This is a genomic window from Trinickia sp. Y13 (assembly GCF_029522115.1).
Taxonomy (GTDB): Bacteria; Pseudomonadota; Gammaproteobacteria; order Burkholderiales; family Burkholderiaceae; genus Trinickia.
In genome coordinates this window covers 56,499-168,047 of the sequence record NZ_JAKWFK010000011.1, presented here as the reverse complement: position 1 = coordinate 168,047, position 111,549 = coordinate 56,499, and the positions used below count along the sequence as shown (strand labels likewise).

At 63.4% G+C, this 111,549-nt stretch carries 117 protein-coding genes, 1 tRNA gene and 1 riboswitch (2 of these 119 running past the window's edge); of the genes, 96 read left to right on the top strand and 22 right to left on the bottom strand.

The window, feature by feature from the left end; all coding sequences use genetic code 11:
* From rpsC to dsbD, 24 genes are all read left to right on the top strand, one after another.
* Positions 1-771: the 3' portion of a 30S ribosomal protein S3 gene (gene rpsC / locus MMB74_RS19865; RefSeq protein ID WP_277430372.1), read on the top strand. The gene continues 42 nt to the left of window position 1, outside the view; the window shows 771 of its 813 coding nt (coding positions 43-813); the start codon falls outside the window, past its left edge; it ends in the stop codon at positions 769-771.
* 2 nt (positions 772-773) lie between these two features.
* Positions 774-1,190 (top strand): 50S ribosomal protein L16, encoded by a 417-nt coding sequence (rplP, locus tag MMB74_RS19860; RefSeq protein ID WP_102611091.1) that lies wholly within the window; start codon positions 774-776, stop codon positions 1,188-1,190.
* A gap of 10 nt (positions 1,191-1,200) precedes the next feature.
* Entirely contained in the window at positions 1,201-1,395 is a 195-nt protein-coding gene (gene rpmC / locus MMB74_RS19855; protein WP_075159014.1) for a 50S ribosomal protein L29, read from the top strand.
* Positions 1,392-1,664, top strand: coding sequence for a 30S ribosomal protein S17 (gene rpsQ / locus MMB74_RS19850; protein ID WP_102611090.1), 273 nt, complete (start codon positions 1,392-1,394; stop codon positions 1,662-1,664). Before rpmC ends, rpsQ begins: the two co-directional genes overlap by 4 nt.
* Positions 1,665-1,952: 288 nt before the next feature.
* The gene (gene rplN, locus MMB74_RS19845; protein WP_102645112.1) at positions 1,953-2,321 is read left to right on the top strand and encodes a 50S ribosomal protein L14; all 369 of its coding nucleotides are present in this window, start codon (positions 1,953-1,955) and stop codon (positions 2,319-2,321) included.
* 9 nt (positions 2,322-2,330) lie between these two features.
* Positions 2,331-2,639, top strand: coding sequence for a 50S ribosomal protein L24 (rplX, locus tag MMB74_RS19840; protein ID WP_277430371.1), 309 nt, complete (start codon positions 2,331-2,333; stop codon positions 2,637-2,639).
* A gap of 17 nt (positions 2,640-2,656) precedes the next feature.
* Complete coding sequence (gene rplE / locus MMB74_RS19835; RefSeq protein WP_277430370.1) at positions 2,657-3,196, top strand: 50S ribosomal protein L5; 540 nt, start codon at positions 2,657-2,659, stop codon at positions 3,194-3,196.
* Between the two features lie 7 nt (positions 3,197-3,203).
* Positions 3,204-3,509, top strand: a complete 306-nt coding sequence (rpsN, locus tag MMB74_RS19830; RefSeq protein ID WP_085228311.1) for a 30S ribosomal protein S14 — start codon at positions 3,204-3,206, stop codon at positions 3,507-3,509.
* A 14-nt stretch (positions 3,510-3,523) separates the two neighbouring features.
* Positions 3,524-3,919 carry a 30S ribosomal protein S8 gene (gene rpsH, locus MMB74_RS19825; RefSeq protein ID WP_133661206.1) on the top strand — a complete coding sequence of 132 codons (396 nt, stop codon included), beginning with the start codon at positions 3,524-3,526 and terminating at the stop codon, positions 3,917-3,919.
* Positions 3,920-3,940: 21 nt separating this feature from the next.
* Positions 3,941-4,471, top strand: a complete 531-nt coding sequence (gene rplF / locus MMB74_RS19820) for a 50S ribosomal protein L6 (protein WP_277430369.1) — start codon at positions 3,941-3,943, stop codon at positions 4,469-4,471.
* Between the two features lie 12 nt (positions 4,472-4,483).
* Positions 4,484-4,849: a 50S ribosomal protein L18 gene (rplR, locus tag MMB74_RS19815; protein WP_102645117.1), complete on the top strand. Its 366-nt coding sequence runs from the start codon at positions 4,484-4,486 to the stop codon at positions 4,847-4,849.
* 15 nt (positions 4,850-4,864) lie between these two features.
* On the top strand, positions 4,865-5,383 hold the full coding sequence (gene rpsE / locus MMB74_RS19810) for a 30S ribosomal protein S5 (protein WP_277430368.1): 519 nt from the start codon (positions 4,865-4,867) through the stop codon (positions 5,381-5,383).
* Positions 5,384-5,399: 16 nt separating this feature from the next.
* Positions 5,400-5,582 (top strand): 50S ribosomal protein L30, encoded by a 183-nt coding sequence (rpmD, locus tag MMB74_RS19805; protein WP_102645119.1) that lies wholly within the window; start codon positions 5,400-5,402, stop codon positions 5,580-5,582.
* Positions 5,583-5,610: 28 nt separating this feature from the next.
* Entirely contained in the window at positions 5,611-6,045 is a 435-nt protein-coding gene (rplO, locus tag MMB74_RS19800; RefSeq protein WP_277430367.1) for a 50S ribosomal protein L15, read from the top strand.
* Positions 6,046-6,106: 61 nt separating this feature from the next.
* A complete protein-coding gene (gene secY, locus MMB74_RS19795) occupies positions 6,107-7,456 on the top strand; it encodes a preprotein translocase subunit SecY (RefSeq protein ID WP_277430366.1) in 1,350 nt (449 codons plus the stop codon).
* An 8-nt stretch (positions 7,457-7,464) separates the two neighbouring features.
* A complete protein-coding gene (infA, locus tag MMB74_RS19790; RefSeq protein ID WP_004521905.1) occupies positions 7,465-7,683 on the top strand; it encodes a translation initiation factor IF-1 in 219 nt (72 codons plus the stop codon).
* Positions 7,684-7,703: 20 nt separating this feature from the next.
* Complete coding sequence (gene rpmJ / locus MMB74_RS19785; RefSeq protein ID WP_004199844.1) at positions 7,704-7,820, top strand: 50S ribosomal protein L36; 117 nt, start codon at positions 7,704-7,706, stop codon at positions 7,818-7,820.
* Positions 7,821-7,861: 41 nt separating this feature from the next.
* Positions 7,862-8,227, top strand: coding sequence for a 30S ribosomal protein S13 (rpsM, locus tag MMB74_RS19780; protein WP_277430365.1), 366 nt, complete (start codon positions 7,862-7,864; stop codon positions 8,225-8,227).
* A 28-nt stretch (positions 8,228-8,255) separates the two neighbouring features.
* Entirely contained in the window at positions 8,256-8,660 is a 405-nt protein-coding gene (gene rpsK, locus MMB74_RS19775; RefSeq protein WP_017777173.1) for a 30S ribosomal protein S11, read from the top strand.
* Between the two features lie 153 nt (positions 8,661-8,813).
* Positions 8,814-9,437, top strand: coding sequence for a 30S ribosomal protein S4 (gene rpsD, locus MMB74_RS19770; RefSeq protein ID WP_277430364.1), 624 nt, complete (start codon positions 8,814-8,816; stop codon positions 9,435-9,437).
* Between the two features lie 124 nt (positions 9,438-9,561).
* Entirely contained in the window at positions 9,562-10,539 is a 978-nt protein-coding gene (rpoA, locus tag MMB74_RS19765; RefSeq protein ID WP_277430363.1) for a DNA-directed RNA polymerase subunit alpha, read from the top strand.
* A 164-nt stretch (positions 10,540-10,703) separates the two neighbouring features.
* Positions 10,704-11,099: a 50S ribosomal protein L17 gene (gene rplQ / locus MMB74_RS19760; RefSeq protein ID WP_173256852.1), complete on the top strand. Its 396-nt coding sequence runs from the start codon at positions 10,704-10,706 to the stop codon at positions 11,097-11,099.
* Between the two features lie 230 nt (positions 11,100-11,329).
* Positions 11,330-11,656, top strand: coding sequence for a divalent-cation tolerance protein CutA (gene cutA / locus MMB74_RS19755; protein WP_277430383.1), 327 nt, complete (start codon positions 11,330-11,332; stop codon positions 11,654-11,656).
* Positions 11,649-13,505: a protein-disulfide reductase DsbD gene (gene dsbD / locus MMB74_RS19750; RefSeq protein ID WP_277430362.1), complete on the top strand. Its 1,857-nt coding sequence runs from the start codon at positions 11,649-11,651 to the stop codon at positions 13,503-13,505. The genes cutA and dsbD overlap by 8 nt, the downstream gene beginning before the upstream one ends.
* A gap of 328 nt (positions 13,506-13,833) precedes the next feature.
* Here dsbD and hemB read toward each other — a convergent pair whose 3' ends face one another.
* Positions 13,834-14,832, bottom strand: a complete 999-nt coding sequence (hemB, locus tag MMB74_RS19745; protein WP_277430361.1) for a porphobilinogen synthase — start codon at positions 14,830-14,832, stop codon at positions 13,834-13,836.
* Between the two features lie 296 nt (positions 14,833-15,128).
* On the bottom strand, positions 15,129-15,776 hold the full coding sequence (gene yihA / locus MMB74_RS19740; protein WP_277430360.1) for a ribosome biogenesis GTP-binding protein YihA/YsxC: 648 nt from the start codon (positions 15,774-15,776) through the stop codon (positions 15,129-15,131).
* A gap of 325 nt (positions 15,777-16,101) precedes the next feature.
* Here yihA and MMB74_RS19735 point away from each other — a divergent pair, with 325 nt between their 5' ends.
* The 5 genes from MMB74_RS19735 to msrQ all read left to right on the top strand — a co-directional run bounded on the left by MMB74_RS19735 (position 16,102) and on the right by msrQ (position 22,368).
* Positions 16,102-16,761, top strand: a complete 660-nt coding sequence (locus tag MMB74_RS19735; RefSeq protein ID WP_277430359.1) for a c-type cytochrome — start codon at positions 16,102-16,104, stop codon at positions 16,759-16,761.
* Positions 16,762-16,970: 209 nt separating this feature from the next.
* Positions 16,971-19,205 carry a cytochrome c biogenesis protein ResB gene (locus MMB74_RS19730; protein ID WP_277430358.1) on the top strand — a complete coding sequence of 745 codons (2,235 nt, stop codon included), beginning with the start codon at positions 16,971-16,973 and terminating at the stop codon, positions 19,203-19,205.
* A gap of 15 nt (positions 19,206-19,220) precedes the next feature.
* Positions 19,221-20,402 (top strand): c-type cytochrome biogenesis protein CcsB, encoded by a 1,182-nt coding sequence (gene ccsB / locus MMB74_RS19725; RefSeq protein ID WP_277430357.1) that lies wholly within the window; start codon positions 19,221-19,223, stop codon positions 20,400-20,402.
* 198 nt (positions 20,403-20,600) lie between these two features.
* Positions 20,601-21,605 (top strand): protein-methionine-sulfoxide reductase catalytic subunit MsrP, encoded by a 1,005-nt coding sequence (msrP, locus tag MMB74_RS19720; protein WP_277430356.1) that lies wholly within the window; start codon positions 20,601-20,603, stop codon positions 21,603-21,605.
* A gap of 25 nt (positions 21,606-21,630) precedes the next feature.
* Entirely contained in the window at positions 21,631-22,368 is a 738-nt protein-coding gene (msrQ, locus tag MMB74_RS19715) for a protein-methionine-sulfoxide reductase heme-binding subunit MsrQ (RefSeq protein WP_277430355.1), read from the top strand.
* Positions 22,369-22,438: 70 nt separating this feature from the next.
* Here the strand turns inward: msrQ and lysA are convergent, their stop codons facing one another.
* Together lysA and MMB74_RS19705 are read right to left on the bottom strand one after the other, a co-directional pair.
* Positions 22,439-23,701: a diaminopimelate decarboxylase gene (gene lysA, locus MMB74_RS19710; protein ID WP_277430354.1), complete on the bottom strand. Its 1,263-nt coding sequence runs from the start codon at positions 23,699-23,701 to the stop codon at positions 22,439-22,441.
* Between the two features lie 15 nt (positions 23,702-23,716).
* Positions 23,717-24,022 (bottom strand): lipoprotein, encoded by a 306-nt coding sequence (locus MMB74_RS19705; RefSeq protein WP_277430353.1) that lies wholly within the window; start codon positions 24,020-24,022, stop codon positions 23,717-23,719.
* A 53-nt stretch (positions 24,023-24,075) separates the two neighbouring features.
* Here MMB74_RS19705 and cyaY point away from each other — a divergent pair, with 53 nt between their 5' ends.
* On the top strand, positions 24,076-24,393 hold the full coding sequence (gene cyaY, locus MMB74_RS19700; protein WP_277430352.1) for an iron donor protein CyaY: 318 nt from the start codon (positions 24,076-24,078) through the stop codon (positions 24,391-24,393).
* A gap of 149 nt (positions 24,394-24,542) precedes the next feature.
* Here cyaY and MMB74_RS19695 read toward each other — a convergent pair whose 3' ends face one another.
* Positions 24,543-27,005 (bottom strand): penicillin-binding protein 1A, encoded by a 2,463-nt coding sequence (locus MMB74_RS19695; protein ID WP_277430351.1) that lies wholly within the window; start codon positions 27,003-27,005, stop codon positions 24,543-24,545.
* A gap of 227 nt (positions 27,006-27,232) precedes the next feature.
* Here MMB74_RS19695 and pilM point away from each other — a divergent pair, with 227 nt between their 5' ends.
* The 12 genes from pilM (at position 27,233) to ugpQ (ending at position 39,735) form a co-directional block, all read left to right on the top strand.
* Positions 27,233-28,237 (top strand): pilus assembly protein PilM, encoded by a 1,005-nt coding sequence (gene pilM / locus MMB74_RS19690; RefSeq protein WP_277430350.1) that lies wholly within the window; start codon positions 27,233-27,235, stop codon positions 28,235-28,237.
* Positions 28,234-28,899: a hypothetical protein gene (locus MMB74_RS19685; RefSeq protein WP_277430349.1), complete on the top strand. Its 666-nt coding sequence runs from the start codon at positions 28,234-28,236 to the stop codon at positions 28,897-28,899. Before pilM ends, MMB74_RS19685 begins: the two co-directional genes overlap by 4 nt.
* Positions 28,896-29,831: a hypothetical protein gene (locus MMB74_RS19680; RefSeq protein ID WP_277430348.1), complete on the top strand. Its 936-nt coding sequence runs from the start codon at positions 28,896-28,898 to the stop codon at positions 29,829-29,831. The genes MMB74_RS19685 and MMB74_RS19680 overlap by 4 nt, the downstream gene beginning before the upstream one ends.
* Entirely contained in the window at positions 29,828-31,471 is a 1,644-nt protein-coding gene (pilQ, locus tag MMB74_RS19675) for a type IV pilus secretin PilQ (RefSeq protein WP_277430347.1), read from the top strand. Before MMB74_RS19680 ends, pilQ begins: the two co-directional genes overlap by 4 nt.
* Before the next feature lie 107 nt (positions 31,472-31,578).
* Positions 31,579-32,130 carry a shikimate kinase gene (locus MMB74_RS19670; RefSeq protein WP_277430346.1) on the top strand — a complete coding sequence of 184 codons (552 nt, stop codon included), beginning with the start codon at positions 31,579-31,581 and terminating at the stop codon, positions 32,128-32,130.
* Positions 32,127-33,203 (top strand): 3-dehydroquinate synthase, encoded by a 1,077-nt coding sequence (gene aroB / locus MMB74_RS19665; protein ID WP_277430345.1) that lies wholly within the window; start codon positions 32,127-32,129, stop codon positions 33,201-33,203. The genes MMB74_RS19670 and aroB overlap by 4 nt, the downstream gene beginning before the upstream one ends.
* A gap of 51 nt (positions 33,204-33,254) precedes the next feature.
* A complete protein-coding gene (locus MMB74_RS19660) occupies positions 33,255-34,469 on the top strand; it encodes a deoxyguanosinetriphosphate triphosphohydrolase (protein WP_277430344.1) in 1,215 nt (404 codons plus the stop codon).
* 92 nt (positions 34,470-34,561) lie between these two features.
* Entirely contained in the window at positions 34,562-35,890 is a 1,329-nt protein-coding gene (ugpB, locus tag MMB74_RS19655) for a sn-glycerol-3-phosphate ABC transporter substrate-binding protein UgpB (protein ID WP_277430343.1), read from the top strand.
* A gap of 175 nt (positions 35,891-36,065) precedes the next feature.
* On the top strand, positions 36,066-36,950 hold the full coding sequence (ugpA, locus tag MMB74_RS19650; RefSeq protein WP_277430342.1) for a sn-glycerol-3-phosphate ABC transporter permease UgpA: 885 nt from the start codon (positions 36,066-36,068) through the stop codon (positions 36,948-36,950).
* Positions 36,947-37,792: a sn-glycerol-3-phosphate ABC transporter permease UgpE gene (gene ugpE / locus MMB74_RS19645; protein WP_277430341.1), complete on the top strand. Its 846-nt coding sequence runs from the start codon at positions 36,947-36,949 to the stop codon at positions 37,790-37,792. Before ugpA ends, ugpE begins: the two co-directional genes overlap by 4 nt.
* 20 nt (positions 37,793-37,812) lie before the next feature.
* Positions 37,813-38,898, top strand: coding sequence for a sn-glycerol-3-phosphate import ATP-binding protein UgpC (locus MMB74_RS19640; protein WP_277430340.1), 1,086 nt, complete (start codon positions 37,813-37,815; stop codon positions 38,896-38,898).
* Positions 38,899-38,958: 60 nt separating this feature from the next.
* The gene (ugpQ, locus tag MMB74_RS19635; protein WP_277430339.1) at positions 38,959-39,735 is read left to right on the top strand and encodes a glycerophosphodiester phosphodiesterase; all 777 of its coding nucleotides are present in this window, start codon (positions 38,959-38,961) and stop codon (positions 39,733-39,735) included.
* A gap of 58 nt (positions 39,736-39,793) precedes the next feature.
* Here ugpQ and MMB74_RS19630 read toward each other — a convergent pair whose 3' ends face one another.
* Positions 39,794-40,171, bottom strand: coding sequence for a DUF883 family protein (locus MMB74_RS19630; RefSeq protein ID WP_277430338.1), 378 nt, complete (start codon positions 40,169-40,171; stop codon positions 39,794-39,796).
* A gap of 341 nt (positions 40,172-40,512) precedes the next feature.
* The gene (locus MMB74_RS19625) at positions 40,513-41,235 is read right to left on the bottom strand and encodes an OmpW family outer membrane protein (RefSeq protein ID WP_277430337.1); all 723 of its coding nucleotides are present in this window, start codon (positions 41,233-41,235) and stop codon (positions 40,513-40,515) included.
* A 187-nt stretch (positions 41,236-41,422) separates the two neighbouring features.
* Between MMB74_RS19625 and MMB74_RS19620 the strand changes: the two genes are divergently transcribed.
* From MMB74_RS19620 to thpR, 4 genes are all read left to right on the top strand, one after another.
* Positions 41,423-42,157, top strand: a complete 735-nt coding sequence (locus MMB74_RS19620; protein WP_277430336.1) for a transposase — start codon at positions 41,423-41,425, stop codon at positions 42,155-42,157.
* Between the two features lie 387 nt (positions 42,158-42,544).
* Positions 42,545-47,245 (top strand): glutamate synthase-related protein, encoded by a 4,701-nt coding sequence (locus MMB74_RS19615; RefSeq protein ID WP_277430335.1) that lies wholly within the window; start codon positions 42,545-42,547, stop codon positions 47,243-47,245.
* Positions 47,246-47,417: 172 nt separating this feature from the next.
* Entirely contained in the window at positions 47,418-48,884 is a 1,467-nt protein-coding gene (locus MMB74_RS19610; RefSeq protein WP_277430334.1) for a glutamate synthase subunit beta, read from the top strand.
* 4 nt (positions 48,885-48,888) lie between these two features.
* Positions 48,889-49,527, top strand: a complete 639-nt coding sequence (thpR, locus tag MMB74_RS19605) for an RNA 2',3'-cyclic phosphodiesterase (RefSeq protein ID WP_277430333.1) — start codon at positions 48,889-48,891, stop codon at positions 49,525-49,527.
* A 4-nt stretch (positions 49,528-49,531) separates the two neighbouring features.
* Here the strand turns inward: thpR and MMB74_RS19600 are convergent, their stop codons facing one another.
* Positions 49,532-51,295, bottom strand: coding sequence for an ABC transporter ATP-binding protein/permease (locus tag MMB74_RS19600; RefSeq protein WP_277430332.1), 1,764 nt, complete (start codon positions 51,293-51,295; stop codon positions 49,532-49,534).
* A 324-nt stretch (positions 51,296-51,619) separates the two neighbouring features.
* Positions 51,620-51,751: riboswitch (TPP riboswitch) on the top strand.
* A 149-nt stretch (positions 51,752-51,900) separates the two neighbouring features.
* On the opposite strand from MMB74_RS19600, the gene MMB74_RS19595 reads away from it, so the two are divergent.
* From MMB74_RS19595 to tatC, 29 genes are all read left to right on the top strand, one after another.
* Positions 51,901-53,082, top strand: a complete 1,182-nt coding sequence (locus MMB74_RS19595; RefSeq protein WP_277430331.1) for an FAD-dependent oxidoreductase — start codon at positions 51,901-51,903, stop codon at positions 53,080-53,082.
* 26 nt (positions 53,083-53,108) lie between these two features.
* The gene (gene thiS / locus MMB74_RS19590) at positions 53,109-53,306 is read left to right on the top strand and encodes a sulfur carrier protein ThiS (RefSeq protein ID WP_277430330.1); all 198 of its coding nucleotides are present in this window, start codon (positions 53,109-53,111) and stop codon (positions 53,304-53,306) included.
* Between the two features lie 128 nt (positions 53,307-53,434).
* Entirely contained in the window at positions 53,435-54,259 is an 825-nt protein-coding gene (locus MMB74_RS19585; protein WP_277430329.1) for a thiazole synthase, read from the top strand.
* Between the two features lie 88 nt (positions 54,260-54,347).
* Positions 54,348-55,457: a thiamine phosphate synthase gene (thiE, locus tag MMB74_RS19580; RefSeq protein ID WP_277430328.1), complete on the top strand. Its 1,110-nt coding sequence runs from the start codon at positions 54,348-54,350 to the stop codon at positions 55,455-55,457.
* Positions 55,458-55,561: 104 nt separating this feature from the next.
* On the top strand, positions 55,562-56,386 hold the full coding sequence (locus tag MMB74_RS19575; RefSeq protein WP_277430327.1) for an ABC transporter ATP-binding protein: 825 nt from the start codon (positions 55,562-55,564) through the stop codon (positions 56,384-56,386).
* Positions 56,383-57,150, top strand: a complete 768-nt coding sequence (gene mlaE, locus MMB74_RS19570; RefSeq protein WP_277430326.1) for a lipid asymmetry maintenance ABC transporter permease subunit MlaE — start codon at positions 56,383-56,385, stop codon at positions 57,148-57,150. The genes MMB74_RS19575 and mlaE overlap by 4 nt, the downstream gene beginning before the upstream one ends.
* Before the next feature lie 91 nt (positions 57,151-57,241).
* A complete protein-coding gene (mlaD, locus tag MMB74_RS19565) occupies positions 57,242-57,814 on the top strand; it encodes an outer membrane lipid asymmetry maintenance protein MlaD (RefSeq protein WP_277430325.1) in 573 nt (190 codons plus the stop codon).
* Between the two features lie 37 nt (positions 57,815-57,851).
* Complete coding sequence (locus tag MMB74_RS19560) at positions 57,852-58,820, top strand: VacJ family lipoprotein (protein WP_277430324.1); 969 nt, start codon at positions 57,852-57,854, stop codon at positions 58,818-58,820.
* Between the two features lie 128 nt (positions 58,821-58,948).
* Complete coding sequence (locus MMB74_RS19555) at positions 58,949-59,581, top strand: ABC transporter substrate-binding protein (RefSeq protein WP_277430323.1); 633 nt, start codon at positions 58,949-58,951, stop codon at positions 59,579-59,581.
* Positions 59,578-59,892 (top strand): STAS domain-containing protein, encoded by a 315-nt coding sequence (locus tag MMB74_RS19550; protein ID WP_277430322.1) that lies wholly within the window; start codon positions 59,578-59,580, stop codon positions 59,890-59,892. Before MMB74_RS19555 ends, MMB74_RS19550 begins: the two co-directional genes overlap by 4 nt.
* Positions 59,893-60,074: 182 nt before the next feature.
* Complete coding sequence (locus MMB74_RS19545) at positions 60,075-61,001, top strand: ABC transporter ATP-binding protein (RefSeq protein WP_277430321.1); 927 nt, start codon at positions 60,075-60,077, stop codon at positions 60,999-61,001.
* Positions 60,998-61,753 carry an ABC transporter permease gene (locus MMB74_RS19540; RefSeq protein ID WP_277430320.1) on the top strand — a complete coding sequence of 252 codons (756 nt, stop codon included), beginning with the start codon at positions 60,998-61,000 and terminating at the stop codon, positions 61,751-61,753. Before MMB74_RS19545 ends, MMB74_RS19540 begins: the two co-directional genes overlap by 4 nt.
* A gap of 22 nt (positions 61,754-61,775) precedes the next feature.
* On the top strand, positions 61,776-62,015 hold the full coding sequence (locus MMB74_RS19535) for a BolA family protein (RefSeq protein ID WP_277430319.1): 240 nt from the start codon (positions 61,776-61,778) through the stop codon (positions 62,013-62,015).
* Between the two features lie 87 nt (positions 62,016-62,102).
* Entirely contained in the window at positions 62,103-63,374 is a 1,272-nt protein-coding gene (murA, locus tag MMB74_RS19530; protein WP_277430382.1) for a UDP-N-acetylglucosamine 1-carboxyvinyltransferase, read from the top strand.
* On the top strand, positions 63,371-64,054 hold the full coding sequence (hisG, locus tag MMB74_RS19525) for an ATP phosphoribosyltransferase (protein ID WP_277430318.1): 684 nt from the start codon (positions 63,371-63,373) through the stop codon (positions 64,052-64,054). Before murA ends, hisG begins: the two co-directional genes overlap by 4 nt.
* A 37-nt stretch (positions 64,055-64,091) precedes the next feature.
* Positions 64,092-65,414, top strand: a complete 1,323-nt coding sequence (gene hisD / locus MMB74_RS19520; RefSeq protein ID WP_277430317.1) for a histidinol dehydrogenase — start codon at positions 64,092-64,094, stop codon at positions 65,412-65,414.
* 2 nt (positions 65,415-65,416) lie between these two features.
* On the top strand, positions 65,417-66,487 hold the full coding sequence (gene hisC / locus MMB74_RS19515; RefSeq protein ID WP_277430316.1) for a histidinol-phosphate transaminase: 1,071 nt from the start codon (positions 65,417-65,419) through the stop codon (positions 66,485-66,487).
* 19 nt (positions 66,488-66,506) lie between these two features.
* Entirely contained in the window at positions 66,507-67,094 is a 588-nt protein-coding gene (hisB, locus tag MMB74_RS19510) for an imidazoleglycerol-phosphate dehydratase HisB (protein ID WP_277430315.1), read from the top strand.
* Between the two features lie 58 nt (positions 67,095-67,152).
* Entirely contained in the window at positions 67,153-67,773 is a 621-nt protein-coding gene (locus MMB74_RS19505) for a YchE family NAAT transporter (protein WP_277430314.1), read from the top strand.
* A gap of 21 nt (positions 67,774-67,794) precedes the next feature.
* Entirely contained in the window at positions 67,795-68,433 is a 639-nt protein-coding gene (hisH, locus tag MMB74_RS19500) for an imidazole glycerol phosphate synthase subunit HisH (RefSeq protein ID WP_277430313.1), read from the top strand.
* A gap of 167 nt (positions 68,434-68,600) precedes the next feature.
* Complete coding sequence (gene hisA, locus MMB74_RS19495; protein WP_277430312.1) at positions 68,601-69,353, top strand: 1-(5-phosphoribosyl)-5-[(5-phosphoribosylamino)methylideneamino]imidazole-4-carboxamide isomerase; 753 nt, start codon at positions 68,601-68,603, stop codon at positions 69,351-69,353.
* 153 nt (positions 69,354-69,506) lie between these two features.
* On the top strand, positions 69,507-70,280 hold the full coding sequence (gene hisF, locus MMB74_RS19490; protein ID WP_277430311.1) for an imidazole glycerol phosphate synthase subunit HisF: 774 nt from the start codon (positions 69,507-69,509) through the stop codon (positions 70,278-70,280).
* Positions 70,281-70,365: 85 nt separating this feature from the next.
* A complete protein-coding gene (gene hisI / locus MMB74_RS19485) occupies positions 70,366-70,776 on the top strand; it encodes a phosphoribosyl-AMP cyclohydrolase (protein ID WP_277430310.1) in 411 nt (136 codons plus the stop codon).
* Positions 70,773-71,183: a phosphoribosyl-ATP diphosphatase gene (locus MMB74_RS19480; protein WP_277430309.1), complete on the top strand. Its 411-nt coding sequence runs from the start codon at positions 70,773-70,775 to the stop codon at positions 71,181-71,183. Before hisI ends, MMB74_RS19480 begins: the two co-directional genes overlap by 4 nt.
* Before the next feature lie 122 nt (positions 71,184-71,305).
* Positions 71,306-71,689 (top strand): hypothetical protein, encoded by a 384-nt coding sequence (locus MMB74_RS19475; protein ID WP_277430308.1) that lies wholly within the window; start codon positions 71,306-71,308, stop codon positions 71,687-71,689.
* Positions 71,690-71,731: 42 nt separating this feature from the next.
* The gene (locus MMB74_RS19470; RefSeq protein WP_277430307.1) at positions 71,732-72,094 is read left to right on the top strand and encodes a histidine triad nucleotide-binding protein; all 363 of its coding nucleotides are present in this window, start codon (positions 71,732-71,734) and stop codon (positions 72,092-72,094) included.
* A gap of 119 nt (positions 72,095-72,213) precedes the next feature.
* A complete protein-coding gene (gene tatA / locus MMB74_RS19465) occupies positions 72,214-72,468 on the top strand; it encodes a Sec-independent protein translocase subunit TatA (protein WP_277430306.1) in 255 nt (84 codons plus the stop codon).
* A gap of 95 nt (positions 72,469-72,563) precedes the next feature.
* The gene (gene tatB / locus MMB74_RS19460; RefSeq protein ID WP_277430305.1) at positions 72,564-73,115 is read left to right on the top strand and encodes a Sec-independent protein translocase protein TatB; all 552 of its coding nucleotides are present in this window, start codon (positions 72,564-72,566) and stop codon (positions 73,113-73,115) included.
* 84 nt (positions 73,116-73,199) lie between these two features.
* Positions 73,200-73,982, top strand: a complete 783-nt coding sequence (gene tatC / locus MMB74_RS19455) for a twin-arginine translocase subunit TatC (RefSeq protein WP_277430304.1) — start codon at positions 73,200-73,202, stop codon at positions 73,980-73,982.
* Between the two features lie 112 nt (positions 73,983-74,094).
* On the opposite strand, the gene MMB74_RS19450 is transcribed toward tatC, so the two are convergent.
* On the bottom strand, positions 74,095-75,324 hold the full coding sequence (locus MMB74_RS19450; protein ID WP_277430303.1) for a Do family serine endopeptidase: 1,230 nt from the start codon (positions 75,322-75,324) through the stop codon (positions 74,095-74,097).
* 19 nt (positions 75,325-75,343) lie between these two features.
* Between MMB74_RS19450 and MMB74_RS19445 the strand changes: the two genes are divergently transcribed.
* The 14 genes from MMB74_RS19445 to MMB74_RS19380 all read left to right on the top strand — a co-directional run bounded on the left by MMB74_RS19445 (position 75,344) and on the right by MMB74_RS19380 (position 87,718).
* Positions 75,344-76,090 carry a Nif3-like dinuclear metal center hexameric protein gene (locus tag MMB74_RS19445; protein ID WP_277430302.1) on the top strand — a complete coding sequence of 249 codons (747 nt, stop codon included), beginning with the start codon at positions 75,344-75,346 and terminating at the stop codon, positions 76,088-76,090.
* Between the two features lie 281 nt (positions 76,091-76,371).
* Complete coding sequence (petA, locus tag MMB74_RS19440) at positions 76,372-76,995, top strand: ubiquinol-cytochrome c reductase iron-sulfur subunit (RefSeq protein ID WP_277430301.1); 624 nt, start codon at positions 76,372-76,374, stop codon at positions 76,993-76,995.
* Positions 76,996-78,378 (top strand): cytochrome bc complex cytochrome b subunit, encoded by a 1,383-nt coding sequence (locus MMB74_RS19435; protein ID WP_277430300.1) that lies wholly within the window; start codon positions 76,996-76,998, stop codon positions 78,376-78,378.
* A gap of 22 nt (positions 78,379-78,400) precedes the next feature.
* Positions 78,401-79,165, top strand: coding sequence for a cytochrome c1 (locus MMB74_RS19430; RefSeq protein ID WP_277430299.1), 765 nt, complete (start codon positions 78,401-78,403; stop codon positions 79,163-79,165).
* 102 nt (positions 79,166-79,267) lie between these two features.
* A complete protein-coding gene (locus tag MMB74_RS19425; RefSeq protein WP_006052302.1) occupies positions 79,268-79,879 on the top strand; it encodes a glutathione S-transferase N-terminal domain-containing protein in 612 nt (203 codons plus the stop codon).
* A gap of 72 nt (positions 79,880-79,951) precedes the next feature.
* Positions 79,952-80,461, top strand: coding sequence for a ClpXP protease specificity-enhancing factor (locus MMB74_RS19420; protein WP_277430298.1), 510 nt, complete (start codon positions 79,952-79,954; stop codon positions 80,459-80,461).
* A 19-nt stretch (positions 80,462-80,480) separates the two neighbouring features.
* Positions 80,481-80,556 (top strand) — tRNA-Thr (locus tag MMB74_RS19415).
* A gap of 687 nt (positions 80,557-81,243) precedes the next feature.
* The gene (locus MMB74_RS19410; RefSeq protein ID WP_277430297.1) at positions 81,244-82,044 is read left to right on the top strand and encodes a transporter substrate-binding domain-containing protein; all 801 of its coding nucleotides are present in this window, start codon (positions 81,244-81,246) and stop codon (positions 82,042-82,044) included.
* Between the two features lie 71 nt (positions 82,045-82,115).
* Positions 82,116-82,772 (top strand): amino acid ABC transporter permease, encoded by a 657-nt coding sequence (locus MMB74_RS19405; protein WP_277430296.1) that lies wholly within the window; start codon positions 82,116-82,118, stop codon positions 82,770-82,772.
* A gap of 63 nt (positions 82,773-82,835) precedes the next feature.
* Positions 82,836-83,561 (top strand): amino acid ABC transporter ATP-binding protein, encoded by a 726-nt coding sequence (locus MMB74_RS19400; protein WP_277430295.1) that lies wholly within the window; start codon positions 82,836-82,838, stop codon positions 83,559-83,561.
* Between the two features lie 91 nt (positions 83,562-83,652).
* Positions 83,653-84,828, top strand: coding sequence for a cystathionine beta-lyase (metC, locus tag MMB74_RS19395; RefSeq protein ID WP_277430294.1), 1,176 nt, complete (start codon positions 83,653-83,655; stop codon positions 84,826-84,828).
* Between the two features lie 15 nt (positions 84,829-84,843).
* Entirely contained in the window at positions 84,844-86,388 is a 1,545-nt protein-coding gene (locus MMB74_RS19390; RefSeq protein ID WP_277430293.1) for an aminotransferase class V-fold PLP-dependent enzyme, read from the top strand.
* Between the two features lie 25 nt (positions 86,389-86,413).
* Positions 86,414-87,298, top strand: a complete 885-nt coding sequence (locus tag MMB74_RS19385) for an MBL fold metallo-hydrolase (RefSeq protein WP_277430292.1) — start codon at positions 86,414-86,416, stop codon at positions 87,296-87,298.
* Between the two features lie 75 nt (positions 87,299-87,373).
* On the top strand, positions 87,374-87,718 hold the full coding sequence (locus MMB74_RS19380; RefSeq protein ID WP_277430291.1) for a DUF3088 domain-containing protein: 345 nt from the start codon (positions 87,374-87,376) through the stop codon (positions 87,716-87,718).
* A gap of 178 nt (positions 87,719-87,896) precedes the next feature.
* On the opposite strand, the gene MMB74_RS19375 is transcribed toward MMB74_RS19380, so the two are convergent.
* Complete coding sequence (locus tag MMB74_RS19375; protein ID WP_277430290.1) at positions 87,897-88,109, bottom strand: hypothetical protein; 213 nt, start codon at positions 88,107-88,109, stop codon at positions 87,897-87,899.
* A 305-nt stretch (positions 88,110-88,414) separates the two neighbouring features.
* Between MMB74_RS19375 and otsA the strand changes: the two genes are divergently transcribed.
* The gene (gene otsA / locus MMB74_RS19370; RefSeq protein WP_277430289.1) at positions 88,415-89,824 is read left to right on the top strand and encodes an alpha,alpha-trehalose-phosphate synthase (UDP-forming); all 1,410 of its coding nucleotides are present in this window, start codon (positions 88,415-88,417) and stop codon (positions 89,822-89,824) included.
* A gap of 51 nt (positions 89,825-89,875) precedes the next feature.
* Here the strand turns inward: otsA and MMB74_RS19365 are convergent, their stop codons facing one another.
* The 8 genes from MMB74_RS19365 to MMB74_RS19330 all read right to left on the bottom strand — a co-directional run bounded on the left by MMB74_RS19365 (position 89,876) and on the right by MMB74_RS19330 (position 100,530).
* A complete protein-coding gene (locus MMB74_RS19365) occupies positions 89,876-90,589 on the bottom strand; it encodes a DUF4396 domain-containing protein (RefSeq protein ID WP_277430288.1) in 714 nt (237 codons plus the stop codon).
* A 193-nt stretch (positions 90,590-90,782) separates the two neighbouring features.
* Positions 90,783-92,528, bottom strand: coding sequence for a penicillin-binding protein 2 (locus tag MMB74_RS19360; RefSeq protein ID WP_277430287.1), 1,746 nt, complete (start codon positions 92,526-92,528; stop codon positions 90,783-90,785).
* Positions 92,525-92,917: a hypothetical protein gene (locus MMB74_RS19355; RefSeq protein WP_277430286.1), complete on the bottom strand. Its 393-nt coding sequence runs from the start codon at positions 92,915-92,917 to the stop codon at positions 92,525-92,527. The genes MMB74_RS19360 and MMB74_RS19355 overlap by 4 nt, the downstream gene beginning before the upstream one ends.
* Before the next feature lie 127 nt (positions 92,918-93,044).
* Positions 93,045-93,893, bottom strand: a complete 849-nt coding sequence (locus MMB74_RS19350; RefSeq protein ID WP_277430285.1) for a serine hydrolase — start codon at positions 93,891-93,893, stop codon at positions 93,045-93,047.
* Between the two features lie 11 nt (positions 93,894-93,904).
* The gene (locus MMB74_RS19345; protein WP_277430284.1) at positions 93,905-94,990 is read right to left on the bottom strand and encodes a peptidoglycan DD-metalloendopeptidase family protein; all 1,086 of its coding nucleotides are present in this window, start codon (positions 94,988-94,990) and stop codon (positions 93,905-93,907) included.
* Between the two features lie 455 nt (positions 94,991-95,445).
* Positions 95,446-96,639, bottom strand: coding sequence for a mechanosensitive ion channel family protein (locus MMB74_RS19340; protein WP_277430283.1), 1,194 nt, complete (start codon positions 96,637-96,639; stop codon positions 95,446-95,448).
* Positions 96,640-97,027: 388 nt separating this feature from the next.
* Positions 97,028-99,358 (bottom strand): filamentous hemagglutinin N-terminal domain-containing protein, encoded by a 2,331-nt coding sequence (locus MMB74_RS19335; protein ID WP_277430282.1) that lies wholly within the window; start codon positions 99,356-99,358, stop codon positions 97,028-97,030.
* Positions 99,359-99,639: 281 nt separating this feature from the next.
* Entirely contained in the window at positions 99,640-100,530 is an 891-nt protein-coding gene (locus tag MMB74_RS19330) for a LysR substrate-binding domain-containing protein (protein WP_277430281.1), read from the bottom strand.
* Between the two features lie 171 nt (positions 100,531-100,701).
* On the opposite strand from MMB74_RS19330, the gene MMB74_RS19325 reads away from it, so the two are divergent.
* Entirely contained in the window at positions 100,702-102,285 is a 1,584-nt protein-coding gene (locus tag MMB74_RS19325) for an MFS transporter (RefSeq protein ID WP_277430280.1), read from the top strand.
* On the opposite strand, the gene MMB74_RS19320 is transcribed toward MMB74_RS19325, so the two are convergent.
* From MMB74_RS19320 to glcC, 4 genes are all read right to left on the bottom strand, one after another.
* The gene (locus MMB74_RS19320) at positions 102,275-103,093 is read right to left on the bottom strand and encodes an alpha/beta hydrolase (RefSeq protein WP_277430279.1); all 819 of its coding nucleotides are present in this window, start codon (positions 103,091-103,093) and stop codon (positions 102,275-102,277) included. The two genes, MMB74_RS19325 and MMB74_RS19320, sit on opposite strands and share 11 nt — an antisense overlap.
* A gap of 258 nt (positions 103,094-103,351) precedes the next feature.
* Positions 103,352-103,876 (bottom strand): flagellar transcriptional regulator FlhC, encoded by a 525-nt coding sequence (flhC, locus tag MMB74_RS19315; RefSeq protein WP_277430278.1) that lies wholly within the window; start codon positions 103,874-103,876, stop codon positions 103,352-103,354.
* 13 nt (positions 103,877-103,889) lie between these two features.
* Complete coding sequence (gene flhD / locus MMB74_RS19310) at positions 103,890-104,240, bottom strand: flagellar transcriptional regulator FlhD (RefSeq protein WP_277430277.1); 351 nt, start codon at positions 104,238-104,240, stop codon at positions 103,890-103,892.
* Between the two features lie 248 nt (positions 104,241-104,488).
* Complete coding sequence (gene glcC, locus MMB74_RS19305) at positions 104,489-105,256, bottom strand: transcriptional regulator GlcC (protein ID WP_277430276.1); 768 nt, start codon at positions 105,254-105,256, stop codon at positions 104,489-104,491.
* Positions 105,257-105,474: 218 nt separating this feature from the next.
* Between glcC and glcD the strand changes: the two genes are divergently transcribed.
* The 5 genes from glcD to MMB74_RS19280 all read left to right on the top strand — a co-directional run.
* Positions 105,475-106,974, top strand: a complete 1,500-nt coding sequence (gene glcD / locus MMB74_RS19300) for a glycolate oxidase subunit GlcD (protein WP_277430275.1) — start codon at positions 105,475-105,477, stop codon at positions 106,972-106,974.
* Positions 106,974-108,041 carry a glycolate oxidase subunit GlcE gene (gene glcE / locus MMB74_RS19295; protein ID WP_277430274.1) on the top strand — a complete coding sequence of 356 codons (1,068 nt, stop codon included), beginning with the start codon at positions 106,974-106,976 and terminating at the stop codon, positions 108,039-108,041. Before glcD ends, glcE begins: the two co-directional genes overlap by 1 nt.
* 70 nt (positions 108,042-108,111) lie before the next feature.
* Positions 108,112-109,335 carry a glycolate oxidase subunit GlcF gene (glcF, locus tag MMB74_RS19290; protein WP_277430273.1) on the top strand — a complete coding sequence of 408 codons (1,224 nt, stop codon included), beginning with the start codon at positions 108,112-108,114 and terminating at the stop codon, positions 109,333-109,335.
* Positions 109,336-109,369: 34 nt separating this feature from the next.
* Positions 109,370-109,774 carry a heme-binding protein gene (locus tag MMB74_RS19285; protein WP_277430272.1) on the top strand — a complete coding sequence of 135 codons (405 nt, stop codon included), beginning with the start codon at positions 109,370-109,372 and terminating at the stop codon, positions 109,772-109,774.
* Positions 109,775-109,814: 40 nt separating this feature from the next.
* On the top strand, positions 109,815-111,549 hold the 5' portion of the coding sequence (locus tag MMB74_RS19280) for a malate synthase G (RefSeq protein WP_277430381.1). Its footprint extends 440 nt past the window's final position; the window shows 1,735 of its 2,175 coding nt (coding positions 1-1,735); the start codon lies at positions 109,815-109,817; its stop codon lies off the right edge, out of view.

The following is a 111,549-nucleotide window of genomic DNA, read 5'->3' as shown; positions in this document are numbered from 1 at the left end:
AAGCGGAATTGGGCGTCGCGTTGGTACGCGAGCAACAACAATTTCGCCGCGATGCTCCAGGAAGACATCGGTGTTCGTGAGTATCTGAAGAAGAAGCTGAAGAACGCTTCGGTCGGCCGCATCGTCATCGAGCGTCCGGCGAAGAACGCGCGCATCACGATTTACAGCTCGCGTCCGGGCGTCGTTATCGGCAAGAAGGGCGAGGACATCGAGCTGCTCAAGTCCGAGTTGCAAAAGCGCATGGGCGTGCCCGTGCACGTGAACATCGAGGAAATCCGCAAGCCGGAAACCGATGCGCAACTGATCGCCGATTCGATCACGCAACAGCTCGAGCGCCGGATCATGTTCCGCCGCGCGATGAAGCGTGCGATGCAAAACGCGATGCGTCTTGGCGCCCAAGGCATCAAGATCATGAGCGCCGGGCGTCTGAACGGCATCGAAATCGCGCGTACGGAGTGGTACCGCGAAGGTCGCGTGCCCCTGCATACGCTGCGGGCCGATATCGACTACGCAACGTCGGAAGCGAAGACGACGTACGGCATCATCGGTGTGAAGGTGTGGGTCTACAAGGGCGACACGCTGGGCCGCAATGAAGCGCCGGTCGTCGAAGAAGCGCCGGAAGACAAGCGTCCGCGCCGTAACGCACGGCCGGGCGATCGCCGTCCGCGCCGTGACGGTGAAGGTGGCGCGCCCGCGGGTGCTCGCCGTGGTGCGCCGCGTCGTGGCGCCGCCGGTGGCAATGCTGGCGGCGACGGCAAGACTGGAGAATAACGATGCTGCAACCGAAACGCAGGAAGTATCGCAAAGAGCAAAAGGGGCGTAACACCGGTATCGCGACACGCGGCAACGCCGTGTCGTTCGGTGAATTCGGCCTCAAGGCTATCGGTCGCGGCCGCCTGACCGCGCGTCAAATCGAAGCGGCGCGTCGTGCCATGACGCGTCACATCAAGCGCGGCGGCCGCATCTGGATCCGCATTTTCCCGGACAAGCCGATCTCGCAAAAGCCGGCTGAAGTACGGATGGGTAACGGTAAAGGTAACCCCGAGTACTACGTCGCAGAGATCCAGCCGGGCAAGATGCTGTACGAAATGGATGGCGTATCCGAAGAGTTGGCGCGTGAGGCGTTCCGTCTGGCTGCAGCGAAGCTGCCGCTGAAGACGACGTTCATCGTTCGTCAGCTTGGCGCCTAAGGAGTAAACGATGAAGGCTTCCGAACTTCACCAGAAAGACAAGGCCGCGCTCAACAAGGAGCTGTCGGACCTGTTGAAAGCGCAATTCGGCCTGCGCATGCAACTCGCGACGCAGCAGCTCACCAACACGAGCCAGCTGAAGAAGGTTCGTCGTGACATCGCGCGTGTGCGGACCGTCCTGACCGAGAAGGCGAACCAGAAATGAACGATAGCGTAAAAACCTCGCTCAAGCGGACGCTGGTCGGCAAGGTCGTCAGCAACAAGATGGACAAGACGGTTACCGTGCTCGTCGAGCATCGCGTGAAGCACCCGATCTACGGCAAGTACGTCGTGCGCTCGAAGAAGTATCACGCTCACGATGATGCGAACACGTACAACGAGGGCGACCTCGTCGAAATCCAGGAAACGCGTCCGATCTCCAAGACGAAAGCCTGGACGGTGTCCCGCCTTGTCGAAGCCGCACGTGTCATTTGAGGCTAGCGCGGCTGAGCAGTAGAAGTCGTTGAAATCGCAGTAGATTTAGCTTGCAAGACCGAGATTGTTTGATATAATCTCGGTCTTCCCTCTTTATGGGATCCGTTGCGGGCGAAGTGGAAGGGAAGCGGAAGGGCGTCAGCTCGCTCCGAATGAATCACTCGATTGCGATGGCGGTTTCGTTGCCGTCGCTGCTGTTCTAACCCAAGCAGCCGATTGGCTGACGGGACCAAGACTGACCGGCTGAACCATGGTGGTGCAGGCGGATTAAGTTGGGAAAGATAAACCATGATCCAGACCGAATCTCGGCTTGAAGTGGCCGACAACACGGGTGCGCGTGAAGTCATGTGCATCAAGGTGCTCGGCGGCTCGAAGCGTCGTTATGCCAACATCGGCGACATCATCAAGGTGAGCGTCAAAGAGGCAACGCCGCGCGGGCGCGTGAAGAAAGGCGAAATCTACAACGCAGTGGTGGTTCGCACCGCCAAGGGCGTGCGTCGCCAAGACGGCTCGCTGATCAAGTTCGACGGCAATGCCGCCGTCCTGTTGAATACCAAGCTCGAGCCTATCGGTACCCGCATTTTCGGGCCGGTCACGCGTGAGTTGCGTAGCGAACGGTTCATGAAGATCGTTTCGCTGGCGCCCGAAGTGCTGTAAGGAGTCGCGATGAACAAGATTCGCAAAGGTGACGAAGTTCTCGTCATCACCGGCAAGGACAAGGGCAAGCGCGGCGTCGTGCTGGCCGTCGCGGATGATCGCGTGACGGTGGAAGGCATCAATCTCGTCAAGAAACATGTCAAGCCGAACCCGATGAAGGGTACGACCGGTGGCGTGGAAGCGAAGACGATGCCGCTGCACATTTCGAACGTTGCGCTCGTTGACGCGAACGGCAAAGGCTCGCGTGTTGGCATCAAGGTCGAGGACGGCAAGAAAGTGCGCTTCCTGAAGACGACCGGTGCCGTGCTGAGCGCCTGACGCTGCGGAGTATAAAAATGGCTCGTTTGCAAGAGTTTTACAAAGAGAAGGTCGTTCCCGGCCTTACCGAAAAGTTCGGCTACAAGTCGGTCATGGAAGTGCCGCGCATCACCAAGATCACCCTGAACATGGGTCTTGGCGAAGCCGTCGCTGACAAGAAGATCATCGAAAACGCCGTGGGCGATCTGACGAAGATCGCGGGTCAAAAGCCGGTGGTGACGAAGGCTCGCAAGGCAATCGCGGGCTTCAAGATCCGTCAGGGCTACCCGATCGGCGCGATGGTCACGCTGCGTGGTCAAGCGATGTACGAATTCCTCGATCGTTTCGTCACGGTGGCGCTGCCGCGCGTGCGCGACTTCCGTGGTGTGTCGGGTCGTGCGTTCGACGGTCGCGGCAACTACAACATCGGTGTGAAAGAGCAGATCATTTTCCCCGAGATCGACTACGACAAGATCGACGCGCTGCGTGGGCTGAACATCAGCATCACCACCACCGCGAAGACCGACGAAGAAGCCAAGGCACTGCTCGCCAGCTTCAAGTTCCCGTTCAGAAACTGAGGTTACCGTGGCTAAACTGGCACTGATCGAACGTGAAAAGAAGCGCGCCCGCCTGGCTGCGAAGTTCGCACCGAAGCGCGAAGCGCTGAAGGCGATCATCGACGACCAATCGAAGTCGGAAGAAGAGCGCTATGCAGCCCGTCTCGAGCTGCAACAACTGCCCCGTAACGCGAACCCGACGCGCAAGCGCAATCGCTGCGCGATCACGGGCCGTCCGCGTGGCACGTTCCGCAAGTTCGGACTTGCGCGTAACAAGATTCGCGAAATCGCATTCCGCGGCGAGATCCCCGGCCTGACCAAGGCGAGCTGGTAATAGGAGAAACATAAATGAGCATGAGTGATCCTATCGCCGATATGCTGACTCGCATCCGCAACGCGCAGATGGTCGAGAAGGTCTCGGTGACGATGCCCTCGTCGAAGGTCAAAGTGGCGATTGCCCAGGTCCTGAAGGACGAAGGCTATATCGACGATTTCGCCGTGAAGTCGGAAGGCGCGAAGTCGGAGTTGAACATTGCGTTGAAGTACTACGCTGGCCGTCCGGTCATCGAGCGCCTCGAGCGCGTCTCGAAGCCTGGCCTGCGCGTGTACCGCGGTCGTAACGACATCCCGCAGGTCATGAACGGCCTCGGCGTGGCGATCGTCTCGACGCCCAAGGGTGTGATGACCGACCGCAAGGCCCGCGCCACTGGCGTCGGCGGCGAAGTCATCTGCTACGTCGCTTAACGCCGAAAGAGGAGAAGAAACATGTCTCGAGTAGGTAAGAGCCCGGTCGCGCTCGCTGGCGCCGAAGTGAAGGTCGCAGACGGCCTGATCACGGTGAAGGGCGCACTCGGTACGATTTCGCTGCCGCTGAACAAGCTCGTGAACATCGTCGTCGACGGTGCATTCCTGAAGTTTGAGCCGGTGGACGAGAGCCGCGAGGCGAACGCAATGTCTGGCACGATGCGCGCGATCGTCGCGAACATGGTGCACGGCGTGACGAAGGGTTTCGAGCGCAAGCTTACGCTCGTCGGCGTTGGTTATCGTGCGCAAGCGCAAGGCGACAAGCTGAATCTGTCGCTGGGTTTCTCGCACCCTGTGGTGCACCAAATGCCGGAAGGCGTGAAGGCAGAAACCCCGTCGCAAACGGAAATCGTGATCAAGGGGATCGACAAGCAGAAGGTCGGCCAAGTCGCTGCCGAAGTGCGCGGCTACCGTCCGCCTGAGCCCTATAAGGGCAAGGGCGTGCGCTATGCCGACGAGGTGGTGATCCTCAAAGAAACGAAGAAGAAGTAAGGGTGCGCAATCATGGATAAGACTCAATCTCGCCTGCGCCGCGCTCGTCAGACGCGTATCAAGATCGCCGAACTGCAGGTCGCGCGCCTTGCCGTGCATCGCACGAACACGCACATCTACGCGCAAGTGTTCTCGCCTTGCGGCACCAAGGTGCTCGCCAGCGCGTCGACGCTCGAAGCTGAAGTGCGTGCGCAACTGGCCGACCAGTCGGGCAAAGGCGGTAACATCGCTGCCGCCACGTTGATCGGCAAGCGTATCGCTGAAAAAGCCAAGGCTGCCGGCGTCGAATCCGTCGCCTTCGATCGCTCGGGCTTTCGCTACCACGGCCGTGTGAAAGCGCTGGCCGATGCGGCGCGCGAAGCCGGGCTCAAGTTCTAAGGGAAGGAATTCGTCATGGCAAAGATGCAAGCGAAAGTTCAGGCTGACGAACGCGACGACGGCCTTCGTGAAAAGATGATCTCGGTCAATCGCGTGACCAAGGTCGTGAAGGGTGGCCGGATTCTCGGTTTCGCCGCACTGACCGTGGTTGGCGATGGCGATGGCCGCGTCGGCATGGGCAAGGGTAAGGCGAAGGAAGTGCCCGTTGCCGTGCAAAAGGCAATGGAGCAAGCCCGCCGCAACATGTTCAAGGTGCCCCTGAAGAACGGCACGCTGCAACATGAGGTGCACGGCAAGCATGGCGCGTCCGCTGTCATGCTCGCTCCGGCGAAGGACGGTACGGGCGTGATCGCCGGCGGCCCGATGCGTGCGGTGTTCGACGTGATGGGCGTGCAAAACGTCGTCGCGAAGAGCCACGGTTCGACGAACCCGTACAACCTCGTGCGTGCGACGCTCGACGGGCTGCGCAAGCAGTCGACGGCGGCTGACATCGCTGCGAAGCGCGGCAAGTCGGTCGAAGAAATTTTGGGCTAATGCCTAGGTGGTCACCATGTCTGATAAAACTGTCAAGGTTCAGCTCGTCAAGAGCCTGATTGGGACCCGCGAATCGCACCGTGCCACGGTGCGTGGCCTGGGCCTGCGCCGACTCAACTCGGTCAGCGAACTGCAAGACACGCCCGCTGTGCGCGGCATGATCAACAAGGTTTCGTACCTTGTTAAGGTCATCGCTTAACACGGTTCAGGGACTCGAGGAGTTGAATATGGAATTGAACAACCTGAAGCCGGCTGATGGCGCCAAGCACGCGAAGCGTCGCGTCGGCCGTGGCATCGGCTCCGGCCTGGGCAAGACGGCCGGCCGCGGTCACAAAGGTCAGAAATCGCGCTCGGGCGGCTTTCACAAGGTCGGCTTCGAAGGCGGTCAAATGCCGCTGCAACGTCGTTTGCCCAAGCGCGGCTTCACGTCGTTGACGAAGGAATTCGTCGGCGAAGTGCGTCTGCGCGATTTGCAAGCGTTGCCGGTCGACGAAATCGACCTGCTCGCGCTGAAGCAAGCGGGCCTCGTGAGCGAACTGACGAAGAGCGCCAAGATCATCGCCACGGGCGAGATCTCGCGCAAGATCGTCGTGAAGGGCCTCGGTGCGACGAAGGGTGCGCGCGCCGCGATCGAAGCGGCCGGCGGCTCGTTCGCCGAGTAAGCGGCTTTCGAACGCGTGAAAGACCGATTGCCGTCAATGGCATTTGTATCGGAGAAGGTACTTGGCTAACAGCCCGAGTCTCGCAAAAACCGGTCGAAGCACGGCGAAGTTCGGCGATCTGCGTCGGCGGGCAGTGTTCCTGCTGCTGGCGCTGATCGTCTACCGTGTCGGCGCGCATATTCCGGTGCCGGGCATCGACCCGGATCAGTTGGCGAAGCTTTTCCAGAGCCAATCGGGCGGCATCCTGGGCATGTTCAACATGTTCTCGGGTGGCGCACTGTCGCGATTCACGATTTTCGCGTTGGGGATCATGCCGTATATCTCCTCCTCGATCATCATGCAGTTGCTCGCGATCGTGTCGCCGCAGCTCGAAGCGTTGAAGAAGGAAGGCCAGGCCGGACAGCGCAAGATTACGCAGTACACGCGGGTGTTCACCGTGGTGCTCGCTACGTTCCAAGCGTTCGGCATTGCCGTGGCGCTCGAGAACCAGCCGGGCCTGGTGATCGATCCGGGTATGGTGTTTCGCCTGACGACGGTGGTGACGCTCGTGACGGGCACGATGTTCCTGATGTGGCTCGGCGAGCAGATCACGGAGCGCGGGCTCGGCAACGGCATCTCGATCATCATCTTCGGCGGGATCGCGGCGGGTTTCCCGAATGCCGTGGGCGGGCTGGTTTCGCTCGTGCAATCGGGTTCGATGCACCCGTTCACGGCAATCGTGGTGGTGGCGCTGATCGCGGCGGTGACGTATCTCGTCGTCTTCATCGAGCGCGGCCAACGCAAGATTCTCGTGAACTACGCGAAGCGCCAAGTCGGTAACAAGATTTATGGCGGGCAGTCGTCGCACCTGCCGCTCAAGCTGAACATGTCGGGCGTGATTCCGCCGATCTTCGCATCGTCGATCATCCTGTTCCCGGCAACGATCCTGAATTGGTTCAGCTCGGGTACGCGCGGCAGCTGGCTCACCGATACGCTGCACAACGTGGCCGAAGCGATAAAGCCTGGCCAGCCCGTGTACGTATTGTTGTACGCGTTGGCGATCGTCTTTTTCTGCTTCTTCTACACCGCGTTGGTGTTCAACAGCAGAGAGACGGCCGACAACCTGAAAAAGAGCGGTGCGTTCGTTCCGGGTATCCGCCCCGGCGATCAGACCGCGCGGTATATCGACCGCATCCTGACGCGTCTGACGCTGGCCGGTGCGATCTATATCGTGTTCGTCTGTTTGCTGCCGGAGTTTTTGGTGCTGCGCTGGAACGTGCCGTTTTATTTTGGCGGAACGTCGCTGCTGATCATTGTCGTCGTCACAATGGACTTCATGGCGCAGGTGCAGTCGTACGTTATGTCGCAACAGTATGAGTCGTTGCTCAAGAAGGCGAACTTCAAGGGCGGCAGCAACATCCCGATGCGGTGAAAGGACTTATGGCCAAAGACGATGTAATCCAGATGCAGGGCGAGGTGATCGAGAACCTGCCCAATGCTACCTTCCGCGTGAAGCTGGAAAACGGCCATGTCGTGTTGGGACATATTTCGGGAAAGATGCGTATGCACTACATCCGCATCCTTCCTGGCGACAAGGTGACGGTTGAATTGACGCCTTACGATCTGTCGCGTGCGCGGATCGTGTTCCGGGCGAAGTGATTTGAAAAAAGGGTAATATCATGAAAGTGATGGCATCGGTTAAGCGCATTTGCCGCAATTGCAAGATCATCAAGCGCAAAGGCGTCGTGCGCGTGATTTGCAGCTCTGATCCGCGCCACAAACAGCGCCAAGGCTGAACGCCGCGCTTTTGCTTGCGCTTTTTGTTTGAGGAAAAACAATGGCTCGTATTGCAGGGGTGAACATCCCGAACCATAAGCACACGAAGATCGGCCTGACGGCGATCTACGGGATCGGTATCACGCGTTCGCAAAAGATTTGCGAAGCGGCGGGCGTCGACACGACCAAGAAGGTCAAAGACCTGTCGGACGCGGATCTCGAGAAGCTGCGTGACGAAGTCGGCAAGTTTGTCGTCGAAGGCGATTTGCGCCGTGAAGTGACGATGAACATCAAGCGCCTGATGGACCTCGGCTGCTATCGCGGTGTGCGTCATCGCAAGGGCCTGCCCCTGCGTGGCCAACGTACGCGCACGAACGCACGTACGCGCAAGGGTCCGCGCCGCGCTGCCCAATCGCTGAAGAAATAAGCGCGACTGACAGTTACAGGAAAACGTAATGGCTAAGGCTTCGAACAACACCGCGGCGCAACGCGTTCGCAAGAAGGTCAAGAAGAACGTCGCCGAGGGCGTGGTTCACGTTCACGCGTCGTTCAACAACACCATCATCACGATCACCGATCGTCAAGGCAACGCGCTTGCTTGGGCGACCTCGGGCGGCCAGGGCTTCAAGGGCTCGCGCAAGTCGACGCCGTTCGCGGCTCAGGTTGCGGCGGAGTCGGCCGGTCGCGTGGCGATGGAATACGGCGTGAAGAACCTCGAAGTGCGGATCAAGGGCCCTGGCCCCGGTCGCGAATCGGCGGTGCGTGCATTGCATGGTCTGGGTATCAAGATCACGGCAATCTCCGACGTGACGCCCGTTCCGCACAACGGCTGCCGTCCGCCGAAGCGCCGTCGCATCTAAGACGCGCGCCAGTATGACGCCTGCTGGCGCACTCGTGCGCCAGCAGGCTATTTGCGTATGTTGATTGTTTGACTAAGTCCACCGTTCGACCCACCCCGGGTACGAACTAGCGCAGACGCAAGTTTGCGTGACTAAACATAGAAGGAATGCAAAGTGGCACGCTATACCGGCCCTAAAGCCAAGTTGTCCCGCCGTGAAGGCACCGATCTGTTCCTCAAGAGCGCGCGTCGCTCGCTCGCCGACAAGTGCAAGCTCGACAGCAAGCCGGGCCAGCACGGCCGCACATCGGGCGCACGTACGTCCGACTACGGCACACAGCTTCGCGAGAAGCAAAAAGTGAAGCGCATCTACGGCGTGCTCGAGCGTCAGTTCCGCCGCTACTTCGCCGAGGCCGATCGCCGCAAGGGCAACACGGGTGAGAACCTGCTGCAATTGCTCGAGTCGCGTCTGGACAACGTCGTCTATCGCATGGGCTTCGGTTCGACGCGCGCAGAAGCGCGTCAGCTCGTGAGCCACAAGGCGATCACGGTGAACGGCCAAGTTGCCAACATCCCCTCGCTGCAAGTGAAGGCGGGCGACGTCATTTCGGTGCGCGAACAAGCCAAGAAGCAAGCGCGCATTCTCGAAGCCCTGTCGCTTGCCGAGCAAGGCGGCCTGCCCAGCTGGGTGGCGGTCGATGCGAAGAAGTTCGAAGGCACGTTCAAGCAAATGCCGGAACGTAGCGATATCGCCGGCGACATCAACGAAAGCCTGATCGTCGAATTGTATTCGCGCTAATTGTATATACGGCCGGGGTACCTCGATTGCGTTGCGCAAGGGTGTACCTCGGCTGTTTATTTTTAGGGTGTTACCGGTCAGCCTTATCGGTGTAACGAGCCGAGGGTATTGAAAAGGAAAACCTATGCAAACCAGTTTGTTGAAGCCCAAAATCATTGCTGTCGAATCGCTGGGCGAAAGCCACGCGAAGGTGGTCATGGAACCGTTCGAACGCGGTTACGGCCACACTTTGGGCAACGCGCTGCGGCGCGTCCTGTTGTCGTCGATGGTCGGCTATGCCCCGACCGAAGTGACGATCGCGGGCGTTGTGCATGAGTACTCCACGCTCGACGGCGTGCAGGAAGACGTCGTCAACCTGCTGCTGAACCTGAAGGGCGTCGTGTTCAAGCTGCATAACCGCGATGAAGTCACGGTTACGCTGCGTAAGGAAGGCGAAGGCCTCGTAACGGCTCGCGACATCGAACTGCCGCACGATTGCGAAGTGATCAACCCCGATCACGTCGTCGCGCATCTGTCCAAGGGCGGCAAGCTCGATGTACAGATCAAGGTCGAGAAGGGCCGTGGCTACGTGCCGGGCAACGTGCGCCGCTACGGTGAGGAAACGGCCAAGATCATCGGCCGCATCGTGCTCGACGCGTCGTTCTCGCCGGTTCGCCGCGTGAGCTACGCGGTGGAAAGCGCGCGCGTCGAGCAACGGACCGACCTCGATAAGCTCGTGATGAACATCGAAACCAACGGCGTCATCTCGCCCGAGGAAGCGATTCGTCAATCGGCGCGGATTCTCGTCGATCAGCTGGCGGTGTTCGCCGCGCTGGAAGGCACGGAAGCCGCTGCGGAAGCGCCGTCGCGTGCACCGCAGATCGATCCGATCCTGCTGCGTCCGGTCGACGATCTCGAGTTGACGGTGCGCTCGGCCAATTGCCTGAAGGCGGAGAACATCTACTACATCGGCGATCTGATCCAGCGCACGGAAAACGAACTGCTCAAGACGCCGAATCTGGGCCGCAAGTCGCTGAACGAGATCAAGGAAGTGCTCGCTTCGCGCGGTTTGACGCTCGGCATGAAGCTCGAAAACTGGCCGCCGGCCGGTCTCGACAAGTAACGGTGTTGGGGCGCGAGCGCCTCAACGTCTGGCGAAGGCGCGGATTTTCCTTTAAAATCCGCGTCTTGTCTTTTTTTCATACCGGCCCGTGTCTTCATCGCTAGCGGCGTTTCGCGGTGGGACGATAGAAGAGCTGGATCAAAACTTCGAATCAAGGAACTGAAATGCGTCACCGTCATGGTCTGCGGAAACTGAACCGCACGAGCAGCCACCGTTTGGCAATGCTCCGTAACATGTCCAACTCGCTGATCGAGCACGAAGTCATCAAGACGACGCTGCCGAAGGCGAAAGAACTCCGCAAAGTCGTCGAGCCCCTCATCACGCTCGGCAAGAAGCCCTCGCTCGCCAACCGTCGCCTCGCGTTCAACCGCCTGCGCGACCGCGATTCGGTCACGAAGCTGTTCGACGTTCTGGGCCCGCGTTTCGCGAACCGTCCGGGTGGCTACCTCCGTATCCTGAAATTCGGTTTCCGTGTTGGCGATAACGCACCGATGGCGCTCGTCGAATTGCTCGATCGTCCGGAGCCGGTGGAAGCGGAAGAAGTGCAAGACGCGGAATAAGCGGTGCTACGCGCTTAGGCGCGTGCCCTCGTTATTCAGCAGAAGGGCCAAGCGCAAGCTTGGCCCTTTTTGCATATCTAGGGCGCATTCCACTTGGTCGGGGCTGCGTGAGCCGAGGGGGCACAGGTCGAAAAGACCTTGGCGGCGTCGATCGCGGCGCGGGCGGTGTGCGCAGCGTCGGTGATAGCATAGCGGCATATTCACCGCTTCCAAGGTGCTCCGTCGTGTCGTTGCCCGTCGTGCTGATGCTCACCACTGTACCCGACAAGGAATCGGCGCAACGGCTTGCGCAGATGGCGCTCGACCAGCGTCTGAGCGCTTGTGTGACCGAGCTTGGCGCCGTGCGCTCTCGTTATCGCTGGAAGGGGCAGGTCGAAACGGCCGAGGAGATCCAGTTGTTGTTCAAGACAAGCGCTATGCGGGCGCATGAACTCGAGCAACTTATTCTTGCTAACCATCCGTACGAAACACCCGAAGTCCTCTCGTGGCAGACCGCCGCATCGAGCGGCTACGCGCAATGGGTGGAGACCGAAACGCATAGAACGACACATGTTTAGCCCGCTTCTCGATCCGACGCGATTTTTCTCGCGCCTGGTATTGCTCGTCATCGCATGCGTTTGCCTTGGGGCGGGGCATGCCAGCCTCGCCCACGCCGACGATTTCCTCGACCCGTCCGTGGCGTTTCGCTTCAATGCGGACGAAACGCCGCACGAGGTCGATGTTCATTTCAAGATCGCCGACGGCTATTACCTGTATCGAGAACGGTTCCAGTTCGCCGTCAAAGGCGGTTCCGCTACGCTGGGCGCCGCGCAGTTGCCGGCGGGCCACGTCAAATTCGATCCGACCTTTCAAAAGAACGTCGAAACCTACCGCGGCGATTTGACCGTTCGCGTGCCCGTGCAAGCCGCCTCGGGACCGTTCGACCTAGTGGTGACCTCGCAGGGCTGTGCCGACGCGGGCATTTGCTATCCTCCCGCGGAGCACGTCTATCGCGTGAGCGGCGCGGCGCTGAGCGCTAGCGCGGATACCGGCGGGAGCGCTCGAGCGAGCGTATCCGGCACGCAGCGCGGCTCGTGGTACGAGCGCGTGACGAGTGCCGATTACGCACAATCGCTGCTGCAAGGCGGTAGCTTCGCCGCTACGGTGGGGCTCTATTTCGTGGCGGGCCTCGTGCTTAGCCTGCTACCTTGCTCCTATCCGATGATTCCGATCGTGTCGGCGATCATCATCGGGCAGGGCGGCAAAGTGTCGCACCGTCGCGGCTTCGCGCTGTCGCTGGCGTACGTCATCGGCATGGCGCTCGTATACACCGCGCTTGGCATCGCGGCGGCGCTCGTCGGCCAATCGCTCGGCGCGTGGCTGCAGAATCCCTGGGTGCTGGGCGCCTTCGGGGTGTTGTTGACGGCGTTTGCGCTGACGTTGATCGCGGGCGTCGATCTCGTGCTGCCGCAGCGCTGGCAAGATAGCGTATCGCAGGCCTCGAGCCGTCGCTCAGGCGGCACGTTCGCGGCCGTGGCGGCGATGGGGGCGCTCTCGGCGCTTGTCGTCGGCGCATGCATGACGGCGCCGCTCTTCGCAGTCTTGGCGTTCATCGCGCATACGGGCAACGCGGTCCTTGGCGGGTTTGCTTTGTTTTCCATGGGGTTGGGTCTTGGTGTACCCCTGCTGATCATCGGCCTCGGCGCGGGTACGCTGCTGCCGCGTGCCGGCGCATGGATGGATGGCGTGAAGGTGTTTTTTGGCGTCGTGCTGTTGGCGGCGGCCCTCTGGATCGTTTGGCCGGTATTGTCCGCGGCGCCGCAAATGCTGCTCGCGGCCGTGTGGCTGTTGGTCGCGGCGGCCGCATTGGGCTTGTTCACGCCGAATACGGGCGGGGCATCTATTTGGCGCCGGTTGGGCCGCGGCCTTGGCGCCGGGATGGCCATTTGGGCTGCGGTGCTGCTCGTTGGCCTTGCTGCCGGCTCCAACGACCCCGTGCGGCCGCTAGCCGTGTTGGCTGCGCGCGTTGGCGGCGAATCCGCCACGGCGGCTGGGTCCGTGCCGACCCCGGCGGCTTTTGCGCCCGTCCAATCTTCGGCGAAGTTGGATGCGCTGCTCAAGACTGCAGCTCGACCAGCCATGCTCGACTTCTATGCGGACTGGTGCGTGAGTTGCAAGGAAATGGAGCGCTTCACATTCTCGGATAAACGTGTGCAAGCGCGTTTGGCGCAACTGCAATTGCTGCGTGCGGACGTCACGGCGAATAATGTCGACGATCGGGCGTTGCTAAAGCGCTTCGATCTGTTCGGCCCGCCGGGCATCATTTTCTTTGATCGGAACGGGAAAGAAGTGCTGCGTGTCGTCGGCTATGAGTCGGCCGATACCTTCTTGCGTAGCCTTGATCGAGTCGCGTCCGCGTTCAGTTAGCGAGACTGGGCGCGCGTCCGCCGTCGTTCTGGGTTCCCGCGAAACAACCGTATTGGCCGACCAATCCGTCGGCCGCTTTTTTGCGGCCGCGTCGAAAATCACGCCGGGAGATGAGAGTGATGCGCCTTTTTTACGGGATTGACTGCGTCAAGCGCTAACGCGGCGCGGGTCCCGCCCTCGGGCATCGTCCGGTGCGCCGCTTCGATGCGGCGACCGCGCTCCATCGCCTACCTCGCGACCCGTTGACGTAGTAACCGTTCGCGGCCCTTGCCTGCAATTCGTGCGAGAGGCAATGACCGCATCGGGCAGTACCGGGTGCTCGGTTCTCCTACTTTAGCGCCCGCAGCAGTCGCGCGGCATCGAGCGCGAAGTACGTCAACACCCCATCGGCGCCCGCACGCTTGAATGCAAGCAGCGACTCCAGCATCACTTTGTCGTGATCGAGCCAACCGTTTTGCGCGGCCGCCTTGAGCATCGCGTACTCGCCGCTCACCTGGTAGACATAGGTCGGGAACCTGAATTCGTCCTTCACGCGCCGCACGATGTCCAGATACGGCATGCCGGGCTTGACCATCACCATGTCCGCGCCTTCCTCGATGTCGAGCCGCACTTCGCGCAGCGCTTCGTCCGAGTTGGCCGGATCCATCTGGTACGTCATCTTGTTGCTTTTGCCGAGGTTCGTCGCCGATCCCACCGCATCGCGGAACGGCCCATAGAACGCCGACGCGTATTTGGCCGCATAGGCCATGATGCGCGTGTAAATGTGTCCCTCGCTTTCCAGCATTTCGCGCAGCGCTCCGATGCGCCCATCCATCATGTCGGATGGAGCGACAATGTCCACGCCCGCCTCGGCCTGCGCGCGCGCCTGCTCGACCAGAATCTCCACCGTCTCGTCGTTGAGGACGTAACCGGCCTCGTCCAGGACACCGTCTTGACCGTGGCTCGTGTAGGGATCGAGCGCTACGTCCGTCAGCACGCCGAGTTCGGGAAAGCGCCGCTTGAGTTCGCGCACCGCCCGCGGAATCAACCCCTCGGGGTTGGTGGCTTCGCGACCGTCGGGCGTTTTCAGCGAAGGCTCGATGGCCGGAAACAGCGACAGAACCGGCACCCCAAGCTCAACGCACGCTTCAGCCACAGGCATGAGCAAGTCGACCGATACGCGCTCCACGCCCGGCATCGAGGGGACCGCGTGACGTACATTGTTGCCGTCGACGATGAAGACCGGGTAGATGAGGTCGTTCGTCGTCAGCGTGTTTTCGCGCATGAGACGGCGCGAGAAATCGTCGCGGCGCATGCGGCGCGGGCGGTGGTGCGGATAGAAGCTCATAGGGTGGAATCGCTATCGGATTGGCGGAAAACGCCGATCAAGCCGGCGCAAATGCTCTGGCAAACAATGGTATATGATAGCGATCGAGCGAAGCGCGTGCCGCCGAAAGGCACACGCGGCGGACCTCCCCGCTTCTCCTCCCTGAGCGGGTGCCTGTCGTTTTTCGATTAGGCTGTTTGACCCGCCGATGTTCGGCGGGTTTTTTTATCGCGCTTTCCCGTCGTTTTCAGCCGCGGTTGCCGTGGCGATATGCCGCATGGGCGCGCTCTGCGCGCATCGGCCTCCGTGCGACGGCGTCAATCGGTCGCGCCGCTCATCGCGCCCGTCGCCAACCAGCCTTCGATCCGGGCGTGCGCTTCGTCGAGCCCCACGCGTTTGAGCGCCGAAAACAATTGGGCGCTGAGTTCGCCCGCATAGCCTGCCGCCCGATATTCGGCAAACCCTTTCTCCGTTGCGCGCAGTGCGTTGGTGCATTCTTGTCGCGTCAGTTTGTCGCATTTGGTCAGCAAGCTGTGGATCGGTTTGCCGGTCGGCGCAAACCATTCGATCATGCGTTTGTCCAGCTCCGTCAACGGCCTGCGGGCATCCATCATCAAGATCATGCCGCGAAGCTGGGCGCGGCTTTGCAGGTAACTCGAAAGCAGCGCTTCCCAGTGCGCCTTGGCCGCGCCGGGCACTTCGGCGTAGCCGTAGCCTGGCAGATCGACGAGGTACCCGACCGGCTCGATTTCCGGCCCCACGCTGAAGTAGTTGATATGCTGCGTGCGCCCTGGCGTTTTACTCGCGAACGCGAGCCGCTTTTGGTTGCACAAAATGTTGATGGCCGTCGATTTGCCGGCGTTCGAGCGGCCCGCGAAGGCGATCTCGGGCTGGACCGTGGCGGGCAGGTCGCGCAGGTGATTGACGGTCGTGTAGAAGCGGGCTTGATGCAACAGGAAGGCCATGGCGAGACAGGAAGGAGAGCGTGTGCAACGCCCGAGTGGCGGCGCTCATGAGCGCCGGGGGATGCCCGACTGGCGTCTTGGCGGTTAGCGAGTTATTGTACAATACGACGGTTTACTGACGACCGGCCGCTGTGTTTGCCCGCATCACGCAAGCGCTTCGAGCTTTTAGCCGCGTGGCTTTTAGCGGCAACGGGTCGCCGTTTTTGCATTGACCTCTCTGGGACATCGCCGGGCCGCTTGGCGATCCTGCCGCCTATTCGGGCGGGCCCGGAAACCGGGCGTTTGAGGGCACTCTATTCTCACAAGACAGAAACCGGGTGTGCGAATGAATCGACTGTGCAAGTCTTTGCAGGTGCTTCAGGTCGTGGCAGCAGCAAGTTTATTGGGGTGGGCAGCGCAAACGCGAGCGGCGGATTCACCGAAGCCGGACATCAATCGGGGGCAGGCGATTGCGACGCAAGTGTGCGCCTCTTGTCACGGCGCGGACGGCAACAGCGCGAGCGGGTCGTTTCCGAAGTTGGCGGGGCAGCATGAAGCCTATCTCGTCAAGCAGTTGAAAGACTTCAAAGTGCAAGCGGGCGCGCAGGCGGCCGCTCGCAGCAATCCGATCATGGCCGGGATGGCGGCAGCGCTCTCCGATAGCGACATGGTCAACGTAGCCGCGTATTTCGCGGGGCAAACGCCCAAGCCCGGCGTTGCGCACGACGCAGCCACGGTGCCCGTCGGGCAAAAGATTTATCGTGCGGGTATCGCCGACAAAGGCGTGCCGGCCTGCGCGAGCTGCCATGGGCCGACGGGATCGGGCATCCCGGTGCAGTACCCGCGCATTTCGGGGCAGTGGGCCGACTATACGGTTGCTCAGCTCCATGCGTTTGCGCAAGGCCCCGGCGCTCGGAACAACAACGATGCGATGCACGGCATCGCGTCGCGGTTGTCGGACAATGAGATCAAAGCGGTCGCCGATTACGTCGCCGGCTTGCATTGAGCGCCACCGTGAACGAATAACCGCCGGGTTTCCCGGCGAGAAGAAGAAAAGGGTGGGAGCGCCACCGCCGTCGGCGGTCGGCCCTCACCCTTTTTTGTTGTGTTGCTGTGCATGCACCCGAGTAGGCGCGAAACGTTCGCTCGGGTCGACCGCGAAGCATGGGACCCGAGTAAGCGCCAAAGCGTCAACTCGGGTCGACAGGAGTCTGAATGAGCGTTACCACCTCGGGTTACGAAGTGAAGTCCAACCGGCGCGTGCTCAAAAGCGCGGTCGAGTTGCTAAGCTCGATGCGTTTTGCCATCGCGTTGCTCGTCGTGCTCGCGATCGCCAGCATCGTCGGCACCGTGCTCACGCAAGACGACCCCTATCCCAACTACGTCAACCAATTCGGCCCGTTTTGGGCGGACATCTTCCGCGCACTCAGCCTGTACACGGTCTACAGCGCGTGGTGGTTCATGCTGATTCTCGGCTTCTTGATCGTCTCGATTTCGCTTTGCGTCGTACGCAACGGGCCGAAGATGATCGCGGACATCAAGAGCTGGAAGCTCAAAGTGCGCGAAGGCAGCTTGCGCGCGTTCCATCACAAAGCTGAGTACGAGGCCCGTGCTTCGCGCGCCGACACCGCGGCGCAGCTCTCCACGCTGGCGGGCAAGCTCGGGTATCGCTATCTCGTGCGCGAAGTGGACGGCGCGACGCTGATCGCGGCTAAACGCGGCGCCATGGCCAAGATCGGATACATTTTCGCGCACCTGGCCATCGTCGTGATCTGCATCGGCGGTTTGATGGACAGCAATCTGCCGATCAGGCTCCAAATGTGGCTGTTCGGCAAGTCGCCGATCTCGACGAACGCCGTCATCAACGACATCTCGCCGTCGCATCGCCTCTCGCAGTCCAATCCGACGTTCCGCGGCTACGCGTGGGTGCCCGAGGGGCAGCACGTTTCGACGGCCATCCTGAATCAGCCCAACGGCTCGCTGATTCAGGACCTGCCGTTCTCGATCGAACTCAAGAAGTTCATCGTCGACTATTACTCGACGGGCATGCCTAAGCTCTTTGCGAGCGACATCGTCGTGGTCGATCACGAAACCGGCAAGCGCGTCCCCGCCCGCGTCGAAGTGAATAAACCGTTCCAGTACGATGGCGTGTCGATCTATCAATCGAGCTTCCAGGACGGTGGCTCGGAGATGTCGATGACAGCCTGGCCTATGACGAGCGATTCGGACAAGACGATGCCCGTCAATGGCGCGATCGGCAGCTCGGCGCCACTGTCGGCTTCGATGCCGGGCGTGAACGGGCAGACGGTCGAATTCGCGGATTTCCGCGCCATCAATGTCGAAAACATCACCAACGGCAGCGGGCAGACCGACGCGCGCGGCGTGGCGGCGCACCAATCGCTCAAGGAAGTCTTCGACGAGCGGCTGGGGTCCGGAGCAAAATCGTCCATGCCGCGCGATCTGCACAACGTCGGGCCATCGGTCCAGTACAAGATTCGCGGCACGGACGGCCAAGCGCGCGAGTTCAACAACTACATGCTGCCCGTGGAAGTGGACGGCGCGCGCTTCTTCCTCGCGGGCATGCGTACGACCCCGAACGATCCGTTCCGATATCTGCGGATTCCCGCCGACGAGCACGGCAGCGTCAAAGAGTGGATGATGTTGCGCGCGGCGCTGGAAAATCCCACGCTGCGGGCGCAGGCCGCTCATCGCTTCGCGCAACGTTCGATCTCCGATTCGACCCCCGAGCTGCGAGCCCACCTGGAGGAAAGCGCGACGCGGGTCTTGTCGCTGTTCTCGGGAGCCGACACCGTGCCAGGCAGCCTACCGCCTGGGCAGCGCGCCGGTGGCTTCCAATCGATCGCGGCATTCATCGATCATTCGGTGCCGAAGGGCGAGCAGCAGAAGGCGGCATCGCTATTGCTGCGTATGCTCGAAGGGTCAACGTGGGATCTCTGGCAACTAGCTCGCGAGCGAGCAGGCGAGGCCGACGCGCCCGCGAACGCCAACGAGAGCCGGTTCGTGCAAAATTCGATCAACGCGCTTTCCGACAGCTTCTTGTATGGATCGCCTGTCTATCTGCAGCTAGATTCGTTCAAACAGGTGCAGGCGTCGGTGTTCCAGCTCACGCGCGCACCGGGTAAGAAAGTGGTGTATCTTGGCAGCCTGCTTCTCGTGGCCGGCATTTTCTCGATGTTCTATATTCGTGAGCGGCGGCTTTGGTTCTGGGTGAAGGACGCTGCCGCGGGCACGTCGGTGGTGATGGCGATGTCGACGGCGCGCAAGACGCTCGACTTCGAGAAAGAATTCGGGAAGGTTCGCGACGCCGTCGGCGCCGTGCTGGGCGCGTCCGCACATGAGGCCGCCTCGGCGCGTGACAATGCGCGCGAACACGCTCGTTCAGAGGCGCCCCGCGCGACGATAGCGTCGTCTTCCGACGCGCAAGATTGATATTCGGTAATCATCATGGATCTGACACACGTTTCCCGCTCTGACCCGGCCGCTTCTGCGCAGTCGGGCGCCTTGGACGAGCGCTCGTTCCTGCGTCGTTTAGGCGTATTCGATTGGCTCTTCGCCTTAGCCGTTGCGGGGGGCGCCGGCTTTGGCCTTGCCCGGTACCACGGGTTCATGAACTACTACGATAAGCTCGTGCTGGTATGCACCGTGCCCGCGCTCATCGTGCTCGGCTGGCGCTGGAAGCCGGTGCGCCTGCTTGCCGTGAGCATTGCGGCGCTTGCGCTACTGTCGCTGCAGATCTACCACGGCGACCTGTCCCGGGCCGACTCGGCCTTCTTCCTCAAATACTTCTTGTCGAGCCAGTCGGCGATTCTTTGGATGAGCGCGCTTTTCGTGCTTGCCACGCTGTTTTACTGGATCGGCATGCTGTCGCGCTCGCCGTCGGGCGGCGCCATCGGCTCGAAGCTCACCTGGTTTGCCGTCCTGATGGGCTTTACCGGCATGATGGTGCGCTGGTATGAGTCGTACCTGATCGGTGCCGACGTCGGTCATATTCCCATTTCGAACCTCTACGAAGTGTTCGTGCTGTTTTGTCTGATTACGGCGCTGTTCTACCTGTATTACGAGCAGCACTACGCCACCCGTGCATTGGGCGCCTTTGTTCTACTGGTCATCAGCGCCGCCGTCGGCTTCTTGATGTGGTACTCGGTCGCGCGCGACGCACAGCAGATCCAACCGCTCGTCCCCGCGCTACAAAGCTGGTGGATGAAGATCCACGTGCCCGCGAACTTCATCGGCTATGGCTCGTTCGCGCTGTCGGCGATGGTCGGGGTGGCCTATTTGCTCAGCGAACGCGGCGTCTTCACGGATCGTTTGCCGTCGCTGGTCGTGCTCGACGATGTCATGTACAAGTCGATTGCCGTCGGCTTCGCCTTCTTCACGGTCGCAACCATACTGGGCGCATTGTGGGCGGCCGAAGCATGGGGCGGGTACTGGAGCTGGGATCCGAAAGAAACCTGGGCGTTGATCGTGTGGCTCAACTACGCGGCATGGCTGCATATGCGCTTGATGAAGGGGCTGCGAGGGACGGCTGCCGCGTGGTGGGCGCTCACCGGTTTGCTCGTCACGACATTCGCGTTCCTGGGCGTCAATATGTTCTTGTCGGGCCTGCATAGCTACGGCAAGCTGTAACCGATGCGCCGGCGCCGATGTCGATCGCGCTAGTAATGTTCGTAATAAAAAAACCGCCGCGTGGTCGCGCCATCGGCGGTTTTTTCTTTGATCGATGCATCCGAGCGCAAGCGGCGCACGTATTCATCGTGTGTGGGCCCGAAAGGCGTTCGAGCGACGCCATGAACAAGCGGCCCGGGTTTCTTGAGGAGCAGCATCGTGTCGATCAACCGAGAGCAGCGAGTCCTACTGACCGGCGAGGACATCGCCGCTAGCGAAATCACCCCGCGCGCAGTGTTCGAAAATCGGCGGCGCGTGCTACAGGCGGCGGGCGCTGCGGGACTCGCAATCGCTGGTGGAACGCTCGGCGTCAGTCGCGCCGCTTTCGGCGCGTATGCTTCACCCGACCCCAAAGCGCACAAGCTCGCAGCTGCGACTAATCCGAAGTTTGTCGTCACCGATAAGGTCACGCCTTACAAGGACGTGACGACCTACAACAACTTCTACGAGTTCGGCACGGACAAAAGCGACCCGTCACGCAACGCGGGGACGCTACGGCCGCATCCGTGGCGCGTCAGCGTGGAAGGCGAGGTCAAGAATCCGAAGGTGTACGACATCGACGAACTGCTCAAGCTCGCGCCGCTCGAGGAACGCGTTTATCGGCACCGCTGCGTCGAAGGGTGGTCGATGGTGATTCCATGGGTGGGCTACCCGCTCGCCGAACTCATCAAGCGCGCGCAGCCGACCGGCAACGCCAAATTCGTGCAGTTCATCACGCTCGCAGACCCTTCTCAGATGCCAGGGCTTTCCGAACCGATTCTCGATTGGCCATATTCCGAAGGCTTGCGCATGGACGAAGCGATGAATCCGCTGACGCTGCTCACGGTCGGGGTGTACGGACAGGTGCTGCCGAACCAGAACGGTGCGCCGATCCGTATCGTCGTCCCTTGGAAGTACGGGTTCAAAAGCGCGAAGTCGCTCGTGAAAATCCGATTCGTCGAAAAGCAACCGCCGACGAGTTGGAATACCTACGCGCCCCAGGAGTACGGCTTCTATTCGAACGTGAACCCCGAGGTGGATCACCCGCGCTGGAGTCAAGCCACCGAGCGTCGGATCGGCGAGGACGGATTCTTCACGCCGAAGCGCAAGACGTTGATGTTCAACGGGTATGGAAATCTCGTCGCCTCCCTGTATCAAGGGATGGACTTGCGCAAGTACTTCTGACGCCAGGCTTGATGGAGCGCATTTCATGTCACTCGATACGCAAACGCTGACGGGGCGCGACGCCGGTCGCGCTCAAAGCGGCCCGCGGCCCGTTCGTTCGACTCAAGCTGGAAACGCCCGCGCGCGCGGCGCTGCAGACCGCTGGATCGCACCTGCCAAGATCGGTGTCTTCATCGCGGCGCTTGTACCGCTCGCGCGTCTCGTGGTGTTCGGCTTGACCGACGGGCTCGGCGCCAATCCGATCGAATTCATCACGCGCTCGACAGGGCTTTGGACCCTGGTTTTCCTGTGCATCACGCTGACGGTGACGCCGCTGCGCCGGTTGAGTGGTGTCAATGCGTTGCTGCGGTTTCGCCGCATGCTCGGGCTCTATGCGTTCTTTTACGCGACGCTGCATTTCGTGACGTACATTTGGTTCGACAAATGGTTCGACGTGGCTGAAATCGTAAAAGACATCGGCAAGCGGCCTTTCATCACGGTCGGATTTGCGGCGTTCGTGCTGTTGATTGTGCTTGCCGCGACCTCGCCGCGCGCCGCTGTGCGCCGATTGGGGCGGCGTTGGCTGATGCTTCATCGCGCGATTTACGCCATTGCGGCGCTCGCGATTTTGCACTTTTGGTGGATGAAGGCCGGCAAGCACGATCTCATCCTGCCCAAGATCTATGGCGCGATCGTTATCGTGCTGCTCGGATGGCGCGTGGCCGTGTGGGCGCGCGGCAAACTCGCCGGCCGCAGCGGCGGTGCGTCCAAGCCCGCCAGATAGCAAAAGAAACCGCCGAGCGCGCAATGGCTAACTGCTCGGCGGCGATGGGAGAACCGGCGCTGCGCCGGAATCAGGCGGGCAGGATGGATTCGCCCGCAAACAACTCACGCACTGTTTCGCGCGCACGGACGAGGTGGACCCGATCGCCGTCTACCATCACCTCCGCCGCGCGCGGACGCGTGTTGTAGTTCGAGCTCATCGCAAACGCATAGGCGCCCGCCGAACGGATCGCCAGCAAATCGCCCGGCTTGACGGCGAGGGCGCGATCGCGGCCCAGCCAGTCGCCGCTTTCGCATACAGGCCCGACCACATCGTAGACCGCGGGCGCATCTTGGCGCGGTGCGACAGCATCGATCGCGTGATATGCCTGGTACATGGCAGGTCGCGCCAGGTCGTTCATCGCGGCGTCGACGATTGCGAAGTTCTTCTCCGCACCTGGTTTCAGGAATTCGATGCGCGTGAGGAGGATGCCGGCGTTGCCCGTGACCGAGCGGCCCGGCTCGAAATACACTTCTCGATGACCATGGCCGCGCGCCGCGATCCGCTCGAGCAGGGTGCGCACGAATACGCCCGTGTCCGGCGGAGTTTCCTCCGAATACGTGATGCCGAGCCCGCCGCCGACGTCGAGGTGGCGGATGGCGATGCCGTCCGCCTCGATTTGCTCGACGAGATCGAGCAGTTTATCGAGCGCATCGAGGTAAGGGGCGATTTCCGTGATCTGCGAGCCGATGTGGCAATCGATGCCGAACACTTCGAGGTGCTCGAATGCCGCCGCCGCGCGATAGGCCGAACGCGCCTCGTCGAATGCAATGCCAAACTTGTTCGCCTTGAGCCCCGTGGAGATGTAGGGGTGAGTCTTCGGATCGACGTCGGGATTGACGCGCAGGGAGATTGGTGCCTTCTTGCCACACTCGCCCGCGATAGTGTTGAGCCGGTCGAGTTCAGGGATCGATTCGACGTTGAAGCATTTGACGCCCGCTTCGAGCGCCTCGCGCATTTCCGCCGCACTCTTGCCGACGCCCGAAAATACGACATTTTCCGCCTGGCCGCCTGCCGCGAGCACGCGGGCAAGCTCCCCGCCCGAGACGATATCGAAGCCGGCGCCAAGTCGTGCAAAGACGTTGAGCACCGCCAAGTTGCTGTTGGCTTTGACGGCGACATGCACCGACGCCCGGTGTCCGGCACATGCTTGCGCATACGCTTGATAGGCTTGGGTCAGCGCCGCGCGCGAGTAGACGAAAAGCGGCGTGCCGAATCGTTCGGCGAGCGTGACGGCGCTGACGCCTTCGGCGTGCAGCACGCCGTCGACATAGGCGAAGGCGGAGTGAGACATGCGCAAATCCTGCGTTTATTGATCGGGTGCTGGGCTCGACGCCGCACCGGCGTCAGGCGTGGGGTGTTGGGCGTTCGGCGCAGTGCCGAGCGCATCGGCCGGCTCCAAGGTGAGCGGCGCACGCGCTTGCGCGCCCGATGTCGCTTGCGAGCCGCTATCCGAATCTTGCGCGGATGGCCCGGTGTGAAGCACCGGTTTTTCAGGCAGCGGCGGGACGGACGGCAGATAAAGCGGCCCGCGTTGTCCGCAGGCGGTTAGCGCCGCGCTTGTCGCAACGGCCAAAGCCGCTACAATCGCGCTCATCCTGAAAACGACTCGCATGACTGCCTCTAGGACCTAAAGAGCTGTGATGTGTTTAACCGGCGGAGTTTAGCATGACCGACAGCGACTACCTTGGCCGAGCGGAAGCCGTTCTCACGCGAATCGAGCAAGCTGCCGACGACAGCGACGCCGATATCGAGATCGAGCGTAGCGGCAATGTGTTGACCCTCGAATTCGAGAACGGTTCGAAGATCATCGTCAACCTGCAACCGCCGATGCAGGAGATCTGGATCGCAGCCAAAGCAGGCGGTTTTCACTTCAAGTTCGTCGACGGACAGTGGCTGGATACGCGTAATGGCCGCGAGTTCTTCGAGTCTCTGTCCGATTACGCCACGCAGCAAGCTGGCGAGCGCGTCCAATTCCCGGCGTAAGGCGCGACGCGTCTTCCGAGTTCGTTCTCGGTTCGATCGCGGGTTGTAGCGGCGCTGGCTAGTGCGCTCGGCGTTCGCGGCAGCGGCAGCGCCAGCGCCAGCGATCCATCGACAACCATCCACCGACAGCGGCTGACATCGGTGGTGGATCACTGCACCATAACCGGTGGCGCCGTAGGCTGCGGCATGCCCCTCGCTTCGTTGGCTGCGTTCGTCGGCGGGGCCGCTGCGCGATTCCCGGTTTCCACGCCGCCGTCCGCGGCGCTCGTCTCCGCGTGCACGGCCGCTTCGGCGATGCCGACCGTATGGACGAAGCCACGTCCTGGCAGGAACGAGTCGAAGTACAGTTCGCCCTCGATTGGCATGACGTCGGCGGGCATCGGCATTTCATACTCCGGCACGCCTTTGAGCACTTGCCGCATGTAGTCCATCCAAACCGGCAGCGCGAGGCCGCCCCCCGTCTCACGATCGCCCAGGCTGCGCGGCGAGTCGTAGCCGATCCAGGCGATGGCGGCCAGCGTGTGCTGATAGCCGGCGAACCAGGCGTCGCGAGAATCGTTTGTCGTGCCGGTCTTCCCGGCCAAATCCTTGCGTCCGAGTTGGTTCGACTTCGCCCCCGTTCCGCGTTGCGCGACGCTTTGCAGCAAGCTGTTCATCACGTAGTCGTTGCGCGCATCGATCGCTCGCGGCGCATTGTTCCCGGCGACGATCGGTTGCGCGCGCGCGAGCACGAGGCCGTCTTGATCGGTCACTTCCGAAATGAGATAGGGATTGACGCGATAGCCGCCATTGGCGAAGACCGAGTAAGCGCCGGCCATCTGCAGGGGCGTCACGAGGCCGGCGCCGAGCGCCATCGGTAGATAGGCCGGATGCTTGTCGGCGTCGAAGCCGAAGCGCGTCACGTACTGCTGCGCGTAATGGGTGCCGATGTGCGCAAGAATCCGAATCGAGACGAGGTTGCGCGATTTTTCGAGCGCGGTGCGCATCGTCATGGGGCCGTCGAACCGGCCGCCATAGTTCTTCGGCTCCCAGGGATGACCGCCCGTTTCCGCCGCGCTGAAAAAGAGCGGCGCGTCGTTGATGATGGTTGCCGGGCCGAGGCCCTTCTCCAGCGATGCCGAGTAGATGAAGGGCTTGAAGCTGGAGCCCGGCTGGCGCCATGCCTGCGTCACGTGATTGAACTTGTTCTTGCTGAAATCGAAGCCTCCGACCAGTGAGCGAATCGCGCCGTCTTGCGGCACGATCGAGACGAACGCGCCTTCGACTTGCGGCAATTGCACGATCGACCAGGCGCCTGCGTCGTCTTTGACGAGGCGCACGATGGCCCCCGGCCGGATGCTGGCCACCGCCTGCGCGCGCGGCACGAGCGCAGCTGCCGCCAAGCGCAGGCCTTCGCCGCTGACCGTGGCCAGCGTGCCGTCGGACAGGACCGCTTGCACTTGATGCGTATCGGCGGCGGTCACGACACCCGCGACGATTTCGCCGTTGTCCGGATATTTTCCGAGGGCCGTGGAAATGGCGTTCGCGCGCGCGCCGGCAGCGGCGGGCAGCGCGACGTAACCCTCGGGGCCGCGATAGCCATGCCGCGCGTCGTAACTCATCAGCCCGTATCGCACCGCACGGTAGGCGGCGGCTTGATCGCCCGAATCGATCGTCGTGACGACGTTCAAGCCCCGCGTATAGGCTTCATCGTGGTATTGCGCGACCATCGCTTGACGGACCATTTCCGCGGCGTACTCCGCATGTACGCTGAACTGCTGCGCGGGCGCGCCCGCAAGCGCGAGCGGCTCGGCGATCGCAGCATCGTATTGCGCACGCGTGATGTCCTGCAGCGCGAGCATGCGCTGCAGGATGTATTGCTGACGTAGCTTTGCGCGCGCCGGGTTGACGACAGGGTTGTATGCCGAAGGCGCTTTGGGCAAGCCCGCCAGCATCGCCGCTTCCGCGAGCGTGATGTGCGCGATGTCCTTGCCGAAGTAGATGCGCGCTGCCGACGCGAAGCCATAGGCGCGCTGCCCGAGGTAGATCTGATTCATGTACACCTCGAGAATCTGATCCTTCGTCAACTCGCGCTCGATTTTGTACGCCAGCATCATCTCGTAAATCTTGCGCGTGTAGGTTTTCTCGCTCGACAGAAAGAAATTGCGTGCGACTTGCATCGTGATCGTGCTGGCGCCTTGCGTCGCGCGTCCGTTCGTCAACGCCGCGATGCCCGCGCGCACCACGCCGGCGATGTCGACTCCCCCATGATCGTAGAAGCGCGCATCTTCGATTGCGAGAACGGCTTGTTTCAAAAAGACGGGGACGTCCTCGATGCGCACCACGTCGCGCCGTTCTTCGCCGAATTCGCCGATTAGAACGTGATCGGCGGTATAGATGCGCAGCGGGACTTTCGGGCGATAGTCGGTCAGCGCGTCGAGCGAGGGCAGACGCGGCGTGGCGACGACGAGCCCATAGAGCAGGAGCAGCCCGGCGCAAGCGCCCATGGCCGCGACCATCCCCACGCAACAGAGGGCGAGCTTGACCATCCAACGCGTGCGGCGTTTGGGCGGCTTGGCGGGTTCGGGGGAACCTGAGGGCGATGGGGCGGCTGACGGCAGGGGGGAATCCATAGCGAAGCGAAGTGCAATGGCCGCGATTATAGCGGCGCGGCGGCGAGCTTTCGTTTGGCTTAACGGTCGATGCCGATGTGAAACGACGCGCCGCGTGCGCTGCCATCGCAACGTTGGCCGTTCGGTCGAATATCGGGGCGGCGGCGCAATTCGCACAATTTCGCTGCAGCACGCCGTTTTGGCCGCTCATGTCGACGGCCCGGCTGCTGCGGGGAAACGTCATGCTGATGAGAAACAAACTGTTGTCCGCCGCGCGCCGCTTTGGAGCCGGCATCGACGTGAGTCCGCGCGAGGTGCGGCTCGTCATCGTGAGCCGCAAGGGCCGGTCGAATCTGCCCGTTCGCGTAGAGTGGCTCGGTGCTGCGCCATTGAATCCGGGTGCGATGTCCGGGGCGCATCTGGTCGACCGTGCGGCCGTGGCCGCTGCGCTGTCGTCGCTGTGTGCGCGCTGGCCGCGCCGCCGTGCGCTGCGCGCGATGCCGTGTGCGATGGCCATACCGGGCGGCGCGACGGCCATCGCCACGTTCGAAATGCCCCCCGTCACACAAGCGCCGGATAGCCACGGTCGCGATTCGCAGGCAATCGACGAGATGGAGCCGATCCTGCTCGAACAAGCCGAGCGCTTGTGCGGTCTCGAGCGGGACGCCTTGTCGATCGATTGGTGGGCCGCCGACTGCGCCGCCGTTCCCGGGGCGGCAAGCGCGGGCAATGTCTCGCGCGTGGCGCTCGCCGCGGCGCCCCGGGGGCATTTGGAGGCGCGTGTCGAAGCCGCCGCCGCGGCCGGCATCGCGTTGGCCGCGATCGATGGCGAACCGCTCGCCGCCTTACGCGCGCTGGCTTATGCGGCCGAGCATTCGCTGCGCCGCGCCGATCGATACGCTGCGATCTGGGCCGGTAGCGACGGGGTGTACGGCTGGCGCGTCGCAGAAGGCGCCGTCCAGGCAAGCATTCGCTTTCCTATCGGCGAACATGCGGATCTCGATGCGGCTCTCGGATCGCTCGCCTCGGGCGCTGGGCTCGATCGCGCGGTGATCGGCGGCGACGTGAATGTGCTCGAACGTCTGGGACTCGCGATGGCCGACATCGGCGAGCGCCTAGGCTGTGCGACCGAGCCGTTCGACTGCGCGCCGTTTTGTTTCGATGGCGGCCGCTTTACCCCGCGCGCCGATGCGAAGCAAGGTGCGCGTTTTGCCGTCGCGTTCGGCTTGGCGTTGCGCGGGGTGTTCGAATGAGCGTAGCCGCAACGCAATGTCTGAACGAAGGGGCCGCGCCATGCGCGTCCGGCTTCAACTTGCTGCCGCATCGCATTCGAGCCGCGCGCTCGCTGCGCCGCCGCGGCCTGTGCGAAGGCGCGGCGGCAGTCTTGGCGGGTACGCTTGCGGCCTTCGGATGGGAGACGATGGGCGCCGCCGACGAGCGACGCATCCAACTTGCGCGCGAAGTGGCGCAACAGGCCCCGGCGTTGGCCGAGCTCGCGCGGCTCGAACGCGTGCAGGAAAGCGCGAGGGTCAATGCAGCGAAGGCCGCGGCACGCTCGCAACCGTACGTTGCGTTGATGTCGCTGTTGAATGCGTTGATGGCAGAGACGCATGCGGGCGTGACCGTCAACCGCCTGCAACTGAGCGATGAAGACGTTCAGCTGCAGTTGCATGCATCCGACAGCGCAGTAGGCACCGCTTGGACCGAGCGATTGGCTCGCTTGCCCGGCGCGAAATCGGCCGAAATGGTGGACTTCAAGCTGATGGCAACGCCCGCTGGCGGTGAGGCGCAGCGAGCCGTCGAAGCGGTGGTGCGCGTTCGTTGGCGCGATGCGAAGCCGGCCTCGCCATTGCGGCGCAGTGCGCGTAGCGTGGAGGCCTCCGCCGATGGCGCCCGGGGCGGGAGGAATCGATGAAGCGGGCGTTGCTTTGTGCACTAGCTGGCATACGCCGGGTGTGCGTGCGTCTACCGGCGGCGCGACGCTCCACGCGCTGGGGCGGCGTGCTGCGCGCTCCGGCGCAACGACGGAGCGTCAAGCGCCGTCTGATGATTTGCACCGCGTTGGCGGCGGTCGCGTTCACGCTCGCCAGTTTCGCCGGTCGCACGTTTGACGCCGGGCGTGCGAGGGGCGCGGCCGCGATCGACGAGCTTGAACGGCAGCTGCGAGAGGGGCGGGTTCGGCTGGCGCGCATGCCGGAGCTGCGAGAGGCTTCGCTCGCGCAAGTCGGCGTGCCGTCGAACCGCTCGGCGGGCGGGGAGTTGCCCGCGTTGGCCGAACTTGCCGCCAAGACCGGCCTGACACTGCGCCTGCTGGAACCGTTATCGCAGGCCGGACCGGCGCGCGATGGCGGCGATCGCGCCGGGCGCGCCCTGCGAATCGAGGGCCGCTCGGATTTCGCCGGTCTATATGGCTTTTTGCAAGGGCTTCCGGCGCTGCCGGTCTTGGTGGTCCCGCAGACGTTGAGCATCAAGCGAGAACCGGGCGCGTTGGCGATCGCGGGAACGTTGTCCGTCTTCGACGTATCGCCGGCTCGCCCACGCGGGCAATATGCGCGAGCCGTTTCGGCGGGGACGGGCGGCGGCAAGCGGCAGCCCCTGGCCGATCCGTTCGGCGCAGCGCAAGCGGATTCGGTGTCGGCCCTGGCCGGGGCGCGTCTAGTCGGATTCGTACAGGATGGTCGGCGCTCGCTGGCGCTGCTCGAGGGCGCCAGCGGAACGCAGGCTGCGGTAGTGGGGCCGGGGCAATCCCTCGGGGCCGAGCGGGTGGTCGGCATCGACAGCCGTGGCGTGACCTTGGCGAGCCGGCACGGGGCGCGCCGCATTTCGCTGCAGGACGATCACCGATGAACTCGCCTACGCGTGGACGAGGCGCTTCGATGCGCGGGCTATGGTTGGCCTTCGCTATCGCGCTGTTCGTTTCGGCAAGCCCTGCCGCAGAGCGTGTGGCCTCGTTGCCGCCGTTGCCGGCCGAACTGCTCGCGGAGGGCGCCCGAGAGCACGCGGTCTCGGCATGGCCCAGCGTCGGCGAACCGCCGCTCGCGGGGGAGCAGGCCGAAGCCCCCGACGACGGATCCGGCGAAACGCATTCCACGGCTGCCGGCGCGCCGAACGCCCCAGCGACGCTGCCGGCGCCGAGCGGCGCGGGCGAATCGCTCCCGAGCGGCCCGCCCGTGCCCGCGCTCGAAGGACCGCCGGTGCCGCTCGCCCCGGCGGCGCGAATGAGCGATGGGTCTGCGCTTGCAGCCGCGGCGGCGGGCAACGCGCAGGACGAGCGGCCGGTCACGATGCGATTCAAGAACGCCGAGCTTGCAGACGTGTTGGATGCCTTCTCGCGCTTTACGGGCCTGAACATCGTGGCGAGCGAGCGGGTGCGCGGCCGGATATCGCTTAGTTTGAATGCGGTGCCTTGGCGAACCGCGTTCGACACGCTGCTCGATGCGCACGGCTTGGCGATGGCCCGGCGCGGCGACGTGATCTGGGTCGCGCCGCTCAGCGAATTGGCGGCGCGAGAACGCCAGCGCTTCGAAGCCCATGCGCGTGCGGCCGATCTCGAGCCCCTGGTGAGCCGCACGTTTGCGCTCAGCTATCCGCGCGCCGACGAAGTCGCGCGCTTGTTGACCGCGCCCGGCGCCCAGCGGGTGCTGTCCAAGCGCGGCGCTGCAATGGCCGATGCACGCACGAACCTGCTTTTCGTCACCGATCTGGCGGCGCGTCTCGCGCAAGTGGCCCAATTGATCGCCGCGATCGATCAGCCGAACCGCCAGGTGCTGATCGAAGCGCGTATCGTCGAAGGCGCGCAAGGGTTTTCACGCGAGCTGGGGGCTCGTTTGTCGATGCGATCCGCGCGCGGCGCTACCGACGCCGATGCCCCGTCCGTCGGGTTCGCGGGCGGGCCGCAGGGCGTCGTGCACGACGTATCGGCTCGCGCTATTGCCGGCTTCGAGGCCGCGACGGCCGGGCTTACGCTGTTCGCGGCCGGGGCGACGCGGCTCGTAACCGCGGAGCTATCCGCGCTCGAGGCGCAAGGGCGCGGGCGGATCGTGTCGAGCCCGCGCGTCGTGACGGCGGATCGGACGCGCGCGCTGGTCGAGCAGGGCACCGAGTTGCCTTACCAGGCCAAGGTCCGCAACGGCGTCTCGGGCGTGCAGTTTCGCCGCGCCAGCCTGAAGCTCGAGGTGGAGCCGCGGATCATGCCGGATGGGCGCGTCATCCTCGATCTCGATATCTCGAAAGATAGTGTCGGGAAACCGACGTCCGCCGGGCCTGCAATCGACACCAAGCACGTGCGCACGCGGGTGGAGGTGGAAGACGGGGGCACCGTCTCGATCGGCGGCATTTATGAGAGCCAGGATCGCGACGATGTGACGCGCGTGCCGCTGTTAGGCAAAATACCGCTGCTGGGCGCTCTGTTTCGCCACCGAGCGGTGCGTAAAGAGCGCAGCGAACTCGTCGTCTTCATCACGCCGCGCATTGTCGCAATCGATTGAGCGGCAAGCTTGGCCGGGCCAAGCGGGCGAGCTTGCGCACTCGACAAGCCGGCGGCTTTGCCAGTAAGCTGCGCCACGAACCATAGCCGAATTGAACAGAGGATACGTTGCAAGAGCGGGGCGCCAACACCAATATTTTTTTCGTGGGGCTCATGGGGGCGGGCAAGACCACCGTGGGGCGCGCCGTGGCGCGCCGGCTCGGTCGCCCGTTCTTCGATAGCGACCACGAAATCGAGGCCCGTACGGGCGCGCGCATTCCCGTTATTTTCGAACTGGAAGGCGAGGCCGGCTTTCGCGAGCGCGAATCGCAGGTCATCGCGGAATTGACGGCTCGCGAGGCCGTCGTTTTGGCGACGGGCGGGGGGGCGGTCCTGCGCCCTGAGAATCGGGCGTTGCTGCACGAGCGCGGGCTGGTCGTTTATCTTCGGGCCAATCCGCACGATTTGTGGCTGCGCACGCGCAAGGATAAGAACCGCCCGCTGCTGCAGACGGAAGATCCGAAGGCAAAGCTCGAGGCCTTGTACAGCGAGCGCGACCCGCTTTATCGCGAGTGCGCGCATTTCATCGTCGAAACCGGGCGGCCGTCGGTCAATGGGCTAGTCAATATGGTGCTCATGCAACTCGAAATGGCCGGCATTACCAAGCAGATACAGTCATGATTACCGTCAACGTCGATCTAGGCGAACGCTCTTACCCGATCCGTATCGGCGCCGATTTGATCGGCCGCACCGAATTATTCGCGCCACACATCGCCGGCGCATCGGTCACGATCGTCACGAACGAGACGGTCGAGCCGCTCTACGGCGAAGCGTTGCGCGCCGCGCTCGCCCCGCTCGGCAAGCAGGTCTCCACGGTCGTGCTGCCTGATGGCGAGGCGTTCAAGAATTGGGAAACCCTCAATCGCATCTTCGATGCGCTGCTGTCCGGGCAGGCCGACCGCAAAACTACGCTGATCGCACTCGGCGGCGGCGTGATCGGCGACATGACGGGTTTTGCCGCCGCCTGCTATATGCGCGGCGTGCCGTTCATCCAAGTGCCCACTACATTGCTGTCACAGGTGGATTCGTCGGTGGGCGGCAAGACCGGCATCAACCATCCGCTTGGCAAGAACATGATCGGTGCGTTCTACCAGCCGCAAGCGGTCATCGCGGATATCGGCGCGCTCGGATCGCTGCCCGAGCGGGAACTCGCCGCCGGCATAGCCGAGATCATCAAGACGGCCGCGATTGCCGACGCGCAATTTTTCGAATGGCTCGAGGCGAACATGGAGGCGCTCAATCGCCGCGAGCCGTCGGCGCTCGCGCATGCCGTCAAGCGGTCGTGCGAGCTGAAGGCGTCGGTCGTGGCGGCGGACGAGCGCGAGGGCGGGCTACGCGCAATTCTGAACTTCGGCCATACGTTCGGACATGCAATCGAAGCGGGGCTGGGCTACGGCCAATGGCTGCACGGAGAGGCCGTCGGTTGCGGCATGGTGATGGCGGCCGACCTTTCCGTGCGTACCGGCTATCTCGACGAAGCGGTGCGCCAGCGGCTCGTCGAGCTCATCACGGCGGCCCGTCTGCCGGTTCATGCGCCGGCGCTCGGCGATACGCGCTACATCGAACTGATGAAAGTCGACAAGAAGGCCGAAGCCGGGGCGGTGAAATTCGTTTTGTTGAAGCAGCTGGGCGAGACGGTGGTGACGAGCGTTCCTGGCGATGCATTGCGAGCGACGCTCGCTGCGTGCCTTTGAATCCAGCCAATGCGATGAGCGTGCGAGCAATCTGACGCGAAAGGGGACACGATGAGTGAGAGGGCCGACTCGACGCAGCGCAGCGCGATCAGCCGCGAGCCGAACGCGGGCGCGATCGTCAGCCCGCCGACGGCAGAGATGCTGGAGGCTCACCTCGCACCGTACGCCGCGCATTCGGCGCGCTCGCGCGGCCGCCGTTTCCCCGAGGCCCCGCCGTCGGCGCGCACGGAGTTTCAGCGCGATCGAGATCGCATCGTGCATTCCACGGCGTTCCGGCGCCTCGAATACAAGACCCAAGTTTTCGTCAATCACGAAGGCGACCTGTTCCGCACGCGGCTCACGCACAGTTTGGAGGTGGCGCAGATCGCGCGGTCGGTCGCCCGCAATCTGCGCGTGAACGAGGATCTCGTAGAAGCCATTTCGCTTGCGCACGATCTCGGACACACCCCGTTCGGTCATGCCGGGCAAGACGCGCTGAATGAATGCATGCGCGAACATGGTGGCTTCGAACACAATCTGCAAAGCCTGGCCGTCGTCGATGAGCTAGAAGAGCACTATGGCGGCTTCAACGGGCTCAATCTCTGTTTCGAAACGCGCGAAGGCATTTTGAAACATTGCTCCCGCGAAAACGCGTTGAAGCTGGGCGAGCTCGGCGAGCGTTTCTTGACCGGAAAGCGTCCCTCCCTCGAAGCGCAAATTGCCAACATCGCCGACGAAATCGCCTATAACAATCACGATGTCGACGACGGTTTGCGTTCCGGTCTGCTGACGATCGATCAACTGGCGCAGGTCGAGCTCTGGCAGACCCATTTCGATGAGGCCAAGCGAGAGCATCCGCAGCTCGATGGGCGCCGCCTGGTGCATGAGACCGTGCGCCGGATGATCAATACGCTCATCGTCGATCTCATCGAAACGACGCGGCGCAATCTTGCCGAGTGTGCGCCGCGGTCGCTCGAAGCGGTTCGGACGGCGCCCGCGCTCGTCACGCACAGCGGCGCGGTGGCGGCGCAGGCGGCCGCGCTCAAACGCTTCCTGTTCAAGAACTTGTATCGGCATTACCGCGTCATGCGCATGGCGAGCAAGGCGCGGCGCGTCATCGGTGGGCTGTTCGAGGCGTTCAGCGAGGATCCGCGTTTATTGCCGCCGGCGTATTTGGCGGAGGTCGAGGCGGCGCAACCGCGTCTCATCGCGCATTACATTGCCGGCATGACGGACCGGTACGCGTTGAAAGAGTATCAACGTCTATTTGTCATCAACGATAACTAAGCTATTGCCCCGGCAGTGCGCACGGCGTTCTGCCGGGGCGATGTGGTGCAGTGCTGCGCGTCGCTCGGTGAATGTCTACTTAGGAGAACTAAATGAACGGTTGCAAGCCACTGGTTCGTTCGCTGGTGCTCGGGGGTGCGTTGCTCGTGGGCGCAAGTCAAGCCGCATGGGCCGCGACGGAGATCCAATTTTGGCACGCGATGGAAGCCGCGCTCGGCGAGCGCGTGAACGACATCGCCAGCGATTTCAATCGATCGCAAAGCGACTACAAGATCGTGCCCGTGTTCAAAGGTACGTACGATCAGACGCTTGCAGCGGGCATTGCAGCCTACCGCAGCGGTAACGCACCGGCTATCCTGCAAGTCTATGAGGTTGGCACCGCCACCATGATGGCCGCTAAGAAGGCCGTCGTGCCCGTCACCGAAGTATTCAAGCAAGCCGGCACGCCCCTCGATCAAAAGGCCTTCGTGCCCACGATCGCGAGCTACTACAGCGACGCCAAGACGGACGAACTCGTATCGATGCCGTTCAATAGCTCGACGCCGGTGCTCTACTACAACAAGGAAGCGTTCAAGAAGGCCGGGCTCGATCCGAATCGGCCGCCCAAGACCTGGGACGACGTGCGCGTTTACGCGGAAAAATTGAAGGCATCGGGCATGAGTTGCGGTTTCACGACCGGCTGGCAAGGTTGGATCCAACTCGAGAATTACAGCGCTTGGCATGGCCTGCCGTTTGCGTCGGAGAACAACGGTTTCGATGGGCTCGATGCCAAGCTGGAGTTCAACAAGCCCCAGCAAGTCGCCCATATCAAGTTTCTGCAAGACATGGCCAAGCAGGGCACCTTCACCTACGTGGGCCGCAAGGACGAAGCGGTATCGAAGTTCTATAGCGGCGATTGCGGCATTCTGACGAACTCGTCGGGCTCGCTCGCGACGATTCGCAAGTATGCGAAGTTCGACTTCGGCACGGGCATGATGCCGTACGACGCGAGCGTGAAGGGCGCGCCGCAAAATGCGATCATCGGCGGCGCCAGCCTTTGGGTGCTCGCCGGCAAGGATCCGAACGTGTACAAAGGGGTCGCCAAGTTCCTCGCTTATCTGTCCTCGCCCGCCGTGGCGGCCAAGTGGCATGAGGATACCGGCTACTTGCCCGTCACGACGGCCGCTTACGATCTTGCGCGCAGCCAGGGCTTCTACGACAAGAATCCCGGGGCCGACACGGCGATCAAGCAAATGCTGAACAAACCGCCCCTGCCCTACACGAAGGGGCTGCGCTTGGGCAACATGCCGCAGATTCGCACGGTCGTCGACGAGGAACTCGAGCAAGTTTGGGCGCAGAAGAAGACGCCGCAAGCAGCGCTCGATTCGGCCGTCAATCGCGGCAATGAATTGCTGCGGCGCTTCCAGCAATCGGCGCACTAAAGCAAGCGGTGCGCAAAGCCCCCTTCGCTGCGGCGTCGCTGCAGCGAAGGGGCCGGGGCTCGAGCGCCCTCGCAGTGGGCGAGCGGCTCGCCTCGCACCACGACCCGCTGCGTCGCCGTTGTTCGTTGGGCCTTCGCTCAGCGGCGGCGCGGCATAATCGATCGAATCGTCATTCATGCACGAACGTTCCCGTTTCGCCGCGAGCGCGCTGCCGTACTTGTTGATCGCGCCGCAACTGATCATCACCGGCCTCTTTTTTCTCTGGCCGGCCGGTGTTGCGCTGTGGCAATCGACGCAAACCCAGGATGCCTTCGGCACGTCGAGCGAGTTCGTCGGGCTGGCGAACTTCGCGCATCTGTTTGCCGATCCGCTCTATCTCGATTCCTTCAAGACGACGTTGATTTTCAGCGCGCTCGTGACCGGGTCGGGCCTGATCGTTTCCTTGCTGCTCGCCGCATGCGCGGATCGCGTCACGCGCGGCGCCAAGCTCTACCGCACGCTGCTGATATGGCCTTATGCGGTGGCGCCGGCCATTGCCGCGGTGCTCTGGGCGTTCTTGTTCAATCCGAGCATCGGGCTCGTCACCTACGCGCTCGCCAAAGGCGGCATCGTCTGGAACCACGCGCTGAACGGCACGCAAGCGATGACGCTCGTGGTCCTTGCATCGGTCTGGAAGCAAGTGAGCTACAACTTTTTGTTCTTCTATGCCGGCTTGCAGGCCATCCCGCGTTCCTTGATCGAAGCGGCGGCGATCGACGGCGCGGGGCCGGTGCGGCGCTTCGTTGGAATCGCGCTGCCGCTTTTGTCTCCCACCACGTTCTTTCTGTTCGTCGTCAATGTGGTGTACGCATTCTTCGATACCTTCCCGGTGATCGATGCGGCGACGGGCGGCGGTCCCGCACAGGCGACGAAGACGTTGATCTACAAGATCTTCGCCGAAGGCTTCCAGGGTCTCGACATCGGTAGTTCCGGTGCGCAGTCTGTCGTGCTGATGGCGATCGTCGTGGCGTTGACGGTAGTGCAATTTCGTTTCATCGAACGCAAGGTGCAATACGCATGATCGAGAATCGCAAGGGCTTCGATCTGTTCTGCCATGCCGTTTTGATCGTCGGCATCGCGCTCGTCGCGTTTCCCGTCTACGTGGCCTTTTGCGCGGCCACCATGAACGAGCATCAAGTGTTCACGGTGCCGCTCTCGCTCGTGCCGAGCACGCATCTATTCGAAAACATCGCCAACGTCTGGTCGCACGGCAGCGGCAACGCCGCGAGTCCATTCGGGCGCATGCTGCTCAATAGCTTCGTCATGGCGCTCGCAATCGCGCTCGGCAAGATCGCGGTATCGATCATCTCCGCGTACGCGATCGTTTTCTTCCGCTTTCCGCTGCGTAACACGGCGTTTTGGCTGATCTTCGTCACGTTGATGCTACCCGTGGAAGTGCGGATATTTCCAACGGTGCAGGTGGTTTCGTCGATGCATTTGACGAATACCTATGCCGGCCTGACATTGCCGCTGATCGCTTCGGCCACGGCGACGTTCCTGTTCCGCCAATTCTTTCTCACGCTGCCCGACGAGTTGATGGATGCCGCCCGCATCGACGGTGCGGGCCCGCTGCGCTTTTTCTACGACGTCGTGCTGCCGTTGTCGAAAACGAACATTGCGGCGCTGTTCGTCATTACGTTCATCTACGGGTGGAATCAATACCTGTGGCCGATTCTGATCACCAACGAGCAGTCGTTGACGACCGCCGTCGTCGGCATCAAGACGATGATCGCTAGCGGCGATACGGCCACCGAATGGCACCTCGTCATGGCCGCGACGCTGCTGGCGATGTTGCCGCCGCTCGTCGTGGTCGTCGCGATGCAGCGGTGGTTCGTGCGCGGCCTCGTCGATGCGGAAAAATAATCGAAAGGAAACCACTGAGTATGGCTGGCTTGACACTGAAGCGCGTGCGTAAGACGTACGACGGCAAGCAGTTCGTTCTACACGGCATCGACGTCGAGGTGGCCGACGGCGAGTTCGTCGTGCTGGTCGGCCCGTCGGGTTGCGGAAAATCCACGCTGTTGAGAATGGTGGCGGGGTTGGAGAGCGTTTCCGAAGGCGAGATCGTCATCGGCGAGCGCGTCGTGAACCGGCTCGAGCCGAAAGATCGCGACATTGCGATGGTGTTTCAGAATTACGCGCTCTACCCGCATATGAGCGTGAAAGAAAACATGTCTTACGGGCTCAAGATTCGTGGGCTCGGCCGGCAGACGATCGACGAGCGTGTCGCCGCCGCCGCAAAGATCCTCGAGCTCGAGCCGCTGCTCGCGCGCAAGCCGCGCGAGCTGTCGGGCGGCCAGCGGCAACGCGTGGCGATGGGCCGTGCGATCGTGCGCGAGCCCGCGGTGTTCTTGTTCGACGAGCCTCTGTCCAATCTCGATGCGAAGCTGCGGGTGCAAATGCGCCTGGAAATCCAGCGCCTGCACGCTCGGCTGGCCACGACGAGCGTGTACGTGACGCATGACCAAATCGAGGCGATGACGCTCGCGCAGCGCGTGATCGTGATGAACCGCGGTCACGCCGAGCAAATCGGCGCGCCGACGCAAGTGTACGAGCGCCCGGCCACCGTCTTCGTCGCGAGCTTCATCGGTTCGCCTGCCATGAATTTGCTGCCGGGCAAGCTGAGCGAGGACGGGGCGCAGTTCGAGGTATCCGGCGGCGGCCCCATCCTGCCCGTCGCCGGCGCGCAGGGCGTCGGGCGCGAAATCGCGGGCGGGCGCGAATGGATTCTCGGCATTCGTCCCGAGCATATGACGCCGCGAGCGGGCTGCAGTCAAGCGCCGCTCGTCGTCGACTCGTGTGAACTGCTGGGCGCCGATAACCTGGCGCACGGCTGTTGGGGCGCGCATGACGTCACCGTGCGCCTGGCGCATGCGAACCGGCCGCAGCGCGGCGAGTGCGTGCCGGCCGCGTTACCGGTAGAGCATCTGCACTTCTTCGATCCGGCATCGGGCAAACGTGCCGGCTAAATTCTCGGCCGCATGCGGGCCGACGCCTGCGGGCAGCCGTTTTGGAAAGGAGAATCGACGATGACGGTGACCTCTGCCACCTCCGCGCGTGCGGTCCCGGTATGGCCATACCCGCGCCTCGTCGCGCATCGCGGCGGCGGGGCTCTTGCCCCTGAGAACACGCTGGCCGCGATCGACACGGGCGCGCGGCTCGGCTTGAAGATGATCGAGTTCGACGCGAAGTTGTCGGCCGACGGCGTTGTTTTTCTGTTACACGACGACACCTTGGAGAGGACCTCGAACGGTCGCGGCCCGGCTGCGCGCAAGCGTTACGCCGAATTGGCCGCACTGGATGCCGGTAGTTGGTTCGATGCGCGCTTTCGCGACGAGCGCATGCCGACGCTTGCGCAAGTGCATGAGCGGTGCGCAACCCTCGGTTTGGCCGCCAACATCGAGATCAAACCCAGTCCGGGGTGCGAGGTGGAAACGGGCCGGCTCGTCGCCGATGAAGCGGCCCGGTTGTGGCGCGGCGCCGAAGTTGCGCCGCTGCTGTCGTCGTTTTCGCACGAGGCGCTTGCAGCGGCGCGGGACGCACAGCCCGATCTGCCTCGCGGCTTGCTGTTCGGCGCCGTGCCCGCAGATTGGCGTGCGCGCACCCAGGCGCTCGCCTGCCTTTCATTGCATGCGGATCATCGCAAGCTCGATGTGCGCTTGGTCGCGGAAATCAAAGCGGCGGGCCTGTTCATCCTCGCTTATACGGTCAACGCTCCCGAGCGTGCACGCATGCTGGCGCAATGGGGCGTCGACGCGATCTGCACCGATCGCATCGATCTGATGGGCGCCGCCTTTCTCGATTAGCTGCGCGCAGCGAGACTGCGTTCCGTGCTTTGTGCGCGAACCCGCGAAAGACGTTCGATCAGCGGTTTCGAGCGAGCAGCCATCCGGTCAACAGGGCAATCCCGCCGACGACGGCCATCGTCTCCCAAGGATTTTCGCGAATGTAGCCCTGCGCATCGCTAAGGGTGGCGGCGGCGCGGTCGCGAATCGATTCGCGGGCGCCGTCCAGGCGGGCGCGCGCGACATCCAAGCGCTTTCTCATCTGGTCGCGCAAGACGGCGGCGTCGGCTTGCGTGCCATCGGCGAGCGTTTGTTCGAGCTCCGAGAGCAGTTCGCGCATTTCGCTGCCGATATCCTCGGCGGCGTGGCGGCTGTGGCGAGCGATGCGGCGCGCGTGGCGGCCGGCGGTGCTCCACGAGGTTTCGAGCGCGTCTCGCGTGTTCGGTAGTGCGGTCATGGTCGCTCCGTCAACGATGTATAACGGGAAGAACGAACCCGCGGATCCGATGCGGGGAGGAACCCTATCGTCGCAACTTCGATGCCAGTCCACGGCGGCGCGCCGGTGGGTACGATGGAGTATGCCGACGCTGACGCGCGCTTGCAACGGACGGCGTCTGGCCCGAGCGGGCGTGCACAGGCGGGCATGAAGCGAGCTTGCCCTAGGTCCCCGCCGAGGGGGCGGATGTAACTCGGCCCCGCGTAGAAACGTTATCGGTGCGACTTCTCGACGGTCGAAATTACAACGCCGCCCCATGAGGGCGGCGACGTATAGGCACGCGTCGAATTTCGACCTAGGCTTTAGAAGGCGTAGCCGACCTTGGCGTAGGTGACGATCGGGTTGAGCCTGATCTTTGCTTGGGATTGAACTGTCAAGCCGAACGGCCCGACGTTCGTCGAGGTCAAATTGGCGGTCACGCTCACCGGGATGTACGAAATCGACAGGCCGGCAAACCAATGCTTATTGAACGAATAGTTGAAGCCCGCATTGAAGACAGGGGCCCAGGAACGATCCGTCGAGACGGAGGTCGGACCGTGCAAGACATTTTGCTCGAAGGCGCCGCTCGTGATTTGCGCGTTGGTGAACCAGACGCGGGTCACGCCGAGGCCGATGTACGGGCGGAACTTGTCCGTCGGGCTCATGAAGTTCCACTTGAACAGCAGCGCGGGGGACCAGAGCCTGGCGCTGCCGATCTTGCCGAATTGACCGAGCTGGCCGCTACCGTTGATGTCGAACTTCGGCGGAATTCCGAGTTCCAACTCCGTGGAGATGTGGTCGGTGACGAAGTAGCCGGCGCTGAAGCCGAGCGTGTCGGAACTGTCGATGCGAGCGCCCGTGTTGGGCTGGTATGCATTCAGGGTCGTGCCGCCGATGCTAAGTACTTCGAGCGGATCGCTGCCGCTCTGAGGTGCGAAGTGGAACCACCCCGACGCCACGTAAAAGGTCCCGGCCGTTTGGGCATGCGCCGCTTGTGCGCAAGCGAGCGCCGCCACGGCCGCTGTGATGGCCTGTTTTAATTTCATCTATGTGCTCCTCCATGAAAGGCCCGACTATTATGAGTAGAAGGTTTGAAACAAACCAAGCGCGCACGCTAGAGCATTCTCCCTAAGCGTGGCGTGTGTTCACGAAAAACCACGTGTGTCTTCGTCAACGCTCGAAGCGACGCATCGTCCCTTGGGGTAATCACCAACACACTATACGGAATCCAGCATGGCACGGCTCGCACGTCTTTACGTCCCAAAACAGCCGCAGCACGTCATCCTGCGCGGACTCGATCAGCAGCCCGCCTTTGTCGACGAGCAGGATTACGAGTTATTCGTCGATTGCTTGAAGGCCGCCTCGCGCGACCATCATCTCGACATCCACGCCTATGTCCTCATGCCCGGCGCGGTGCAACTGCTCGTCACGCCAAGTGACGAGACGAGCTTGCCCAAGGCCATGCAAGCCGTGGGCCGCCGCTACGTCGCGCACTTCAATCGCCGCTATGCCCGGCGCGGCACCCTCTGGGAGGGGCGCTACCGAGCGACGGTGATCGAGGGCGAGCGCTACTTCCTGCTCGCGAGCCGCGTGATCGAGCTTTGTCCCGTACGGGCTCAGCTCGTGAGCGCGGCCGAAGACTATCGATGGTCGAGTTATCGGCATCACATCGGGCTCACCGTGGATAGCCTCGTGACCGATCACCCGCTGTATTGGTCGCTCGGCAACACGCCGTTCGAGCGCCAGCGGGCCTACAAGGAGTTGTGCGAGCAACCGCTCGACGAGCGCGAGGCCAACGAGCTTCAGCAGGCCACGCTCAAAGGCTGGGTGCTTGGCGGCGAGTCGTATCGCGAGTGGGCCGCGCGCGAGGCCAACCGGCGCGTCTCGCCGCTGCCGCGTGGCCGGCCCAGGAAGGTGCGAGAAACGTCGCAGACGCCGCAGAATCCTCAAACGCCGCATCAGCAATAGCGGGCTGCGGCGCGCTGCCCGGCAGGCACGGAACCGTGTGCGTCCGTGCCGCGCTGCGTCACGACCAACGGCTTGCAGATGAGAGCCATTTTTATTTGCCCCATTTCGATACGGCCCCAATAAACAAGCACCGAATCGATGCATCATATTTATTGGGGTCTGATCATCACGTTTTGTTTGCTATTCCATTGATTCGTCGCGTATATTCCGATTTCGGCGAGCGCCGCGGCCATAAGCCCAGCTTGCCGCCGCGGCGCCTCACACCCCGGTCATCCGCGACAAGTGCCGTGTTCCCCGCCAAGTGCCGCCACGGCTGGCGATTGGCGACGATCACTGCATTAACTCCCATGCGAACGGCCGCAAAGGCCTCTTAAGACGGTGTCCCCCATGAACGACCACCAACCGAGCCGCTCGGTACCCACCGCGCAAGGTCTGTACGACCCAAGCAACGAGCACGACGCCTGCGGCGTCGGCTTCGTCGCGCACATTAAGGGCCAGAAGGGCCACGAGATCATCCAGCAAGGGTTGAAGATTCTGGAGAATCTGGACCATCGGGGCGCGGTCGGCGCGGATCCGCTCATGGGCGACGGTGCGGGGATCCTGATTCAAATTCCCGATGCGTTCTATCGGGAAGAGATGGCGCGCCAAGGCGTGACGCTGCCGCCGGCCGGCGAGTACGGCGTCGGCATGATCTTTTTGCCGAAGGAGCACGCGTCGCGTCTGGCCTGCGAGCAGGAGCTCGAGCGCACGGTGAAGGCGGAAGGCCAGGTCGTGCTGGGATGGCGCGACGTGCCCGTCGATCACGCGATGCCGATCTCTCCGGCTGTGAAGGCGAGCGAGCCCGTCATCCGCCAGATCTTCATCGGCCGCGGGCGGGACATCATGGTGACCGACGCGCTCGAGCGCAAGCTCTACGTCATCCGCAAGACGGCGAGCCACCGCATTCAGGCGCTCAAGCTCAAGCACGGCAAGGAGTACTTCGTGCCGTCGATGTCGGCGCGCACCGTCGTGTACAAGGGGCTGCTGCTGGCGGGGCAGGTGGGCGTGTATTACCGCGACTTGCAAGACGAGCGTGTCGTCTCCGCGCTCGCCCTCGTGCATCAACGTTTCTCGACGAACACGTTCCCGGCTTGGGAACTGGCTCACCCGTACCGCATGATCGCGCACAACGGCGAGATCAACACGGTCAAGGGCAATGTCAACTGGCTCAACGCGCGCACGGGTGCGATCGCGAGCGCCGTGCTGGGCGACGATCTGCCCAAGCTCTGGCCGCTGATCTACCCGGGCCAGTCGGACACCGCTTCGTTCGACAACTGTCTCGAGCTGCTCGTGATGGCGGGCTATCCGCTCGTGCACGCGGTGATGATGATGATTCCCGAAGCGTGGGAGCAACACACGCTGATGGACGAAAACCGCCGCGCCTTCTACGAATACCATGCAGCGATGATGGAGCCGTGGGACGGTCCCGCCGCGATCGCCTTCACCGACGGGCGTCAGATCGGCGCGACGCTCGACCGTAACGGCCTGCGTCCGGCGCGCTACATCATCACCGAGGACGACCTCGTCATCATGGCCTCCGAATCGGGCGTGCTGCCGATCCCCGAATCGAAGATCGTCAAGAAGTGGCGCTTGCAACCGGGCAAGATGTTCCTCATCGACATGGAACACGGCCGCATCATCGGCGACAAGGAGCTCAAGGACAATTTGTCCAACGCCAAGCCCTACAAGAGCTGGATCGACGCGGTGCGCATCAAGCTCGACGAGATCGAGCCCAACGCCGAGGACGTCGCGACCGAGCGCCGCGAGGCGGCCGCGCTGCTCGACCGCCAGCAAGCCTTCGGCTACACGCAGGAAGATCTGAAGTTCCTGATGGCGCCGATGGCACAGCAGGGCGAGGAGGCGATCGGCTCGATGGGCAACGACTCGCCGCTCGCGGTCATGTCCAACAAGAACAAGACGCTCTATCACTATTTCAAGCAGTTGTTCGCGCAGGTCACGAACCCGCCGATCGATCCGATCCGCGAAAACATGGTGATGTCGCTCGTCTCGTTCGTCGGGCCGAAGCCGAACCTGCTCGATACGAACAACATCAACCCGCCGATGCGGCTCGAAGTGTCGCAGCCGGTGCTCGATTTCAAGGACATCGCCAAGATCCGCGCGATCGATCAATACACGGGTGGCAAGTTCAGTTCCTACGAGCTGAACATCTGCTATCCGGTTGCCTGGGGCAAGGAAGGCATCGAGGCGCGGCTCGCTTCGCTGTGCGCTGAAGCCGTCGATGCGGTGAAGTCGGGCTACAACATGCTGATCGTGTCCGATCGGCGCACCGATCGCGACAACGTGGCGATCCCCGCACTGCTCGCCACGGCCGCGATCCATACGCACTTGGTCTCGCAAGGGCTGCGCACGAGCACGGGCCTCGTCGTCGAGACCGGCTCGGCGCGCGAGGTGCATCACTTTGCGCTACTTGCCGGCTACGGTGCGGAAGCGGTCCATCCGTACCTCGCGATGGAGACGCTCGCGCAGTTGGCGCAAGGCATGAAGGGCGATCTCTCGCCTGAAAAAGCCGTCTACAACTTCACGAAGGCAGTCGGCAAGGGCCTGCAAAAGGTCATGTCGAAGATGGGCATTTCGACCTACATGTCGTACACGGGCGCGCAGATCTTCGAAGCGGTCGGCCTCGCGAGCGATTTGGTCGAGAAGTACTTCAAGGGCACGGCGTCCAAGGTCGGCGGCATCGGCTTGTTCGAGGTGGCCGAGGAAGCGATTCGCCTGCATCGCGAAGCGTTCGGCGAAAACCCCGTGCTCGCCAACATGCTCGATGCGGGCGGCGAGTACGCCTACCGCGTGCGCGGCGAAGACCACATGTGGACGCCCGATGCGATCGCGAAGTTGCAGCATTCCACGCGCAGTAATTCGTACCAGACGTACAAGGAATATGCGCATCTGATCAACGACCAGACGCGCCGCCATATGACGTTCCGCGGCTTGTTCGAGTTCAAGGTCGAACCGACGAAGGCGATCCCGCTCGACGAAGTGGAGCCCGCCAAGGAGATCGTCAAGCGCTTCGCGACGGGCGCCATGTCGCTCGGCTCGATCAGCACGGAGGCGCACGCCACGCTCGCGGTCGCGATGAACCGCATCGGCGGCAAATCGAATACGGGCGAAGGCGGCGAGGATGAAAACCGCTATCGCAACGAGTTGCGCGGCATTCCGATCAAGAAGGGCGATACGCTCGCCTCGGTCATCGGCCCTGAGGTCGTGCGCGACATCGCTTTGAAGGACGGCGATTCGCTGCGCTCGAAGATCAAGCAGGTCGCCTCGGGCCGCTTCGGCGTGACCGCCGAGTACCTGGCGTCGGCCGATCAGATCCAGATCAAAATGGCGCAGGGCGCGAAGCCGGGCGAAGGCGGTCAATTGCCGGGCCATAAGGTGTCCGAGTACATCGGCAAGCTGCGTTACTCTGTGCCGGGTGTGGGCCTGATCTCGCCGCCGCCGCACCACGACATCTATTCGATCGAGGACTTGGCGCAGCTTATCCACGACTTGAAGAACGTCAATCCCGCAGCGAGCATCTCGGTCAAGCTCGTCTCCGAAGTGGGCGTCGGCACGGTGGCGGCCGGGGTCGCCAAGGCCAAGGCCGATCACGTCGTGATCGCGGGCCACGACGGCGGCACGGGCGCTTCGCCCCTCTCGTCGATCAAGCACGCCGGCACGCCGTGGGAGCTCGGCCTGGCCGAAACCCAGCAAACGCTCGTGCTCAACCGTCTGCGCGGGCGCATCCGCGTGCAGGCCGACGGCCAGATGAAGACGGGCCGCGACGTCGCGATCGGCGCGCTGCTCGGCGCGGACGAATTCGGCTTCGCGACGGCTCCGCTCGTCGTCGAAGGCTGCATCATGATGCGCAAGTGCCATCTGAACACGTGCCCCGTCGGCGTGGCGACGCAAGATCCTGTGCTGCGAGCGAGGTTCCAGGGCCAGCCCGAGTACGTCGTCAACTACTTCTTCTTCGTCGCCGAGGAAGTGCGCGAGATCATGGCGCAGCTTGGCATCCGCAAGTTCGAGGACCTGATCGGCCGCGCGGATCTGCTCGATATGAAGAAGGGCATCGAGCATTGGAAGGCCAAGGGGCTCGACTTCTCGAACATCTTCTATCTGCCGAAGGTGCCGAGCGAGGTCGCACGCAAGCACGTCGAAGAGCAGGATCACGGCTTGTCCCGCGCGCTCGATCACACGCTGATCGAGAAGGCGCGCGCCGCGATCGAAAGCGGCGAGCATGTCTCGTTCATTCAGCCCGTGCGCAACGTCAATCGCAGCGTCGGCGCCATGCTCTCGGGCGTGATCGCGAAGAAGCACGGCCACGACGGATTGCCCGACGATGCGGTCCACATCCAGCTCAAGGGCACGGCGGGTCAGAGCTTCGGTGCGTTCCTCGCGCGCGGCGTCACGCTCGATCTCGTCGGCGACGGCAACGACTATGTCGGCAAGGGGCTCTCGGGCGGGCGCATCATCATTCGCCCAACGAACGACTTCCGCGGCAAGTCCGAAGAAAACATCATCTGCGGCAATACGGTGATGTACGGCGCGCTCGAAGGGGAAGCTTATCTGCGCGGCGTCGCGGGCGAGCGCTTCTGCGTGCGCAACTCGGGGGCGAGCGCAGTTGTCGAGGGCACGGGCGATCACGGTTGCGAGTACATGACGGGCGGCACGGTCGTCGTGCTCGGGGAGACCGGGCGCAACTTCGCGGCGGGCATGTCGGGCGGCATCGCGTTCGTCTACGATCCGGACGGCGCGTTCGCGGGCAAGTGCAACAAGGCGATGGTCGCGCTCGAGCCGGTGCTGCAGCAGGCCGAGCAGGAGCGCACGATCGACCGCAGCCTCTGGCATTTGGGCGAGACCGACGAAGCGGTGCTCAAGGGCCTCGTCGAGCGGCACTTCCAGTTCACCGGTTCGCCGCGCGCGAAGGCGCTGCTCGAGAACTGGGACGCGTCGCGCCGTCAGTTCGTCAAGGTCTTCCCGACCGAGTACAAGCGAGCGCTCGGCGAGCTGGCCGCCAAGAAAGCGGCCAAGGAGGCGATGGCTGCGTAAGCGGTCAACGCACGAGCGGCGCCGCGCTTTCCACCGAGCGCGCGCCGCGACCTGACCTCACCTGAGCGGCCGGCGCCCGCGGCTGCGCCCCGATCGGACTGAACTTCGATCGGCGTGCGCGGCCCGCGCCGGCCCCCCCCGATACCGACGATTTAGGAAAGAAGAGCACCCCATGGGCAAGGCAACCGGTTTTCTCGAGTTTGAGCGCCGCCACGAGTCGTATGAAGCCCCGCTCGCGCGCGTCAAGCACTACAAGGAATTCGTCCTCGCGCTGACCGACGAGGACGCGAAGATTCAAGGCGCCCGATGCATGGACTGCGGCATTCCGTTCTGCAATAACGGCTGCCCGGTCAACAACATCATTCCCGACTTCAACGACCTCGTTTATCACCAGGACTGGCGGCGCGCGATCGACGTGCTCCATTCGACGAACAACTTCCCGGAGTTCACGGGCCGCATTTGTCCCGCGCCGTGCGAGGCGGCTTGCACGCTCGGCATCAATGCCGAACCGGTCGGCATCAAGTCGATCGAGCACGCCATCATCGACAAGGCTTGGAGCGAAGGCTGGGTCGCGCCGTTGCCGCCCAAGAAGAAGACCGGCAAGAAGGTGGCTGTCGTCGGCTCGGGGCCGGCTGGGCTCGCGACCGCGCAGCAACTCGCGCGCGCCGGGCATGAGGTGACGGTGTTCGAGAAGAACGATCGGATCGGCGGGCTCCTGCGCTATGGGATCCCCGACTTCAAGCTCGAGAAGTGGCTGATCGATCGGCGCATGCGCCAGATGGAGGCCGAGGGCGTCACTTTCCGCACCAACGTGTTCGTCGGCGAGGACGCGCTGCCGGCTTACATCGGCAACACGGCCAAGGAGACGATTTCGCCTGCCACGCTCAAGGACGAGTTCGACGCGGTCGTGATCGCGGGCGGCTCCGAGACGCCGCGCGATCTGCCCGTTCCCGGCCGAGAGCTCGCGGGCATCTATTACGCGATGGAATTCTTGCCGCAGCAGAACAAGGTCAACGCGGGCGATAAGCTCACCGACCAACTGCTCGCCAAGGGCAAGCACGTCGTGGTCATCGGCGGCGGGGATACGGGCTCGGACTGCGTCGGCACGTCGAACCGCCACGGTGCGAAGAGCGTGACCCAATTCGAGCTGCTGCCCCAGCCGCCGGAAGAAGAGAACAAGCCGCTCGTTTGGCCGTATTGGCCGATCAAGCTGCGTACTTCGTCGTCGCACGAAGAAGGGTGCAGCCGCGACTGGTCGGTGGCGACCAAGCGCTTCGAAGGCAAGAACGGCAAGGTCGAGAAGCTCGTCGCCGCGCGCGTCGAATGGAAGGACGGCAAGATGCAGGAAGTGCCGGGCTCCGAGTTCGAGATGAAGGCCGACCTGGTATTGCTCGCGATGGGCTTCACGCAGCCGGCTTCCCCCGTGCTCGACGCGTTCGGCGTCGACAAGGATGCGCGCGGCAACGTGCGCGCCTCGACCGAGGGCGAGCGCGCGTACTACACGTCGGTCGACAAGGTATTTACGGCGGGGGATATGCGGCGCGGTCAATCGCTTGTCGTATGGGCGATCCGCGAAGGCCGCCAATGCGCGCGCGCGGTCGACGCGTTCTTGATGGGCAGTTCGGAGTTGCCGCGCTGATCGTATGACCTCGCGGCAGATCGTCGACGACGATTGGCATCGCTGTTTCATCGCGCTCGTGCCCGATGCGGCCACGCGCGATGCGCTGGCGGCGATGCCCGTCGGCGCGGCGGCTCGGCGCGTCGGCGCCGAGCAACTGCACATGACGTTGGCTTTTCTCGGCACCGTCCCGCCGCGGCAGGGCGCGCGGCTGGCGGCGCAACTGGCGACGGTCGTCGCGCCCTTGGCGGCTCAGCGGGCCGAGCCGGTTCAATACTGGCCGAGCGTCGCGCATCCTCGTCTCGTCGTCGTGCCCTTCGCCTTGGGCGCGGGGCTCGGCGAAATCGAAGCGCGCGTGCGAGCACTCGTCGCAAGCCTGGGCTTGCCCATCGACGATCATCGCCCATTTCGCCCGCACATCACACTGGCGCGATTCGCGCGTTCGGCTCGGCCAACTGCTTCGGCCGAGCCGGGACGCCATGCGCCGGCCCAAAGCGAAGGGACCGCTGCCGGTATCGGCTTTGCGCCGGCCGGCGCGCCGCCCGACCCAGCGACGCTTCCCGTCACCCCTCGCTTCGATACGTTGACGCTCTATTCGAGCACGCTCGCGCCTCATGGCGCGCGTTACCGCGCGCTTGCGTCGGTGGCCGTGCCGCCGGCGTGACCGGTTACGCCACGGCGCGCTCCTCCATCCGCGCAATGTCGAGGACGTGCTGGTGCAAGCCAAGCAGCGACTCGCGATGGGCGACGCTGACGATCGCCGTGTTCGGGAGCCGCTCCATCAACAAGCGATAGACGTTGGCTTCGTTTTCGGTATCGAGGGCGCTCGTCGCTTCATCGAGGAACAGGAAATCGGGCTTGTGCAGCAAGACGCGCGCGCACGCGAGACGCTGTTGCTCGCCGGGCGAGAGCACGCGCGTCCAGTGTGCCGATTCGGCCAGCCGCTGCACGTAGCCTTCGAGCCGGCAGGCGCGCAGCGCATCGCGGCATGCATCATCGGTGAACGTATCGGCGGCGGACGGATAGGCGAGGGCGGCTTTGAGCGTGCCGATGGGCAAATAACCCTGCTGCGGCACGAACATCGAGCGTGCGCCGACGGGGGCGTCGATCGCGCCGTCGCCGAACGGCCAGAGGCCCGCGAACGCGCGCAGCAGCGTGCTCTTGCCGCTTCCGGACGGCCCGCGCACGAGCCAGCGGGCGCCCGGCTTGACTTCGATGTCGGCGATGGCGGCGAGCGGCGTGCCGTTGGGCAGCGCGAGGCGCAGGTCGTGCGTGACGAGCGTGTTCGCGTCGACGTAGTGCAGATTGATGCCGCCGTGCTCGGTGGCAGGCGAGAGCGTTTCGCCCATATGCGTGCTTTGGATCACGCGGCTGAATTCGCGCAGACGATTCACGGTGGCGCGCCACTCGACGAGCGAAGAGTAATTGTTGATGAACCAGGAGAACGAATCGCTGACCGTATTGAAGGCGTTCTGAATTTGCATCAGCACGCCGAACGCGAAGGCGCCGGCGAAATAGCGAGGCGCGGCCAGCACGAGCGGAAAGATGAGCGACGCTTGGCCATAGAAGTTGGACGCGAAGTTCAGCCGTCGCGTGTACTTCATGATGAGCCACCAGTTGTCGCGAATGCGCGCGAAGATGTTTCGTGCATTCGCGTTTTCGGTGTTCATCCCATCGTAGAAGGCGATTTGCTCGGCGTTCTCCCGCACGCGGATGAGCCCGAAGCGGAAGTCCGCTTCCACGCGCTGTTGCTGGTAGGTGATCGATACGAGCGGATGGCCGACTCGATAGATCAAATACGAGCCGCAGATCGCGTAGATGCATGCTGCCCAGACCATATAGCCGGGGATGGTCCAAGTCGCGCCCGAAAGCTTGACGGTCAGCGGTCCGGCGACAGCCCACAGAATAGTGACGAACGAGAACAGCGTGACGATGTTCGACAAAAAGCCGAGCGATAGCGAGAGCGTGTTGGTGGCGAACGATTGAAGATCGTCAGTGATCCGCTGGTCCGGGTTGTCGGCGAGGCGGTCGCGTTCGATGCGGTAGAACGCGCGTTCGCCGAGCCATGCGCGCAGGAAGCGGTGCGTCAGCCATTGCCGCCAGCGAAATTCGAGCATTTGCCGCAGGTAGACGCGATACACGGCGAGGGCGACGAAGACGAACGCGAGCAGCGTGAACTGCAGCAACAGGTGCGAGAACTGCGACAAATCCTTTGCCTGCAACGCGTTGTAAAACTTCGCGTACCACTTGTTGAACCAGACGCTGAAGCCGACGAGCGTCAGGTTCATCGCGACGATCGCGAGCAACAAGGTCCACGCGATCTTCCACTCCTCCGACACCCAGTAGGGCTTGATGAGACCCCAGGCCGTGATCGAGCGAATCTGAAACGGCGCATCGTCGCGCGTGGGGACGGGATTGAGGGACGCAGTCATAGTATTGTCGTAGGGAAAGCGGAAAGCATCGTGCGTAAGCTGGCCGGTTGTACGGGCGCAGTGCCGTTGCGCGTCACGCCGCAAGGTGCGCTCGATTGCCGCGCATTGTTGCCCGCGCCTCTTAAAACAGTCTTAACGACGGGTGCAGGCAGAACACGTGCCGCATCCGGCTCGCGCCCGGCGGAGCGGGCGATGGGACATTGTGCCAGAGCGCGGCGACGAGGCGCTCGACCGGCATCTTGCCCCTGAATCGATGCGCTCGCAAAGGCCTGTCGCGGCCGCCGGGCGTTTGCGGCCGCTTGGGCTTTTATGGTCTAATGACCGACGACGAAACAGGGGTGCTTCGCACGTTGCAGGTGGGCAGTATGGCGCCAAGCCGTACCGCCGCGAGGCTGAGAGAGACCCTTCGCACCCGATCCGGGTAATACCGGCGCGGGAAGTTTCGGGAACGCTTTGCGTGGGACGCTCCGTGTCGGATCGTCCTTCCCCGCCGGGTCGCGTCCGCGTCTTTCCGACGTCGCGCGTCCGGCCGGCCTCACCGGCCGGTTTCGTCCTTGTGTACGAATGTTTGCGGTTCGCACCGCCGTACGAAAAGGATCGATCCGATGTCCGCTCATTGTTCAGTCGTTTCACCCGCTGCACCGTCCACGCCCGATTTCGCCGTTCTTGGCGGCGGGCTGTGCGGTCGGCTCATTGCTTGGCGCCTGGCCGGGGTCGGCCATAGCGTTTCCCTTTACGAGCGCGGCGACGCGGCCGGTTCCTCGTCCGCGGCGTGGGTCGCCGCCGCGATGCTTGCCCCGCTCGCCGAAGCGGCGGTGGCCGAACCGCTGATCGTGGGCCTCGGCGCAGCCTCGCTCGACGACTGGCCGCGCATCCTCGCCGCCTTGCCCGAGCCCGTGTTCTTCCAACGGAACGGCACGCTCGTCGTTTGGCATCACACCGATCGCGCCGAAGCTTCGCTGTTCGAGCGCCGCATGCGAGCCAATGCGCCGGCGGCGTTGCTGGCCGACGGCGGGGTCTCGCCCGTCGACGCGAACGGGCTCGCGCTCGCCGAGCCCGCGCTGGCGGGCCGCTTCGCCAGCGGCTGGTTGCTGCCGAGGGAGGGCCAGTTGGACAATCGCCAGGTGCTGGGCGCCTTGGCCGCTGGGCTCGCCGAGCGCGGCGTCGCGGCGCATTGGCACACGAGCATCGACGAATCGGCGCTGCCGCCCGCGCGCGTGACGATCGACTGCCGGGGGCTGGGCGCCAAGCCTGCGCTGCCGGCCTTGCGCGGCATTCGCGGCGAAGTGGCGCGCATCAGAGCGCCCGGCATTGGTTTGACGCGGCCGGTGCGTTTGCTGCATCCGCGCTATCCGATTTACCTCGCCCCCAAAGAGAACGACGTCTACGTGATTGGCGCCACCGAGATCGAGGGCGAAGACATGTCGCCCGTCAGCGTGCGTTCGGCGCTGGAACTGCTCAGCGCGGCCTTCGCGGTTCACCCTGGGTTCGGTGAGGCGCGCATCCTCGAATTGAACACGCAGTGCCGCCCGACGCTGCCCGACCATCGTCCCGCCGTCATGTGGGACGGCGCGCACACGCTGCGCGTCAACGGGCTTTACCGTCACGGCTATATGATCGCCCCCGAAGTGTCGGCGACCGCCGCCGAGCTGGCGCAGGCGCTGTTGGCGGGGCGGTGCAAAGATGCCGAAGCATTCGCGGCGCTGCGCGAAACGTCGCCTTGGTCGTCGATGCTCCATTGCTCCTCGTCGCGCGAGCGCGCGGCCGAAGCGACCCCGCAGTCATAGTCAACTCGCCAAACGTCTCGCCGATCATGGATATCGAAGTCAATCAAACCCCGCTTTCGCTGCCCGAGCACGCCACGCTCGCCGATGCGCTGTCCGCCTTCGGCGCGCGCCCGCCGTTCGCCGTCGCGGTCAACGGCGAATTCGTCGCGCGCGGACAGCACGCGGCGCGCACGTTGAGCGCGGGCGACCGGATCGACGTCGTTCATCCGGTGGCGGGCGGCTGAGCGCCTTCTCGGCCCGCGCGCCGCGTACCGCCAGGCAGAGGCCTTGCTGGCCGATGGCGTGGCCGGCGCGATTCACAGCATCGAACTAGTTTTCGACTTACGAGCATTCGAGCCTTTCAGGACATCCGATGACCTCCGCTTACCCCACAGTCCCCGCTGCTGCCGACGCACTCACGCTTTATGGTGAAACCTTCGCAAGCCGTGTCCTGCTCGGCACGTCGCGCTATCCGTCCCTGCAGTCGCTGGCCGATGCGATCGACGCCGCTGGCCCGGGAATGGTGACGATCGCCTTGCGCCGCCAAATGAACGAGCAGACGGCCGAAGCCGGCTTCTTCGATTTGCTCAAGGCCCGCGGCGTGCCGCTCTTGCCCAATACGGCCGGTTGCCAGAGCGTGGCCGAAGCCGTCACGACGGCGCATATGGCGCGCGAAGTGTTCGAAACCGACTGGATCAAGCTCGAGCTGATCGGCGACGATTACACGCTGCAGCCCGATCCGGTCGGCTTGATCGAAGCGGCAGCGCGGCTCGTCAAAGACGGATTCAAAGTGCTGCCGTATTGCACCGAGGATCTGGTGATCGGCCGCAGACTGCTCGACGCCGGATGCGAAGCGTTGATGCCGTGGGGCGCGCCCATCGGCACGGGCAAGGGCGTCGTCAATCCCTATGGGCTGCGCGTGCTGCGCGAGCGCCTGCCCGATGTGCCCTTGATCGTCGATGCCGGGTTGGGCGTGCCATCGCACGCGTGCCAGGTCATGGAGTGGGGTTTCGACGGCGTGCTGCTCAATACGGCGGTCTCCCAAGCGACGCTCCCGGCGGCGATGGCGCACGCCTTCGCGCAAGCGGTGCAAGCCGGTCGCGAGGCGTATCAGGCAGGGCCGATGGCCGAGCGCGACAGCGCCCAGGCGAGCACGCCCGTCGTGGGCATGCCGTTCTGGCATCAGGATGGTCAATGAGCGCGGCGCGCTCGCTTTCGCGCACGGGCCGCGCGGCTTGGCCGCGGCGGCGCGACACTGTTGGCGCGTGTAGCGCAGGGAGCGGCGCATGAGAACCCTCGCTTTTGCCGATCGCGATTTGTTTTGGCCCCCCGCCGACGAACTGATCGAAGCGGCCGAGCGCATCCGTGCGCGGCTGGGCGATTGGCCACGTGCGCGCGTCGATTGGCGCGTTTGCCTCGCGCCGCCCGATACGGCGCGAGCGAGTGACCTGATCGTCGTGATCGGTGCGGCGGCCGACGTGCAGGCAGCGCAAGCGTGGCGGGCCGCCGGTGCAAGCCTCATCGAGGCGGATGCGGGCAAGGTCGCGTTGAAGACCGCCACCGGGGCGCGCTACGCCTTCGAAGGGACGCTTGCCGAGGATTGGCTCGCGGCGCTGGCTGCGTTTCTAGACTGCGGCTTCGAGCCGCACGATGCGTTGGTGCTCGCGCTCGCCTGGCGCGACGGCGACGAGACGCGAGGCGAGGACGCATGGCCGGTCGATTTGTCGCGTTTCCCGCGCGTCGCAGGGTTGCCTCGCGCGCCGTCGCAGCCGTTTCCCGCATGCGAGCGGCGGCTCGGGCTTTATCCGGTGGTGCCGAGCGCGCAGTGGGTCGAACGAGTCCTGGCGTTAGGGGTGAGGACCGTGCAGTTGCGTCTGAAGGATGCGACGCCCGAGCAACTGGCCACCGAGATCGGACGGGCCGTGGCGGCCGGCCGCCGGCATGGCGCCTGCGTTTTCATCAACGATCATTGGCGCGAAGCGGCGCAGGCCGGCGCATACGGCGTGCATTTGGGGCAGGAAGATCTAGAGGTGCTAGAGGCGGCCGATATCTCGGCGATCTTGCAATCGGGAATGCGGCTCGGATTGTCGACCCACGGGTATTACGAAATGTTGCGCGCGCTTCACTTTCGGCCTAGCTACCTGGCTTTCGGCGCCGTGTTCCCGACCGGCACCAAGACGGTCCCGACCGCGCCGCAGGGGCTTGCCCGGCTCGAACGCTACGTGCGCCTGTTGGGCGAGCACGTGCCGCTCGTCGCCATCGGCGGCATCGATTTGGCGCGGCTGCCAGCGGTTGCGGCCACCGGCGTGGGTAGCGCGGCGCTGGTGAGCGCGGTCACCGCGGCGCCCGATCTGGCGCGCGCGATCGCCGAATTGCAGCGGGCGTTTGGCGCTTAGCAACAGAGCGTTGTCCAGGCGGTAACGGCGACGTCACGACAGCGTTGCGGCTGAGGCCCTATAATTCCGCTTCCGCGTAAACGCGTAACAGGACTGTCCGCTTCGTGCCGCCTTCATCCTCCGAGCCCATCTTAGAGCTTCGCAACGTCGATTTCGGCTATGGCGAAGACCGTCTTGTCCTCTCGAACCTGAGCATGCGCTTCGGCCGCGGCCAGGTCGTGGCCGTCATGGGCGGCTCCGGCGGCGGCAAGACGACGGTGCTGCGGTTGATCGGCGGGCTCGAGCGCGCGCGTCGCGGCGAGGTCCTGTTCGAGGGCCGCGACGTCGCCAAGCAAACGCGCGAAGGCCTTTATGCCATGCGTCGCAAGATGGGCATGCTGTTCCAGTTCGGGGCGCTGTTTACCGATATGTCGGTGTTCGAGAACGTCGCCTTCGCGCTGCGCGAGCACACCGAGCTGCCCGAAGCGCTGATCCGCGACCTCGTGCTCATGAAACTGAACGCCGTGGGGCTGCGCGGGGCGCGCGATCTCGCGCCCTCCCAAATATCGGGCGGCATGGCGCGGCGCGTGGCGCTGGCCCGTGCAATCGCACTCGATCCCGAATTGATCATGTACGACGAACCGTTCGCGGGGCTCGATCCGATTTCGCTCGGCATCACGGCGAACCTGATCCGCACGTTGAACCAGGCGCTGGGCGCCACCTCGATTCTCGTCACGCACGATGTGCCGGAATCGTTCGCGATTGCCGATTACGTCTACTTCTTGGCGAACGGAACGGTGCTTGCGCAGGGCACGCCCGCGCAGTTGCGCGAATCGGTCGATCCGACCGTGCGGCAGTTCATCGACGGGGCCCCGGACGGCCCGTTCCGCTTCCACTATCCGGCGCAAGCGACGCTCGCGGCCGATTTCGGCTTGGGAGAGCGGACATGATCAGCGCACTGGGACATTGGGTCATCGGCCGCGTCGTGCGAACGGGCTACGCCACGCGGCTCTTCCTGCGCGTCGTGCTCGAGGGGCTGCGTTTGTTGCGCCGGCCCAGCCTCGTCGTCAAGCAAATCTTCTTCGTCGGCAACTATTCGTTCATCATCATCGCGGTGTCGGGCTTGTTCGTCGGCTTCGTGCTGGGGCTGCAGGGCTACTACACGCTCAATCGCTACGGCTCCGAGCAGGCGTTGGGGCTGCTCGTCGCACTCTCGCTCGTGCGCGAGCTCGGGCCGGTCGTGACCGCGCTGCTGTTCGCCGGGCGGGCCGGGACTTCGCTGACGGCCGAGATTGGCCTCATGAAAGCCGGCGAACAATTGACGGCGCTGGAAATGATGGCGGTGGACCCGATCGCCACCGTGCTTGCGCCGCGGATGTGGGCTGGGATCATCGCCATGCCGATACTCGCCGCGATCTTTAGCGCGGTGGGGGTGCTCGGGGGCTATGTCGTGGGCGTGCTGCTGATCAATGTCGATGCCGGCGCGTTCTGGGCGCAAATGCAAGCGGGCGTCGATGTCTGGAGCGATGTCGGCAACGGCGTCGTCAAGAGCATCGTTTTCGGTTTCGCGGTGACCTTCATCGCACTGTATCAAGGCTACGAGGCCAAGGCGACGCCCGAAGGCGTGTCGCTCGCGACGACGCGCACGGTCGTGTTCGCGTCGCTCGCGGTGCTCGGGCTCGATTTCTTGCTGACCGCGCTGATGTTCAGCTGACACTTTCGGCGACAGCGCCGCGCGCGGAGCGTGTTCGCCGCAAGTGGCGCTGTCTCGGCGTTGCGCGATTCTCTATTTGTTGTCTTTTGGAATGACGATGAAAAAGACTGTTCTCGACTTTTGGGTCGGCTTGTTCGTGGTGCTGGGTTTGATCGCCGTGCTGTTTCTCGCGCTCAAGGTCGGCAACATGAGCTCGCTGTCGTTCCAAGCGACCTATCCCGTCAAACTCAAGTTCGACAATATCGGCGGCTTGAAGGTGCGTGCGCCCGTGAAGAGCGCGGGCGTCGTGGTCGGCCGGGTGTCGTCCATCGGCTTCGATACGAACACCTATCAGGCGCTCGTCACGATCGATATCGACAAGCAATATCCGTTTCCGAAGGACTCTTCGGCGAAGATCCTGACCTCGGGGTTACTCGGCGAGCAATACATCGGGCTCGAGGCCGGCGGCGACAGCGAAATGCTCAAGGCCGGCGACACCATTTCGATGACGCAATCGGCCATCGTGCTCGAAAACCTCATCGGACAATTCCTTTACAGCAAAGCCGCCGATGCGGGCAGCGCCAAAGCCGCTCCGGCGCCCAGCGCGCCCGCCGCGGCGCCGAGCACGCCCGCGCCGAGCGCACCGGCGGCTAGCTCGCCGGCAGCGGCTAGCGCAGGCAGCTGAACGAATCACAGACAGTGAGAGCCAACGGAGAACAATAATGCGAACCACGCGCGCCAGAAACGCGACGCTTGCTCTGGCCATTGCGGCATTGACCGGCTGTGCGTCCGTCCAGACGCCGACGCCGGGCGATCCGCTCGAGGGGCTGAACCGGACCGTCTTCAAATTCAACGACACGGTCGATACATACGCGCTCAAGCCGGTGGCCAAGGGCTATAAATGGGCGGTGCCGAAGCCGGTGCGCTCGAGCGTGACCAACTTCTTTTCGAACGTGGGCGATGTCTACATTGCCGCGAACGAACTGCTGCAATTGAAGATCGCCGACGGCGTGGGCGATATCATGCGCGTGGTCATCAACTCGGTGTTCGGCGTCGGTGGCCTCTTCGACGTTGCGACGCTGGCCAAGTTGCCGAAGCATTCGTCCGATTTCGGCGTGACGCTCGGTCACTACGGCGTGCCGTCGGGGCCGTACCTCGTTTTGCCGCTGCTCGGGCCGAGCACGATGCGCGATGCGACGGGGCTTGCCGTCGATTACTATGGCAATCCGCTCAGCTACATTCAGCCGTCGAGCGTCACGTGGGCGCTGTACGGCCTCAACCTCGTGAATACCCGGGCCAATCTGCTGACGACGGTCGATGTCCTATCGGGTGCGGCGATCGACAAATACTCGTTCATTCGCAACGCCTATTTGCAGCGTCGCCGGTTCCTGATTTCGGGCGCCGACGGTTCGGAGGCGTTGCCCAACTACGACGATTCGCTGCCGAAGTACGACGACGGCGCATCGGACGCTGCGGGAGCGGCTGCCGCGGCTTCGAGCGCGACGCCGGCTTCCGCTGCGGGTGCCGCCTCCGGTCCGGCCGCAACGTCGAGCCCCGCTGCTACGCCCGCGGTGCCGGCGAGCGGAGCATCGGCGCCGGCTGGCGACGGGAACAGCGAAGATCAGACGGTTCCTGGGCAGCAGTATGTGCCGCCGCGCGGCGGGTTCCCGGGCATTCATTTGCCGCGCTGAGCGGTGCGAGGCAGCGCTTGGCGCAGTAACGATTCGAAACGACTGTTGCCGCGCGGGGATGGACCGGCCTCGAACTTGCATGGCATGGTGTGCTCGAATTCGGGTTCCTCGAAATTTAAGGATCGATGATGAAAAAATTCTTTTGGATAGCTTTGGTTTCCGGGTTGCTTTCTTTCGCTAGCGGCGCTTTCGCGCAATCGGTCGACACCAGTTCGCCCGAGAACATGATCAAGACGGTGACGGGGCAAGTGCTCGACCAGATCAAGAGCGACGCGAGCATCAAGAACGGCGACATCAACAAGATCACGCAGGTCGTGAACGAGAAGATCCTGCCGTACACGGACTTCCGCCGCACGACCCAGCTCGCGATGGGCCGCGCCTGGCGGCAGGCGACGCCGCAACAACAAAACCAAATGGTCGAGCAATTCAAGATGCTCTTGATCCGCACGTATTCGGGCGCGCTCTCGCAGGTGCGCGATCAGACCGTGCAATTCAAGCCGTTCCGTGCCGATCCGGGGGCGACGGACGTGGTCGTGCGCTCGGTGGTCATGAACAATGGCCAGCCCGTCGAGCTCGACTATCGTCTGTATAAGACGGCCCAGGGTTGGAAGGTCTACGATCTGAACGTTGCCGGCGCATGGCTGATCCAGGCGTATCAGCAGCAGTTCGCGGAAAAGATCAACCAAGGCGGCGTCGATGGCCTGCTGCAGTTCCTCACGCAGCGCAACGAGCAGCTCGCCGCGGGAAAGCAACCGTCATGAGCACGGACCCGAGCCGTTTCGCCACGGGCGCGACGCTCACGCACGCCAGCGCCACGACCGCGCTGGCCGCCGGCCTCGCTCGCATCGAAGCCGGCGCCACCGTGATCGACTGCGCGGCCCTCGCGCAGTTCGATTCGTCTGCGCTCGCCGTATTGCTGGCATGGCGCCGCGCAGCTCAGGCGCGGGGCAAGCCCGTCGAGATCCTGAACGTGCCGGCCGGTCTTGCGAGTCTCGCCCAGGTTTACGGCGTCGACGCGCTGTTCGGCCCGCAGGTTTCTTCCCTGGCCGCCGACACCGCAGCGGCGCGCTGACGCGGGCCGCGGGCGGCCGGTGGGTCGCCCCGACTTAGCCTATAATCAACCGTTTTTCCGGACAGCCGGCTGGCCTCCCGCCTCGCCGTCGGCGCGGCGCGACGTCACCGCCGCCCATGTCCGCGAACGGACACCGATTAGGTCTAACAAAAGGCGCGCCGTCGAGAACGCCGCGCACACCCATGTCAGCAATAGAAATCCGCAACGTCAAGAAGCGCTATAAGGCGCTGCAAGCGCTCAAGGGCGTCAGCTTGACGGTCGAGGAAGGCGAGTTTTTTGGCCTGCTCGGCCCCAACGGCGCGGGCAAAACGACCCTCATCAGCATCCTCGCGGGGCTTGCGCGCGCCGATGAAGGCAGCGTGTCGGTCCGCGGGCACGACGTCGTCACCGATTTCCGGCAAGCGCGCCGGGCGCTCGGCGTCGTGCCGCAAGAGTTGGTGTTCGATCCTTTCTTCACCGTGCGCGAAACGCTGCGCATCCAATCGGGCTATTACGGGCTCCACCGCAACGACGATTGGATCGACGAAGTGATGGCCAACCTCGATTTGAGCGAGAAGGCCGATGCGAACATGCGTGCGCTCTCGGGCGGCATGAAGCGGCGCGTGCTGGTGGCTCAGGCGCTCGTGCATCGCCCGCCCGTCATCGTTCTGGACGAGCCGACGGCCGGCGTGGACGTCGAGTTGCGCCAGACGCTGTGGAAATTCATCTCGCGCTTGAATCGAGAAGGGCACACGATCGTGCTGACGACGCACTACCTCGAAGAGGCCGAATCGCTGTGCGACCGCCTCGCGATGCTGCGGCGCGGCGAGGTGGTCGCGCTCGATCGCACGAGCGCTTTGCTGCAGCGTTTCGCCGGTATGCAATTGTTCTTGCGCCTGGCCGCGGGCGCGCTGCCCGCCGAATTGCGCGCGCTCGAGATCGAGCCGGCGGCGCCGGGCGCGCGTCAGCATCTGCTGCGCTTGTCGAGCTACGACGACGTCGAGCGCATTCTTTCGCAGTGCCGGGCGGTGGGCTGCGCATTCGAGGAAATCGATGTGCGCAAGGCCGATTTGGAAGACGTTTTCGTGCAACTGATGCATACGCCGGAAGTGGTGGAGGGGCTGGCATGAGCGGCTTTCGCACCCTGTTCTATAAAGAGATCCTGCGCTTTTGGAAGGTGGCGTTCCAGACGGTGCTCGCACCCGTCGTCACGGCGCTGCTCTATCTGACGATTTTCGGGCACGCGTTGCGCGGGCGCGTCGAAGTCTATCCGGGCGTCGAGTACACGAGCTTCCTGATTCCCGGGCTCGTCATGATGAGCGTGCTGCAAAATTCCTTTGCGAACAGTTCGTCTTCGCTGATTCAGTCCAAGATCACGGGCAACCTCGTGTTCGTCTTGCTGCCGCCGCTCACGTATTGGGAGATGTTCGGCGCTTATGTGCTGGCGGCCGTCGTGCGCGGGCTCGCGGTCGGTTGCGGGGTGTTCGTCGTGACGATCTGGTTCATCCCGGTCGGTTTCGCGGCGCCGCTCTACATCATCGCGTTCGCCGTGCTCGGCTCGGCTATTCTCGGCACGCTCGGACTCATCGCGGGCATATGGGCCGAGAAGTTCGACCAGCTCGCGGCGTTCCAGAATTTCTTGATCATGCCGCTCACGTTTCTTTCGGGCGTGTTCTATTCGACGCATTCGCTGCCTGATTTGTGGCGCCATGTGTCGCGGCTGAACCCGTTTTTCTACATGATCGACGGCTTTCGCTACGGGTTTTTCGGCGTGTCCGATATCGACCCGCTCGCGAGTCTGGCCGTCGTCGGCGGATTTTTCGCGCTGATTGCCGCCTTGGCGATGCGTTTGCTCGCGTCGGGCTACAAACTGCGCTATTGAATTGGAAGAAGGAGCGTTCACCATGTTGCCGACCCCCGATCAGGTCAAGCAATACATCGAAGCCGGCCTTGCTTGCCGGCATCTGGAAGTCGAGGGCGACGGCCAGCATTTTTTTGCGACGATCGTCTCGGACGCGTTCGAGGGCAAGCGCCTGATTCAGCGGCATCAGCTCGTGTATGCGGCGCTCGGCGAGCGCATGCGGCAGGAAATCCACGCGCTGAGCATGAAGACGCTCACGCCGGCGGAATGGCAGAACGGATAATTCGAGATTCTTAGAGTGCGCATTACACAAGATTCACGCGACGCCGGCAGCGGCGCCGCCACGGACGCCCGCGCGGCGCAAACCAACATGGACAAGCTCGTGATCGAAGGCGGCCGGCCGCTTGCCGGAGAAATCGGCATCTCGGGCGCGAAGAACGCGGCGTTGCCAATTCTGTGCGCCAGCCTGTTGACGGCCGACCCGCTGCAGCTCGATAACGTGCCCGATCTGCAGGACGTGCGCACGATGCTCAAGCTGCTCGATCAGATGGGCGTGCGCGAAGCGCGCGGGACCGGCGAGGCAGCGCAATTGACGCTCGACGCGGCGAACGTCGGCAATCCCGTCGCGCCGTACGAGCTCGTCAAGACGATGCGCGCCTCGATCCTCGTGCTCGGCCCGCTCGTCGCGCGTTTCGGGCATGCCAGAGTGTCGCTGCCCGGCGGCTGCGCGATCGGCGCGCGTCCGGTGGACCAGCACATCAAGGGCCTGCAGGCGATGGGCGCGCAGATCAGCATCGAGCATGGCTACATCGAGGCCAGCGCCACGCGGCTCAAGGGCGCGCGCATCATGACGGACATGATCACGGTCACCGGCACGGAAAACTTGCTGATGGCGGCTGCGTTGGCCGAGGGCGAAACCGTGCTGGAGAACGCCGCCCGCGAGCCCGAGGTGAGCGACCTCGCGCAATTGCTCGTGCGGATGGGGGCTAGGATCGACGGGATCGGCACGGATCGGCTCGTCGTTCATGGCGTCGAGCGGCTGCACGGGGCGCGCCATGCAGTGATTCCCGATCGTATCGAGGCGGGCACGTTCTTGTGCGCCGTCGCGGCCGCGGGCGGCGACGTCACGCTGCGCAACGTCCGGCCGATCACGCTCGAGGCGGTCACGATGAAACTGCGCGAGGCGGGCGTGACGATCGAAGAAGGCGAGGACTGGATCCGCGTGCGGATGGCGCGGCGTCCCGCCTGCGTGTCGTTTCGCACGTCCGAGTATCCCGCCTTCCCGACCGATATGCAGGCGCAATTCATGGCGCTCAATGCGATCGCCGAAGGCACGTCGCAAGTCGTCGAGACGATTTTCGAGAACCGCTTCATGCATGTGCAGGAACTCAATCGGCTTGGGGCGAATATCACGATCGACGGCAATACGGCGCTCGTGACGGGGGTGTCGCGGCTGTCGGGCGCAACCGTGATGGCCACCGATCTGCGGGCATCGGCGAGCCTCGTGATCGCGGGGCTCACGGCCGATGGCGAAACGCTCGTCGACCGCATCTATCACCTCGATCGCGGCTACGACCGCATGGAAGAAAAACTGTCGGCGATCGGCGCACGCGTGCGCCGCGTGTCGGAGAAACGCGCATGAGCACGATCCCTACGAATGGCACTACGCCCTTGACGCTCGCCCTCTCGAAGGGGCGGATATTCGAGGAAACGATGCCGCTGCTGGCCGCGGCCGGCGTGCAGGTGTCCGAGGATCCCGAAACCTCCCGCAAGCTGATCTTGCCCACGAGCGCGCCGAACCTGCGCGTGATCATCGTGCGCGCGACCGACGTGCCGACGTATGTCGAATACGGCGCGGCCGATTTCGGCGTCGCCGGCAAGGACGTGCTGCTCGAACACGGCGGCTCGGGCTTGTATCAGCCGATCGACCTCGACATTGCCCGTTGCCGGATGTCGGTGGCGGTCAAGGCGGGCTTCGATTACGCCAATGCCGTGCGGCAGGGCGCCCGGCTGCGGGTCGCGACCAAGTATGTGCAAACGGCGCGCGAGCATTTCGCGGCGAAGGGCGTGCACGTGGACTTGATCAAGCTGTACGGTTCGATGGAGCTGGCGCCGCTCGTCGGCTTGGCCGACGCGATCGTGGATCTGGTCAGCTCGGGCGGCACGCTGCGCGCGAACAACCTGGTCGAGGTCGAGGAGATCATGCAAATCTCCTCGCGCCTCGTGGTGAACCAAGCGGCGCTGAAATTGAAGCGCGCCGCGCTCAAGCCGTTGCTCGACGCGTTCGAGCGGGCTTCGCTGCGCACGGCGGGCGGCGCCTGACGCGCCCGGTGCGCGCATTACCGAAACGGATACCAGCATGGCACTTACGATTCGCAAACTCGATTCGAGCGACGCCGGTTTCGGCGCGGCGCTCGCCGGCGTGCTTGCCTTCGAGGCGAGCGAGGACGAGGCGATCGAGCGCTCGGTTGCGCAGATTTTGGCAGACGTGAAAGCGCGCGGCGATGCCGCCGTCCTCGAATACACGAACCGCTTCGACCGCCTGAGCGTCGATAGCTTGGCGGCGCTCGAGCTGCCGACGAGCGAGCTCGAAGCCGCGCTCGAAGGCCTCGAACCCAAGCGCCGCGCCGCGCTCGAGGCCGCGGCGGCGCGCGTGCGCGCCTATCACGAGAAGCAGAAGATCGAATGCGGCAGCCATAGCTGGCAGTACACCGAAGCCGACGGCACGGTGCTCGGCCAGAAAGTTACGCCGCTCGATCGCGCCGGCATCTACGTGCCGGGCGGCAAGGCCGCGTATCCGTCCTCGGTTTTGATGAATGCGATTCCCGCGCGGGTGGCGGGCGTGCGCGAAATCGTGATGGTCGTGCCCACGCCGGACGGCGTGCGCAACCCGCTCGTCCTGGCCGCCGCGCTGTTGGGCGGCGTCGACCGTGTGTTCACGATCGGCGGCGCACAGGCGATCGGCGCGCTCGCGTACGGCACGCAAAGCCTGCCTGCCGTCGATAAGATCTGCGGCCCCGGCAATGCGTACGTGGCGGCGGCCAAGCGGCGCGTGTTCGGCACGGTCGGCATCGACATGATCGCCGGGCCGTCCGAGATTCTGATCCTGTGCGACGGCACGACGGACCCGCGCTGGGTGGCGATGGATTTGTTCTCCCAGGCCGAGCACGACGAACTGGCGCAATCGATCCTGCTGTGCCCCGACGAAGCGTTCATCTCGCGCGTCGAAGACGCGATCGTCGAGCTGTTGCCGACCATGCCGCGTCGCGAGGTGATCGAGCGCTCGCTCGTGGGCCGCGGCGCGCTCATCAAAGTGCGCGACATGGCCGAAGCGTGCTCGATCGCGAATCAAATCGCGCCCGAGCATCTGGAAATTTCCGCGCTCGACCCGCATCAATGGGCGAAGGAAATTCGCCATGCGGGTGCGATTTTCATGGGCCGCTACACGAGCGAGAGCCTTGGCGACTACTGCGCCGGGCCGAACCACGTGCTGCCCACTTCGCGCACGGCGCGCTTCTCGTCGCCGCTCGGCGTCTACGATTTCTTCAAGCGCTCGAGCGTGATCGAGGTGAGCGCGGAAGGGGCGCAGACGCTTGGCGAGATCGCGGCCGAACTGGCTTATGGCGAGGGGCTTCCCGCGCACGCGCGCAGTGCCGAATACCGGATGAAACAAGGCGGCTGACCATGACGACGACAACACCGCAAGACATCGTCCGCCCCGACGTGCTGGCGATGACCACCTACGCGGTGGCGGACGCGACGGGCCTCGTGAAGCTCGACGCGATGGAAAATCCATTCCCGCTGCCTCCGGCGTTGGCTTCGCAATTGGGCGAAGTTCTGGCCGGGGTGGCCTTGAACCGCTATCCCGAGCCGCGTCCGTCCGTGCTCGTGGATAAGCTCAAGCGCGTGATGGGCGTGCCTGCCGGCGCGGATCTATTGCTCGGCAACGGTTCGGACGAACTCATCAGCATCATCGCCGTGGCCTGTGCAAAGCCGGGCGCGAAGCTGCTCGCGCCTATTCCGGGCTTCGTGATGTACCAGATGTCGGCCAAGTTCGCGCAGCTCGAATTCGTCGGCGTGCCGCACCGCGCCGATCTGACGCTCGATGTCGAGGCCATGCTGGCCGCGATCGCCGAGCACAAGCCCGCCGTCATCTACTTGGCCTACCCGAACAATCCGACGGGCACGCTTTACCCGGACGCCGATATCGAACGCATCATCGCTAGCGCGAAGGGCAGTCTCGTCGTCATCGACGAGGCCTACCAGCCGTTCGCGCAAAAGAGCTGGATCGGCCGCGTGCTCGACTACGACAACGTCGTCGTCATGCGCACGGTGTCCAAGCTCGGCCTGGCGGGGATACGGCTCGGCTACTTGGCCGGCGCGCCGGCCTGGCTCGAGCAGTTCGACAAGGTGCGCCCGCCCTACAACGTCAACGTGCTGACGCAGGCCGCCGCGCAATTCATGCTCGATCATGTCGACGTGCTCGAATCGCAGGCCGCTCAGTTGCGCGCCGAGCGCGAGAAATTGTCGGCCGCGCTGGCGGCATTGCCGGGCGTCACGGTGTTTCCGAGCGCGGCGAACTTCCTGCTCGTGCGGCTGCCGGATGCCGATGCCGCGTTCAATACGCTGCTAAATGCGAAGGTTTTGGTCAAAAACGTGGGTAGAATGCACCCATTGTTGGCCAATTGCCTGCGTTTGACGGTCGGTGCGCCCGAGGAAAACGCACAAATGCTGGCGGCGCTTGCGCTGAAATAAAGTGACTTCGAGGTTTTCCATGCGCGTAGCGGAAGTGTTTCGCGATACCAGCGAAACGAAGATCCGTGTAAAGATCAATTTGGACGGCACGGGCAAGCAGCGGCTGGCCACCGGTGTGCCGTTTCTCGACCACATGCTCGATCAGATCGCTCGTCATGGGTTGATCGACCTGGACATCGAGGCGCAAGGCGACCTGCATATCGACGACCACCATACGGTCGAGGACACGGGCATCACGCTCGGGATGGCGGTGGCCAAGGCGGTGGGCGACAAAAAGGGCATTCGCCGGTACGGGCATGCCTATGTCCCGCTCGACGAGGCGCTCTCGCGCGTGGTGATCGATTTTTCCGGGCGGCCGGGCCTCGAATTCCATGTGCCGTTCACGCGCGCGCGGATCGGCACGTTCGACGTCGACTTGTCGATTGAGTTTTTCCGCGGTTTCGTCAACCATGCGGGCGTGACACTGCATGTGGACAATTTGCGCGGCTTGAACGCGCACCATCAACTGGAAACGGTATTCAAGGCGTTCGGTCGCGCGCTGCGCATGGCCGTGGAGCTCGACGAGCGCGCGGCGGGGCAGATTCCGTCGACGAAGGGCAGTCTCTGACGCTGGACCTGGACCTATACCGACGGACCGGCGCGCCCAAAGCGGGCGCCGGCTTGCGATGGATCTTCTGAAATCGTTTATTTCGCTGCTGGCGCTGATCAACCCGGTCGGCGCGGTGCCGTTTTTTCTGAGCCTCACATCGGCGCAATCCGATGCGGAGCGGCGCCACACGATCCGCATCGCCTCGATCTCGGTGTTTTGCGTGATTGCGATCACGACGCTGCTCGGGCAGCAGATCATCAGTTTTTTTGGTATTTCGGTCGGTTCGCTCGAGGTGGGCGGGGGCATCATCATGTTGCTCATGGCGATCAACATGCTGAACGCGCAGATCGGCAACACGCGCGCCACGGCCGAGGAGCGCGACGAGGCCGAATCGAAGAACAGCATTGCGGTGGTGCCGCTCGCGATCCCGCTGCTGACGGGCCCCGGCTCGATCAGCACCGTGATCGTCTATGCGGCGAGCTCGCACCACTGGTACGACCGCGTGGGCCTGATCGCGATCGGCGCGGCGATCGCCGTGATTTGCTTCGGCTCGCTCAGGCTCGCCGAACCGATTGCCCGCTGGGTGGGCCAGACGGGCATCAACATCGGCACGCGGCTCATGGGTTTGATGTTGTCGGCGCTGGCGGTGGAGTTCATCGTCGATGGGTTGAAGGCGTTGCTGCCTAACTTGCGATGAAGGGCAAAGGCCCTTTTTGCTATGAAAAAGATTGCGATTGTGGATTACGGGATGGGCAACCTGCGCTCGGTGTACCAGGCGCTGAAAAAGGCTGCCCCGGAAGCGGACGTGGCGATCGTCGATCGTCCGGAAGGCATTCGCGCTGCCGAACGCGTCGTTTTGCCGGGGCAGGGCGCGATGCCCGACTGCATGCGCTGCCTCGGCGAATCGGGGTTGCAGGAGGCTGTCCTGGAAGCGTCGCGGGTCAAGCCGCTGATGGGCGTGTGCGTCGGCGAGCAGATGCTGTTCGATTGGAGCGAAGAGGGCTCGACGCCCGGCCTGGGGTTGATGCCGGGCAAGGTGGTCCGCTTTCAGCTCGAAGGCCGGCTGCAGGACGACGGCTCGCGCTTCAAGGTGCCGCAAATGGGGTGGAACCGCGTGCGGCAAACGCGTCCCCACCCGCTGTGGGCCGGTGTGCCGGACGGCGCGTTCTTCTACTTCGTCCATAGTTACTACGTCGTTCCCGATAAGCCGGAGCACACGGTCGGGGAAACCGAATATGGCGGGACCTTCACCTCGGCTGTTGCGCGCGAGAACGTGTTTGCGACGCAGTTTCACCCGGAAAAGAGCGCGGCCGCGGGGCTGCGCGTATACCGCAATTTTGTCGATTGGAACCCCTGAACGCGGTGCCGCCGCTCGCGCACCGCGTTCGATTCCGGCCCCGAGCGAGCGGAACACGGAAAGAGTTGTACTAAACTAAGCGACACGGCTCATCGACGTCGGGATCGCTTGCGCGCCCGGCCAGATGCGCCGCCCACCTTCAACCTCCCAGATTTCACGCGATTGCTATGCTGCTGATTCCCGCCATCGACCTCAAGGACGGTCAGTGTGTGCGCCTTAAACAAGGCGATATGGACCAGGCGACGATATTTTCCGAGGATCCCGCCGCGATGGCTCGGCAATGGGTCAGCCGTGGCGCTCGGCGGCTGCATCTCGTCGACCTGAACGGCGCTTTTGCCGGCAAGCCCAGGAACGAAGAGGCAATCCGCGCCATCATCGACGAAGTCGGCAGCGAAATCCCCGTGCAGCTCGGCGGCGGCATTCGCGATCTCGAAACGATCGAGCGCTACCTCGACGACGGCCTGTCGTACGTCATTATCGGTACGGCGGCGGTGAAGAATCCCGGCTTTCTGCAAGACGCCTGCACGGCGTTCGGCGGGCATATCATCGTCGGCCTGGATGCGAAGGACGGCAAAGTCGCCACCGACGGGTGGAGCAAGCTGACGGGCCACGAAGTCGTCGATCTGGCCCAGAAGTTCGAAGACTACGGCTGCGAATCGATCATCTACACCGATATCGGCCGCGACGGCATGCTTCAAGGCATCAATATCGAAGCGACGGTGCGTCTTGCGCGCGCGGTGAAGATCCCCGTGATCGCGAGCGGCGGGCTCTCGAACCTGGCCGACATCGACGCGCTGTGCGAAGTCGAAGACGAGGGCATCGAGGGTGTCATTTGCGGGCGCGCGATCTACTCGGGCGATCTCGATTTCGCGGCCGCGCAAAAGCGTGCCGATACGCTGCGCGAATCGGACGACGCCTAACGCACGCCGCCGAACGAGCGCCGCGGCGATCGCGCTGTGGCTAGGCCCCGAGGCGCCTTCGGCCAAGGCGGGGCGCGTCAGGGCGTGACGGCGTTACGGCATCATGCCGTCTGCATTGGCGCAGGCGGCCCACTTAGCGGCATTTGCACCATCATGGCTCTAGCTAAACGCATCATCCCTTGCCTGGACGTGACCGCCGGGCGCGTCGTCAAAGGCGTCAATTTCGTCGAATTGCGCGATGCCGGCGATCCGGTCGAAATCGCGCGCCGCTACGACGAGCAAGGGGCCGACGAACTGACGTTCCTCGACATCACGGCCACTTCCGACCAGCGCGATCTGATCCTGCCCATCATCGAAGCGGTGGCGGCGCAAGTTTTCATCCCCCTGACCGTGGGCGGCGGCGTGCGCGCCGTGGAAGACGTTCGCCGGCTGCTGAACGCGGGCGCGGACAAGATCAGCATGAACTCGTCGGCGGTCGCGCGTCCCGAACTCGTGCGCGAGGCTGCGCAGAAGTACGGCTCCCAGTGCATCGTCGTTGCGATCGACGCCAAGCGCGTGTCGGGCGAGGGCGAGCCGGCGCGCTGGGAGGTTTTCACGCACGGCGGCCGCAAAGCGACCGGGCTTGACGCCGTGGCGTGGGCCAAGCAAATGGCCGAGTACGGCGCGGGCGAGATTTTGCTGACGAGCATGGACCGCGACGGCACGAAAAGCGGCTTCGATCTCGCGCTGACGCGGGCGGTGTCGGATGCGGTGCCCGTGCCGGTCATTGCGTCGGGTGGCGTGGGCTCGCTGAAGGATTTGGCCGACGGCATTACCGAGGGCCACGCCGATGCCGTGCTGGCCGCGAGCATCTTCCACTATGGCGAGCACACGGTCGGCGAAGCGAAGCGATTCATGGCCGAGCGCGGCATTCCTGTGAGGCAATGATGAAACGATTCCGACGTTCTGTGGCATATCCCGTCTTGCTCGGGCGTGGCGTGGCCGCATTCGAAGCGTCGTGTGCGGAGGCCAAATGAGCGCCCCGGCCGAAAAACCCTGGCTCGACAAAGTCCAATGGGATGCCAACGGGCTGATCCCCGTCATTGCCCAGGAAGCGACGACGGGCGACGTGCTGATGTTTGCCTGGATGAATCGCGAGGCGCTGGCCAAGACCGTCGAAACGGGACGCGCCGTGTATTTCTCGCGCTCGCGCCAGCGCCTGTGGTTCAAGGGCGAAGAGTCGGGCCACGTGCAGCACGTGCGCGAGGTGCGGCTCGACTGCGATGAAGACGTCGTGCTGCTCAAAGTCGAGCAGGTATCGGGCATCGCTTGCCATACCGGGCGCCATTCCTGTTTTTTCCAAAAATTCGAAGGTACCGTGGACGAAGGCGAGTGGGTTGCCGTCGATCCCGTGCTGAAAGACCCCGAACAGATCTACCGATGACGCAATCCACGCAATCCACGCAACCGGCCGCCGCGGGCGCCGCCGGTTCGACGACCGAAGATACGCTCCTGCGGCTTGCCGCCATCATCGACAGCCGCAAGGGGGGCGACCCCGAGGTCTCCTACGTTTCTCGCCTGTTTCACAAGGGCGACGACGCCGTGCTCAAGAAGATCGGTGAAGAGGCGACCGAAGTCGTGCTTGCCGCCAAGGACGTGCGCCAGGGCGGCGCGCCCGGCGCGCTCGTCGGGGAAGTGGCCGATCTTTGGTTTCACTGCCTGGTCATGCTGTCACACTACGATCTGAGCCCCGCGGACGTGATCGCCGAGCTCGAACGGCGCGAGGGCATGTCCGGCATCGAGGAAAAAGCGCTCAGAAAGCGGCGCGATCGCGAAGAAAACGGCGGTTGAACCCGTCGGGCGCAGGCACGGCGCCGTCGAGGCCGCATTGCATGAGGTTGGCGCACGTGCCGCAGCACTTTGCGCCAATCGCGATAGCCGAAGCACAAACCTCGGTCGACAGGAGAACGAGAATGGAACAGCGACCCGAAGCGCCCATGCCTTACCCTGGATCCGACGCCGGCCGCGCACGCGACATGCGCACGCTCACGCACATCCTTTATGGGCTTTACGCCCTGCATTGGTTCACGGGGGGCATCTCGATCATCGTCGCCGTGATCATCGCTTACTTGAAACGCGACGACGCGGCGGGCACCCCGTCGCAGCCGCATTTCGAGTGGCTCATTCGCACGTTCTGGATGGGCCTGGTCGGCTATATCATCGGCGGCGTGCTGGTGTTCGTCTTCATCGGCTTCGCCGTGCTTACCGCCGTATCAATTTGGATGCTGTACCGTATCGTCAAAGGCTGGCTGTACCTTTATGACAACAAGCCGCTCGATTCGCGCGCGTGGTTTTGATCCGATCGCGCGCCGCGCATTCGCCTCTCAACCAGGAACACCATGAGTCACGACAACTGCCTCTTTTGTAAAATCGCCGCGGGCGAGATCCCTAGTACGAAGGTCCATGAGGACGAAGAATTCGTCGCATTCAAGGACATTCATCCTGCGGCAGATACGCACATCCTCGTGATTCCGCGAAAACACGTGGAAACCCTGTCCAATTGCACCGAAAGCGAAGCGCCGCTGCTTGGTAAAATGTTGGTTCTGGTGGCGCGACTGGCCGAGCAGCTCGGTTGCGCGTACACCGGCGGCGATACGGGGTTTCGCACGGTCATCAACACGGGGCCGGGCGGCGGCCAGGAGGTCTATCACTTGCATGCGCATATACTCGCCGGTCCGCGGCCGTGGAAGCGGATGGGTTGATAGCGCGGCGTACCCGTTTCGCATCGATCGACAGGGAGCGCGCGCGCTCCGATTAGGGTCGCAAGGCCGGTATTTGTTTGCTGCGGCGAATGGGCGGTGGCAAACCTCGGGAGGTTCTCATGGGTTCATTCAGCATTTGGCACTGGTTGATCGTGCTTTTGATCGTCGCGCTCGTGTTCGGCACGAAACGCCTGCGCAGCATCGGCAGCGATTTGGGCAGTGCGGTGAAGGGTTTCAAGGAAGGCGTCAAGGACGCCGATGCGCCGCCGTCTTCCCCTTCCGCCCCGGCCGAGGCCGAGCGGCGCGAATTGCCGCGCTCGGGCACGATCGACGTCGAGGCCAAGGAAAAATCGCGCTCGAACGATTACCGTTGAATGCGATGCGCGCCGGTCCCGGCCCGGCGCGTTGGCGACGCGAACAACGCGTGAGTCGGAACGCATAATCGATAACGGACCACTAGGCCACTGACATGCTCGACCTCGGACTGACGAAGATGGCGCTGATCGGTGTCGTGGCGCTCGTCGTGCTCGGGCCGGAGCGCCTGCCGCGCGTCGCGCGCACGGCGGGCGCGCTGTTTGGCCGGGCTCAGCGCTACATCAATGACGTGAAGGCCGAAGTCTCGCGCGAGATCGAACTCGACGAACTACGCCGGATGAAGAGCGAATTCGAATCGGCCGCGCGCAACGTGGAAAACACGATCCACGACAACGTGCGCAAGCACGAGGCCGAGTTGAACGATGCTTTCCGCTCCGGCTCGTCGGTGTCGCCGAGCATCGCCGGCACGGGGGCCGCGGAGGACGCGGCGGGCGGCGCGGGCACGACCGACAGCGCTACTTCCTCGTCGTGGCGCAGCGTCTCGTCGCGCGCTACGAGCAAGCGCGTCAACTGGCGCGTCAAGCAGGCAGCGGCGCCCACTTGGTACAAGCGGGCCACGGGCCGGCGCACCCACGTGCAATCGGGGGCCGCGCGCGTGGCCCGCTACACGCCAGCAAGCCTGCGCAAGCAGCGGCGGTTCCTTTGATCCCGTTCGTGCGCGCGACCGAGGTTTTTCATCTTCCGAGTCATCGGCGCGGTGCGCGCCGATTTCCATTTTAAGAGGGCCGGCGTGAGCGACCCCCAGCACAACTCAAGCGAAGGCACAGAAGAGTCGTTCATCTCGCATCTGGTCGAGCTGCGTGACCGCATCATCAAAGCCGGTATCGCCGTCATCGTCGTGTTCCTTTCGCTCGTCTACTGGGCGACGGATATCTTCAAGCTGCTCGCGCGTCCGTTGATGGAGAACCTGCCCAAGGGCGGGCGCATGATCGTGACCGACGTGACCGGTTCGTTCTTCGTTCCGGTGAAAGTGACGATGCTCGTTGCGCTCGTCATTGCGCTGCCGATCGTGCTCTATCAGATCTGGGCGTTCGTCGCGCCGGGGCTCTATCAGCATGAGAAAAAGCTGGTGGTGCCACTGGTCGGCAGCAGCTACCTGCTATTCCTATGCGGGATGGCGTTCGCCTACTTCGTCGTGTTTCCGACGATATTCCGCGTCATGGCGCATTACAACGCGCCGCTGGACGTGCAGATGTCGACGGACATCGACAACTACTTGAGCTTCGTGCTGTCGATGTTCATTGCGTTCGGGGTGACCTTCGAAGTGCCGATCATCGTCGTGTTGCTCGTGCGCATGAAGGTGCTCACGCTCAAGAAGCTGCGCAGCATTCGGCCGTATGTCGTGGTGGGCGCGTTCATCGTTTCGGCTGTCGTCACGCCGCCCGATGTGTTTTCGCAATTGATCCTCGCGTTGCCGCTGATCATTCTTTACGAGACGGGAATCATCGCGGCTCGCTTGATCATCGGGAAGGATCCCGAGCCCGTGGCAGACGAAGAAGGCGCGACCTCCTAAGTCGCGACATCTCCCATTGCGTTGGCCGGCGGCCTTCGCACTGCTGGTCGACGATCGCCCGCCGCTGGCTCGTGGTCGGCGCGAGCGAACGGGCGCCTCGCGCCTTCCGCGATCATTCCTCTTGCTGCTGCGAGTCGCTATTGTCGTCTTCGCTGGTGGCTTGCTTGGGCGGCGGCGGGCGTTTGCCGATCGTCACCGTCAGATCCACCTCTTTCCGCTTGCGCATGAGCTTGACCTTGGCCTGAGTGCCCGGCTTGATCTGGGCGATCAGGTTCAAGAGCCGCGTCGTGTCGGTGATTTCTTCGCCGTTCACGTCGAGCAGCACATCGCCCGGCTTGATGCCCGCCTTGTCCGCCGGCCCGCCTTGCAGCACGCCAGCGACGATCGTGCCGCGCTGCTCGAGCCCGAACGATTCGGCGATGGCGGGTGTGACGTCCTGCGGCTCGACGCCAATCCAGCCGCGCGTGACCGAACCGGTCGTGATGATGCTCTCGAGCACGCTGCGCGCGGTCGACACGGGGATGGCGAAGCCGATGCCGAGCGAGCCCCCCGAGCGCGAGTAGATGGCCGTGTTGATGCCGAGCAGGTTGCCTTTGACGTCGACGAGCGCGCCGCCCGAGTTGCCGGGGTTGATCGGCGCATCCGTCTGAATGAAGTTTTCGAAGGTATTGATGCCGAGATGATTGCGCCCGAGCGCGCTGATGATCCCCATCGTGACTGTTTGGCCGACGCCGAACGGATTGCCGATGGCGAGCACCACATCGCCCACGCGCGCCTGCTCTACGCGGCCGAGCGTGATGGTGGGCAGGTTGGTCAGGCCGATCTTGAGCACGGCTAGATCCGTTTCCGGATCGACGCCGATCACCTTCGCGTTCGTGCGGCGGCCGTCGGGCAGCGCGACCTCGATCTCGTCCGCCCCGTCCACGACATGTTCGTTCGTTAGAATGTAGCCTTCCGAGCTGACGATGACGCCCGAGCCTAGGTTCGTCGCCGCCTCGTCCTGCGGCGGCTGTTGCTGCTGCGGGTTCTTCGGATCGCCGAAGAAATAACGAAACAGCGGGTCTTTCGCGTGTGGATTGGGCGGGGCCGAGCCGCCTTTGCCCGAGAACACGTTGACGACGGCGGGCATCGCGCGCTGTGCGGCGTCGGCGTACGAGGTCGTCGCCGCGCCCGAGCCGGAGCCGGGGGCGACTTCGCGCAGTGCGACGATCGGGGAAGCGAGTTGCTTGCCGAATTGTCCTTGCCGCTGCAGCCATTGGGGCTTGAGTGTGGCGACGATGAACAGCAGTGCGAGCAGCACCGTCACCGCTTGGGCGAACAGCAGCCAGAAGCGTCTAAGCATTTGAAGAATCGAGGTTTCTATGGATCGGATCGAACTTGAATTGTACTTGAACGACATGCTCGATATCGGTCGTTTCAAGGACTATTGCCCCAACGGCCTGCAAGTCGAAGGCCGCCGGCGGGTCGACAAGATCGCAACGGGCGTCACGGCGTCGCTTGCGTTTTTGGAGGCGGCGCGCGAGTGGGGCGCCGATGCCGTGCTCGTTCACCACGGCTACTTCTGGCGCAACGAGTCGCCCCAGATTACGGGCCGCAAGTACCGGCGCATCAAGACGCTCATGGACGCCGACATCAGCTTGTTCGCCTATCACCTTCCCCTCGACGATCACCCGGAAGTGGGCAACAACGCGCAGCTCGGGGCGAGGCTGGGGCTGATCGGCGATGCGCGCTTCGGCGCGGACGGGATCGGCTGGATGACGACCTTGCCCATGCCGGTCACGCTCGCGCATTTCGCCGCGCAGGTGGAGCAGACGCTGGGCCGCGCGCCGCTGCTGCTGGGCGACGCCGATGCCGAGTTGCGGCGTATCGCTTGGTGCACGGGCGGGGCGCAGGGTTATTTCGAGGCGGCGATCGATGCGGGCGCGGATGTCTATCTCACCGGCGAAATCTCCGAGCAGATCACGCACATCGCCGCAGAAAGCGGCGTGGCCTTCCTTGCCGCGGGCCATCATGCGACCGAGCGTTACGGCGTGCAGGCGCTCGGCTCCCACCTTTCCGAGCGCTTCGACGTCGAGCATCTGTTTATCGACATCGATAATCCGGTGTGACGCAGCGCCGCAATTTCGGCGCGTTTTTCGTTCGATTTCCCTGTATTTTTGCGTTTTGCATGATTCGTATCATGCGTCGCGCAATAAATGTACCGATGCAGGGAATGCTTAACGAAGAAGTGAGACGAAACGTCGCCTCCATCATGGGGGGAAACCCCTAAGAATTAGCGCTTTGCATGGTTTTTGTCCGACGGCTCTTGTAAATGCCGACTCCATTCGCGCAAACTAGCGGGCGGCAGCAAATGCGGACGGAAAAATCCAACTTAGAAGTGGGGCGTGTGATGCGAGATAAAGAAGAGGAACGCGTCGACGGCAGCCGTCGTACCTGGCTGATTGCGACATCCGTAATGGGCGGCTTTGGAGGCGTAGCCGCCGTTGTGCCTTTCGTGGACTCCTTAGAGCCATCGGCGAAAGCCAAGGCGGGTGGCGCGCCCGTCGAAATCGACATCAGCGGTCTGAAGCCCGGCGAGATGATGACGGTGTCTTGGCGCGGCAAGCCGGTTTGGATCCTGAATCGAACCGACGACATGCTGGCCGAGGTGAAGAAGGCCGATAACGAGGTGGCCGATCCGAAATCGAAGAATCCGTTCACGATGCCGCTGCCCGAGTACTGCAACAACGAGTACCGCTCGCGCGCAGATCACAAGAACATCCTCATTGTCGTCGCTGTTTGCACGCACCTTGGCTGCTCGCCAACGCCGCGATTCACGCCCGGTCCGCAGCCCAACCTGCCCGACAACTGGCCCGGCGGCTTCCTGTGTCCTTGCCATGGCTCGACCTACGATCTTGACGGCCGCGTCTTCAAGAACAAGCCTGCGCCGCAGAACCTCGACGTTCCCCCCTACATGTTCACGAACAATGGCAACACGGTCGTGATCGGTAAAGACGAACACGGAGAAGCGTAAATGGCGACAACGGAAAACCAAGTGGAATCGACGGGCTTGGTCGGCTGGATCGACCGGCGCTTCCCCATGACCTCGACCTGGAAGGCGCACCTATCGGAGTATTACGCGCCGAAGAACTTCAATTTCTGGTACTTCTTCGGCTCGCTCGCGCTGCTCGTGCTCGTCAATCAGATCGTGACGGGCATCTTCCTGACGATGAACTACAAGCCCGATTCGCAGCTTGCGTTCGCGTCGGTCGAATACATCATGCGCGAAGTGCCGTGGGGCTGGCTGATCCGCTACATGCATTCCACGGGCGCGTCGATGTTCTTCGTCGTCGTCTATCTGCACATGTTCCGCGGGCTCATGTACGGCTCGTATCGCAAGCCGCGCGAACTCGTGTGGATCTTCGGTTGCGCGATCTTCTTGTGCCTGATGGCCGAAGCCTTCTTCGGCTACTTGCTGCCGTGGGGGCAGATGTCGTACTGGGGCGCCCAGGTGATCGTCAACTTGTTCTCGGCAATCCCGTTCGTCGGCCCGGACCTGTCGTTGTGGATCCGCGGCGACTATGTCGTCTCGGACATCACGCTGAATCGCTTTTTCGCATTCCACGTGATTGCGATTCCGCTCGTGCTGCTCGGTCTCGTGTTCGTGCATATCGTTGCGTTGCATGAAGTTGGATCGAACAACCCGGACGGCATCGAGATCAAGGCGAAGAAGGATCCGCAGGGCAAGCCGCTCGACGGCATCCCGTTCCACCCGTTCTATTCGGTGCACGACTTCTTCGGCGTATGCGTGTTCTTGATCGTGTTCGCGGCGATCATCTTCTTCGCGCCGGAGATGGGCGGGTATTTCCTCGAAGCGAACAACTTCATCCCGGCGAACCCGCTGCAGACGCCGCCGGAAATCGCGCCGGTCTGGTATTTCACGGCGTTCTACGCGATGCTGCGTGCGACCACGGACCCGTTCAAGATCGTCTTGATGATCGTAATCGGCCTGCTTGGGTTGCTGGCGCTCGTGCGTGCGCGCGGCAAGTGGCGCATCGGCCTGCCGGTGCTGGCTGCGCTCTTGATCGCCTTCATGGCGGTGACGGAAGCGAAATTCTGGGGCGTGGTGGTGATGGGCTCGGCGGTGATTTCGTTGTTCTTCTTGCCTTGGCTCGATCGCAGCCCGGTGAAGTCGATCCGGTATCGTCCGTTCTTCCACAAGGTTTTCTACGGGATCTTCGTCGTGGCGTTCTTGGCGCTCGCGTATTTGGGGACGAAGCCGCCCTCGCCGGTGGCCACGTTGATCGCCCAGATTTGCGCGTTGATCTACTTCGCGTTCTTCTTGGGCATGCCGTTCTGGACCCGGCTCGGCACGTTCAAGCAGCCGCCCGAGCGCGTTCGGTTCAAGCCCCATTAATCGCGAGCGAGGATAAAAGAATATGAAGACTTGGCTGAGCAAGCTCGCGCGGATCGGCGGGGCGAGCATTCTGACGTTGGCGGCGGCGCTGGGAACGGCGCACGCGGAAGAGGGTTTCCACCTCGATCGTGCGCCGGACAACATGCATAACATCGCGTCGTTGCAGCACGGGGCGCAATTGTTTGTAAACTATTGCCTGAACTGCCACAGTGCGAACTTGGTGCGGTACAGCTCGCTGGAGCAGATCGGGATCTCGAAGAAGGAGATCGAGCAGAACCTGCTGTTTACGACCGACAAAGTGGGCAACACGATGTCGGTGGCGATGCGGCCCGACGATGCGAAGGCGTGGTTCGGCGTGACGCCGCCCGATTTGTCGGTCGAAGCCCGCGCGCGCGGCAGCGATTGGTTGTACACCTATTTGCGCAGCTTCTACCGCGACGATACGCGGCCGACGGGCTGGAACAACATGGTGTTCAACAACGTCGGCATGCCTCACGTGCTGTGGCAGTTGCAGGGAGTGCGCACGGCGAAATTCGAGGATGTGAAGGACGCGGAAACGGGGGAGACGACGCATCAGTTCGCGGGCTACCAAGTCGTAAAACCGGGGACGATGTCGCCGGTAGATTATGATTCTGCCGTGGCCGATCTGGTTGCGTACTTGACATGGATGTCCGAGCCGAACCAGCAGACCCGCCGGCAGCTTGGCGTGTGGGTGCTGATCTTCCTGGGCGTACTGACATTTTTCGCCTGGCGGTTGAACGCGGCGTACTGGAAGGACGTCAAATAATCACGCCGTAACACGGCGTGGGGCCGGTGCAAGAAAAGGGCTCGCTCTTTGGGCGAGCCCTTTGGCGTGCCGGCCCTTCAGCTTTTTGAGGAAACTTTAGACATGATGGTTTTGTATTCCGGCACAACTTGCCCCTTTTCCCAGCGTTGCCGGCTGGTACTGTTCGAAAAGGGCATGGACTTCGAGATCCGCGACGTCGACCTGTTCAACAAGCCGGAAGACATCGCCGTGATGAATCCGTACGGGCAGGTACCGATTCTCGTCGAGCGCGACTTGATTTTGTACGAATCGAACATCATCAACGAGTACATCGACGAGCGCTTCCCGCATCCGCAACTAATGCCGGCCGATCCGGTGCAGCGCGCGCGGGCTCGCTTGTTCCTGCTCAACTTCGAAAAGGAGTTGTTCGTTCACGTCGGCACGCTCGAGAACGAGAAGGGCAAGGCGGCGGAGAAGAACCACGAGAAGGCGCGTCTTGCGATTCGTGACCGGTTGACCCAGCTCGCGCCGATCTTCTTGAAGAACAAGTACATGCTCGGCGAAGAGTTTTCGATGCTGGACGTGGCGATCGCGCCGTTGCTGTGGCGCTTGGACCATTACGGTATCGAGCTCTCGAAGAACGCTGCGCCGCTGATGAAGTATGCCGAGCGTATTTTCAGCCGCCCGGCTTACATCGAGGCGCTGACGCCCTCGGAAAAGGTGATGCGCCGGTAAATCGGGTTCGGGCGCGCGCCTGCGCGGTTGGCATGGGCGGGCGTCGCGCCGGACTTTGTACGAGGACAGTTGATGCAAGAGATTTCGACTAAGCCTTATTTGCTGCGTGCGTTGTACGAGTGGTGCACGGACAACGGTTACACGCCGCACATCGCGGTGCGCGTGGACAGCCAGACGCGCGTGCCGCGTCAGTTCGTGCACAACGACGAGATCGTGCTGAACATCAGCTTCGAGGCGACGAGCCAGCTGCAGATGGGCAACGAGTGGATCGAGTTCAGCGCACGGTTCTCGGGCAAGGTGCACAAGATCGAAGTGCAGGTGGCGAATGTGCTGGCGATCTATGCGCGCGAGAACGGGCAAGGCATGGCGTTCCCAGTCGAGCCCGCGACGGGCGCGGCGCAAAGCGGCGAGCCGGTGGCGCACAGTGAAGTGGAGGATGTGCGGGTTCTGGAATCCGAAGCTTCGCAGCAGAGCGGGGACGCTGTGCCGGCGTCGGCGAGCGATGAAGGCAAGCCTTCGCGCCCCGACGACGATGGCAGCAAAGGCGGCGGCGGGAAAGGCCACCTCAAGGTCGTGAAATGAAGTAGAATCGCCGACTCACGCCGGCTTAGCTCATCTGGTAGAGCAGTTGATTTGTAATCATCAGGTGGCGGGTTCGAGTCCTGCAGCCGGCACCAAATAAATGAAGGGGTTACGCGATGTTTGCGTAACCCCTTCGTCTTTTCCGATCGTGATCGCGTCAAATCACAGCCCGAATCTAAGAACGACGACAGCAGCAGCTGGCCTGCCGGGCTGAAGTAGCGCCTGCACGGAATTCCTGTGCCTGTACGTTGAACGTCTCGGCGCACCTCATCCATGAATTCGACGGTCGAGTCCCGTCAGGCCAAGGTCTCCCGCAGGCCGCTAGTAGGCTGCAAGCTCAGCCGGACACCGAATGGCGGAGAGGGCGACCTAAGCTCTTCTCGAGCAAACTCCTCCATGCGTTCCCCACGACGCACCTTTCATACGGGCACTCGATCGTCAGATATTGCGAGACGGTTGTACGTGCCGACGGAAAGCCCGACCCACGCCATCCCAACTCTTACCCCGCACACTACCGTCGCCCGATTTTGTGCAAGTAAACCATTTCTAGATCATGAGGTGGTAGAAAATATTTCTTCGATATGCCTGATTTATGGCAAATCTTTGGAAGCACTTTTCATTCTGAGACCCTTAAGCTTGTCGTCAGTGGCGCTCGCAAGCGTGGATCCTCCCAAGACCCGCGACGGTCTCGAAGTCCGCCCGGTGCCACAGCGCGTTGACGATGGACTGATCAAAACCAGTCCGAACACGCAGCATATTTATCCAACGACAGGAGACAAGAGATGAAGGCATTTAGGCCGATGTTCGCGTACGGACTCGTCGCAGCACTACTTGGCGTCGCGACCATGTCCGCGTACGCGGAGGACTTGCTCGACAAGGTCAAGCAGGCGGGTGTGTTGACGATCGCCTGCGAAGGCACCTACCCTCCGTTCGACTCCCGAAATACCGATGGGCAACTCGTGGGATTCGACGTCGACGTTGCAAAGGCGGTCGCTGCTCGCCTCGGCGTGAAGCCTCAATTCATCACGACCGAATGGAGCGGCATTCTCGCTGGACTCCAAGCGGGCAAGTTCGACGTGATCGTCAATCAAGTTGGCATTACGCCCCAGCGCCGGGCAGCGCTTGATTTCTCGCAACCCTACACGTATTCGTCGGCGCAACTGATTCAGCGTGAAGGCGACAAGACCGATTACGCCGCCGCCGGCGCTTTGAACGGCAAGCGCGTGGGTGTCACGCTCGGCACCAATTACGCCGACCTCGCGAAGAAGCTGCCGGGCGTAGAAGTGAAGACCTACCCCGGGGCTCCGGAGAAACTGAGCGACCTCGCCTCGGGGCGCGTCGATGTCAGCATGGACGATCGCGTCATGCTTCCGTATCTGATCAAGAACGCGCATCTGCCTCTGAAGGCAGGAGCGACGGTCAAGGGCGGCGATACGGAAATGGGCATCCCGTTCCGCAAGGGTAATCCGAAGTTCGCCAAGGCCATCGACGACGCAATTTCGTCGATGAAGCAAGACGGCACGCTGAAAAAGCTCTCGATGCAGTGGTTCGGCACCGACATCACCGTTCCCGCCACGCACTAACCGTCCTCAATCGAGCGCGCCGTCGCCCACCTTGCCGCCGACGCGCTCGGCTGCCGCCTGGAGTCAAGCTTATGCAAGCGTTAGAGCTAGTTGCACATACCTTGCCCCTTCTACTGCAAGGAGCGGTGTTCACCATGAAGTTCGCGGTCGCGTCGATGGTGCTCGGATTGATCGTCGGGCTCCTGGTTGCGATCATGCGGATCAGCAGCAGTCGAATCTTGTCCGCGCTCTCACAAGCGTACGTCAGCCTGATGCGCGGCACACCGCTTCTCGTGCAGGTATTCGTCGTCTACTACGGGTTGCCCGACATCGGCCTCTCGCTCGACCCGACGACGGCAGGCATTCTCACGCTGACGCTCAATGCCGGCGCTTACCTGTCGGAAAGCATGCGTGGCGCGATTCTCGGGATCGGGCGGGGGCAGTGGGCGGCTTCGCATAGTCTGGGCCTCACCTATGGACAGACGCTGCGATACGTCGTTTGCCCGCAGGCCCTGCGTTTGGCGGTGCCGAGCCTTGGCAACACGCTGATCAGCCTGATCAAGGACACCTCTCTCGTTTCCGTCATCACCGTCACCGAGCTGCTGCGCTCCGCACAGGAGGCGATCGCATCGACGTTTCAACCGTTGCCGTTGTACTTGGCGGCCGCGGCAATTTACTGGGTACTGAGCACGTTGCTGGCGAGCGTCCAGGTCCGCATCGAAAAGCGCTGCGCGATGCCGTCGCACTGAATATGCGTTGGCTGATGAACCCGCTGAAGTCAGAGCGTTCTGTTACCGATCAAGACTGCGAACATGATTACTCTCGATAACGTATCGAAGTGGTACGGCAAGCATCAAGTCCTGACCGATTGCTGTGCGTCGGTCACAAAAGGCGAAGTGGTAGTCGTCTGCGGCCCGTCCGGCTCGGGCAAGTCGACGCTGATCAAGACGATCAATGGCCTCGAGCCTTTCCAGCACGGCAGCATCACAGTCGACGGCACTCGACTCGACGATCCGACGGTCAAGCTCGCGCAATTGCGCGCGCGCGTAGGCATGGTGTTCCAGCATTTCGAGTTGTTTCCTCATCTCTGCGTAATCGAGAATCTCACGCTTGCTCAGATGAAGGTGTTGCGACGCTCGAAGGACGAGGCTCACGAGATTGGCCTGCGTCTTCTCGATCGCGTCGGGCTGAAAGCGCATGCTCGGAAGTTTCCGGGCCAGTTGTCGGGTGGGCAGCAACAGCGCGTGGCGATCGCTCGCGCATTGTCGATGAATCCGATCGCGATGCTGTTTGACGAGCCGACCTCCGCGCTCGACCCGGAAATGATCAACGAGGTACTGGATGTGATGGTCGAACTCGCACGCGAAGGCATGACGATGGTGTGCGTCACACACGAGATGGGATTCGCTCGCAAGGTTGCAAACCGCGTGCTCTTCATGGATGCCGGCATGATCGTTGAGGACGCGCAGAGCGACGCGTTCTTCCATACGCCGCGCTCCGAGCGGGCGCGGGATTTCCTCGACAAAATTCTGCATTAGCCACGACCCGCTGGTCGGCGTTCCTGCATACCGGTGGGGCGCCCGACGCTGTCCATCGCGATTGATTGAACGAAAGGAAAGGATTCACACTTTGAACGCGACACTATCGAATGAAACGATATTGGCTCACGAAGGGCGCGGCCATGAACAGGCAGGCACTCCGGTAAATCCCCCCGTGTATCGGCAATCGACGCTGCTCTTTCCAACCGTCGACAAGCTCAATTCCGCGAGCGACACACCCAATGCATACGGGCGCGGCGGCAGCCCGACCACGCGCGCGCTCGAGGGTGCGTTAGCGCGTCTCGAGGGCGCGCATCGGGCGATGCTGACTCCAAGCGGCCTGAGTGCCATCGCCACTTCGCTTCTGGCTGTTCTGGGGCCGGGCGATCATCTACTGATGACCGATTCGGTGTACGCCCCAACGCGCACGTTCTGCGCCAGGACGCTGGCACGTCTGGGCATCGAGACGACTTACTACGATCCGCTGATTGGCGCCGATATAGCGGCACTCATGCGGCCCAACACGCGCGCGGTGTTTGTCGAATCACCGGGGTCGGTGACCTTCGAAGTGCAGGATATCCCCGCGATCAGCCGGGCGGCCCATCGACACGGTGCGCTTGTACTGATGGACAACACGTGGGGTACGCCGTTGTTCTTTCGTTCATTCGATCATGGCGTCGACGTATCCATTCACGCGGCCACGAAGTACATCGCGGGACACTCCGATGTCCTGATGGGTGCGATCCTCACAACGGAATCGACTTATCCGCTGATTCACGAATTTTACCGGCGCTTCGGTCTGACGGTCAGCGCGGACGATGCTTACCTCGCGTTACGTGGCTTGCGCACGTTGTCTGCGCGGCTGGAGCGTCATCAACGCACGGCTCATACCCTGACCGGGTGGCTGGCAGAGCAGCCTGAAGTCGCCGAAGTTCTCTATCCGGCGCTTCCGGGCGCACCCGGCCATGATTTATGGCGACGCGACTTCACGGGCGCATGTGGCCTGTTTGGCGTCGTCCTACGCCCGCAATCGGATGAAGCGTTGCGAGCGATGCTCGACGGCATGAAGTGCTTCGGGATGGGGTACAGCTGGGGAGGCTACGAAAGCCTCATTCTGCGTTCCAATCCGCAAAGCTACCGAACGGCGACGCAATGGTTGCGGGAGGGACCGTTGCTGAGAATTCATGCCGGCCTCGAGCATGCCGACGATCTGATCGCCGACCTGGAAGCGGGATTTGCGCGTTTGCGTGCGGCTGCGACGAACTAAGGGAATTGGATCATCATGAGTATGAGTGGCAATCTTCGATACTTCGACTATGCAGCAACTACCCCTGCCGATCCGCAGGTGATCGAATCGATGTCCGAGTGTTTGGGTATCGACGGCGTGTTCGGCAATCCCGCTTCGAGTTCACATGCCGCGGGGACGGCCGCTCGCGATAAGGTGGAGCACGCGCGACAGCAGGTGGCTCAGCTGATCGGCGCGGATGCCCAAGAGATCGTTTGGACATCCGGCGCGACGGAGTCGAACAATCTCGCGCTGAAGGGCTATGCCGAAATGGCCACGTCGAAGCGGCACCTGGTCACGAGCCAGATCGAGCACAAGGCGATTCTCGATACGATGGCCAGCCTTGAAAAACGCGGGATGTCGGTCACGTTCATCCGACCGACGGCCGACGGGGAAATCACGGCGGACGCGGTCGCTGCCGCGGTAGGCTCGCAAACGGGACTCGTGTCGCTGATGCTCGTCAACAACGAAGTGGGCACGCTGACCGATGTTGCAGCCATCGCACCGGTCGTCCATGCGGCGGGCGCACTTCTGCACGTCGACGCCGCACAGGCGCTCGGCAAGACGCCGATCGACGTCAAAGCGCTCGGCATCGACTTGTTGTCCATGTCCGCTCACAAGGTGTATGGACCGAAAGGCATTGGCGCGTTGTATGTCAGTCGCGAGGCGGCCGAGCGAATCGCGCCACAGATGCATGGGGGCGGTCATGAGTCGGGGCTCCGGTCGGGGACCCTGGCAACGCATCAGATCGTCGGCATGGGCACGGCATGCGAGTTGGCTTCGGCCAACATGGCAGGCGATAGTGCACGTATTGGCGGACTGAGTGCGAGGCTGTTGGATGCGGTGCTGGCGCTCGACGGCGTTACGCAGAATGCGCGCGCAGCACGCCGCATTCCTCACACGTTGAGCCTGACGGTCCGCTTGACGGGGTTTTCTCCGTCGCTGCTCGGGGACGAACTCGCGGTGTCGTCCACGTCGGCGTGCAACTCTGCGGCCGGAACCCCTTCTCACGTGCTGACTGCGCTGGGTCTCGACGCCGATGCGGCGAGTCGCACGGTACGTTTCAGCCTCGGCCGGTACACCACGCAAGACGACGTGGATTTTGCCATTGCGTGTTTTCAGCGAGTCGTTCGCGCATGCCGCCAGAACGAGACGATTGCTGGCCGGCAGATGTTGCGCGAACCATCCGGACGCACTGGGGAGACGCGCTTCACGAAGATATCGCCTGAGTTTGCCATCGCGCCTCAGTTGTCGGGCGACGACCTCGAAGTCGTGCGTACCGAGGGCTTCAGGACGGTCATTTGTAACCGGCCGGATGGTGAGGAGCCTGGGCAGCCTACGTTTTCCGCGATCGCCGAGGCTGCCGGACGCCTCGATATCGAGGCTCGCTATCTGCCGGTGGTCGCCGGCAAGATCAGCGAATCGGATCTCACGGCGTTTGCCGCGTATATCGAGACGTTGCCCAAGCCGGTGTTGGCGTATTGCCGTACGGGAAAGCGAGCGGAGCTCCTGTGGAGCATGTCGGCAACACGGCAAAAATAGCCGACACCGAATCGAGGACAGTGCCATGAGCCACATGCCGGTCATGTCGGTCGAAGGCTTCTTCGACCCAGCTACGAGCACGGTGAGTTACCTGCTGTTCGATACATCGAGTCGCGACTGTGCGCTGATCGACAGCGTACTCGACTACGATCCGCGATCTGGGCGTACCCGCACGACAAGCGCCGACCGACTCATCGCACGCGTATCGGAACTCGGCGCTAGGGTCCGCTGGCTGCTGGAGACGCACGTCCATGCGGATCACCTCTCTGCGGCGCCCTATCTGAGGCGTCGCGTCGGTGGCGCGATTGCAATTGGCGCGCAAGTGCGGTGCGTGCAGCATGCGTTCGGGCGATTGTTCAACAAAACACTGAGTACCACATCCGACGCGAGTCCGTTCGATCGTTTGCTCGACGATGGCGATGTGCTGCCGCTTGGCGCGTTGTCGATTCGCGCCATCCACACGCCAGGTCATACGCCGGCCTGTATGACTTATTTCATCGACGACGGCATCGAGCGGGCGGCGTTCGTGGGGGATACTTTGTTCATGCCCGATTACGGCACAGCGCGCTGCGACTTTCCAGGCGGCGACGCCCGTGAGCTGTACCGTTCCATTTCGCGCTTGCTGGATCTGCCGCCCGATACGCGTCTTTATACGTGCCACGACTATCAACCCGGGGGGCGCGGTGTCCAATACGCATGCACGGTTGTAGACCAGCGGCGCGCGAACGTGCATGTGCATGACGGCGTCACCGAGGACGAGTTCGTCGCGATGCGGGCCGCGCGCGACGCGACGCTCGACATGCCGGTGCTGATGCTGCCCGCGGTGCAGGTCAACATGCGTGCCGGGCATCTGCCTGATCCCGAAGGCAACGGCGTGCGCTATCTGAAGATTCCACTCGACGCAATTTGAGCGGGTGCGGATCCAATGAAGCGGAGTTCGCTGCCCAGCCGGGAACCCACTCCCCAACCAATAGCGAGACGTGCCATGAAAGACAAGTTGTTCATGCTTCGCCCAGGCTTCTTTAGCGGATCCGAGGGGCCGTTGTACTGCAGCGATGCGGTGGCGATCGAAGGTATGCTGAGCTTTTTTCCTCAGCTTCGCAGCGCGATAGAGGTCGAGTACATCGATGCGCCGCGGCCGCGAAAGGCGATCGTCGAAGTAATCGGCGAAGAGAACCAGTCAACTCCGGTGCTCGTGCTCGGCGACGCGCAAGTGGTGAAAGGCCCCGGCGTCACGGTGAAAGAGCACGCGGGGAAGCGCTTCATCAACGCACCCGATGACATTCGGCGGTACTTGTCGTCGCAGTATGGGGTGGCTGGCGCTTCGTGATGTGCGCCGCCCCTAGCACATCGTCCGTCGGCTGGTATCGCTCGCGGCGCACGCTAATCCCGCGCGCCTAGCGTCGCTTGCGCAATCGCCAAGCCGGCGCGCTCGCCAACCGCGAAGCCGATCTCCCGAAGGAAACCGGCATCGCCGTTAAGCGTCGTAGTTCGTCACTATATCGCGCCTACGCAGTGACATTGACCGTACCGCCGACCATCTGGCCGTTGGCATTCACAACCGGCCGCGACGCTGCGGCGGCGATGGCTTGGCTGCCGCCATCGTCGCTGTCGCCGTCGTGATCGGGACCGACTTCGCGTGCTTCGTTTCCCCCGGAAGCAGAGTGCGTGGATTGTGCCGCCAAGCTCATTGCATTGGCGTTGATGGGTGAGAGGGTCATGCGTGGACCTCTTGAGTGTAGGTGGATCGGTGATGGCAACCCAACGCGCCTGCCCGGTCTAATGGCAGTTGCGAGCACGCGGGGCACGCTCATGATGCACCGCCAACATTAAGGCTTCCTGATGGCGGGCTGCCGAGCGCCTCGCCGCACTCTACCGCAGCGCACAGCCCAACCAATCGACAGTGGGGTGGAACGCGTATGTTACGATTGAATACATTCCATCCTAGAAAATGGGAGTTGGTATGGCATTCGCCCCACGAGCTATGTCGATCTGTTTACTCAGTGTGAATTAATATGGGGATCCAGTGAGTCGTTTGGTTGTTGTTTCGAATCGTGTTGCCGACCCGAGCAAAGCTGCGGCAGGAGGGCTTGCGGTCGCAGTCAAAGAAAGTCTGCAACAGACGGGCGGTCTCTGGTTCGGTTGGAGCGGGAAAATCCGTGGAGAGACGCCTGGCGGCGCCGATCACGGTGACGTTAAATTGCAGGCAGTCGGCAACGTTCACCTCGCTACCTTGGATCTGAGCCAGCAGGACTATGACGCGTACTACCTCGGATATGCCAATGGGGTATTGTGGCCGGTGTTTCATTACCGGCTCGATCTCGCTAACTTCGACGTGCGGTTTGCCGCTGGATACCGGCGCGTCAATCGGCTATTCGCCCATAAGCTGTTGCCTTTATTGCGGCCTGATGATGTCATTTGGATTCACGACTATCATCTGATTCCCCTCGCGGCAGAATTGCGTGCAATGGGATGTGCCAACCGCATCGGCTTTTTCCTGCATGTTCCGATGCCGCCGCCCTTGATCATGGCGGCAATTCCGGAACACGAATGGTTGATGCGTTCCCTGTTTGCGTATGACCTCGTTGGCTTCCAGAGTGAAGTCGATGTGACGCATTTTGCGCGCTACGTCGAATCCGAGGCCGGCGCCGAGTCCTTGTCGGACGGTAGCCTTCGGGCGTTCAATCGGACCGTGCGCGTGGGCGCCTTCCCGATCGGTATCGACGTCGATGAGTTCAACAAGCTCGCCAATGGGCGGGACGGGGTGGACATGTTTCGCCGGATGCGCGAAGAGTACTCGCGGCGCCGCCTATTGCTCGGCGTCGACCGGCTCGATTATTCGAAAGGGCTGCCACAACGCGTCCACGCATTCCGCGAACTTCTTGCCACCTACCCCGAGAATCGCGGCAGCGCGACGTTGATCCAGATTGCCTCGCCAAGCCGCGAAGACGTCGGCGCCTATGACGACCTGCGTCGTCAGATGGATAGTTTGTGCGGCGAGATCAATGGCGATTACGGCGAACTGGATTGGATGCCGGTGCGTTACATCCATCGCAATGTCGCTCGAAAGCGTTTGCCCGGCTTGTATCGTGCAAGCCGCGTTGCGCTCGTGACGCCGCTGCGCGACGGGATGAACCTGGTCGCCAAGGAGTTTATCGCCGCCCAGGATCCTGCCGACCCGGGCATGCTGGTGTTGTCGCGGTTCGCCGGCGCCGCGGAGCACTTGAAGGAAGCGCTGCTGGTCAACCCTTACGACACGCAAGGAACGGCGCACGCCATTCAGCGAGCACTGACAATGTCGCCGGATGAGCGTATCAACCGCCACGCCGCGCTCATGAGTCGAATCCGCCAGTTCGATGTTCATTGGTGGAGCTCGAGCTTCTTGGCCGCGCTGGAAGGGACCGGGGGGCATGAGGATGCAGGCTGCGCGGCTTGAGTTTGGGGCGAGCTTGTCAGCGCGCCGTACGAAGGCGCAATCTCGGGAAGCTCACATCTTTTCCTTCAGGCCCTTCCGTATTAGCCACCAATTGGCGGGATAGCTGGTCGCGAATCCCGCCAACATGGCGAGTTGCATCGCGAACCAGAACTCGGGGCTCGCGACTTCGGCAACGCCGCCGTAGGCAGGCTTGAACCATAAGAACTGGATGATGGCCATGAGGCCATACATGCCGATCTGCCAGGCCGTTATCGAAGCGATATCGGCCTTCAGCGCCGCTATCACGCCTTGCCAGGGCGATAGGTCGCGCATCGGCTTGATCGTGAAGTACTGGAATACGATGCCGAGCAGAAACGCCAAGAGGAAGTCCGGTATCCAGACGGCAAAGGTTTTTTCCGCGAACACGGTGTGCCAACCGAACCACACGGCCACAACGGGAAAGATGAAAGCGCCCCACTCGGCGATGAGGTCGCCGAGCGCACAACCGGCGCCGCAATGGCTAGTTCCCTTCAGAACCATTGCTGCAAACGGCGGCTTCGTGTTTTCGTGTCCCCCGACCGGTGAATTGCGCCCCCAAGCATAGTAGGCGCCCAGCCAGACGAACGTGCCGAATAGCGCGGTCACCGGCCACACCACGTTCATGATCCACATCTTTTGCGGTTGTCGGATCTCGTCGGCTGCGATCACCAGCGCGCAAAGTCCGCCGAGTGCGATCCACGCGAGCGAAAGGTAGCGTAGCCAGTCCGGAAAAGTCCCGTAGGTCATGAGTCGATCCCATTTTCGTGTCAGGTCAAGCGCCGTCGATAGCGGCAAGCATGAGCCTCCAAGCAGCCCGCGTTCCCGGTTCGGCGTTGGGATCGCGGCGCCGGTGCGCGGACTGTCCGCGGACTGTCCGCGGCGATCGGGCAGCCGGGCAGGGAGGCACGGGGCGATGGAACGAAGCGACGCGCGCGCCGGATCAGGTCGCGGGCGCTTGCGCAGAAGGGGCGGTGGCCGTGAGTTCGTTGGGCGAGACGTTGAGAATGCGCATGGTCCTCGCCGCGATATCGGCGAAGGCCGGCCCCGAGACCGCGCCGCCGAAGTGCGAGCCCTTGCTCGGCCGATCGATCGAGACGGCAATGATCACGCGAGGCGCGCTCGCCGGCACGATCCCCACGAAGGACGCACGATACTGGTCGTGGTCGTAGCCGGTCGCGGTCCAGCGGTACGCGGTGCCGGTCTTTCCCGCGACCGTGTAGCCCGCGACCTGTGCCTGCGGCGCAGTGCCGTCTTTCGACACGACGCTTTTGAGCATCGCTAGCACTTCGCGCGCGACGCGCGCCGAATAGACGCGCCGGCCTTCGATGTGGGCGGCGCTGCGCGCATGAATCGTCGCGGGGACGAATACGCCATCGTTCGCGAAGACGGTGTAGACCTGCGCGAGCTGCAGCAACGAGGCCGACAGGCCGTAGCCGTATGACATCGTCGCCTGTTCGATGCGCCGCCAGTGCTGATACGGGCGCACGCCACCAGCTGCCGCACCGGGCAGCCCCGCGGACGGCGCACGTCCCAGTCCCACCGCGCGGAAGTTGTGCCACATCTCACGCGGCTTTAGCAGCAACGCGATCTTCGTCGTGCCGACGTTGCTCGATTTCTGGATCACCTGAGAAACCGTCAGCACGCCGAAATTCGCATCGTCGTGAATCACCGCATGGTCGAGCCGCAAGCGGCCGCCGTCGGTGGTCACGATCGAATCGGGCGTGACGATTCGGCGCTGGAGCGCAAGCGCGATCGTCAGCGGCTTGAGCACCGAGCCCGGCTCGAAGACATCCGTTACCGCACGGTTGCGAATCTGTCGGCCGCTGCGCGCCGCGCGCTGGTTCGGATCGTAGGTGGGCCAGTTCGCCATCGCGAGGATTTCGCCGGTATGCGCGTCGAGCACGACGGCGGAGCCCGCTTTGGCGCCGGTGCGACGCACCGCATCCCGTACCGCATGAAAGGCGGCGAACTGGATCGACCGGTCGATGGACAGCCGGATGTCCCGCCCCGGCTTCGGCCCGACGAAATCCAACGTATCGATGATCTGACCGCGCGCATTGCGCAACACCCGCCGGTTGCCGTCGATGCCCGTAAGGATGCGGTCGTCGACACGTTCGACGCCTTCCTGACCCTTGCCGTCCACGCCAGCGAAACCCGTCACGTGCGCGGCGATCTGACCTTCGGGGTAGAACCGCCGATAGTCCCGCTCGGCATAGAGGCCCGGTATATCGAGACGCATCGCGGCGTCCGCGGTCGCGAGCGGCACCTGCCGCCGCAGATAGGCGAAAGCGCGATGCTCGCGATACACGTGCGCGACACGCTCGGTGTCGATGCCGAGCAGAGCGGCCACTGACGTCAGCTTGCTCTGCGCGATGTTCGGCACGTCGCGCGCATCCACCCAAAGCGCACGCGTGGGTAGGCTCATCGCGAGGATGTGGCCGTTGCGATCGAGAATGCGGCCGCGCGCCGCATGCACGGTGAAGTCGCGGATCTGGCGGATATCGCCCTGAAGTTGGTAAAAGCCATCGTTGATGCATTGCACCCAGAAAGCGCGTGCGATCAAGACGAAGAAGGCCAAAGCGAAGGCTGCGCCCAACAGCGCCGATCGCAATCGGAGTCGCACATGCAGGCTGTTGCCCAGCACTTCCGATTGTTTGAATCCATGAGGGTCGCGTGGCCGATTCATGACTTCGGGACGTCCGGTGCGTCGTCCGCTCCATCGTTCGCGTCCGGATCCAGACAGCCGCGCACCATGGACCCGTAAAGCGGGGCGACATGGCGCCTGCGGAAGTATTCGACGCGCGCGTACTGCCCGTCCGGCACCACGCGCAGACCGATCGGCGCGCCCCTAAACAACGATTCGGCGCGCAGCGTGATCGCCCCGCCGCGTTCGCCACGATGCAAGCGCCGCGTGCCCTGTTTCCAGCGATGCGCTACGCACCCCGCGACCGCGGACGCTGGAACAGTGGATCGCGCAGTGAAGACGGGCGATAGCGAGAAGACGCTTTCGTGGCGCGAGCAAGCCACGAGCAGCAAGCAAAGCGCCGCCGCAATTGCCATGTGCCAAGCGTTCATGGATTTCTCCCGATGCAATCCGGCCAGATGTCGACACCATCGATGGGATGGCATCACGCTATGACATAAAGGGCCATCCGTCCGAACCCGAACCATCTTGCGCGACTTCGCGTATGAGCGTGGCGATTCAATGACGGCGGCCTTCGAGCAGCCAGCGCCGCAGATCGATGGCGTCCTGAAAGTGAGCCTGAGGGGACGGATCGCCGAGCAGCACGATTAGCATCATGTGGCCGCGCACCGGCGTCATGACGATCAGGCAGTGCCCCGCTTCATTGGTGAAGCCCGTCTTTTGCAATGGGACGTGCCACGCGACAACGTGCACGAGCGGATCCGTGTTGTGATACATCAGCGGTCCCGCGCCGCCCAGCACGAGCTTTCGATGCGACGTCGAATACAGACGTATCCGCCGATACCGGTACGCGGCGCGTGCGAGTCGCGTCAAGTCCCGCGCGGTCGACACATTGCGCGGCGACAGCCCGGTCGGATCCACGAAGCGGCTGTGTCGCATGTGGAGGCGTCTTGCCTTGCGATTCATCGCGCGCACGAATCCGGCGCGCCCGCCCGGATAGTCGCGGCTCAGCGCGAAGGCCGCGCGATTCTCCGACGACATCAATGCAATGTGCAGCATCGTGCGCCTGAGCAGCAGCGAGCCGACCGGCAGGCGCGAGCGCGACCACTTGAGCCGGTCGACGTCGGCGTTCGTGATGCGCGCCGGCCGGATGAGCGAGCGCTTGGAGTCGATCACCACCATGGCCGTCAGCAGTTTCGTGAGGGACGCAATGGGCAGGCGCTGATCGGGATGCTTCGCGTAAAGCGTTCGTCCGGTCGTGAGATCGACCACCATCGCAGCGCGTGCGAGCACCGCGGGGCGGGGCCGATGGCGCTGCGCGTGGGCGCGCGCGCGTGCGAACGCGGGATCGGCGAAGGTAAGGGGCCCGATGCACAGCGCGAGGAAGAGAATTGGCCACAGACGCATCGTTCTCGCGCTCAAAACAGCGCGGCGAGACGATTCGCGCGCTGCGCGAATTGCTTGCGCTCGTTGCCGTGCAACGGCGTGTCGCCCGGCAACGTCACGGTGAGCGGATTGCGCGCGACGTCGGCGACGCGCACTTCGTAGTGCAGGTGCGGGCCGGTCGCCCAGCCGGTCTTGCCGACGTAGCCAATGACTTGTCCGCGCCGCACGTGCGCGCCGCGATGCAGCCCCCGGGCGAAACGCGACAGATGCGCGAACGCCGTTTGATACGGCGGCACGTTGTCGATCACGACGATCTTGCCGTAACCGGTTTCCCAACCGATGTACGAGATCGTGCCGCGGGCGGTCGCGTGAACCGGGGTGCCCACCGGCGCGGCAAGATCGACCCCATCGTGGCTTTGCCATTGATGCGTGACGGGGTCGAGTCGACGTGCGGCGAAATTCGACGATACGCGAGTGAACGCAAGCGGATAGCGCGCGAACCCCGGCGCGCCCGATCGGCCGTTGGCCGTGTAGTAGAACGGCTTGCCTCGCAAATCGCGATGCAGGAACAGATCGTGATCCGTGTCGCCGTGCGAGATGCGCACCGCAAGGGGCATCTCGTCGGTGGCGTGCGCGCTGCTGGCCGCATCGATGGCATGGGCGGGCGGCATCACGAGGCTGACGATGTCGCCCTTGCGCAGATCGCGGCGGAAATCGATCTGTCCGGCGAACGCGTGCGCGAGCAACCCGGTCACGCTCGCATTGACGCCGAGGCGCCGCATCGCTTCGGCGAAACTCGAATCGATGGTCACGGATCGGGCGATTGGACCGGACGGAGAGGCGGGTGTGCCCCCGGCAGGCGAACGACCGGAAGGCGCGTCGTTGTAGAGCGTGTTCGCAGACGAGGCAGCGTCCGGCTGGGCCGCGCGCAGCGTATCGGCATCATGCGTGTCGCGCGCAGCGGGCGACGGCCCAGCGGCGGGCAGTGTCTCGTCGTCGGAATGGGAGTTGCGGCCGACCGGCGAGAGCATGACGGCGACGCAAGCTGAACTGATCGCGCAAAAGAGTACGGCTTTGCCGATGCGCGTCGTGGGCACGACGAGTGCAGGGAGGGCCATGGATGACGACGGGAGAAGCGGTGAGTGGAGTGGCGGCGGGCTCGGGGGGGACGCCCAGTCCTCGGCGATCGCGACCGGCGCGGGGGCCGGAATGCCTGCGAGGACGAAATTTGCGCGGATGCCGATGCGCGTGGCGGCGGCAGCTATTCGCGCTGCGCGTGCAGGAACTCGCCGGGAAGCGAGTGCCATGCGAAGTCGGGTAAACGTACGTCGGACATCGAACTGCGCGCCGCCAAGGAAGATCTTCAGGAAGGGCTTACCGTAGATAGCCAGACTTAAGTGAAACTTAAAAGGCGCTCGGTATTTCGCAGGAAATTCGCCGCGAAGCCTCATCGAGAAAGCCGCCTGCGCGGGCGCCAGGCGGTAAGGGTCGGAACCGATGACCGGCACAGGCCGGCAGACGTGAGCTGGCCCCGAGCATCGTAAACAGACTTCGAGCAACGGATGTGCTCCGGCTAGGACTGCTGCTGCGGCGACGTAGCGCGCGTCTCCGGGGGCAGCGAGTTCAACCCCGCGCGCACGCCCTTGCCAGCCGAGGCGGCCGGTCGTTCGTGGGCGCGTCCATCGTTTGGCCGCGTGCTCGCAAGCGAGGCCGCCTCGGCTCCGGGGGCCAGGTGGACCGTATGCGTCGGGAAAGCGAAACTGAGGCCCGCCCGATAGAGCCCGTCCATGAGCTCGAGATTGATGCGCTGTTGCACGTCCATGTAGAGGTTGTAATCCGGATCCGTCACGTAGTACACGACCTCGAAGTCCAACGAACTGGCGCCGAAGGCCTTGAAATGTGCGCGGTCGAAACGCGTGTTGCCGGTATGCTCCACAGCCTGCTTGACGAGCGCGGGCACGGCCTTCAATTGCTCGGTCGTGGCATCGTAGGTGACGCCGAATCCGAACAAGATGCGGCGTTCCTTCATTCGCTTGTAATTGTGGATCGTGTTCTTGAGCAGTGCGGTGTTGCCGCAGACGATCTCCTCTCCGCTCAAACTGCGAATCCGTGTGGTCTTGAGCCCGATGTGCTCGATACTGCCCGCAATGTCGTTGAAGACGATGAAGTCTCCGATCTCGAACGGCTTGTCCAGTCCGATGGCGAGGGACGCCAGCACGTCGCCGAGAATGTTCTGCACCGCGAGAGCAACCGCCACGCCGCCGACGCCCAAGCTGGCGACGAACGCCGTGATGTCGACGCCCATGTTGGCAAGGATTGCGAGGACGAGAATGGTCCACAGCAGTGTGCGCGTGATCCAGGCGCCCATGGTCGTGATGACCGGATTGTGCGTGGTGGCGCCTTGAGGGCTCAACCGTTGCTGAGCCCACAACGTAACCGCACGGTTCAGCCACGACGCTATCTGGAAGCCGATCACCAAAAACCACAAATGATCGAGCCGGTTGCTCCATTTGTCCGGGATCGAGAGAAAGTTCGAGCCTGTGAGCAGGGCGGCAGCAACGAGTGTCAGCCGGTTGGTGCCTTTCAGCAGCAGCACTACGATGTCATCGAAGCGGGTGGACGTTCGTTCGGCGATTGCAGCCAGCCGAGCCACGACCAATCGGAGGACCCAACTGAGGGCCAGGTAGGTAACGAGCGCCGCGGCGATTGCGTAAGACCACTCGATGGCCGATATCCCCATGAAAGCGTTGAGATCCAACCACTTCATCTGTTTTCCCCTTGGTTCTTTGAAATTGAGCGATGCAAAAAACGGCGGTCGCCGTACCGCTTGGTACGGTACGTACGCGAATGCGCGATTTAGTTCCCCGAATCGTAGGCGAGCGGGGGAAACTGGGTCCCGACCGAGGGGCGATGCGGTCGAAGCGGAGCGTGGCGTCGGCGCGGGGGCGACGTGGTGCGCGGGGGCATCTCGCCGCTTGCTTGGGGCTCTCGTGCCGATGCTCGCTGCTAGCCGAGCGCCTGACGCCTGACGCCTGAGGCCGGGGCAGCCATGCATCGGCGCGCAGGGCGGCCGCTGCACTGCGCCGTGCGTCGTCGATAGCCGCACCGCCATCGAGGCGGCAGCGGCGCGGATCAACGTGGCGCGGGAAGAACGCCTACAGCAGGGGCGAAGATGTCGCGCTCGATCCCGAGCCGGCCGTCGGCGCGGCCTGCCAGCGCAATTGCGGAAACGTGGAGCCGGCGGGCATGACCCAGGCGCCGGCCGCGCTGAAGTCCCATCCCGCGAAGCTGGCCGGGTCGCTCATTTGTGCGGTGGTCAAGCCGTTTTGCGCCGGTACGCCGCCGCCGTCGGTCGCCATGCCGGACGTTTGCGCATTCCAATAGTCGTTGCCGCCCCCGCCGGTGCCCGCCCCGATCAACCCGCCTGCGCCGCCACCCGGGCCGTACCAGTACGAGCCGCCGCCGCCCGAGACGGCGCCCGTGGAGAACGACTGCGTGATCGTGCCGTTGCTGCGGCCGGCGAGTCCGCCCACGAACGCCCAGCCGCCGCCGCTGATGTCGCCGGTCGCATAAGACTGCGTGATGACGCCGTTGTTGTCCGCGACCAAGCCGCCCAGATCCCCGGACCCCGGCCCGCCGGAAAAGTCGGGCATGCCGCGGATGCCGGCGCTGCTCCACGATTGCGCGATCGTGCCGTTGTTCTGGCCGACGAGGCCTCCCGCGGAATAGGTCGAGCCGGGGCCGAAATCGTTGAAAGAGAGCGCACCCGTCGAATGCGAGCGGGTGATGAGTCCGTCGTTCTCCTGCGTCAGCAAGCCGGTGGTGCAAGCATCGGCATAGCAGTGCCCGAAGGAAATGCCGCTATTGGTCACGCCCAAGTTGCGCACCACGCCGGTCGCGCCGATTTGAGCGAACAGGCCCGCAGTGCTCGTCGACGGGCGATCGATCACGTGACCAAGGCCGTCGAATTGCCCTGTGAACGCGGCGCCTCCGATCATGATCGCGCTGCCGTTCGCGTCGATGTCGCGGCCCAGAGCATAGTTGCCTGCGAGATTTTGCGAGACGTTCTGCAAGTCGTTCACCGAATTGACGAGGCGATACGCCGTCAGTTGCGTCACGATGCCGGTTTCGAGCGCGGGTTTGACCCAGCCGGAATTGCCCACCAGCGTCCCGGGCACATACGTTCCGTTCATGTCGGAATACATGGCGACGATGCCGGTGCTCTTGGACCAATCGATCGTGCCGACGCTCAGCACCCCGCCGCCGTTGTCGATGCCGGTCGCATCCGCGCGCAGCGTGAGATTGCCGCCGCCCGTGTTGGCGATCGTCTTGCCGCTACCGAGCGTTACCGCGCGAAACGCATCGAGCGCAAGCGAAGCGTTTCCATTCCAAGCAAGATTCGATATGACGTTGATGTCGCCTTCGCTCCCGGCAGCGCCCGTGGTCCGTACATCGATCGACGTGCCTGCGTTCAAGCTGCGCGAGAACGCGGCCGCGGCCGTGCCGTCGATTTTGTAGCTCGGCGTCGTGAGGGTCCACGTGCCGGCTGTGACGGTCGGCGTGCAATTGCCGCAGAACGTGAGCGTGCCCGCCACGGTGTCGACGGCGCCGCCGGTGCCGTCCGCGTTCGCGGCCGTGATCGCCTGCGGCAGTTCGACGGTCCCGGTATCGGCGACGAGCCAGACGTGGCCGTCGCGAGTGGCCGTCCCGGTCGCGCGAATCGCATCGTGATTGCCGGACAGCGCGTAGACGTTGCCGTCCGCCGCTTGCAAGCTCACTTGCGCGGCCGCAACGACGCCGCTGTCGAGCACGGTGCCTTTGCTGCCGCTTTGCACGAACACTTGTCTGCCCGTGGACGAATCCTGCAGCAGAATCTGGCGTCCCGCGGCGAGCTCGGCGGTGCCGTGCGGCGCGCTGATGGCACCCGCGTTTTCCACCTTGCCCGCCGCGACGAGAAAGACGTCGCCCTGCGTCGATCCGATCTTGCCGAGATTGACGACGTTTTGATTCGACGAGCCCGTGAGCGTGAGCGGGCCGCCGTTCATGAACGAGCTGTTGTCGACGTCGAGCGTCGATGCGACGAAACGGCCGCCGGTCGTGACGACGCCGGTCGAGCCGACCACGATGCCCTGCGGGTTGATCACGTAAAGGCTGCCGGTGGCCGAGAGCGAGCCCAGTATCGAGGAGGCGTTGCCGCCGGTGACACGATTGAGCGTCGCGCCATTGCCGTTGTTGAACGTCACTTGGTTGCCGCTGCCGATCGAGAAACTGTTCCAGTCGATGATTCCGCGCGCCGTGCTTTGATTCACGGTCAGCGCCGATCCGCTTGTGGCGATGGAGCCGGTGCCCGCCGCGAACTGCCCTCCTTGCGGTAGCGTCCCCGCATTCGCGGCGGACATCGTTGCAAGCATGGCGGCGATGACGGCGCACGCCTGCGATATAGGCCTTTGCTTGGCCGGCGCGAGCGAGTGGATTGGGCGTTGCATGCTGCCTCCTCATTGTTGGATAGCGTGAATCTCGAATCGGTTTTATCGTTTCGTTGGCGAAGCGAATGGCGCTCGCTGTGCTCGTTCGAGACGCATTTCGCTTATGCGGGTTTAGCGTCGAATGGCGCCTGGCAGGGAATATGGATACCGTCGGATTATTGAATCAATTCGCGGCTTTCGAACCGCCGGATTCGGACGATGATTCGTGCTTTTGAGTCAGATCGTTCGTCGCGCCCGAATACTGGCGGCTCATGCGTTGAGCGGGTTTTGACAGGCCGGTCTTAATTGCCGCCGAGCTGCTCCGCCAGGAAATCGACGAAGACGCGCAGCCTCGGCAGCATGTGCCGGTTCGTCGGCCAAAGCGCACGAAATACGCCCTCCACGGTTCGAGAGGATTCCAACGCCAGGCGCAAACGTCCTTCCGTCAGCGCATCGCGCGCCACGAAGTCCGGCATATAAGCGATCCCAAGCCCTTGGATGGCGGCCGACAGTACCGCCTCCGCGTTATTGAGGATCAGCGGCGTCGCGACGCCCGCGCCCAGGAGCGGCGATTCGCCATCGACGATCCATTCCTGCAGTTTGCCGCTGGAGCGGTACTTGAAGCGCAGGCAAACATGATTGGCGAGTTCGCTGGCGTGTTGGGGCACGCCGTGCCGCGCGAAGTACTCGGGCGATGCGCAGACGACGAATCGATACGGCCCGAGGCGCTTCGCTTTCAGGCGTGAATCGGCCGGCTCTCCGCCGCGAATGACGACGTCGAAACCCTCTTCGATGACGTCGACGAGCCGATCACTGAAATCCAAATCGAGTTCGACTTCGGGATACAGGGAGCGAAATCGCGGAATGACCGGCAGCAATAAGCGATAGCCGATTGCCGGCATGCTGACGCGCAATCGGCCGCGCGGTGCGACGGTTGCTTTGGATAATTCGGCTTCGGCGTCTTGGATTTCCTGCAGTGCATTGCGGCATCGCTCGAAAAAAATCGCGCCCTCTTCGGTCAAATTGATTTGACGCGTGCTTCGATGAAACAGTCTAACCCCGAGATTTTCCTCTAATTTGGCGACGCTTTTTCCGACGGCGGACGCGGAAACCCCAAGTGCGCGGGCCGCAGTGACGAAACTGCGGGTTTCGGCGGCACGAACGAAAGCGACGAGCCCACTAAGTGAATCCATGAAATCGGTCGATTAAGGAGTATTTGTCCTGATAGAGCGGAATGCGGGCTCATTTAAACACACTCGTGGGGCTTTTAATATTGTCGCCGGCGCCGTCGTTCGCTGCCGGGTGCCGTTCGCACACCGCTTGCGCGCTACGGCGAAACGCAAACTTCGTTCGAGGATTCGAGAATGCGCAATCCCGCTGTCCCAACGCATAGCGCCACCGAGAAGCTGTTGATCTTGGGCGCCGTCTGCCTGGCCGGGCTGTCGATGCCGGTCAGTTTCACCGGACCGGCGGTCGCCCTGCCGGCCATTGCCCAGGCGCTGGGAGGCTCGCCGCTCGCGCTCAATTGGGTCACCAACGCCTTTATGCTGGCCTTCGGCAGTTGCCTGCTCGTCGCCGGCGCCCTGGCCGATCGCTTCGGCCGCAAACGCGTGTTTTTATGCGGCACGCTCGGCTTCGCGCTGTCCTCGATCATTGCGACGCGCGCCTCCAGCATGCTCGCGGTCGATCTGTTGCGCGCCCTGCAAGGCGTAGCGGGGGCTGCCGCGCTATCGGCCGGCGCGGCGGCGCTCGCGCAGGAGTTCGAAGGCGAAGCGCGCACGCGCGCTTTCAGCGTGCTTGGTACGACGTTCGGCGTCGGCCTTGCGTTCGGCCCGATCATCGCCGGCGCATTGATCGCCCATTTCGGTTGGCGCTCGGTGTTCTGGAGCGTCACCGTCATTACGCTCGTCGCTTTCGTGTTCGGCGCAAAGTGCATTCGCGAAACCCGCGATCCGGAGGCGACGGGCCTCGATTGGCTCGGTGCAGCGAGTTTCACTTGCGGGCTGACGCTGTTCACCTATGCGCTTTTGCGCGTGCCCGACAGTGGTTGGATCAGCGCACCCGTGCTCGGCCTGCTGGCGGCATCGTCTGTCGTGATGGCCGCCTTCGTGCTCGTCGAAAACCGCGCGCAGCGGCCCTTGCTCGATCTATCGCTGTTCCGGTACTCGCGCTTCATCGGCGTGCAGTTTCTCGCGGCGGCGCCGGCCTATTCCTATGTCGTGTTACTCGTCCTGCTGCCGATTCGCTTTATCGGCATCGAGGGGTACGGCTCGGTGGCCGCGGGCCAAATGATGTTCGCTCTATCGGCGCCGATGCTCGTCGTCCCGATGGTGGCCGGCTGGATGACGCGTTGGTTGGCGCCAGGCCTCATTGCCGGCGCCGGCTTGCTGCTGTGTGCGTGCGGCCAACTGTGGCTCGCCCAATGCGCGCCGGGGCAACCCATCGTGCCGATGCTGGCCGCGATGTTCGTCATCGGCGTGGGCGTGAGCTTGCCATGGGGCTTGATGGATGGACTTGCGGTGAGCGTAGTGCCGAAGGAGCGCGCGGGCATGGCGGCGGGCATGTTCAACACGACGCGCGTCGCAGGGGAGGGCATCGCGCTCGCCATCGTCGCAGCGCTGCTCGCGAGCTTCACCGAGACGAGCCTGCGCGGCGCCGCGTTCGCGGGAGCGGGCGCCGCCATGCTCGGCGAGGCGGCCAATCGATTGGCGATGGGCGACTTGGCGTCCGCCGTCGCGATCCTGCCGCACGCCACCAGCGCCGAACTCGTGCAATTCTACGGCGGCGCGTTTCATTCACTGCTCTACGTCTTGGCTGCGATCACCGTACTCTCCGCTTTGATGGTTTTCGGCTTTCTCCGCCATTCGCGCTTGCCTCATGACCGAGCGAGCGGATTGTCCGCCGAGCCAGCGCCGCGGCCGGCCCCGGCGGATGCGGTCATTCAGTGACGGCCTGCCGCCGCATGAAATCCCACATGTCCGCATGCAATTGCTCCATGTGCGTGTACAACAACCCATGCGGCGCGCCGGGATAGATTTTCAACCTGCAATCAGGGATCAATTCCGCCGAGGGCAATCCCCCCACCTCGAGCGCAACCGAGCGATCGCGCTCGCCATGCACGATCATCGCCGGCACGTCGATGCGCCGCATCTCCGCGCGAAAATCCGCTTCGACCAGCGCGCGGCTGCAGGCGAGCGCGACCGGTACCGATGCCTGCAGAATCGTCGTCCCCCATCGCATCATGGCGGGCGAGGTTTCGGGCACGAAGAACGGCGGCAATGCGCTTTCCACCCAGCTCGGATAGTCGCGGCGCCATAGCGCCCACAGCGCTTCGAACTGCTCGCGCGGCATGCCGCCCGGGTTGTCTTCGGTCTTGAGCAGCATCGGCGTCGTCGGCGCGAGCAGAATGATCCGCGCAACGCGCTTGCTGCCATGCCGGGTCAAATAACGCACGATGTCGCCGCTTCCCATCGAGTGCGAGACGAGCGTGATTTCGTTCAGGTCGCGTTGCTCGATGAAGGTCGCGAGATCGGCGGCGAAAGTGTCGAAGTCGTAGCCGCGCGGCGGTTGATCGGAACGCCCATGACCGCGTCGATCCAGGCTGATGCAGCGCATGCCGCCCTCGCCGAACTCGGCGAACTGGTAGTCCCACATCGAGCTGCCGCAACCCATCGCGCTGATGAACAGCATGGGCGCGCCGCTGCCCCATTCACGCCAATAGAGTTCGGTCCCGTCGTTCGCGGTGATGAAAGGCATTGCGCTCTCCTTCGGTTATCGATGCTGTGATGCCATCGTAGAGAGAAGAGCGCGCCGAATCGATTACCTGCGAGGTAAGCGAACCTCCAACGCTGCGTGTGGGGGCTTGCCGGTATCGATAGTCGTTCCTGCAATAGCGAATTTCGAATTCACTCGCGACGGCTATCGCTGCGGCGTTTGCCGCGTTCTGGCGCCATCAACCGGCTGGGCTGCAAGCGCTGCTCGCGGGCTAGCGCACGCTGGCGCGCTAGCGGGTTCTCAGTTCAGCGTCTTGGCTTTCTTGCCGGCGCGAGACGGCGGCTGGCACATCACGCACGCCTTCGTGCGGGGCAGATCGTGCTTGTAGGAGACGAACTTGCCCTTGCAGCGGCAGCATTGATGCATCTCCAAGATCCCGCCGTTGAAGAAGCGCACGAGCGTCCACGCGCGGGTCAAATCCAGATGCACCTCCAAGCCCGCGTTCGCGCAGTGCTCGCGATAGAGGCGATAGCCTTTGGTCAGCGAATCGACGTGCGAGCAACGCGCTTCTTGTTTCAAGAACGAGTACGTGTGATAGAAGAGCGACGCGTGGATATTCGCTTGCCACGTCATATACCAATCCGCCGAGGAGGGCAGCATGCCCTTGGGCGGCGATTCGGATTTGACTTCGCGATAGAGGCGAATCAGGCGTTCGCGCGAGAGCGAGAGTTCCGACTCGAGCACTTGCATGCGGGCGCCGAGTTCGATCAGCGCTACGGCGCGCGAGACTTCTTGGGCTTCTTCGATCAGGCTCGTCTTGGGCATGGCTGGCTCTCTCTTAGCAAAATTGCTTGGCAGGCGCTGCGGCGAGCAGAATCGCCGCGTGCGTGGCGGTGGCGTCGAGCCCCTTTTCGGTCGAGGTCAGCGCCGTCAGCATCGCCGCGTCGTTGAAGCGGAAATCGCAGACGAGATCGACCGATTGCGCGAGCTTGATCGTTTGGGCCGGGGTCAGCGTGTGGAGAATGTCGGCCAGTTGCGCCGACAACCCCAGCTTGAACAAACCTTCCGCGTAGTCTTCGTTGAGCATGTGTTTCGCAAGCAGCAGATACGACAGGTTGATGTCCCGTATCGTTTCGAGCACTTCGCGATCGTTCACCGTGAGCCTCCGCAACTGGAAAGTCGGTCGCATGAACCGTCCCGGTCGGTCGCCGCGGGATGCGGCGTAGTGCATGCGTCTGATGAAAGTATTGATCAGATCGATGTCCGCACCAATCAGCGGCGGCGGAAGATGATGTCGTCCAGTCGCGGCGCAATGTCAGCGTTTTCCTACGCGGCCTGGCACGCTCGCTCTAGGGACGGATGGACGATCTGGGGCCAGGGCCGTCGACGGCGACCCCGAACGCCCGTTTGAAAGCGCAGGCGATCCTTGCGTGGGCTTCAGGCCCAGCCTTCCAGGCGCAGTGTCGAGCGGATCAGCCGCTGTTCCTCCTGCTCGATCTCACGCAACCCTTCCACGTTGCTGCGAATGTGCTCGCTCGCGGCGCGGCGCGCTTGCTCGGGCAGCCGGCCCACCACGGCGTTGTAAAGCCGGGCGTGTTGCCGGTCGATTTGGCGTTTGCGCGGCTCGCGGTGATAGAGATTGTTGACGGACGCGAACACCGAGCTGAGCAGCAAATCCGTCAGCGAGCGCAGTGTGTGAACGAGCACGGGATTGTGCGACGCCTCGCAGATGGCCAAATGAAAGGCGTAATCCAGGCGCGCGAGCTTTTCGGGGTCTTGGCTCTCGCGCTCGGCCTGCCTCATTTCCTCATAACGGCGCGTGATGAGGACGAAATCGGCCGGCGTCCCGCGCAGCGCCGCCAAGCGCGCCGATTCGCCCTCGAGCATTTGACGCACTTCGAACAAGTCGTAAAGCGTGCGCGGCTGCGATGCCAGCAAATGCATCATCGGCATCGTCTGTTCGCGCGAGGTGAGTTGCGCGACGAACGAGCCGCGCCCATGGTGCGTCTCGATGATGCCGCGCGCACGCAATAGTTTGAGCCCTTCGCGCAAGGCGCTGCGCGAGACGCCGAGCTTTTCCGTCAAGCGGCGCTCCGAGGGCAACGCCTGGCCTTCTTTGAACACGCCGTCGACGATGAGCCGCTCGATTCGCTCCGCCACCACGTCTGCGACATGGCGCCCCGGTTCCAAAAGTGCTTCGTTCATAGTGGTCCGACCACTTCGATTGATGACCTGATGAACGGAGCTTACCGTTTCCCGCTCTTGCCTGTCACGTCGGACGAAGAGGGGGTACAAACCCCTACCGTAAAAACTGGTAGGACCTGTGCGTCGGCGCATGGACAGCGCCGCGCCGGGCGGGAACAATCGCCCCTGCCGTTAGCGTGCCGCCGCATGCTGACCGCCAATTGCACAGGAATTTGTCAATGAGCTTCAGGTACGACGAACGGATCGACGGCGAACTGGCGAGCGTCGATCGCGATGCGCTGATTGCGGCGTTGCGGGCCTTGTCTCCCGATTTGGAAGTGCTGCACGACACGGAAGATGTGCGTCCGTTCGAATGCGATGGTCTCGCGGCTTACCGCAGCACCCCGCTTTGCGTGGTGCTGCCGAGCACTGTCGAGCAAGCGCGCGGCGTCCTGCGCGTGGCGGCGGAGCTCGGCGTGCCCGTGGTGCCGCGCGGCGCCGGCACGGGGCTCTCCGGCGGGGCGATGCCGATCGAGAAAGGGATCTTGCTCGTCATGGCCAAGTTCACCCGCATCGTAGCGCTCGATCCGATCGCGGCGACGGCGCGCGTGCAGCCCGGCGTGCGCAATCTCGCCATCTCGCAAGCGGCTGCGCCGCATGGCCTTTATTACGCGCCCGATCCGTCGTCCCAGATCGCCTGCTCGATCGGGGGCAACGTCGCCGAAAACGCGGGCGGCGTGCATTGCCTGAAATACGGTCTGACGGTCCACAACATTTTGAAAGTCGACGTGTTGACGATCGAGGGCGAGCTCCTCACGCTGGGGGGCGACGCGCTCGATAGCGCAGGCTTCGATCTGCTGGCGTTGTTCACGGGTTCCGAGGGCATGCTCGGCATCGTTGTGGAGGTGACCGTCAAGCTGCTGCCCAAGCCGCAGTGCGCCAAGATGCTGATGGCAAGCTTCGACGACGTCGAGACGGCCGGAGCCGCGGTAGCGGGCATCATCGGCGCGGGCATTATCCCGGGCGGGCTCGAGATGATGGACAACCTCGCCATTCGCGCGGCCGAGGATTTCATTCACGCGGGCTATCCGGTTGATGCGCAGGCAATCTTGTTGTGCGAACTCGACGGCGTGGAAAGCGACGTCGACGAGGACATCGCACGGGTTCAAGGCCTGCTTGCGCGCTCCGGGTGCCGCGAGGTGCGCGTGGCGCGCGATGACCAAGAGCGGCTGCGCTTGTGGGCCGGGCGCAAGAACGCGTTTCCGGCCGTGGGCCGCATCTCGCCTGACTACTATTGCATGGACGGCACGATCCCGCGGCGGGAGCTGGCGCGCGTGCTGCGCGGCATTGCGGCGCTTGGCGAGGAGTACGGCTTGCGCGTCGCGAATGTCTTCCATGCGGGCGACGGCAACATGCACCCGCTGATTCTGTTCGACGCCAATCGGCCGGGCGAGCTCGAGCGGGCCGAGACGCTCGGCGGCAAGATCCTGGAGCTGTGCGTCGAAGTGGGCGGCACCATCACCGGCGAGCACGGCGTGGGCCGAGAAAAGATCAATCAAATGTGCGTGCAGTTCACGCCCGACGAGATCGCGTTCTTTCATTCGGTCAAGGCCGCGTTCGATCCCGCGGGGTTGCTCAATCCCGGCAAGAACATCCCGACGCTGCACCGCTGCGCCGAGTTCGGTGCGATGCACATTCATCGCGGCGAACTGCCGTTTCCGAACCTGGAGCGCTTCTGATGCGACGTGATTTCGAACCGGCAGATCGCAGCGCCTCGCTGATCGAGCAGGTGCAAGAGGCCATTGCGACGCGCACGCCGCTGCGTATTCGCGGCGGCGATACCAAGGCGGGGCTCGGCCGTCCGAGCTCGGCGCGTGAACTCGACACGCGGGCTCACTGCGGCATCGTCAGCTATGACCCGACCGAGCTCGTCGTCACGGCGCGCGCGGGTACGACGCTCGCCGAATTGCAAGCCGCGCTCGACGAGGGCGGCCAGATGCTGGCTTGCGAGCCACCGACGTTCGGCGGGGATGCAAGTGTCGGCGGCATGGTGGCCGCCGGGCTGTCCGGGCCGCGGCGCCCGTGGGCCGGCGCAGTACGCGATTTCGTGCTCGGTTGCCGGATCGTGACGGGGCAAGGCAAGCATTTGCGTTTCGGCGGCGAGGTGATGAAGAACGTCGCCGGCTACGATGTCTCTCGGCTCCTCGCGGGCAGCTTCGGCTGCCTCGGCGTGATCACGGAAGTGTCCCTCAAAGTGTTGCCCAAGCCGCGGGCGATGTTGGACGCGGCGTTCGAAATGCCTGCTGACGAGATGCCGCGTGCCCTCGTCAAATGGCGCGACGCCGGGTTGCCCGTGACGGGCGCTTGCCACGTCGACGGCATCTTGCATCTGCGCCTCGAGGGATCGGAGAGCACGATGCGCGCCGCCGCAGCAGCATTGGGCGGCCAGCATGGGGACGGCGGTTTCTGGCGCGCGCTGCGTGAATCGACGCTGCCGTTCTTCGGCGATCCTCGCCCGCTGTGGCGCGTGTCCGTTGCGTCGGGTGCGCCGCTCACGGCCCTGCCCGGGGACGTATTGCTCGACTGGGGCGGTGCGCAACGCTGGCTAAAGTCGGAGGCGGACGCCCAAACCGTGCGCGAGACGGCAGTCGCGCTCGGCGGTCATGCGACCTGTTTCTCGCCGGGCAGGACGCTCGAGCCGTTCCATCCGCTTGCCGCTCCGCTCATGCGCATTCATCGCCAATTGAAGGCGCAACTGGACCCGCACGGCGTTCTCAACCCGGGCCGCCTTTACGCGGCGATTTAGGCCTAAGGGTCTCGAGCTCGAGCGTTGCTCGCCGATTCGGGACACGAGGCCGCCGACGACTATTCGATCGATGCAAACCACTCTTAGCGAACAAGCCCGCGCGTTGCCTCGGGCCGAAGAAGCCGAATCGATTTTGCGTACCTGCGTGCATTGCGGCTTCTGCAACGCCACCTGCCCGACCTATCAACTGCTCGGCAACGAGCTCGATGGGCCGCGCGGGCGCATCTATCTGATCAAGCAAGTGCTGGAAGGCGCCCCAGTGACGGAGAAGACGCAAGCTCACCTCGATCGGTGCCTCACCTGCCGTAGTTGCGAAACGACGTGCCCCTCGGGCGTGCGCTATCACTCGCTGCTCGACATCGGGCGCGCCGAAGTCGAACGCCGAGTGCCGCGCGCGGCAGGACAGCGCATGCTGCGCGGCGCGTTGCGTCGCGTCGTGCCGGAGCCCGGCTTGTTCGGGCCGTTGCTGAAAGCGGGCCGTGCGCTGCGTCCGCTGTTGCCCAGCGCTTGGCGCGAGAAGATTCCGGCGGCCGCGCCGGTCGCTTCGGGCGTACGCCCCGCGCTGCGGCACGCGCGGCGGGTCTTGATGCTCGAAGGCTGCGTGCAGCCGGCGCTCGCGCCCAATACGAACGCCGCCGCCGCACGCGTGCTCGATCGGCTCGGCATCAGCGTCGTGCCCGTTGCCGAGGCCGGCTGTTGCGGCGCGACCGAATACCACCTGAATGCGCAGGACGAGGGACTCGAGCGGGCGCGCCGCAACATCGACGCTTGGTGGCCCTTCGTCGAGGCCGGCGCGGAGGCGATCGTGCTGACGGCAAGTGGCTGCGGCGCCTTCGTCAAGGAATACGGCCATCTGCTGCGGCACGATGCCGCGTACGCCGAGAAGGCCGCCCGCATTAGCGCGCTTGCCCTCGATCTGGTCGAAGTGATCGCGCGCGAGCCGCTTGACGCTTTGCACAAAAGCGAGCCGAAACGCATCGCCGTGCATTGCCCCTGCACGCTGCAGCATGCGCAAAAGCTAGGCGGCGCGGTGGAGGCGCTGATGCTTCGTATCGGTTTCGACCTTACCCCCGTCGCCGATTCGCATCTATGCTGTGGTTCGGCAGGCACGTATTCGCTGACCGAACCGGCGCTGGCCCGGCAACTGCGCGACAACAAGCTCAATGCGCTGGAGGCGGGACGCCCCGAGGCGATCGTCACCGCCAATGTCGGTTGCCAGACGCACCTGAACGGCGCGGGCCGCAGCGCGGTGCGCCATTGGATCGAGCTCGTCGACGCGCTGCACGGCGTTTGACGTTGCCACAACCCTTCACTCGAGAGATTTGACGATGCAAACGAAATCCGTACTGGGACAAAGCGAAATCGACACGATCGTCGCCGCCGCGCGCGCCGAAGCGCAAAAGCACGGCTGGATGGTGGCGATCGCGCTCGTCGACGATGGCGGCCACCCGCTTGCGCTCGTGCGCTTGGAAGGGGCTTCGCCCGTGAGCGCGTACATCGCGATCGAAAAGGCGCGCACGTCCGCGCTCGGCCGACGCGAATCGAAGGCTTACGAGGACATGATCAACGGCGGGCGCACGGCTTTCTTGAGCGCGCCACTCGCCGGCACGCTCGAAGGCGGCGTGCCGGTCGTCGTGGATGGCCAGGTCGTCGGCGCGGTCGGCGTATCGGGCGTCAAATCGGAGCAGGACGCGCAGGTGGCCCGAGCCGGCGTGCAAAGCATCGCCGCTTGAGCGGGGATTTTCAACCAAACGACATAACCGCACCATGAACATGACCGACCACCACGGACTGCGCGTCGATTCGGCGCTCAGCCAATTCATCGAGCGCGAAGCGCTGCCGGGGACCGGCATCGACGCTGAGGCGTTTTGGCAAGGTTTCGCTGCCATCGTGCACGAGCTCGCCCCAAAGAATCGGGCGCTGCTTGCCGAACGCGACCGGCTGCAAACCGTGCTGGACCAATGGCATAGCGACCACCCCGGCCCCGTGCGCGATCTGCGCGGCTATCGCGCGTTTCTCGAAGGCATCGGCTACCTCGTGCCGGCGCCTGCGAGCGTGAAGGTCGGCACGGCGGGGGTCGATGGCGAGATCGCCGAGCAGGCGGGGCCGCAACTCGTCGTGCCGCTGTCGAACGCACGTTATGCGCTGAACGCCGCGAATGCGCGTTGGGGCAGCCTATATGACGCGCTGTATGGCACCGATGCCCTGCCCGAGGACGGCGGCGCCGCGCGCAGCGGCGGCTACAACCCCGTGCGCGGCGCGCGCGTGATCGAATATGCGCGTGCGTTCCTCGACCGTGCGGCGCCGCTCGCGGGCGCATCGCATCGGGATGCGTCGGCGTATACGGTCCGCGACGGCGCACTCGTCGTGCACACGAACGCAGGCGAGGCAAGCCTTCGCTCGCCCGAGCAGTTCGTCGGCTATCAAGGCGAGAGCGACGCGCCGACAGCCGTCCTGCTCAAGCATCACGGCTTGCACATCGAAATTCAGATCGACGCAGCAGGCCCGATCGGCAAGACCGACGCCGCGCACGTGAACGACGTCGTGCTCGAAGCGGCGGTCACGACGATCATCGACTGCGAGGATTCGGTGGCGGCCGTCGATGCGGCGGACAAGGTCGCGCTCTATCGCAATTGGCTCGGTCTCATGCAAGGCACGCTCGTCGAGCAGGTCGCGAAGAACGGCAAGACGTTCACGCGCCGCCTCAATGAAGACCGCACCTACCGAGCGGCGGGCGGCGGCACGCTGACGCTGCATGGCCGGTCGCTGCTGTTCGTGCGCAATGTCGGGCATTTGATGACGACGGGGGCCGTCCTCGATCGAGACGGGCGCGAGATTCCGGAAGGCATCCTCGACGCGGTCGTCACGACCTTGTGTGCCCTGCACGACCGGCAGAACCGCCGCAACTCGCGCACGGGCGCGATCTATATCGTCAAGCCCAAGATGCACGGACCTGCGGAAGCCGCTTTCGCCGACGAACTGTTCGGCCGCGTCGAGCGGCTCTACGGCTTGCCTGCGCAGACGATCAAGATGGGCATCATGGACGAGGAGCGGCGCACGAGCGTGAATCTGGCCGCGTCGATCGCGGCTGCAGCGGGGCGTGTGGCGTTCATCAACACGGGTTTTCTGGATCGCACGGGCGACGAGATGCACTCGGCGATGGAAGCCGGACCGATGCTGCGCAAGGGCGATATGAAGAGCACGGCGTGGATCTCGGCATACGAGCGCAACAACGTGCTCGTCGGCTTGAGCTGCGGGTTGCGCGGGCGCGCGCAGATCGGCAAAGGCATGTGGGCGATGCCCGACCTCATGCATGCGATGCTCGAGCAAAAGGGTGCGCAGTTGCGCGCGGGTGCCAATACGGCATGGGTGCCTTCGCCCACGGCCGCCACGCTGCATGCGTTGCATTACCACGAAGTCGATGTCCAAGCGGTGCAGCAAGCGCTCGAACAAATCGACTATGCGCTCGAGCGCGACGCGCTGCTCGACGGCTTGCTGACGGTGCCCG

Bases quoted from the DNA above. Each gene is read 5' to 3' on its own strand.
- MMB74_RS19355 (WP_277430286.1), bottom strand. From the start codon at position 92,917: ATGAACGCTTGGCACATGGCAATTGCGGCGGCGCTTTGCTTGCTGCTC.
- MMB74_RS19555 (WP_277430323.1), top strand. From the start codon at position 58,949: ATGAAAAAATTCTTTTGGATAGCTTTGGTTTCCGGGTTGCTTTCTTTC.
- MMB74_RS19450 (WP_277430303.1), bottom strand. From the start codon at position 75,324: ATGCTTAGACGCTTCTGGCTGCTGTTCGCCCAAGCGGTGACGGTGCTG.
- MMB74_RS19695 (WP_277430351.1), bottom strand. From the start codon at position 27,005: ATGGATTCCCCCCTGCCGTCAGCCGCCCCATCGCCCTCAGGTTCCCCC.
- MMB74_RS19550 (WP_277430322.1), top strand. From the start codon at position 59,578: ATGAGCACGGACCCGAGCCGTTTCGCCACGGGCGCGACGCTCACGCAC.
- MMB74_RS19535 (WP_277430319.1), top strand. From the start codon at position 61,776: ATGTTGCCGACCCCCGATCAGGTCAAGCAATACATCGAAGCCGGCCTT.
- MMB74_RS19330 (WP_277430281.1), bottom strand. From the start codon at position 100,530: ATGGATTCACTTAGTGGGCTCGTCGCTTTCGTTCGTGCCGCCGAAACC.
- rpsE (WP_277430368.1), top strand. From the start codon at position 4,865: ATGGCAAAGATGCAAGCGAAAGTTCAGGCTGACGAACGCGACGACGGC.
- MMB74_RS19400 (WP_277430295.1), top strand. From the start codon at position 82,836: ATGATTACTCTCGATAACGTATCGAAGTGGTACGGCAAGCATCAAGTC.
- MMB74_RS19630 (WP_277430338.1), bottom strand. From the start codon at position 40,171: ATGACCGCACTACCGAACACGCGAGACGCGCTCGAAACCTCGTGGAGC.
- rplF (WP_277430369.1), top strand. From the start codon at position 3,941: ATGTCTCGAGTAGGTAAGAGCCCGGTCGCGCTCGCTGGCGCCGAAGTG.
- rplQ (WP_173256852.1), top strand. From the start codon at position 10,704: ATGCGTCACCGTCATGGTCTGCGGAAACTGAACCGCACGAGCAGCCAC.
- MMB74_RS19540 (WP_277430320.1), top strand. From the start codon at position 60,998: ATGAGCGGCTTTCGCACCCTGTTCTATAAAGAGATCCTGCGCTTTTGG.
- rplR (WP_102645117.1), top strand. From the start codon at position 4,484: ATGGATAAGACTCAATCTCGCCTGCGCCGCGCTCGTCAGACGCGTATC.
- rplN (WP_102645112.1), top strand. From the start codon at position 1,953: ATGATCCAGACCGAATCTCGGCTTGAAGTGGCCGACAACACGGGTGCG.
- MMB74_RS19705 (WP_277430353.1), bottom strand. From the start codon at position 24,022: ATGCGAGTCGTTTTCAGGATGAGCGCGATTGTAGCGGCTTTGGCCGTT.
- murA (WP_277430382.1), top strand. From the start codon at position 62,103: ATGGACAAGCTCGTGATCGAAGGCGGCCGGCCGCTTGCCGGAGAAATC.
- MMB74_RS19320 (WP_277430279.1), bottom strand. From the start codon at position 103,093: ATGCCTTTCATCACCGCGAACGACGGGACCGAACTCTATTGGCGTGAA.
- MMB74_RS19405 (WP_277430296.1), top strand. From the start codon at position 82,116: ATGCAAGCGTTAGAGCTAGTTGCACATACCTTGCCCCTTCTACTGCAA.
- petA (WP_277430301.1), top strand. From the start codon at position 76,372: ATGCGAGATAAAGAAGAGGAACGCGTCGACGGCAGCCGTCGTACCTGG.
- mlaE (WP_277430326.1), top strand. From the start codon at position 56,383: ATGATCAGCGCACTGGGACATTGGGTCATCGGCCGCGTCGTGCGAACG.
- MMB74_RS19585 (WP_277430329.1), top strand. From the start codon at position 53,435: ATGACCTCCGCTTACCCCACAGTCCCCGCTGCTGCCGACGCACTCACG.
- MMB74_RS19430 (WP_277430299.1), top strand. From the start codon at position 78,401: ATGAAGACTTGGCTGAGCAAGCTCGCGCGGATCGGCGGGGCGAGCATT.
- rplX (WP_277430371.1), top strand. From the start codon at position 2,331: ATGAACAAGATTCGCAAAGGTGACGAAGTTCTCGTCATCACCGGCAAG.
- MMB74_RS19680 (WP_277430348.1), top strand. From the start codon at position 28,896: ATGAAGCGGGCGTTGCTTTGTGCACTAGCTGGCATACGCCGGGTGTGC.
- pilQ (WP_277430347.1), top strand. From the start codon at position 29,828: ATGAACTCGCCTACGCGTGGACGAGGCGCTTCGATGCGCGGGCTATGG.
- rplP (WP_102611091.1), top strand. From the start codon at position 774: ATGCTGCAACCGAAACGCAGGAAGTATCGCAAAGAGCAAAAGGGGCGT.
- rpmC (WP_075159014.1), top strand. From the start codon at position 1,201: ATGAAGGCTTCCGAACTTCACCAGAAAGACAAGGCCGCGCTCAACAAG.
- MMB74_RS19360 (WP_277430287.1), bottom strand. From the start codon at position 92,528: ATGAATCGGCCACGCGACCCTCATGGATTCAAACAATCGGAAGTGCTG.
- MMB74_RS19560 (WP_277430324.1), top strand. From the start codon at position 57,852: ATGCGAACCACGCGCGCCAGAAACGCGACGCTTGCTCTGGCCATTGCG.
- cyaY (WP_277430352.1), top strand. From the start codon at position 24,076: ATGACCGACAGCGACTACCTTGGCCGAGCGGAAGCCGTTCTCACGCGA.
- MMB74_RS19625 (WP_277430337.1), bottom strand. From the start codon at position 41,235: ATGAAATTAAAACAGGCCATCACAGCGGCCGTGGCGGCGCTCGCTTGC.
- MMB74_RS19390 (WP_277430293.1), top strand. From the start codon at position 84,844: ATGAGTATGAGTGGCAATCTTCGATACTTCGACTATGCAGCAACTACC.
- aroB (WP_277430345.1), top strand. From the start codon at position 32,127: ATGATTACCGTCAACGTCGATCTAGGCGAACGCTCTTACCCGATCCGT.
- MMB74_RS19685 (WP_277430349.1), top strand. From the start codon at position 28,234: ATGAGCGTAGCCGCAACGCAATGTCTGAACGAAGGGGCCGCGCCATGC.
- MMB74_RS19480 (WP_277430309.1), top strand. From the start codon at position 70,773: ATGACGCAATCCACGCAATCCACGCAACCGGCCGCCGCGGGCGCCGCC.
- MMB74_RS19595 (WP_277430331.1), top strand. From the start codon at position 51,901: ATGTCCGCTCATTGTTCAGTCGTTTCACCCGCTGCACCGTCCACGCCC.
- rpoA (WP_277430363.1), top strand. From the start codon at position 9,562: ATGCAAACCAGTTTGTTGAAGCCCAAAATCATTGCTGTCGAATCGCTG.
- MMB74_RS19620 (WP_277430336.1), top strand. From the start codon at position 41,423: ATGGCACGGCTCGCACGTCTTTACGTCCCAAAACAGCCGCAGCACGTC.
- MMB74_RS19420 (WP_277430298.1), top strand. From the start codon at position 79,952: ATGCAAGAGATTTCGACTAAGCCTTATTTGCTGCGTGCGTTGTACGAG.
- MMB74_RS19340 (WP_277430283.1), bottom strand. From the start codon at position 96,639: ATGAAGTGGTTGGATCTCAACGCTTTCATGGGGATATCGGCCATCGAG.
- MMB74_RS19660 (WP_277430344.1), top strand. From the start codon at position 33,255: ATGAGTGAGAGGGCCGACTCGACGCAGCGCAGCGCGATCAGCCGCGAG.
- ugpQ (WP_277430339.1), top strand. From the start codon at position 38,959: ATGACGGTGACCTCTGCCACCTCCGCGCGTGCGGTCCCGGTATGGCCA.
- MMB74_RS19410 (WP_277430297.1), top strand. From the start codon at position 81,244: ATGAAGGCATTTAGGCCGATGTTCGCGTACGGACTCGTCGCAGCACTA.
- MMB74_RS19350 (WP_277430285.1), bottom strand. From the start codon at position 93,893: ATGCGTCTGTGGCCAATTCTCTTCCTCGCGCTGTGCATCGGGCCCCTT.
- MMB74_RS19640 (WP_277430340.1), top strand. From the start codon at position 37,813: ATGGCTGGCTTGACACTGAAGCGCGTGCGTAAGACGTACGACGGCAAG.
- MMB74_RS19475 (WP_277430308.1), top strand. From the start codon at position 71,306: ATGGAACAGCGACCCGAAGCGCCCATGCCTTACCCTGGATCCGACGCC.
- glcD (WP_277430275.1), top strand. From the start codon at position 105,475: ATGAGCTTCAGGTACGACGAACGGATCGACGGCGAACTGGCGAGCGTC.
- rpsH (WP_133661206.1), top strand. From the start codon at position 3,524: ATGAGCATGAGTGATCCTATCGCCGATATGCTGACTCGCATCCGCAAC.
- thiE (WP_277430328.1), top strand. From the start codon at position 54,348: ATGAGAACCCTCGCTTTTGCCGATCGCGATTTGTTTTGGCCCCCCGCC.
- lysA (WP_277430354.1), bottom strand. From the start codon at position 23,701: ATGTCTCACTCCGCCTTCGCCTATGTCGACGGCGTGCTGCACGCCGAA.
- MMB74_RS19615 (WP_277430335.1), top strand. From the start codon at position 42,545: ATGAACGACCACCAACCGAGCCGCTCGGTACCCACCGCGCAAGGTCTG.
- MMB74_RS19545 (WP_277430321.1), top strand. From the start codon at position 60,075: ATGTCAGCAATAGAAATCCGCAACGTCAAGAAGCGCTATAAGGCGCTG.
- hisA (WP_277430312.1), top strand. From the start codon at position 68,601: ATGCTGCTGATTCCCGCCATCGACCTCAAGGACGGTCAGTGTGTGCGC.
- msrQ (WP_277430355.1), top strand. From the start codon at position 21,631: ATGTCACTCGATACGCAAACGCTGACGGGGCGCGACGCCGGTCGCGCT.
- hemB (WP_277430361.1), bottom strand. From the start codon at position 14,832: ATGAGCTTCTATCCGCACCACCGCCCGCGCCGCATGCGCCGCGACGAT.
- hisI (WP_277430310.1), top strand. From the start codon at position 70,366: ATGAGCGCCCCGGCCGAAAAACCCTGGCTCGACAAAGTCCAATGGGAT.
- hisB (WP_277430315.1), top strand. From the start codon at position 66,507: ATGCGCGTAGCGGAAGTGTTTCGCGATACCAGCGAAACGAAGATCCGT.
- hisD (WP_277430317.1), top strand. From the start codon at position 64,092: ATGGCACTTACGATTCGCAAACTCGATTCGAGCGACGCCGGTTTCGGC.
- rpsK (WP_017777173.1), top strand. From the start codon at position 8,256: ATGGCTAAGGCTTCGAACAACACCGCGGCGCAACGCGTTCGCAAGAAG.
- tatA (WP_277430306.1), top strand. From the start codon at position 72,214: ATGGGTTCATTCAGCATTTGGCACTGGTTGATCGTGCTTTTGATCGTC.
- MMB74_RS19375 (WP_277430290.1), bottom strand. From the start codon at position 88,109: ATGACCCTCTCACCCATCAACGCCAATGCAATGAGCTTGGCGGCACAA.
- yihA (WP_277430360.1), bottom strand. From the start codon at position 15,776: ATGGCCTTCCTGTTGCATCAAGCCCGCTTCTACACGACCGTCAATCAC.
- rplO (WP_277430367.1), top strand. From the start codon at position 5,611: ATGGAATTGAACAACCTGAAGCCGGCTGATGGCGCCAAGCACGCGAAG.
- MMB74_RS19335 (WP_277430282.1), bottom strand. From the start codon at position 99,358: ATGCAACGCCCAATCCACTCGCTCGCGCCGGCCAAGCAAAGGCCTATA.
- rpsQ (WP_102611090.1), top strand. From the start codon at position 1,392: ATGAACGATAGCGTAAAAACCTCGCTCAAGCGGACGCTGGTCGGCAAG.
- tatB (WP_277430305.1), top strand. From the start codon at position 72,564: ATGCTCGACCTCGGACTGACGAAGATGGCGCTGATCGGTGTCGTGGCG.
- MMB74_RS19380 (WP_277430291.1), top strand. From the start codon at position 87,374: ATGAAAGACAAGTTGTTCATGCTTCGCCCAGGCTTCTTTAGCGGATCC.
- hisC (WP_277430316.1), top strand. From the start codon at position 65,417: ATGACGACGACAACACCGCAAGACATCGTCCGCCCCGACGTGCTGGCG.
- MMB74_RS19610 (WP_277430334.1), top strand. From the start codon at position 47,418: ATGGGCAAGGCAACCGGTTTTCTCGAGTTTGAGCGCCGCCACGAGTCG.
- MMB74_RS19505 (WP_277430314.1), top strand. From the start codon at position 67,153: ATGGATCTTCTGAAATCGTTTATTTCGCTGCTGGCGCTGATCAACCCG.
- MMB74_RS19345 (WP_277430284.1), bottom strand. From the start codon at position 94,990: ATGGCCCTCCCTGCACTCGTCGTGCCCACGACGCGCATCGGCAAAGCC.
- MMB74_RS19425 (WP_006052302.1), top strand. From the start codon at position 79,268: ATGATGGTTTTGTATTCCGGCACAACTTGCCCCTTTTCCCAGCGTTGC.
- mlaD (WP_277430325.1), top strand. From the start codon at position 57,242: ATGACGATGAAAAAGACTGTTCTCGACTTTTGGGTCGGCTTGTTCGTG.
- glcC (WP_277430276.1), bottom strand. From the start codon at position 105,256: ATGAACGAAGCACTTTTGGAACCGGGGCGCCATGTCGCAGACGTGGTG.
- thpR (WP_277430333.1), top strand. From the start codon at position 48,889: ATGACCTCGCGGCAGATCGTCGACGACGATTGGCATCGCTGTTTCATC.
- rplE (WP_277430370.1), top strand. From the start codon at position 2,657: ATGGCTCGTTTGCAAGAGTTTTACAAAGAGAAGGTCGTTCCCGGCCTT.
- MMB74_RS19470 (WP_277430307.1), top strand. From the start codon at position 71,732: ATGAGTCACGACAACTGCCTCTTTTGTAAAATCGCCGCGGGCGAGATC.
- ugpE (WP_277430341.1), top strand. From the start codon at position 36,947: ATGATCGAGAATCGCAAGGGCTTCGATCTGTTCTGCCATGCCGTTTTG.
- thiS (WP_277430330.1), top strand. From the start codon at position 53,109: ATGGATATCGAAGTCAATCAAACCCCGCTTTCGCTGCCCGAGCACGCC.
- ugpB (WP_277430343.1), top strand. From the start codon at position 34,562: ATGAACGGTTGCAAGCCACTGGTTCGTTCGCTGGTGCTCGGGGGTGCG.
- MMB74_RS19435 (WP_277430300.1), top strand. From the start codon at position 76,996: ATGGCGACAACGGAAAACCAAGTGGAATCGACGGGCTTGGTCGGCTGG.
- MMB74_RS19385 (WP_277430292.1), top strand. From the start codon at position 86,414: ATGAGCCACATGCCGGTCATGTCGGTCGAAGGCTTCTTCGACCCAGCT.
- hisG (WP_277430318.1), top strand. From the start codon at position 63,371: ATGAGCACGATCCCTACGAATGGCACTACGCCCTTGACGCTCGCCCTC.
- glcF (WP_277430273.1), top strand. From the start codon at position 108,112: ATGCAAACCACTCTTAGCGAACAAGCCCGCGCGTTGCCTCGGGCCGAA.
- infA (WP_004521905.1), top strand. From the start codon at position 7,465: ATGGCCAAAGACGATGTAATCCAGATGCAGGGCGAGGTGATCGAGAAC.
- pilM (WP_277430350.1), top strand. From the start codon at position 27,233: ATGAGAAACAAACTGTTGTCCGCCGCGCGCCGCTTTGGAGCCGGCATC.
- MMB74_RS19600 (WP_277430332.1), bottom strand. From the start codon at position 51,295: ATGACTGCGTCCCTCAATCCCGTCCCCACGCGCGACGATGCGCCGTTT.
- ugpA (WP_277430342.1), top strand. From the start codon at position 36,066: ATGCACGAACGTTCCCGTTTCGCCGCGAGCGCGCTGCCGTACTTGTTG.
- MMB74_RS19445 (WP_277430302.1), top strand. From the start codon at position 75,344: ATGGATCGGATCGAACTTGAATTGTACTTGAACGACATGCTCGATATC.
- MMB74_RS19730 (WP_277430358.1), top strand. From the start codon at position 16,971: ATGAGCGTTACCACCTCGGGTTACGAAGTGAAGTCCAACCGGCGCGTG.
- MMB74_RS19325 (WP_277430280.1), top strand. From the start codon at position 100,702: ATGCGCAATCCCGCTGTCCCAACGCATAGCGCCACCGAGAAGCTGTTG.
- ccsB (WP_277430357.1), top strand. From the start codon at position 19,221: ATGGATCTGACACACGTTTCCCGCTCTGACCCGGCCGCTTCTGCGCAG.
- glcE (WP_277430274.1), top strand. From the start codon at position 106,974: ATGCGACGTGATTTCGAACCGGCAGATCGCAGCGCCTCGCTGATCGAG.
- MMB74_RS19735 (WP_277430359.1), top strand. From the start codon at position 16,102: ATGAATCGACTGTGCAAGTCTTTGCAGGTGCTTCAGGTCGTGGCAGCA.
- hisH (WP_277430313.1), top strand. From the start codon at position 67,795: ATGAAAAAGATTGCGATTGTGGATTACGGGATGGGCAACCTGCGCTCG.
- dsbD (WP_277430362.1), top strand. From the start codon at position 11,649: ATGTTTAGCCCGCTTCTCGATCCGACGCGATTTTTCTCGCGCCTGGTA.
- MMB74_RS19285 (WP_277430272.1), top strand. From the start codon at position 109,370: ATGCAAACGAAATCCGTACTGGGACAAAGCGAAATCGACACGATCGTC.
- flhD (WP_277430277.1), bottom strand. From the start codon at position 104,240: ATGCGACCGACTTTCCAGTTGCGGAGGCTCACGGTGAACGATCGCGAA.
- hisF (WP_277430311.1), top strand. From the start codon at position 69,507: ATGGCTCTAGCTAAACGCATCATCCCTTGCCTGGACGTGACCGCCGGG.
- rpmJ (WP_004199844.1), top strand. From the start codon at position 7,704: ATGAAAGTGATGGCATCGGTTAAGCGCATTTGCCGCAATTGCAAGATC.
- rpmD (WP_102645119.1), top strand. From the start codon at position 5,400: ATGTCTGATAAAACTGTCAAGGTTCAGCTCGTCAAGAGCCTGATTGGG.
- rpsM (WP_277430365.1), top strand. From the start codon at position 7,862: ATGGCTCGTATTGCAGGGGTGAACATCCCGAACCATAAGCACACGAAG.
- flhC (WP_277430278.1), bottom strand. From the start codon at position 103,876: ATGCCCAAGACGAGCCTGATCGAAGAAGCCCAAGAAGTCTCGCGCGCC.
- MMB74_RS19365 (WP_277430288.1), bottom strand. From the start codon at position 90,589: ATGACCTACGGGACTTTTCCGGACTGGCTACGCTACCTTTCGCTCGCG.